The 102271-nt window shown below is 42.4% G+C and carries 86 protein-coding genes and 2 tRNA genes; 55 read left to right on the top strand and 33 right to left on the bottom strand.

Annotated features, from left to right (window positions below; all coding sequences use genetic code 11):
* The coding region (locus ACS8FC_RS09790; protein WP_459112913.1) for an EF-Tu C-terminal domain-related protein at positions 1-210 on the top strand (210 nt) is incomplete at its 5' end.
* Between the two features lie 120 nt (positions 211-330).
* Positions 331-822, top strand: a complete 492-nt coding sequence (gene rimI, locus ACS8FC_RS09785) for a ribosomal protein S18-alanine N-acetyltransferase (protein ID WP_439263189.1) — start codon at positions 331-333, stop codon at positions 820-822.
* Between the two features lie 42 nt (positions 823-864).
* On the opposite strand, the gene ACS8FC_RS09780 is transcribed toward rimI, so the two are convergent.
* The 3 genes from ACS8FC_RS09780 to trxB are packed head-to-tail and all read right to left on the bottom strand — an operon-like array spanning position 865 to position 3188.
* On the bottom strand, positions 865-1305 hold the full coding sequence (locus ACS8FC_RS09780; protein WP_299221656.1) for a MerR family transcriptional regulator: 441 nt from the start codon (positions 1303-1305) through the stop codon (positions 865-867).
* A 56-nt stretch (positions 1306-1361) separates the two neighbouring features.
* On the bottom strand, positions 1362-2153 hold the full coding sequence (gene aat / locus ACS8FC_RS09775; protein ID WP_439296599.1) for a leucyl/phenylalanyl-tRNA--protein transferase: 792 nt from the start codon (positions 2151-2153) through the stop codon (positions 1362-1364).
* A complete protein-coding gene (gene trxB / locus ACS8FC_RS09770; protein ID WP_439296598.1) occupies positions 2154-3188 on the bottom strand; it encodes a thioredoxin-disulfide reductase in 1035 nt (344 codons plus the stop codon).
* Between the two features lie 694 nt (positions 3189-3882).
* Between trxB and ACS8FC_RS09765 the strand changes: the two genes are divergently transcribed.
* On the top strand, positions 3883-7239 hold the full coding sequence (locus ACS8FC_RS09765; protein WP_439263196.1) for a DNA translocase FtsK: 3357 nt from the start codon (positions 3883-3885) through the stop codon (positions 7237-7239).
* A gap of 184 nt (positions 7240-7423) precedes the next feature.
* Positions 7424-8917, top strand: a complete 1494-nt coding sequence (locus ACS8FC_RS09760; protein WP_439263198.1) for an amidase — start codon at positions 7424-7426, stop codon at positions 8915-8917.
* Between the two features lie 31 nt (positions 8918-8948).
* Here ACS8FC_RS09760 and ACS8FC_RS09755 read toward each other — a convergent pair whose 3' ends face one another.
* From ACS8FC_RS09755 to dapC, 8 genes are all read right to left on the bottom strand, one after another.
* Positions 8949-9830, bottom strand: coding sequence for a DODA-type extradiol aromatic ring-opening family dioxygenase (locus tag ACS8FC_RS09755; RefSeq protein WP_439296597.1), 882 nt, complete (start codon positions 9828-9830; stop codon positions 8949-8951).
* 87 nt (positions 9831-9917) lie between these two features.
* Positions 9918-10406, bottom strand: a complete 489-nt coding sequence (gene rlmH / locus ACS8FC_RS09750; protein WP_439263202.1) for a 23S rRNA (pseudouridine(1915)-N(3))-methyltransferase RlmH — start codon at positions 10404-10406, stop codon at positions 9918-9920.
* Between the two features lie 69 nt (positions 10407-10475).
* Positions 10476-11006, bottom strand: coding sequence for a DUF421 domain-containing protein (locus ACS8FC_RS09745; RefSeq protein WP_439263204.1), 531 nt, complete (start codon positions 11004-11006; stop codon positions 10476-10478).
* A 134-nt stretch (positions 11007-11140) separates the two neighbouring features.
* Positions 11141-11656: an ABZJ_00895 family protein gene (locus ACS8FC_RS09740; protein WP_439296596.1), complete on the bottom strand. Its 516-nt coding sequence runs from the start codon at positions 11654-11656 to the stop codon at positions 11141-11143.
* A gap of 116 nt (positions 11657-11772) precedes the next feature.
* Positions 11773-13818 (bottom strand): D-alanyl-D-alanine carboxypeptidase/D-alanyl-D-alanine endopeptidase, encoded by a 2046-nt coding sequence (gene dacB, locus ACS8FC_RS09735; protein WP_439296595.1) that lies wholly within the window; start codon positions 13816-13818, stop codon positions 11773-11775.
* A 59-nt stretch (positions 13819-13877) separates the two neighbouring features.
* Positions 13878-14483 carry a 3'-5' exonuclease gene (locus tag ACS8FC_RS09730; protein WP_439296594.1) on the bottom strand — a complete coding sequence of 202 codons (606 nt, stop codon included), beginning with the start codon at positions 14481-14483 and terminating at the stop codon, positions 13878-13880.
* A gap of 17 nt (positions 14484-14500) precedes the next feature.
* Entirely contained in the window at positions 14501-16522 is a 2022-nt protein-coding gene (locus ACS8FC_RS09725; RefSeq protein WP_439296593.1) for a DUF294 nucleotidyltransferase-like domain-containing protein, read from the bottom strand.
* Between the two features lie 220 nt (positions 16523-16742).
* Positions 16743-17999, bottom strand: a complete 1257-nt coding sequence (gene dapC, locus ACS8FC_RS09720) for a succinyldiaminopimelate transaminase (protein ID WP_439296592.1) — start codon at positions 17997-17999, stop codon at positions 16743-16745.
* Between the two features lie 246 nt (positions 18000-18245).
* Here dapC and ACS8FC_RS09715 point away from each other — a divergent pair, with 246 nt between their 5' ends.
* Positions 18246-18962, top strand: a complete 717-nt coding sequence (locus ACS8FC_RS09715) for a hypothetical protein (RefSeq protein ID WP_439296591.1) — start codon at positions 18246-18248, stop codon at positions 18960-18962.
* A 59-nt stretch (positions 18963-19021) separates the two neighbouring features.
* Here ACS8FC_RS09715 and glnD read toward each other — a convergent pair whose 3' ends face one another.
* Together glnD and map are read right to left on the bottom strand one after the other, a co-directional pair.
* Positions 19022-21751, bottom strand: a complete 2730-nt coding sequence (gene glnD / locus ACS8FC_RS09710; protein ID WP_439296590.1) for a [protein-PII] uridylyltransferase — start codon at positions 21749-21751, stop codon at positions 19022-19024.
* Between the two features lie 269 nt (positions 21752-22020).
* Positions 22021-22812 carry a type I methionyl aminopeptidase gene (map, locus tag ACS8FC_RS09705; RefSeq protein WP_439296604.1) on the bottom strand — a complete coding sequence of 264 codons (792 nt, stop codon included), beginning with the start codon at positions 22810-22812 and terminating at the stop codon, positions 22021-22023.
* A 421-nt stretch (positions 22813-23233) separates the two neighbouring features.
* On the opposite strand from map, the gene ACS8FC_RS09700 reads away from it, so the two are divergent.
* From ACS8FC_RS09700 to ACS8FC_RS09680, 5 genes are all read left to right on the top strand, one after another.
* On the top strand, positions 23234-23722 hold the full coding sequence (locus tag ACS8FC_RS09700; RefSeq protein ID WP_299221607.1) for an META domain-containing protein: 489 nt from the start codon (positions 23234-23236) through the stop codon (positions 23720-23722).
* Positions 23723-24005: 283 nt separating this feature from the next.
* Positions 24006-25025 carry a Xaa-Pro aminopeptidase gene (locus tag ACS8FC_RS09695; RefSeq protein ID WP_439296589.1) on the top strand — a complete coding sequence of 340 codons (1020 nt, stop codon included), beginning with the start codon at positions 24006-24008 and terminating at the stop codon, positions 25023-25025.
* A 30-nt stretch (positions 25026-25055) separates the two neighbouring features.
* Positions 25056-25226 carry a DUF2256 domain-containing protein gene (locus ACS8FC_RS09690; protein WP_439296588.1) on the top strand — a complete coding sequence of 57 codons (171 nt, stop codon included), beginning with the start codon at positions 25056-25058 and terminating at the stop codon, positions 25224-25226.
* Positions 25227-25271: 45 nt separating this feature from the next.
* Positions 25272-25415 carry a DUF2256 domain-containing protein gene (locus tag ACS8FC_RS09685; protein ID WP_439296587.1) on the top strand — a complete coding sequence of 48 codons (144 nt, stop codon included), beginning with the start codon at positions 25272-25274 and terminating at the stop codon, positions 25413-25415.
* A gap of 40 nt (positions 25416-25455) precedes the next feature.
* Positions 25456-26118 (top strand): class I SAM-dependent methyltransferase, encoded by a 663-nt coding sequence (locus ACS8FC_RS09680; protein ID WP_439296586.1) that lies wholly within the window; start codon positions 25456-25458, stop codon positions 26116-26118.
* A 121-nt stretch (positions 26119-26239) separates the two neighbouring features.
* Here ACS8FC_RS09680 and ACS8FC_RS09675 read toward each other — a convergent pair whose 3' ends face one another.
* Positions 26240-27037 carry a hypothetical protein gene (locus tag ACS8FC_RS09675; protein WP_439296585.1) on the bottom strand — a complete coding sequence of 266 codons (798 nt, stop codon included), beginning with the start codon at positions 27035-27037 and terminating at the stop codon, positions 26240-26242.
* Positions 27038-27937: 900 nt separating this feature from the next.
* Here ACS8FC_RS09675 and ACS8FC_RS09670 point away from each other — a divergent pair.
* Together ACS8FC_RS09670 and ACS8FC_RS09665 are read left to right on the top strand one after the other, a co-directional pair.
* On the top strand, positions 27938-29509 hold the full coding sequence (locus ACS8FC_RS09670) for an AAA family ATPase (protein WP_439296584.1): 1572 nt from the start codon (positions 27938-27940) through the stop codon (positions 29507-29509).
* On the top strand, positions 29500-30960 hold the full coding sequence (locus ACS8FC_RS09665) for a VWA domain-containing protein (RefSeq protein WP_439296583.1): 1461 nt from the start codon (positions 29500-29502) through the stop codon (positions 30958-30960). Before ACS8FC_RS09670 ends, ACS8FC_RS09665 begins: the two co-directional genes overlap by 10 nt.
* A gap of 179 nt (positions 30961-31139) precedes the next feature.
* Here the strand turns inward: ACS8FC_RS09665 and metH are convergent, their stop codons facing one another.
* Positions 31140-34934, bottom strand: coding sequence for a methionine synthase (gene metH, locus ACS8FC_RS09660; protein WP_439296582.1), 3795 nt, complete (start codon positions 34932-34934; stop codon positions 31140-31142).
* Positions 34935-35615: 681 nt separating this feature from the next.
* Here metH and ACS8FC_RS09655 point away from each other — a divergent pair.
* Entirely contained in the window at positions 35616-36203 is a 588-nt protein-coding gene (locus ACS8FC_RS09655) for a fasciclin domain-containing protein (protein ID WP_439263226.1), read from the top strand.
* A 117-nt stretch (positions 36204-36320) separates the two neighbouring features.
* On the top strand, positions 36321-36956 hold the full coding sequence (locus tag ACS8FC_RS09650; RefSeq protein WP_439296581.1) for a fasciclin domain-containing protein: 636 nt from the start codon (positions 36321-36323) through the stop codon (positions 36954-36956).
* A 232-nt stretch (positions 36957-37188) separates the two neighbouring features.
* On the opposite strand, the gene ACS8FC_RS09645 is transcribed toward ACS8FC_RS09650, so the two are convergent.
* Complete coding sequence (locus ACS8FC_RS09645; protein WP_439296580.1) at positions 37189-38736, bottom strand: alanine/glycine:cation symporter family protein; 1548 nt, start codon at positions 38734-38736, stop codon at positions 37189-37191.
* Between the two features lie 951 nt (positions 38737-39687).
* Here ACS8FC_RS09645 and ACS8FC_RS09640 point away from each other — a divergent pair.
* From ACS8FC_RS09640 to ACS8FC_RS09625, 4 genes are all read left to right on the top strand, one after another.
* The gene (locus tag ACS8FC_RS09640; RefSeq protein ID WP_299221580.1) at positions 39688-40317 is read left to right on the top strand and encodes a LemA family protein; all 630 of its coding nucleotides are present in this window, start codon (positions 39688-39690) and stop codon (positions 40315-40317) included.
* A gap of 154 nt (positions 40318-40471) precedes the next feature.
* Positions 40472-41632 carry a TPM domain-containing protein gene (locus ACS8FC_RS09635; RefSeq protein ID WP_439296579.1) on the top strand — a complete coding sequence of 387 codons (1161 nt, stop codon included), beginning with the start codon at positions 40472-40474 and terminating at the stop codon, positions 41630-41632.
* Positions 41633-41748: 116 nt separating this feature from the next.
* A complete protein-coding gene (locus ACS8FC_RS09630; RefSeq protein ID WP_439263230.1) occupies positions 41749-42279 on the top strand; it encodes a TPM domain-containing protein in 531 nt (176 codons plus the stop codon).
* Positions 42280-42323: 44 nt separating this feature from the next.
* Positions 42324-43322, top strand: a complete 999-nt coding sequence (locus ACS8FC_RS09625) for an adenosine deaminase (protein ID WP_439263231.1) — start codon at positions 42324-42326, stop codon at positions 43320-43322.
* A gap of 142 nt (positions 43323-43464) precedes the next feature.
* On the opposite strand, the gene ACS8FC_RS09620 is transcribed toward ACS8FC_RS09625, so the two are convergent.
* Entirely contained in the window at positions 43465-44268 is an 804-nt protein-coding gene (locus ACS8FC_RS09620; protein WP_439263232.1) for an SIR2 family NAD-dependent protein deacylase, read from the bottom strand.
* A gap of 35 nt (positions 44269-44303) precedes the next feature.
* Here ACS8FC_RS09620 and ACS8FC_RS09615 point away from each other — a divergent pair, with 35 nt between their 5' ends.
* The gene (locus ACS8FC_RS09615; protein WP_439263233.1) at positions 44304-44672 is read left to right on the top strand and encodes a hypothetical protein; all 369 of its coding nucleotides are present in this window, start codon (positions 44304-44306) and stop codon (positions 44670-44672) included.
* A gap of 869 nt (positions 44673-45541) precedes the next feature.
* Here the strand turns inward: ACS8FC_RS09615 and ACS8FC_RS09610 are convergent.
* The gene (locus tag ACS8FC_RS09610; RefSeq protein WP_439296578.1) at positions 45542-45937 is read right to left on the bottom strand and encodes a lysozyme inhibitor LprI family protein; all 396 of its coding nucleotides are present in this window, start codon (positions 45935-45937) and stop codon (positions 45542-45544) included.
* Positions 45938-46305: 368 nt separating this feature from the next.
* On the opposite strand from ACS8FC_RS09610, the gene ACS8FC_RS09605 reads away from it, so the two are divergent.
* Together ACS8FC_RS09605 and ACS8FC_RS09600 are read left to right on the top strand one after the other, a co-directional pair.
* Positions 46306-48687, top strand: coding sequence for a type I restriction-modification system subunit M (locus tag ACS8FC_RS09605; protein ID WP_439296577.1), 2382 nt, complete (start codon positions 46306-46308; stop codon positions 48685-48687).
* On the top strand, positions 48687-50018 hold the full coding sequence (locus ACS8FC_RS09600) for a restriction endonuclease subunit S (RefSeq protein ID WP_439296576.1): 1332 nt from the start codon (positions 48687-48689) through the stop codon (positions 50016-50018). Before ACS8FC_RS09605 ends, ACS8FC_RS09600 begins: the two co-directional genes overlap by 1 nt.
* Before the next feature lie 165 nt (positions 50019-50183).
* Here ACS8FC_RS09600 and ACS8FC_RS09595 read toward each other — a convergent pair whose 3' ends face one another.
* Positions 50184-50834, bottom strand: coding sequence for a hypothetical protein (locus ACS8FC_RS09595; protein WP_439296575.1), 651 nt, complete (start codon positions 50832-50834; stop codon positions 50184-50186).
* 153 nt (positions 50835-50987) lie between these two features.
* Between ACS8FC_RS09595 and ACS8FC_RS09590 the strand changes: the two genes are divergently transcribed.
* Positions 50988-54281, top strand: coding sequence for a type I restriction endonuclease subunit R (locus ACS8FC_RS09590; protein ID WP_439296574.1), 3294 nt, complete (start codon positions 50988-50990; stop codon positions 54279-54281).
* Between the two features lie 28 nt (positions 54282-54309).
* A complete protein-coding gene (locus ACS8FC_RS09585; protein ID WP_439296573.1) occupies positions 54310-55518 on the top strand; it encodes a hypothetical protein in 1209 nt (402 codons plus the stop codon).
* Between the two features lie 1100 nt (positions 55519-56618).
* On the opposite strand, the gene ACS8FC_RS09580 is transcribed toward ACS8FC_RS09585, so the two are convergent.
* The 5 genes from ACS8FC_RS09580 to ACS8FC_RS09560 all read right to left on the bottom strand — a co-directional run bounded on the left by ACS8FC_RS09580 (position 56619) and on the right by ACS8FC_RS09560 (position 62528).
* A complete protein-coding gene (locus tag ACS8FC_RS09580; protein ID WP_439296572.1) occupies positions 56619-59138 on the bottom strand; it encodes a DUF927 domain-containing protein in 2520 nt (839 codons plus the stop codon).
* Between the two features lie 3 nt (positions 59139-59141).
* Positions 59142-59420 (bottom strand): helix-turn-helix transcriptional regulator, encoded by a 279-nt coding sequence (locus tag ACS8FC_RS09575; protein ID WP_439296571.1) that lies wholly within the window; start codon positions 59418-59420, stop codon positions 59142-59144.
* A gap of 132 nt (positions 59421-59552) precedes the next feature.
* Positions 59553-60611, bottom strand: a complete 1059-nt coding sequence (locus tag ACS8FC_RS09570) for a hypothetical protein (RefSeq protein ID WP_439296570.1) — start codon at positions 60609-60611, stop codon at positions 59553-59555.
* Between the two features lie 218 nt (positions 60612-60829).
* Entirely contained in the window at positions 60830-62287 is a 1458-nt protein-coding gene (locus ACS8FC_RS09565; RefSeq protein WP_439296569.1) for a tyrosine-type recombinase/integrase, read from the bottom strand.
* Positions 62288-62451: 164 nt separating this feature from the next.
* Positions 62452-62528, bottom strand: a tRNA-Arg gene (locus ACS8FC_RS09560).
* Positions 62529-62907: 379 nt separating this feature from the next.
* Between ACS8FC_RS09560 and ACS8FC_RS09555 the strand changes: the two genes are divergently transcribed.
* The 4 genes from ACS8FC_RS09555 (at position 62908) to queF (ending at position 66572) form a co-directional block, all read left to right on the top strand.
* Positions 62908-63588, top strand: coding sequence for a c-type cytochrome (locus tag ACS8FC_RS09555; protein WP_439296568.1), 681 nt, complete (start codon positions 62908-62910; stop codon positions 63586-63588).
* A 228-nt stretch (positions 63589-63816) separates the two neighbouring features.
* Complete coding sequence (locus ACS8FC_RS09550) at positions 63817-64779, top strand: ABC transporter ATP-binding protein (RefSeq protein WP_299221560.1); 963 nt, start codon at positions 63817-63819, stop codon at positions 64777-64779.
* Positions 64780-64808: 29 nt separating this feature from the next.
* Entirely contained in the window at positions 64809-65582 is a 774-nt protein-coding gene (locus tag ACS8FC_RS09545) for an ABC transporter permease (RefSeq protein ID WP_439263331.1), read from the top strand.
* 105 nt (positions 65583-65687) lie between these two features.
* On the top strand, positions 65688-66572 hold the full coding sequence (gene queF / locus ACS8FC_RS09540; RefSeq protein WP_439263235.1) for an NADPH-dependent 7-cyano-7-deazaguanine reductase QueF: 885 nt from the start codon (positions 65688-65690) through the stop codon (positions 66570-66572).
* Between the two features lie 119 nt (positions 66573-66691).
* On the opposite strand, the gene ACS8FC_RS09535 is transcribed toward queF, so the two are convergent.
* Positions 66692-68416 carry a proline--tRNA ligase gene (locus tag ACS8FC_RS09535; protein ID WP_439296567.1) on the bottom strand — a complete coding sequence of 575 codons (1725 nt, stop codon included), beginning with the start codon at positions 68414-68416 and terminating at the stop codon, positions 66692-66694.
* Between the two features lie 544 nt (positions 68417-68960).
* On the opposite strand from ACS8FC_RS09535, the gene ACS8FC_RS09530 reads away from it, so the two are divergent.
* Positions 68961-69722 carry a DUF4230 domain-containing protein gene (locus tag ACS8FC_RS09530; protein WP_439263237.1) on the top strand — a complete coding sequence of 254 codons (762 nt, stop codon included), beginning with the start codon at positions 68961-68963 and terminating at the stop codon, positions 69720-69722.
* Between the two features lie 8 nt (positions 69723-69730).
* Here ACS8FC_RS09530 and ACS8FC_RS09525 read toward each other — a convergent pair whose 3' ends face one another.
* Positions 69731-71350: a cryptochrome/photolyase family protein gene (locus tag ACS8FC_RS09525; protein ID WP_439296566.1), complete on the bottom strand. Its 1620-nt coding sequence runs from the start codon at positions 71348-71350 to the stop codon at positions 69731-69733.
* Between the two features lie 171 nt (positions 71351-71521).
* Here ACS8FC_RS09525 and ACS8FC_RS09520 point away from each other — a divergent pair, with 171 nt between their 5' ends.
* From ACS8FC_RS09520 to ACS8FC_RS09475, 10 genes are all read left to right on the top strand, one after another.
* A complete protein-coding gene (locus ACS8FC_RS09520) occupies positions 71522-72223 on the top strand; it encodes a phosphoribosylanthranilate isomerase (RefSeq protein ID WP_439296603.1) in 702 nt (233 codons plus the stop codon).
* Positions 72224-72373: 150 nt separating this feature from the next.
* Complete coding sequence (gene trpB, locus ACS8FC_RS09515; RefSeq protein ID WP_439296565.1) at positions 72374-73648, top strand: tryptophan synthase subunit beta; 1275 nt, start codon at positions 72374-72376, stop codon at positions 73646-73648.
* A gap of 407 nt (positions 73649-74055) precedes the next feature.
* Positions 74056-74826, top strand: coding sequence for a hypothetical protein (locus ACS8FC_RS09510; protein ID WP_439296564.1), 771 nt, complete (start codon positions 74056-74058; stop codon positions 74824-74826).
* A gap of 17 nt (positions 74827-74843) precedes the next feature.
* Positions 74844-75668 carry a tryptophan synthase subunit alpha gene (gene trpA / locus ACS8FC_RS09505; protein WP_439296563.1) on the top strand — a complete coding sequence of 275 codons (825 nt, stop codon included), beginning with the start codon at positions 74844-74846 and terminating at the stop codon, positions 75666-75668.
* Between the two features lie 254 nt (positions 75669-75922).
* Positions 75923-76873: an acetyl-CoA carboxylase, carboxyltransferase subunit beta gene (gene accD / locus ACS8FC_RS09500; RefSeq protein WP_439296602.1), complete on the top strand. Its 951-nt coding sequence runs from the start codon at positions 75923-75925 to the stop codon at positions 76871-76873.
* Positions 76874-77127: 254 nt separating this feature from the next.
* On the top strand, positions 77128-78501 hold the full coding sequence (gene folC, locus ACS8FC_RS09495; RefSeq protein WP_439296562.1) for a bifunctional tetrahydrofolate synthase/dihydrofolate synthase: 1374 nt from the start codon (positions 77128-77130) through the stop codon (positions 78499-78501).
* Between the two features lie 206 nt (positions 78502-78707).
* Positions 78708-79895, top strand: coding sequence for a LysM peptidoglycan-binding domain-containing protein (locus tag ACS8FC_RS09490; protein ID WP_439296561.1), 1188 nt, complete (start codon positions 78708-78710; stop codon positions 79893-79895).
* A 287-nt stretch (positions 79896-80182) separates the two neighbouring features.
* Entirely contained in the window at positions 80183-80728 is a 546-nt protein-coding gene (locus tag ACS8FC_RS09485) for a DUF2726 domain-containing protein (protein WP_439263244.1), read from the top strand.
* 288 nt (positions 80729-81016) lie between these two features.
* Entirely contained in the window at positions 81017-82540 is a 1524-nt protein-coding gene (locus ACS8FC_RS09480; RefSeq protein WP_439296560.1) for a hypothetical protein, read from the top strand.
* Between the two features lie 177 nt (positions 82541-82717).
* Positions 82718-83935 carry a hypothetical protein gene (locus ACS8FC_RS09475; protein ID WP_439296559.1) on the top strand — a complete coding sequence of 406 codons (1218 nt, stop codon included), beginning with the start codon at positions 82718-82720 and terminating at the stop codon, positions 83933-83935.
* 7 nt (positions 83936-83942) lie between these two features.
* Here ACS8FC_RS09475 and ACS8FC_RS09470 read toward each other — a convergent pair whose 3' ends face one another.
* The gene (locus ACS8FC_RS09470; protein ID WP_439296558.1) at positions 83943-84905 is read right to left on the bottom strand and encodes a DUF1853 family protein; all 963 of its coding nucleotides are present in this window, start codon (positions 84903-84905) and stop codon (positions 83943-83945) included.
* A 153-nt stretch (positions 84906-85058) separates the two neighbouring features.
* On the opposite strand from ACS8FC_RS09470, the gene ACS8FC_RS09465 reads away from it, so the two are divergent.
* Entirely contained in the window at positions 85059-85361 is a 303-nt protein-coding gene (locus tag ACS8FC_RS09465) for a monooxygenase (RefSeq protein ID WP_439296557.1), read from the top strand.
* Between the two features lie 365 nt (positions 85362-85726).
* On the opposite strand, the gene ACS8FC_RS09460 is transcribed toward ACS8FC_RS09465, so the two are convergent.
* The 6 genes from ACS8FC_RS09460 to gatC all read right to left on the bottom strand — a co-directional run bounded on the left by ACS8FC_RS09460 (position 85727) and on the right by gatC (position 91112).
* Positions 85727-86527, bottom strand: a complete 801-nt coding sequence (locus ACS8FC_RS09460; RefSeq protein WP_439296556.1) for a hypothetical protein — start codon at positions 86525-86527, stop codon at positions 85727-85729.
* A gap of 214 nt (positions 86528-86741) precedes the next feature.
* A tRNA-Pro gene (locus ACS8FC_RS09455) sits at positions 86742-86818 on the bottom strand.
* Positions 86819-86932: 114 nt separating this feature from the next.
* On the bottom strand, positions 86933-88435 hold the full coding sequence (gene gatB, locus ACS8FC_RS09450; protein ID WP_439296555.1) for an Asp-tRNA(Asn)/Glu-tRNA(Gln) amidotransferase subunit GatB: 1503 nt from the start codon (positions 88433-88435) through the stop codon (positions 86933-86935).
* A 376-nt stretch (positions 88436-88811) separates the two neighbouring features.
* The gene (locus ACS8FC_RS09445; protein WP_439263252.1) at positions 88812-89150 is read right to left on the bottom strand and encodes a hypothetical protein; all 339 of its coding nucleotides are present in this window, start codon (positions 89148-89150) and stop codon (positions 88812-88814) included.
* An 80-nt stretch (positions 89151-89230) separates the two neighbouring features.
* Entirely contained in the window at positions 89231-90727 is a 1497-nt protein-coding gene (gene gatA, locus ACS8FC_RS09440) for an Asp-tRNA(Asn)/Glu-tRNA(Gln) amidotransferase subunit GatA (protein WP_439296554.1), read from the bottom strand.
* Positions 90728-90797: 70 nt separating this feature from the next.
* Positions 90798-91112, bottom strand: coding sequence for an Asp-tRNA(Asn)/Glu-tRNA(Gln) amidotransferase subunit GatC (gatC, locus tag ACS8FC_RS09435; protein ID WP_299221490.1), 315 nt, complete (start codon positions 91110-91112; stop codon positions 90798-90800).
* Between the two features lie 512 nt (positions 91113-91624).
* Between gatC and ACS8FC_RS09430 the strand changes: the two genes are divergently transcribed.
* The 16 genes from ACS8FC_RS09430 to rpsQ all read left to right on the top strand — a co-directional run bounded on the left by ACS8FC_RS09430 (position 91625) and on the right by rpsQ (position 102165).
* The gene (locus ACS8FC_RS09430) at positions 91625-92653 is read left to right on the top strand and encodes a rod shape-determining protein (RefSeq protein WP_439296553.1); all 1029 of its coding nucleotides are present in this window, start codon (positions 91625-91627) and stop codon (positions 92651-92653) included.
* A gap of 196 nt (positions 92654-92849) precedes the next feature.
* Complete coding sequence (mreC, locus tag ACS8FC_RS09425) at positions 92850-93716, top strand: rod shape-determining protein MreC (protein ID WP_439296552.1); 867 nt, start codon at positions 92850-92852, stop codon at positions 93714-93716.
* 22 nt (positions 93717-93738) lie between these two features.
* Entirely contained in the window at positions 93739-94224 is a 486-nt protein-coding gene (gene mreD, locus ACS8FC_RS09420; RefSeq protein WP_439296551.1) for a rod shape-determining protein MreD, read from the top strand.
* A gap of 74 nt (positions 94225-94298) precedes the next feature.
* Positions 94299-94982 (top strand): Maf family protein, encoded by a 684-nt coding sequence (locus tag ACS8FC_RS09415; protein WP_439296550.1) that lies wholly within the window; start codon positions 94299-94301, stop codon positions 94980-94982.
* Positions 94983-95119: 137 nt separating this feature from the next.
* Entirely contained in the window at positions 95120-96730 is a 1611-nt protein-coding gene (locus tag ACS8FC_RS09410; protein ID WP_439296549.1) for an Rne/Rng family ribonuclease, read from the top strand.
* A 389-nt stretch (positions 96731-97119) separates the two neighbouring features.
* Positions 97120-97431 carry a 30S ribosomal protein S10 gene (rpsJ, locus tag ACS8FC_RS09405; RefSeq protein WP_010196670.1) on the top strand — a complete coding sequence of 104 codons (312 nt, stop codon included), beginning with the start codon at positions 97120-97122 and terminating at the stop codon, positions 97429-97431.
* 49 nt (positions 97432-97480) lie between these two features.
* Positions 97481-98119, top strand: a complete 639-nt coding sequence (rplC, locus tag ACS8FC_RS09400) for a 50S ribosomal protein L3 (RefSeq protein WP_058368261.1) — start codon at positions 97481-97483, stop codon at positions 98117-98119.
* A gap of 14 nt (positions 98120-98133) precedes the next feature.
* The gene (rplD, locus tag ACS8FC_RS09395; protein WP_299221473.1) at positions 98134-98736 is read left to right on the top strand and encodes a 50S ribosomal protein L4; all 603 of its coding nucleotides are present in this window, start codon (positions 98134-98136) and stop codon (positions 98734-98736) included.
* Positions 98733-99083 carry a 50S ribosomal protein L23 gene (gene rplW, locus ACS8FC_RS09390; RefSeq protein WP_299221470.1) on the top strand — a complete coding sequence of 117 codons (351 nt, stop codon included), beginning with the start codon at positions 98733-98735 and terminating at the stop codon, positions 99081-99083. The genes rplD and rplW overlap by 4 nt, the downstream gene beginning before the upstream one ends.
* An 11-nt stretch (positions 99084-99094) precedes the next feature.
* A complete protein-coding gene (gene rplB, locus ACS8FC_RS09385) occupies positions 99095-99925 on the top strand; it encodes a 50S ribosomal protein L2 (protein WP_299221467.1) in 831 nt (276 codons plus the stop codon).
* A 12-nt stretch (positions 99926-99937) separates the two neighbouring features.
* Positions 99938-100213, top strand: a complete 276-nt coding sequence (gene rpsS / locus ACS8FC_RS09380) for a 30S ribosomal protein S19 (protein ID WP_058368265.1) — start codon at positions 99938-99940, stop codon at positions 100211-100213.
* 10 nt (positions 100214-100223) lie between these two features.
* Entirely contained in the window at positions 100224-100553 is a 330-nt protein-coding gene (gene rplV, locus ACS8FC_RS09375) for a 50S ribosomal protein L22 (RefSeq protein WP_021813373.1), read from the top strand.
* A 3-nt stretch (positions 100554-100556) separates the two neighbouring features.
* Positions 100557-101279 carry a 30S ribosomal protein S3 gene (rpsC, locus tag ACS8FC_RS09370; RefSeq protein ID WP_075102273.1) on the top strand — a complete coding sequence of 241 codons (723 nt, stop codon included), beginning with the start codon at positions 100557-100559 and terminating at the stop codon, positions 101277-101279.
* 3 nt (positions 101280-101282) lie between these two features.
* Positions 101283-101696 carry a 50S ribosomal protein L16 gene (gene rplP / locus ACS8FC_RS09365; protein WP_025644399.1) on the top strand — a complete coding sequence of 138 codons (414 nt, stop codon included), beginning with the start codon at positions 101283-101285 and terminating at the stop codon, positions 101694-101696.
* Complete coding sequence (gene rpmC, locus ACS8FC_RS09360) at positions 101696-101893, top strand: 50S ribosomal protein L29 (protein WP_299221463.1); 198 nt, start codon at positions 101696-101698, stop codon at positions 101891-101893. Before rplP ends, rpmC begins: the two co-directional genes overlap by 1 nt.
* A complete protein-coding gene (gene rpsQ / locus ACS8FC_RS09355) occupies positions 101890-102165 on the top strand; it encodes a 30S ribosomal protein S17 (protein ID WP_021813375.1) in 276 nt (91 codons plus the stop codon). The genes rpmC and rpsQ overlap by 4 nt, the downstream gene beginning before the upstream one ends.
* Positions 102166-102271 lie beyond the last annotated feature (106 nt).

Genomic DNA, 102271 nt, shown 5'->3' with positions numbered 1-102271 from the left:
GGCTATCGTCCACAGTTCTACTTCCGTACCACTGACGTCACTGGCGCAATCCAGTTACAAGACGGTACTGAAATGGTTATGCCTGGTGACAACGTTGAGATGGGCGTCGAGCTTATCCACCCAATCGCTATGGACAAAGGTCTTCGCTTTGCAATTCGTGAAGGCGGCCGTACAGTAGGCGCTGGTGTTGTTGCTAACGTTAATGACTAAGAAGACATTGCAAGGTTTGCTGCATTCAGCTTAGTCTGATGAGTGTGAAGCCTTTAGTTAAAAAGCCATCCTTATATAAGGGTGGCTTTTTTTTGATGAAGAGTAAGACGAGGAAGCATAATGGCTACTATAAAAAGTCTGTCAAATCACGATTTAGATTTTGTCACAATAATACAAATGGTAGCGAATATTGAAGCTATGGTGCAGGCGCAAGAGGCGTGGTCGTGTCAAGCAATGGTTGATTTGCTAGAGCAAGATAACAATCATATCCTGATTGCTTATGATAAAGGCAAAGAAGAAAAAATTGCTAGCCATAAAATAGTGGGTTATTGTCTGTATCAGATAGTATTTGAGCAGGCAGAAATTCTACGAATTGGTACTCGTCCTAAGTGTCAACGCCAAGGTATCGCCTCGCAGATTTTTGATAAATTAAATACTGAATTGATAAATAAAGATGTGGAGACGCTACTGTTAGAAGTACGGGCGGACAATGCTCCTGCGATAGCTTTGTATGAACAGCAAGGGTTTTCAATGATTTATAAGCGTCAGGGCTATTATCGTATACCGAATCAGCCAGCAATTGATGCGCTCATCATGCAACGTTTGCTATAGCACTGTGATTTAGTATTGTGAGTTTCGCATTTTTTGAAGAGGTTATAGAGGAGGGGCAGCGTTAGGTATTTTACAGTCTGCGCCATCAATGTTATAAGTACTGTCTGCTTTCATACGTTCAAGTACTTCAATACGCTCAGTGAGTAACTCGACCATACGATTTATATTCGCCTGTTGCTTTTTCACTTGCGTAAGCTTTTGCTGCGTCAGCATCAGTTGATCATCAAGGTTGAGATGCCCATCATAATAGTCATTAAGGCTGTCTTTGATTTCAGTGAGCGTAAAGCCAATAGCTTGAGCGCTTTTGATCAGCTCGATACGTTCAATACACTCTGAATGAAACTCAGTATAGAGACGAGATCCAGCTTGACGCTTACGTGATTTTAGCAGCCCCAATTGATCATAATGGCGTATGGTGTCCTTGGTCGTATTGGCCTGTGTTGCCAATTTTCCAATCAGTAAAAACGATGTATCAGGTGCCATACTAACCTCGTTGACCAACAATTATAAAAGGTTTGTTATTACAATAGCATTTGTTCTCACTTAAGTTGCCATGGCTCTATTGTATCAATTAGCGATACGGATAAGGATTTGTGAGAATCTTTTCGCCATGTGGTTGAACCACTGCCAATCAGCGTATCTAGCTGCGCTAAAAAATTAGGGCGCGGTAAAGTCGTTGCGCCTAAGCTTATTAAATGATCATTTGGCAACTGACAGTCTACAAGTGCGACATTGCTTTGTTCGCACAAACGCATCAAGCCCCAGAATGCAATTTTTGAGGCATTAGAGGCACGGTGAAACATCGACTCACCAAAATAAATACGGCCTATTTTTAACCCATAAAGTCCACCAATGAGCGCGCCTTTCTCATCCCAAACTTCAATACTGTGGGCAAATCCATGAGCATGAAGTGCTGTGTAAGCCTCGATCATTTCCTCATGTATCCAAGTATGCTCACCTTCAGGCAAACCATCACTGCGCGGTAAACTACAGGCATGAATCACATCATCAAACGCCTGATTGAGCGTCAGCTGCCAACGAGTACGGTCTGCTTGCTTGCGTAGCGATTTGCTTGGCTTATAATCGGTCGGCACTATGACGCAACGCGGCTCAGGACACCACCAAGCGATAGGCTCATCTTCGTTAAACCAAGGGAATAATCCCTGCGCGTAGGCGGAAATCAGCGTTTGAGGTGCTAGATCGCCACCTATCGCCACGATACCGATACCATCTGGATCGATAGAAATAGGGTCAGGAAAGTCATAACGCCCAAGACTTTTTAAAGTCTCAGGCGTGATATGACTATCATTTTGTTGAGAGAAGTTGCCCATTTAGGCTTCTTTATCAGCAATTAATGTCGACGCATATGTATGATCGGTGGCGGTCGCTTCTCCGATAGCATCCAAATACTTTTCGGCATCGAGCGCTGCCATACAACCAGTACCAGCAGAAGTAATGGCTTGACGATAGACGTGATCAGCGACGTCACCTGCTGCAAACACCCCTTCGATACTGGTTTGTGTAGCATTACCATTCAAGCCGCTATTGACGATAAGATAGCCATCTTTCATGTCCAACTGATTTTTGAATAAATCAGTATTAGGCTTATGACCGATTGCTACAAACATACCATGACTATCTAACTGTTTGGTACTACCATCAATCATAGATTCAATGATAATGCCGTTGACACCCATATCATCACCAACCACTTCTTGGACTTTATGGTTCCATTCGATTTTCACATTACCATTTTTGGCTTTTTCAAACAGTTTGTCTTGTAGAATTTTTTCAGAACGTAAGCTATCACGGCGATGCACTAATGTGACTTCAGAGGCAATATTTGATAGATATAACGCTTCTTCAACAGCGGTGTTACCACCACCAATCACCGCAACTTTTTGATCTTTATAAAAGAACCCATCGCAGGTTGCACAAGCGGACACGCCCAAACCTTTAAATTTTTGTTCTGATTCTAAACCTAAATACTGCGCTGATGCACCTGTTGAGATAATAAGAGCATCGCAGCTATAGCTGCCGTTGTCGCCAGTCAACTTGAAAGGACGCGTACTTAGATCAACAGCATTGATATGATCGTAGACCAGTTCGGTACCGAAGCGCTCAGCGTGTGCCTTCATACGATCCATCAGTACAGGGCCTGTCAAATCATAAGCATCACCTGGCCAATTATCGACTTCAGTGGTGGTGGTTAATTGTCCGCCTACTTCCATACCAGTAACCATTACTGGCTTTAGGTTGGCACGTGCAGCATAGACGGCGGCAGAGTAACCTGCTGGACCTGAGCCTAAAATGATAAGTTTTTCGTGACGCGTTTCTTGAGTAGCAGTGTTGTTTTCAGTTGACATACTTTTTCCTTGCTAAATTTGATAAACGATGATTATAAAAAACTAGAAATGATTGAGTGATTTTAATGATATGTGATACTAACATAAGGGCCGTTACTAAGAAGTGCAAGTTTGCTAAAACTAATATGGATATTATTACAATTAAAGTATGCTCGCTGTGTTTGTGCAGCTCAATTTTGCACAAGATTTATCTGAGTAGAGCGTTATAATTTTTTACCTCTTTTGTTGAAGGTTAATTATAGTCAATCAATAGTGTTCATAGCTATATTTTTCAATGAGATTGCCTTCGCTATTTTGTTGAGGTCTCTACTTATTTATAAATTCGTTATCGGTGTGTTTTCTTGCACGTTTTATTCATAACATCGTCCCCAATCGAGCTATGTATTTGTTATTATAAGAAGTTATGCTAAACGCCTAGAGTGTGAGTAACATCGGCTAGCGATAGGCAAGCATATTACTAACATAGAGTGCTAAGTACCTATTTTAAATGTTAAACGACGACTTTTACGTCATGTATAGCAATAAGATACCTTATAATAGCTGTTTTATTATAGATGCTTTTTATAGACCCCGTTTATAAAGACTGTTTATAAGTATTTGGCTACGTCAATCTATGTCAGCACTTTATGTCAGCATGATTCAGCTTAATCATGGACTGACGACTATTTAGTATGGATAACAAGGCAGATTTTACGTGATATCAGCACCGCTTATTGAGTATTTAAAAAAAGGGATATTTACCTTTCTTGGGATAATTTTGGCCGTTTATTTGTTCGTTATTTTATCGACCTATACCGGCAATGATCCTAGCTGGTCGCATATTAGCAGTGATATGACGACGATTAATAATATGGGCGGCTCAACAGGCGCATGGTTGTCTGATCTGTTCTATAGCTTTTTTGGCTTTGGCGCTTGGTGGCTACTGGCTTTTTTAATCTATGAATCTATCTTGATTTGGTGGGACAATAAGCCGACGTTTTGGTTGCTACGCTTGGTGGCTTATGTCTTTTTAATACTAAGTAGTAGTGCCTTGTTTGCGCAAATTGTTGCTCTAGTACAGCAAGTTACAGACCCTATTGCATCAGGCCTTGAAGGCGTTGCAGGCGGCATCATCGGGCTTGAGTTGCAAGCACGCCTGACGCAGCTATTATCGCAGTGGGGAAGTGTATTGTTTTTGGCAGGGTTTGTCGGTATCACTGCGACGTTTGCGTTCAATATTCATTGGCATAAGTTATATGGTAAGCTTATCGATTTGTCATGGCTTGGCTCAGGTGTCAAAGATAATAGTGTTCAGCATATCTACAGTCAGCAAGGCTCTGATAATACAGCATCTAACGACGAGGAAAACAGCGCAGCTCATAAGTTAGCTGCCAGTACTAACAACCATACAAGCACTGAACGTAAAGCGAAACAAAGTGCCGATGGCTACGAGCAACTACCCCTCGAGCTACAAACCGCTGGCGTAAGCCATACGCCAGATAATAATAGTCGCTTTAGTCATGCGCTAACGGATTTTTTGGCCAAGTCAGGACTTGGCGCTAGCGTCAAGGCGACTGTTGCAGCCAATGCTGCTGAGTCTGCTACAAATCAGGCTACTATGTATGACAGCTCGCAAGCATCAGCTCCTATATCGAATAACCATACTGAAAACGCTAATAATAAGACACAAGTAGTAGCACCCACTATGCCTACTCGTAAAGTTGAACCTAGCTTTGCATGGAATGATGCTGGTACGGTCGATGATTTATTGGCCACTGAATCTGAGAAAGATCAATACGTATCAACGCCGATGCCCGCTACAGATCCTGTTATATCTGCACCTGTAGAAACTCATGTAGATTTTGAGCAAGCAGTAGAATATGACGATAGAGCGTTTGAAAATAACCAATCTGATGCAATCAAATCTGAACAAATAGATACGACTGCTGCTATTGAACAAACACCCAATTTAGATGCGTTGGCAAATACTTGGCTAGCTGAGAACGAGCCTGCAAAGGCAGATAAAGCATCTTCGTTTGAGCATACCACCTCTGCTGATAACGTCGTCACCGACCATCAAAATCCAATACGCGAAGCCACGAAGAGGGCTGAACATCAAGCTTCACCAGTGGTTGACGAGCAGCCTATAGTTACAGAGTCTGTCGCTAAAGAAGCTGTAGAGAAAAAACCTATATCCAAAGAGACTGTAGCTGAAGAGCTTATAATAAAAGAGAGAGCGGCGGAAACTGACAACGTTGAGGTTAAACGAAAGTTAAACGTACAAGAGCCGGTGATATCGAAAGATATGACCCCGACCAATACGCCACCTGCCAATCCAAAGACGGCGTCAAAAGCTGAGCCGGCGGTAGAAAGCGTTAATCCAAGCGTAAGTGTTGAGCCGATAGCAGCGTCCAAACCAACGATGAGCTTTGCCGTCCCCAAGGGTGATAGTAGTAATCATATTACCGATATGATGCCAGAAGACGATAGTCGTTTGGGCGATACAGATGCGCCAGTCATGCCTGATATCAGTGATGATGCAGCGTTTAGTCAAAAGTCACGCTCAATGCAAACCGCTCAATATCGTGCGCAGCTGACCCCCATTCCAGAGCTGTCTATCTTAGATAAACCAGATCCTGATCGTAAGCCAAGCTATACCATTCAAGAGCTTGAGCAGTTATCAGAGCTATTGGAGATTAAACTACAGGAGTTTAATGTCAAAGCCTCGGTCGTAAATGCGATTCCAGGACCAGTCGTCACGCGCTTTGAAGTAGATTTGGCCGCTGGGGTAAAAGCCAGTAAGGTTACGGGTATTTCACGTGATCTTGCGCGCTCCTTGTCTATGGCGTCATTACGTGTGGTCGAAGTCATTCCAGGTAAGCCTTATATCGGCATCGAAGTGCCGAATAAAAAACGCGAAATGGTGCGTCTGATTGAGCTTTTAAATACTGAAAAATACAAAGACCCTAAAGCGCAAATCAGCATGGCAATGGGTAAAGATATCGGTGGCAATCCTATTATTACTGATCTTGCTCGTGCACCGCATATGTTGGTTGCAGGTACAACAGGTTCTGGTAAGTCAGTATTGGTAAACTCAATGCTGCTCTCGATGCTACTTAAATATACGCCAAATGATTTGCGCCTGATTCTCATTGATCCAAAGCAGCTTGAGCTGGCCAACTATAATGACATTCCACATCTATTAACGCCTGTCGTCACCGATATGACAGAAGCGGCTAGTAGCTTATCTTGGTGTGTGGCTGAGATGGAGCGCCGTTATCAATTAATGAGCTTGCTAAAAGTGCGTAAACTTAATGAGTTTAACAAAAAGGTAATAGCTGCTGAAAAAGCTGGCAAACCGATGCTTGATCCATTATGGCGACCTAACGACAGTGTAAGCATTGACCAAGCACCGAAGCTTAAAACCTTGCCGATGATTGTCATTGTTGCGGATGAGTTTGCCGATATGATTATGCAGGTCGGTAAGCAAGCAGAAGAGCTTATCACGCGTTTGGCTCAAAAATCGCGGGCGGCAGGTATTCATCTTATGCTCGCCACTCAGCGTCCATCGGTCGATGTCATTACTGGTTTGATTAAAGCCAACATTCCAGTACGTGCGGCATTACGGGTTAATTCAAAAGTCGATTCACGGACAATTTTGGATAGCGGCGGGGCAGAAGACATGCTTGGCAACGGTGATATGTTGTTCTTGGGGCCAGGACAGATTGAGCCAGATCGCGTCCACGGGGCGTACGTTAGTGACGAAGAGGTCAACCGTGTGTGCGATGCATGGCGTGAACGCGGTGCACCAGACTATATCGACAACATGGCGGGCAATTTTGAATTGTCGAGCCCTGGCGGTGGTGGTGCTGGTAGTGCATCTGGTGAAGACGACGATCTTTATAATGATGCAGTCGCCTTTATTATGGAGACTCGTAAAGTATCTGCTTCTAGCATTCAACGCAAATTTAGTATCGGTTATAACCGCGCGGCGCGCATCGTCGACTCTATGGAGGAGGCTGGACTGGTCAGCTCCATGGGTAAAAGTGGTAAGCGTGAGTTGCTTATGTAAATACAGGTAAATCTGGCTAATAAAAGAAAAAGCGAGTCGCAATAGTGGCTCGCTTTTTCGTTTTAATAAATAGAGTAATGAACAGAGCAGTACTGATAGGTGTCTATTCGTCTGCTATCTAAACCGATATACTCAATAGGTTTGATGATCATAAGTAAAATTATTTCTAAGCAAGGATGCAAAAATGTTTAAAGAATATACTCAGTACGACGCGCTAGGATTAGCAGAATTGGTCAATTCAGGACAAGTCAGCGCTAAAGAGTTGTTAGATGCTGCCGTCAATCAAGCCAACAAACTCAATCCAAAGCTTAATGCCATTATTCACCGCTTTGATGAGCGTGCCTATGATGCCGCGCAAGCAGGATTACCGAAAGGTGCATTTACTGGTGTCCCTTATCTTCTCAAAGATTTGTCTTTCTATTTCTCTGATGAGCCATTAACGATGGGCAGTCGCAGTGTCAATATCATGACCGATTACGACAGCGAAATTGTCAAACGCATGAAAGCCAGTGGCGTTAATACCTTTGGCAAGACTAATACTCCCGAGTTTGGTCTAATCATTACTACTGAGCCCAAAGCACATGGAGCTACCCACAATCCATTCAAAAAGGGCTATAGCTCTGGTGGCTCATCGGGCGGTAGTGCAGCGGTAGTCGCCAGCGGTATTGTACCGATGGCAGGCGCAGGAGATGGCGGCGGCTCGATACGCTTTCCTGCAGCATGGTGCGGTGCATTTGGCCTTAAACCTAGTCGCGGCCGCAATCCAATTGGTCCTGCATTTGGTGAAGGCTGGGATGGCGCGATCGCCGATCATGCCATCACGCGCACGGTGCGTGATAGTGCAGCGATGCTTGATGCGACGAGTGGTACTGAGGTGGGTGCACCTTATGTGATTGCTCCGCCCAATGGCACATTTTTGCAAGCAGCAATGCGTGCACCTCGTCCGCTGACGATTGCTTTACATCAGCGGCCACTCATTGCCGATACTGTAGTGGATAAAGAGGTGTTGGCTACTCTGGAAAAAACCGCTAAGCAATTGGAGGCTATGGGGCACCGCGTTGTGCCAGCTGAACCAAACATTAATATCGAGAAATTTTGGCATGATTTTATCGTAGTGGTGTGTGCCCATACGGCTTTTACTATCGACGATATTGAGCGCTGCCATGGCAAACAGCATGTGCAAAACCTTGAGCCGCAAACTTACAATATGGCGATGCTTGGCCGCTCATTGTCTGCTGTCGATTTAGTACATGCAAAACACGGCTGGCATAATAGCCAATACCAGACGGGTAGGCTACTTGAGCAATACGATATGATCTTATGTCCCACAGTACCAACGACAGCGGTGAAGCATGGAGTGTTGCCACCAAGCCGAGTAGACGAGATATTAATGAGCACCTCAGGTCTATTAAATAAAGGTATTAATATGGGTAAATATACCTTTAGCTCAGGGATGATTGAGAAGCTTAGCCATCCTGTACTGAGCAAAATGGCGTTTACTTTGCTCGGTAATGTCACAGGCTTACCTGCCATGTCACTGCCACTTGGAATGAGTAAAAAGGGTCTGCCAATTGGCATGCAATTGATCGGTCGTATGAATGATGAGACCACACTACTAAGTTTGGCAGGAGAGATTGAGCGCGCAGGATTATTTACTAAGGCGGCTTTTGAGAAGTAACTATACCAAGTAATAGGGTTGTAGAATTGATCTAGTCAAAGCGATAGATATCCATCCCAAGGCTATGATGCGCCATACTTTCATGCACAACAGACACGCGCTGCGCTGCGCCTAGTGCAAAAAATATCGGTAACAGGTGCTCATCGCTTGGATGGATGTTTTTATAATCAGGATACTGTTGCCAATCTAGCGCCGATGGAATGTCTGTTTTGAGCTGTTGTAACAACCATAGCTTAAAATCTTTGGCGGCAGGATCAATGCTATCAGCCTGCCAGCGTAGCGCTTGCAAATTATGAGTGATATTACCTGAGCCGATAATAAGTATTTGTTGTTCGCGCAGACAAGCAAGCTGCGCACCCAGCTGATAAAGAGACATACTATCATAGTGCTGCGGCAAAGATATCTGTACGATAGGGACATCTGCTTCTGGATACAGATGTTTGAGCGGGGCCCAAACACCATGATCACAGACTCGCATTGGATTGGCACTACAAATGATACCGCGTGCTGTTAGCTGCTGCGCTAAAGACTCAGCTAGCTCAGCATGACCTTGAGCAGGATACTGTAATTCGTGCAATTTAGGATCAAACCCAGAAAAATCATGCCAGGTCTTAGGTTTGGGATTGCTGCTAATCTCAAGCTTGGCAGACAGCCAATGCGCAGACATAATAACGATAGCACGAGGTTTGGGTAAGTTCTGTCCTATTCGAGCAAGGGCGTTCGTGGTCGCAGACTGCTCGATAGCAAGCGTCGGTGCACCATGAGATATAAATAACGCTGGCAGTCTTGCTGCATTATTGAGTCCTGCAGGTGCATCTGCCCAAGCGATAGCCGCACTGATGGGCTCGATCGCTTTAGCATGATCATAAAGATGGTTAGACGGCATAGGTTTTGCAAGTTTCGGATAGCTCATGTACCGTTTATTAGGGCACGTATGGGTTTTTCAATCTTGCGCTGAATTTTCTGATAGATTAGTTTTACGACGCTTGTATAAGCGTCTTTAGTTACCACGGTGATAAGGATGATTGTGGTTGATGCTCATCGCTCGATATAACTGCTCCATCAATACTACTCTTACCAAAGGGTGCGGTAACGTCAGCGCTGACAATGACCATTTTACATCCGCCTGCGCCAACACGTCTTGCGAGACGCCATCTGCCCCGCCGATTACGAACGCAATATCATCGCCTTGCTGCATAGCATCCGCGAGTTTTTCTGCCAGACCTTCTGTCGATAGCATTTTACCTTTAACATCCAGTACCCAAAGCTGTTCACGGGTAGCAGTTGTGTGAGCTGCCAAGATTGTCTGTCCTTCTTGCTCGCGATACTGCGCCAAATTGGCATCAGAAGGGTTCTTGGCTCGTTTGGCTGCGGCCAGCTCAACGATTTCGGTGCTGAGCATAGGCTGGATACGTTTATAATATTCATTAAAGCCGCTTTGTACCCAATTGGGCATTTTATTACCAACGGTTAAGAGCCTTACTTTCATTGCCGCTTGCTCCTTAGTTTTTTGATTTATTTTATAACGACTAAATATAATTTATTCAATCGTCTCTTGTTAATCAGTCAACGGAGATAGTGTCTCAGAGATACTATCTGTATCTTGGTTACTACTGTCTTTAGTGATGACAGTCAGCTTGGCATCAGATTCAAAGACAATCGCTTCAACATCATCCAAGCTCCTTACACCTTCAGAGCGCATGGCACACTCAAGCTCTTGACGGGTTAAGCGTTCAGTACGCATAGCCTCTGGTAAGTATTGTCCTTGATAAAAAACAATACGGGGTTCGGACAAAATAACGTTACTAAATTGTGGTGAAATCGCCGCATATTTGGTCACCAAAAATTGTAGTACATAAAGTACCAAGATTGAGCTAAAGCCTTCGATAAGCGGAATCTCTTTGAGTAAGATAGTACTCGCACCCAGCGAGCCGATCATCACGGTGACGATCCAATCAAAGTTATTTAGCTGTGAGGTAGAGCGTTTGCCTGAGACTTTGGTTGTTATCACAACTAATATATAAACCATGGCTGTGGTTAAAACAATACGTCCAAGCTTATCTATACTGTCAAAAAAGAGCATGTCCATCGTATTTACTCCTATCTATAATACAAAATATTTCAAATTCTTAGATTAATAAAGGCAGTTTAATCCAGCGTAACGGAATTTAAGTATAAATAATGCAGAAAATTTGTAGTACGTTATAGATAGATTGTCAGTCTTTAAGATGATTTTCGTTTTGGATCCAGTAGACGATTTAAGAGTAGGATACTGATTCGCGCACTGATGAAGGTGAGCACCAATATCATGATTAACGCAGAGAGTAGAGGCAGGGGCTGCTGTATAGTCATCTCAAATAATACCTCACGGCTCACCTCATCAAACAGCAAGAACCATATGCCCAAAAAATAAACGGCAGTCAGCAGCCAAACGACAGCCACTCCGCCAAACACTAAACGATTGATCTCATCTCTACCTAGCGCCCGCTTATGATGCTTGATAAATTTATATACCGCAATATAAGCACCGATGATGATAGAGAGCACAGTGACCAAGTGCGAGTTGAGAGTAACTTGAGTTTGGATCATCATAAATACCGTACTGGTAAGAATATAACCAATCGCGAAAAAACCGATATATTGAGCCAGCTTAGGTGAGTCTGATTGAGAGTTTGGCAGTTGATCATTGCGACCTGTCTGGGCAGTAGACTTGCTAAGATTGGTTGTCTTGCGTGACATAAGCTGACCTTTATAAAAATAAAAACGTATAATGGATATAAATGTAGTAAGTAGTCGATAAAAGCAAAACCAGCGCTCTCAAATAGATGCTGTAGAGCTACTTTTTTGATAGAAAATCAGTGCTGCGCAGTCCAGTCGAGCATGGTGTCCAACACCGTTCTAGCATTATAAGCGTTTAGTGCCTGCTCGGTATTGATAAGACCGACGACGACATAATCTTGTCCGGACGCTCCTTTGACATAACCTGCCATCGAGGTGACATTATTTAAAGTGCCCGTTTTTATCCATGCACGACCAATAGCTGCCGACTCAGGTAAACGCTCGCTATGAGCGGCAATAGTACCGCTGACACCCGCGATACCTAGAGAGTTGACATAGGCGTCAAAGCTTGGATGACTATAAGCGTATGTTAACAGCTCGCTTAAGTTGGCCGCTGTGATTGTACAGTCGCGGCAGAGTCCTGAGCCATTGGTCAAGTATGGCGGCGGCGTACTTAGATGAGTTTGCCACCACTGGCTCATGGTTTGTAAGGCAACAGAATAGTCTGTAGCAGTAGGCTTACCAAACTGGTATAAGCTGCTTGTTTGACTGTTTATTATTTTATTATTAGCTGTCTCATCATAAGCTCCTATTGATAGTGCTACTTGCTCAGTCATAACATTATTAGAGAAGTGATTGATGTCATAAATTTGCTGAGTTAAATTTAACGATGGATAACTAACAAGAGGGAGCGGTGATATGGGCAGCGCTGCTAGACCACGTGTTGGTTTTGTATTTTTTGCCGCATCAAAAGGGGTTTCTTGAGTAATGACGTTCCCGCTTAGCGTATTGCCTAGCTCTTGCCATTTGGCAGCAATGACGCGTGCCGAAAAATCTTTGGCATCAGGATACGCGACATAAAAAACATGCTCTTTACAGCTAGTTGGTAGAGTGGTATTTAAGATTAGCTGTTGGGATTGCCACTGCGGCGCTAGGCTATAACGGGCTTGACCACAGTAAGCTGAGCGCGTATTTATCGTATTAGGCAGTTGGTAATTTGCCAGTTGCGGTTTATAAGTCAGCTGCGCTTGTCCCTCATTTAAGGGATAGCTTTTGATGCCGATAGTGCTAAAGTTTACCAAAAAACCATCAGGACTGGCATTATAAGGTCGCAATGGTGCGTTATCAAAGGCCGCAGGATCTTTGCCAACATTTTTAAAAACCCCGCTATCGATAATAATATCACCGCTGATATGACGAATACCTGCTGCTTGCACTTTATAGAGTAGCTGCTGCAAACGCTCATGGGTCATTTTGGGATCGCCACTTCCTTGAATAACCAAGTCACCGAGTAGACGATCGCCGATAATAATACCGGTATGATAGACGCGTGTCTGCCAGACAAAGTTAGCGCCTAGCGTATCTAAAGCAATAAAGCTGGGCACCAGTTTCATCGTACTGGCTGGCGTGCGCGCGATATCTGGTTGATGACTTAATAAAGGTGAAAATGAAATTTTGATCGCGGGCGTAGCAGCGTTAGCACTACTGTCTTTATCAGTACTTACATCAGTACTTACATTGGCATCTTCATCGCTATTAGCATTATTAATAGACGTTGAGTTTACATCGTCTGGGAGTACTGTTGGAATGCTTTCTAGGCTTTGATAAGTATAGGGGTCATCCGTATAAGCGTGTATTTTTTGCTCATGCTTTTTAATCGTGCGCTTCTCAATAGTAGTCAATGTAATCTGCTGACTAGGATCGTTTTTAACATAGTTTGTAGCATGGCTATCAGCATTATTTTTGCCATTATGGTTATTGGTTTGCGCCGTTTTCTGACTGGTGCTATTAGCCTCAGAAGTGTTGCTTGCAAGCTGAGTCTGAGTATCAATATTGCTGTCAACAACCTGTATCGGAGGAGGTAGTCGGCTGGCGTTTTTGTCACCCACTGGGGTGATAATAATACTGATGTCAGCAGCTGTTAACTCTGCTCGCGATAGTGCTGCTTGGATAGCGTCTGGTAGTGCTGCTTGTGCGTGAAGTGGCGTTATGATAGCTGTGGCAAATAGTGCAAGCGTTGATAAGCGTTTGCTAGACTGATTAAGCGGTCGCAAATAAGTGCAAAAAATTTTCAGTTTGGCAATCGTTGTAGGAGGCGTGCAAAGTTTGGAGGTGAGTTGCATGAATGGTCTACCATCAGGTGGCAAAAACCGCCTATAGTAACATGAATCGGTGGCAATCTTTAGCGTACATGTAAAAATGCCATGGCCGTCATGATGGCATCGTTATAAGCATCGTGAGTACCAAGCTCAGGAATATCATAATGCGCTAAGATACTGGTCAGATGCTGCGATTGACCAGAGAGACCTTGGGTTTGGCCGCTCATACGCCGACTATATAAATGCCGCACATCAATGACGTCATTGGGTAAAGTAGTACCCATATAGCGCTTTACCAAAGGGTTTAAGAAGCCAGTATCTATCTTTGGGCAGAATCCAACTATCGGCCGATTATCAATAAACGGTAATAGTAACTCGAGCATCTCATCGTAGCTCATCCCGTTTTCAACGTCAGCAGTACGCAGACCATGAATGACAATGGTATCACGATCAGGCATCACAGGTGGCCTGCAAACCAGATGCATACCATTGCCTGTATCGATAATATTACCGTTGATATGAATCGCTGCTACCGATAATAGGTGATGCCTTTTTGGATTGAGCCCCGTCATCTCACAGTCTATCGCGACCCATTGCTCAGCTATAGGTTTGTCAAACATCGATGCCAGCTCAGGACGCTGCAATTGCGACTTTTGCCACGTAGAAGATAACTGCTTTAACCAACTCATATCAGTCTAACATGCATTTATGATGCCTCTAATTGATAGTGTTGCCGCAGCTGCGTTTTGAAGCTTTTGACCACGGCTAGACACTCTTTTAATAAGTCACGCTCAAGCGCTGATAAGGTAGTCGGGTCGACGTGCCGGGCATACTTATCATTTGTAGAGAGTGCGACGGACAGACGCTGCGCCATAAAAAACTCTAAGGCTTCCGATAAGGTGTCAGCACGCTCTTGGTTTAAAGTGCCAGCTTGTACTAAACCTTTAAGGCGACCTTTAGTGCTAGGCACTTCTAAAATATCATTTTCTAATGCTAAGGTACGGATACCGTGAACCAGTGGAAAGATACCGGCTTTTTTAAGATCAATATCATGTGAGCTGGGTTTACCGCTTAATAACGGTACAAACTTTTGCCACCATTGATTGACATCACCGAACTGGAGCGCTGCCCGTACAAACTGCCGTACGAACATCCGATCTGATTGACGATGCGCCGTTTTTAAATGGTCACGTATATCGTTTAGCAGGGACTCATCGCCGCAGACGTACTCACCATCAAGTATGGCGGATAAGTAAATACTGTGCATCGGATCGGTATTTTTAAACCATAAACTGATCTGGGCTTTAAACGGTTTTAGTGGTTGCCGCCACATTGAGTTATTCATCATGATATTGCCATCACACAGCGGATAACCAAGATCTGCTAAATGATTGTTAAAGATATCAGCAAACTGCGCCAACTTAGGATGAGTAAAGCCATCACGAATGATTAATGCATTGTCTTGGTCGGTACGCATGATTTGCTCACCGCGACCTTCTGAGCCCATTACGATAACGCAGGTATTTTCTACGACCTCATTAGGAACGATGAGCTTCCAAAGCTTAGTAAAGACTTGCGCGTTTAGCGTTTGCACCATGCGGCTAACGACGCCGATTTTGACACCGTTTTGGTGCTGCGAGCGAATATAGCGACCAATGAGCTCGACCGCTGTATCTAGGCTGTTTAAGTCTTTTGCTTGCTCAATTTGAACACTAATAAGCTGTGAGTGGTGACCGAGATAAGCCAAGACATCGCTTTGCCCCAGTACACCGATGACCTGATCTTTATTATCAATAACGGGTAAGCGGTGGATACGGTAGCGAGTCATGGTCATTAGCGCATCGCCAATCTCATTGTCAGCATCGATAGTGCGTAGGTTGAAGCTGGTAAAATGCTGGCAGGGAGTGGTAGCAGGGTCTTGCTGTTCGCTGACCGCACGGCAGATATCAGTATCAGTCAAGATACCTAGCTCATGATCTGAACGGCGGGTAATGCTATGTTCAGTTTCAGTTTCAGTTTCGGGCTTAGAAATATTTTCAGCATTGTTAAGCGTGTTTATGGATTGCTCTAATAAATGATTGATTGGACGTACCAGCACATGCTTCAATCCAGCTTCGGTCATGATACGTGCCGCCTCATGTAGGCTATTATTGGCATCAACAATATGTACGGGCAATAGGGTTACATCAGTGACTGGTTGTAGCATGATTTGCTGCACTTCTTGCTGCGCCGTATAGCTTTCTGCATGCAATCCTAATGCTTGACCTTGCGTACTACGCCTTTGTTGTAGTGCCTTTAGCCGCTCAGGCAATTTGTCTGATAGTAGTTGGCGAACTAGATGATTTTGCGCGCTAATTTTATCGATAGCAGCACCATCAATTTGCAGCAATAAAGTATCTTCGTGAGCCGTATATTGATAAGGCTCAGTACTGCCATCGTTTTGTGCTTTGACAATACGGCCTTGCGATTCGGGCGTGCGGCGACTATCGAACCAGTCGTTGCTATTTAGTTGGTCGGAGTGATTACTACCAAAATAAGAAGCGACAAATTCGCCAGCTAGCGTTTGATCAACTTGTCCTTTTAATACCACAAAAAAATTGTGTAAGTCGTCACTAGTTAAAGATTCATTTGCGCCAAGATAGCGGACTTGGGTGTTTTTTTTGAGGCTTTGACGTTCAGTTGAACGCAATACATCAAATGGAGGCTGGGTAAAATCAAGATGGGGCATGGCATCATCCTTGATAGCGTCGCCAACAAAAGCAGTTTATCATCGTGAGTTTAATGATTAAGTCAAAACTATAAAAATGCTACTCTGCGTAGGCGACTATAGTAAAACGATATTGTCTTACTATAGCACTATCCTGCCATTCATAACATTGTTGTTAATAAGGATATATTTAACTTAAAATTTCTAGTCTTTTATCTTTTCATACTTAGCACATCAACCGTTAACTCACCAGTTTGGCTTGCGCCGTTAACAACTTGCGAATACGCTCAATGGCCTCGCGGCTCTCGTCAACACTAGCAACGAGAGCGATACGGACATAACCTTGACCGGGATTTTTACCATCAACTTCACGTGACAAGTATCGCCCAGCCAGTGCATGAATATTGGCTTGTTCGTACAGTGCTTTGACAAAGACTTCATCATCACCATCAAACAGCTCAGGAACTTTTACCCAAAAATAAAATCCAGCCTCAGGCATACGTAAATCTAGTAGCTCGCCTAACTCTGTCATCCACAGCGCAAACTTTTCTTGATATAGCGCCCGATTGTGCGCCACATGCTTCTCATCTTGCCAAGCGGCAATCGATGCCAACTGATGAGGTATAGGCATCGCACAGCCTTGATAGGTGCGATATTGTAAATAAGATTTTAGAATAGATTGGTCGCCTGCGATAAACCCTGAGCGCAGGCCGGGGAGGTTTGAGCGCTTAGATAGCGAATGAAATACGACGCAGTTTTTAAAATCATTGCGACCAAGTTCGGCACATGCTTGCAGCAGACCAATAGGCGCTTTATCAAAATATAATTCGCTATAGCATTCGTCGCTGGCAATAATAAAGTTATATTGATCTGATAGGCGAATGAGAAACTCCCAGTCCTCCATGGTCATCACTGATCCAGTCGGATTATTTGGACTACAGATAAATAACAGCTGCGTTTGTTGCCAGACAGCTTTAGGTACGGCGCGGTAATTGCCTTTAAAGTCATTGCCTAATACGCAAGGTACAAAGTATGGCGTTGCTTGAGCGAGTATCGCAGCGCCTTCATAAATTTGATAAAAAGGGTTGGGCATGACGACGATAGGATCATAGGGCTTGTTATCTGCATTGTCCATAGCTTGATGAGTAGTATTGTCATTATGATTCACTACCGCTTGTACAAAACTAAAAATCGCTTCACGTGTGCCCATGACCGGCAGTACTTCGGTATTGGCGTCAACATGATGCAAAAAAAACCGCTTCTCAAGCCAATGAGCGATGGTCTGACGCAGCTCAAAGCTGCCGTTAGTGGTCGGATAACGACATAGTTTGTCTAAGTTTTCTTGTAATACGTCCAGCACAAAAGTTGGCGGTTCGTGTTTTGGCTCACCAATTCCAAGCTTAATCTCAGAATAGTCGTTGGCTGGTATGCTGTTAGCTAACAGAGTCGCCATTTTGGCAAACGGATATGGGTGCAAATGCTTTAAGTTGTTATTCATAAGTTTGGTAACTATAATAGGCAGTTGATAATAAATATATAAAGAAAAATTACATTTAGGCAGTGTAGCACTTCTCCTATTTTTTGTCTTTTGCTTCTCGCTCATGTTTACTGCTATTTACTAACGAAATACTTAATAGCAGTTTAATGTTTTAGCTGTTTGTCTTATCACTCATAGCTTATAAATAATAATGATATAAGCAATGACTGCCATTAACTTTGGTAAGTTGTTGTTAGGATGATTGATATGCTTAAAGCTTCTAAGGCCGACCACCTTAATATCGAAGTTATCAATGCCAGTAATAACAATACTGATAATGCTAGCGATGTTGATAACACTAGTGATAATAATGTGCAGCATGCTGGTTTTTGTGAACAATTGAAACTGCGTGAACAGCAATGGTGGCTGGCACGTCAGCGCCTTATAATGCTCGAAGAGCGCTGGATGTTTTGGTTTGGAGATAATAGCCTAATTATGTGGCTATTATGGCAAGTAGTCAGCTATGTAGTCGTCGCTATCGTTCTGATGCTACTTAGCAGTCTATTAAACGTAGAGCTGTATTTTTGGATGTATATGGCTGTATTTGGTGTACAGACTGCATTGTTTGTAGTGATGTTATCGTCTAAAGGGCGTTTGGCAAATCGTTTGCAAAATCGAATTGATATTGCAGACCTTGTACGAGAACAGGCGTTAAATGAGATGTATATATTGGCATCAGATATTATTTTACCTGCTATTCATGCTAGCGCGCCTATCTCTTTACAAACGATTTGTGAGCGTTATAAGTCCCATCTAAAACTGGCTAGCTTGCAACGTCTGCTACAAAAAGAAGTCGAAGCTGGACGTTTGATATTAGGGCAATATCAGATAGAAGCAGAAGTATTGCCACCAGAGATTGCTGACGAAGAGTTGTCACCTTATGCCGACAAAATGATTTATAAAAGCCTGATTCATATGTCTTAGAACCATGCTATTTCATTAGAACCATAGCATTTAAATCGGTTAATAGCAGTCACGCTAGGCTAAGCGTGACTGCTATCTGGTAAGACGCTAATACTAGCAATCAAAGCCGCTTTTAACGTATCAAGTTTGTCTATAGATAATGGCGCATCGTTTTGATCACTGAGATAAAACATGTCTTCTGCGCGCTCACCTAAGGTCGTAATACGAGCCGCATGCACTTCAATTCCTTGCTGCAAAAATACCTGTCCCACTCGTGCCAGTAACCCTGGCTGATCAAGTGTCTGTAAGCTCATGACATGTTGACCTGAAGCCTCATTAAACTCAAAATCAATAATAGTCGGTACATCGAAATGTCTAAGCTGGCGCGGGATACGTTTTTGCGCAAGTTTGGGTGTTGTAGGGTTTTTAAAAGCATCTACTAAACGCTGCTTTAGCTCTTGTTGACTGTCCTCATCTTTTAATAATGTACCGCTACGATCAAGTAGCACATAAGAGTCTAAAGCAAAGTCACGGGTCGCGGTGATGATTCGTGCGTCCAGTACATCAAGACTCATCTGATCAAATACTGCCATGGTGACCGCAAATAAGTTGGCCTGATCTTGGGTATATACAAAGACTTGTACAGCATCTAGCGCCAACTCCCGATGCTCACGTAATACAACTAGTGGCATACTATCAGCATTAGACGCATAGCCGATAGGGGGATGGTTTAAGATGGCTTCAGTATGCCATAAGATGTCTTCTGCAATCTCACGTAAAAAGTATTCATCACCCAACTCATCCCATAACCTAAGCACCTCATCACGATTCATATGCTGATTGTTGGCATTATCAAGCATCGTTAGCGCTTGCTTACGCGTTGCACGAATCATATCTTGACGGTTGGTCGGTGCGTCGATATCAGCACGTAAGATGCGGCGCGTCTGTGAGTATAGTTGTTTCATCAAAGTTGCCCGCCAGCTGTTCCAAAGCTGAGGATTGGTAGCGTTCATATCTGCCACCGTCAATACATACAAATGATTAAGATGAGTGACATTACCGACCAAATCAGCAAAGATAGTCACCACTTCAGGGTCTGAGATGTCCTTTTTTTGTGCAGTCATAGACATTAATAAATGATAGCGTGTGAGCCAGCCTACCAGATGAGCATCGGCTTTACTCATACCATGTGCCAAACAAAACTCAATCGACTCAGTCTCTCCAAGTTGACTATGATTGCCGCCGCGACCTTTGGCAATATCATGGAACATCGCTGCCAAGACCAAAATCTCTTTACGCTCAATGCGCTGAAAGATAGCACTAACCAACGGAAAGTCTTCATAAAAACGCGCGTCGGTAAAGCGGTGTAAAATTCGAATCAAAAATAGCGTGTGCGCATCGACCGTATAACGATGAAATAAGTCGTACTGCATAAGACCGGTCACTTGCGCAAAGGCAGGAATATAGTTACCCAGTACCCCATAGCGATTCATCGCACGCAACCGATGGAACAAATAGTTTTGCTCTTTGATATTTTCTAAAAACAACGCTTGATGTTCAGGATTGTCACGGTAAATCTGATCGATACCGCGCGCGGCAATTTTTAGTGCGCGCAGAGTTCGGGTTCGGATGCTCTTTATCCCGTATTGTCCCATAAGTAAAAACATCTCCAAAATCGCTTCAGGATGCTGAGAAAACACACGATGATGGGAAACGGCAATCTGCTCGCCAACCTGATTAAAAAGCGCGTTTAATGGACGCTTAGTCGGCTGCTCATCATCCGGCAGATGCGGCTCTATGATGGTCTCATAGTAATGATTGATAAGCATCTCAGACAACGTTGATATTTGCATTGCACAGCGATAGTAGTCGCGCATAAAGCGTTCAACCGCGGCGTTAGGCTGATCATCTGGCTGCGACTCATAACCCATCCGCTGCGCGATATCGCGCTGATAGTCAAACAGCAGCTTGTTTTCGTTACGGCCTGTCAGCTCATGTAAATAATGGCGTATCTGCCATAAGTAACTTTCAGCAAAGCTTAGCTCATCGAACTCTTTTTCGGTCACAAAGCCTTGTTGTACCAAATCATAGAGTTTGCTGACTCGAAAGTAGCGCTTGGTCACCCAGCCGACGATATGAATATCACGTAGTCCGCCAGGTGCGGTTTTGATATTAGGCTCAAGATTATACTCGGTGGCGTTATGCCGAATATAACGCACCTTAGCCTCATTGATTTTTACTTCATAAAAATCTTTTTGTGACCATAATTTGTTAACGACATCGACAGGAATGCTCTGTAGCGCTTCATTACCGATTAACAATCGAGCCTCTAGTAACGTACTGGCAACCGTATGATCCGTGGCCGCTTCCAAGCAGTCATCGACACTACGTACCGATAGCGCAGGCTCAAGACCAATATCCCATAACATCGCCACCAGTCTATCAATTTTACTGCTAACATCGGTCTGTAACTTATCAGGTGCTAGCAATAAAATATCGATATCTGAATACAGAGAAAGCTCACCGCGTCCATAGCCGCCAGTTGCAAATAATGCCAAATCTGTCTTGTCTAAATCAAACCACGTAAACAACGCCATCAGCAAACCATCAATAGCATCGCTACGAGCGCCAACCAATTGACGAATATTCGCTCCACGCTCAAGGGCGCGGTTAATATCAGTATTAATTTGGGTCAACCATTTGGGTATACCAAGTAAAGACTTCTCCGTATCAGATGATGAGACCGTATCTGACGCAGGAAAAGAGGGTAGCGGAGTTAGGTTAATAGAAGCAGCATCGAAAGAGAACATGAGCGTTATCCAATCAAGAATTCAGAAATAGAGATTATTAGAAATGAAAAGCAAATAAAAGTATAAAGGTAAAAAAGCAGCAAGCATGATGTTCAACGTGTATCCATCGACTAACAATGATAATAGCCTAAAGACGATGATAGCCTAAAGACGATGATAGCCTAAAGACGATGATAGCCTAAAGACGATGATAGCCTAAAGCCGATGATAGCCTAAAGCCGATAATAATAGTCCAAAAAAAAAGACCGCCTAAGCGATCTTTATTTATATCATTGGGTCAAAAAGCTCAAATCTTCTTCAGGACGCGTGGTAAAGACTTCACAGCCATTATCAGTCACGACCATGGTATGCTCCCATTGGGCAGACAGCTTACGATCTTTAGTAATCGCCGTCCACTCATCCGGTAGGATCTTGGTCTGCCACGTGCCTTGGTTAATCATTGGTTCGATAGTAAAGGTCATGCCAGTCCTAAGCTCAAAGCCTGTGCCTTTTTTGCCATAATGCATGACTTGTGGCTCATGGTGAAACTCATTACTGATACCGTGACCACAGAACTCACGCACGATACTAAAGCGTTCAGGCTCGACCACTTCTTGGATAGCAGCACCAACATCACCCAAGCGCGCGCCATCTTTGACGACACTCATGCCTGCATAAAGCGCGTCTTGTGCCACTTTACAGATACGCTGCGCCATGATGGAGCCATTACCAACGATCCACATTTTTGAGGTATCGCCATAGTAGCCATCTTTAATGACAGTCACATCGATATTAATAATGTCGCCGTCTTTAAGCAATTTGTTTTCGGTTGGGATACCGTGGCACACCACATGATTCACTGAGGTGCAGATTGATTTCGGGAAGCCATTATAATTAAGCGGCGCTGGAATAGCTTGTTGCTCATTAACGATATAATCGTGAGCAATTTGATTGAGCGCCTCGGTACTGATACCGACTCTCACGTGCTCATCAAGCATCACGAGTACATCGCTGGCAAGCTTACCGGCAACGCGCATTTTTTCTATGGCTTCAGGGAACTGGATAAGGGATTTTTTAGTCATCATTGTCGTACTTATAGTTATAGAATGAAAGTAGGGGCATTATAGCATAAATACATGGTTAACGGCCCTACCATAGACGCGAGCGGTCACGGTCTTGCACTGATAAACGCTTGACAGCTTTATATAAAATGCCAAGCGAGTACTGATTTAGAATAATTAAGACTAAATCAGCAGTTAGCAGGTAGGGTATGTCTTGACAAGGTGTATTAGCAAAATAGCTATACAGTGAAACAAATCTAAAAGCAAGGGTGTACGCAATCTTTCATGACAATAATCTGCTCGTCGTGCATAATAGTGTTGATGTTCAGCACATCTATCTAGCAAATTAAATAAGAGCTATTACAAAAGTGCTAGCCTCAAATAACCAATAAAAATATATTGATTATACAAAGGTTTAAATTTATCTATTATAGGAGCTTCTATGAACAGTATGACAAAAGTAATGATGGCGGCAACGCTTACAGTAGGTACACTTGCTGCTGGTTGCCAGACAACCCCTAGTGTCACTGCACCAGTCACGCAACCAATTACTACTAATGCGCTACAAGCACATGATTGGCAACTCGTTGATGCCAAACGTAGCAATGGTGAGAAAGTCACTCAGCTATTCTTTGATCCGTCTAAACCTTTGACCTTAAAGTTTTTTGAAAACGAGGGCAATGACCGTGTCACTTTTGTCAACACTTGTAACAACATGGGTTCTGACTATAGTGTGGTAGATGGTAACGTTGTCCTAGGTAATGTCTTATCTACTATGATGGCATGCCCTGAGCCACAAGCAAGCTTTGATACAGCGACACTTGCAACAGTACAAGGCAAGTACAGCATCAACAATAACGCAAACAATGTACCTATCTTGACTATTCGCAATGCAAACCAGGTGGCTCACTTTAAAGCCATCGCTAAATAGGTAATAACTAAGTACCTAAAATGGTTTGACATGGTTTGTATAAATTATTGTTATTACTATAAAAAAAAGACGAATAATTGTTAATCATAGCGCGCCTCACTATATAATGTAGTGAGGCGTTTTTCTGTGACCTAATTATGTGTCCTAATTATTTTACCTATTGTCTTATTATTTCATCAACGGGTATTTTTCATAGCAGATACATGACACGCTTAGCTACTCAAACGCGTTTTTCGTCTTTTAATTTATTGCTTCTAGCCAGAACCTAACTGAGTACCTCTTTATGCCTACCTCTAGTATTCCTCAACTTCTACACACAAAATACCTTTCTATAACTCAGACGAATATCACTTGCAATATTACGGCGGGTATTGTACTCAGCGTTTTTTTAACGGCTTGTAGCACGTTGCCGATAGACAAAGGCGCGCACACGCTTACTAGCAGTACGATGACAAGTCCACTAACAGCGAAAATGCCAGCGGTAGATCGTGCAGGTCGCATTGCCTACGTGGAAGAACAAGGCGCAGGGTCTACAAAAGTCTCTAGTCTGTACAGCATTTATCCTGACGGTAGCGATAGACAACTCATAGATGAGCTAAGCGGCTATATATATGCACCAGCATGGTCAGCTGATGGGCAGTTATTGGCTTATAGTAAGCAAACCCCGCGACAAAACCCAAAAATCTATATATATGATGTGAGTCGCCAAACGCACAATCTGGTGGTGGGTACTGAGGGTAGCAACCTATCACCGTCATTCTCACCAGATGGCAAAAAGCTGCTCTATAGCTCAACCGTTGGCGGTGACGCAGACATTTATGAGATGCATTTAGATAGTGGTAAAACCAAACAGCTGACCACACTGCCTAGCACCGAGGTGCAGCCAAGCTATGCCAGTGATGGCCAAAGCTTCGTTTACACCAGTGATAAGAAAAACGCTGGACGACCGAGAATATATCGCTATGACTTTGCAACTCGTAACGCCACTCAAATAACGATGAAAGATTATGCTGCCAGTCCGCAGCTCAGCTTTGATGGCCAGCGCCTAGCCTATCTAAACGACCGTCAAGCGGCGATTTTGACGCTAGCAACTGGAGAGATTGTTAAACTTGCAGAGACGGGTCTAGATGAGCCAGCACGTTTTTCACCCTCTGGACAGTATAGTGTTTATCCTACGCGCACCTCACGAGTGGACGGACAAAGCGGTGGTAGCATAGTTATACATTCGCTAGCGGGTCAGACAAGCTATGCCATTAGTAGTAAGGCTGGCGGGGTTGTACGTTCACCTATCTGGGGTCAGTAATCATTCATTATTAACTTTAGGGTAGAGGCTATGGCGCACAAAAAGAAAAACGTACGTAAAAAAGAATGTCCTGTTTGCGAGCGCGAGTTTAGCTGGACTAAAAAACTGGATAAAAACTGGGATAGTATGGTCTATTGCTCAGACCAGTGTCGCCGAGTGAAGAAATATGAAGGGCTAGAGCATCAAAAAGAAGATAAGTAGGCGTTAATAGAAAATGAGAAGTATAGAAGAACGAAGGAGCAGACGATGGCACATAAAAAAGTAAACTTACCACAGAAAATATGCCCCGTCTGCCTGCGGCCATTTACGTGGCGTAAGAAGTGGGAGAAAGATTGGGAGCAGGTGATTTACTGTTCTGAGAAGTGTCGGCGGACTAAAAAGAGCGACTAAAATACAAAGATGTTCATATTTTAATTATAAAGGAATCATCATGAAATCAAAGCCGACCTCTAAGCTCAGCAGTCTCAAAAACGTCTATAATAATAAAGTCTTGCCTGTCCTAATCGACAAAGCCTGTGCATTAGATGTTGTGAGCGAGCAAAGAGCGCTTGTCGTCCCAAAAGCCCACGGCATCGTGCTAGAAGTCGGTGTTGGCAGTGGGCTCAATGCTGAGTTTTACAACCCTCAAACCGTCAAAGAAGTGATAGGCGTCGATCCGCACCTGCATCCATTGGCAGCCAAGCGCTTTTCTAGCGCAGGCATCGACTTTATCTCGCAGCCGCTGTCCGCCGAGATCTTACCCCTTGAGGACAATAGCGTTGACAGTGTCGTCATGACCTTTACCCTATGTTCCATCCCTAATCCTATCCAAGCGCTACACGAGATGAGGCGCGTGCTAAAACCGACTGGCACGCTATATTATGCCGAGCACGGCTTAGCGCCGCAGCCTAAATGGGTGAGCAAAATGCAACAGCTCATCACTCCAGCATGGAAGCCAATAGCGGGCGGCTGTCATCTGGATAGGGATATCGAACAGCTGATCGCGCAAGCGGGGTTTGAGGTCTCGGGTCAGCAAGGATTTACGCAGGGCGTCAATATCGTGGGTTATCACTATTGGGGCGAGGCGACGGTTGCTACTCTCAAGTCGTCATAGACTTAGTTAGCTATACAAGATAATCATCAAAAAAAACTCCTTTTAAGGAGTTTTCTTTTACGAAGTCAAAACTGTAGTACAACTTTTTTGCAGTTAACAAGTTAGGCTTTGCTAAACTTTCTCAAGATGGTCTCGAAAAAGCAAAAGACTCACCGCTATCTATTGAGCCGTTCTGATCGTTATCAGCTTCAATAGTGAGGGCAGTGTCACCAGTCACTCGCGCGTAACGCGTACGCGGTTGTGATAATCCAGTGCCACCGTTATCATCATAGAGCATAGAGGTTGCTAACCGTCCAGTCGTGGGATCAACAGTGTAGTTACCCCATTCCATACCATTTTCGGAGTTATTTACTGAGCCAGCTTTATCCACTTGGACATGGACATAAGTCCCATTATCGAAGAATGCTAATCCGATTAGCTCATCGTCATCAGTATCATCGAAACTCCAAGACCCTAAGATCCCTTCAGGTTGGGTTTTTGAAAACTCATGGCTTTCATCACTGTCGATAATGCCATCATTGTTTTCGTCTACTTCGAGGATCAGCTTGCCGTTAGATACCTGAGCATGGCGATTGACAGAATCTGACAATCCAGAGCTACCATTTTTATCAAAAATAGGCGTAGCAGTTAGTTTGCCTGTACTATTATTGATATTGTAATTACCCCATTCCATACCATTTTCAGGGTCACTTGTAGACTGACTACTATTGACTTGGACCTGTACATAAGTCTCGTCATTCATAAAGACAATCGTTGATAATCCACTACTACTATCGTCATTACTCCACGTTCCAACGATTTCAGTGTCGATATTTGGCTGATTGGGTAGTGGTGAGGTCGACTCATCAGAGTCATCATCACATCCTTGTAAAAAGAATATAGCTGTCATGGCTAGTAGCGTTAATTTGAACGATTTCATTTTTATCTCTCCTTGATTTAAAAATGTAAAATCTCAATTTTTACAACTATTATGCCGATATACCTCCTTGTTTTTAACAGTTTGTAAGGCTCATACTATATAGTAATATTACTAAACAATTTAAATATATTCTTAATTATAAATATACCAAATATCTTTAAGTTAATCTAATCAAACAGCTGTTTTTGTTACATATTTATTAAAATTTAAGTCCTAAAGGTTAGGCTTTAAGTTTAGTACTGATTGAATATGGGCAAGAACTTAACAGCAGCTGCTACTATTTAACTGTCAATGAGTCTTGCAATAGAGTGGATTAAAAACACATGTAACTTTTGAAGTCTATGTTTTTTTAGAGCTCAATAATGTTATTCGGCATATTCAGCTTAAAGCTTCAAAATTAGGTGGTAAAACTTCAAGACAGAACATTCATACCCGTCTAGCAACCAAGCCTTCAGGATGTGTTATTTGGATAATATTTGATGAAGATACTTTAGAGCTATACTCGTTTTACTTTTTCGGATCTGAAGCAGGAAAGCCATTAAGTGGCATAAAAAATGCTAGAACTGCTAAATACGCTAAAGGCAATGCAGAAGGTGTGAAGTATGAGCGACCTAATATCTGTATGCTTAATAAAGGACATTTTGCTCGCCACGATAGTATTGAAGTTTTGTACAATGTTTTATTTTTCGCATAAAAGAAAACTGATCGCTGAAAATCTATCTGTCAGCACTCCTTCACATGGCTTAAGAAAAAATTGGTAGTTAACCAAGCATACAAATGGTAATCAGGGCCCACTCACTCGTGTGGTCAAGTCTGAACTTATCAATTATGTTTGTATATTTGATCGCAACTATAACTTTAAATAACCTTTTAACTCAATTAATGAGACATTGAATAAATATGGCGAATAAGACTCAAAAACCAAAAGATGTAAATTTGAATATCCAGGCACGTATATCACAGTTATTGGAAGAATTAACTGCTGATATGTATGAGCGTAATCAAACCATGGCAATTGCACTGCTAGGTGCTATTACAGGACACAACACCTTCTTATTAGGTCCGCCTGGTACAGCAAAAAGTCTAATATCAAGAAGATTGATAGCTGCTTTTGAATCTCCTAAATATTTTGAATACTTAATGAATCGTTTCAGCACACCAGAAGAGATATTTGGTCCTGTGTCTATCAAAGAGTTAAAGGAAGATCGTTATATTCGTCAAGTTGATGACTATTTACCAACCGCAGACTTCGCATTCCTAGATGAAATTTGGAAGTCTAGCCCAGCAATTTTGAATAATTTATTGACTATTATTAATGAGCATACTTTTAGAAATGGTAAAGAGATAATCCAAGTACCCTTAAAGTCTTTGATTGCCGCCTCTAACGAAGTACCGCCACCAAACCAAGGGTTAGAAGCACTTTATGACCGTTTTGTGATTCGGTTATTTGTACCACCTATCGAACAAGAAGAGAACTTTAATCATCTAATTAATAGCAAACCTAGTTCGGAAAATTCATGTATTAGTCCGGAGTTAATTATTAACTATGATGAAATGCAGGAATGGCGTGACAAGCTACACTTAGTAACTTTAAGCGATGATACCTTGTTAGTGATCAAATACATACGGCAACAACTAATCTCGCAGTCAAAAAAGCTAGACGTTTATGTATCTGATCGACGTTGGCAACGAGCAGCAATACTGCTTAAAGCTTCTGCTTTTTGTAATGGGCGTACTGAAACGAACCATAGCGACGCGCTACTGCTTAAATATTGTCTGTGGACGACTACTGAAAATCGAGAAGCGGTACAAGAGATTGTGACGAGTGCAATTGAAAATTGTGGTTTTGATACTGATATTAATCTAGCCAAACTAGATAAAGAAAAGGATAAACTTGACCTTGAAATAAATGAAGAGCTTTATCATTCAGAAGATATTTATGATGTCATACAGCTAAATGATGGTAGAGATTATTTTAAGTTTAACGCAGTATTTAAACGAAGAGGATATGAAAATTATTCTGACTATGATAAAGAATTTGAACTTTATATACCTTTTGAGAATTTTAAAACAAAAGACATTTTTCATTTAGTTGACAAAGCCGGAAATATACAGAGTAGTATTCAAGGTTCATTTAAAGGCCAAGGTAGTTGTGAGGTAACTCTAAGTTCAAATGTTCATAACAATGTAACCTTTAGACCGAATGTTTTATTTAATAAAGGTGATAAAAAGAAAGACATAAACGAAAGGCTAGTTAGCTCACTAGCAGATTCTATAAAAGATATTCGCCAACAACTAATCGAAGTTTCAAAACAAGTTGAAGGAAAATCTACTGAATATAAGCAACACCTTGCCAGTCCATTTGTTACCAAGGAAGAAATTAGCGTTGCTATAACAGGTGTTACCAAACAGAAAGACCAAATTCAGTTGCGAATTGCGGACTGTGAACGTCTGGAGGCGCTATGTCGCTAAACTTCTCGACCTACGGTAAAAATGTCATTGAAGAAGCTGTCAAAAAGCAATATGAACATTTATACAGTCAGGATAATATATCCCGACAGGTCACTACCCAAATAGAGGATTGGCAATATAAAGCTAAATTAGAAATTTTACAACGAGACATATTTTCTGAACATCAGAGCAAATTAACCCAGTGGATTGACTATTATGCCAAAGATTCAGATGAGTTGAACCCGAAAGCTGTCGAAGAGTATCTAAGTTTCTGCTCAGAAGTAGGTGTTCCCGCAAACTTATCTTATTGGAAGAAAGCTTTAAAAGAGAACAAAGAGACTTCAAAGCAAATAAGTGACAAAAAGCCCCATTTTCAACTCCTTTTAAATGAATGGCAAAAGCACCTCGATGTTGCCCAAGCACGTTGGCAATTAGAAGAACTGCAAGCACGCCGCGACCAGTTTTTAGAGCAGTTAATTGAATGGATGGAGTTAATAAAACAGCTGGACCAAAACCTATGTGAATTCGGATTTGAATTAGGTATTTGGTTTGATGATAGTTTAGGTAGCTTAAGTAAACAGAATATTGATGTTCTCAAGCGTTGGTTAAGTTACTTACAAAATGATGGTGGCGTTAAGAAAATAGCGGACTTATTGGGTAAAATGCGCCAAATAGAACACACAAGTGAAATAGAGCGTGTACAGCAAACTATCGAGTTACAAACACCAGTCGTCGATACCAATTCGAAAGAAGAGATTATTGGTTTACGTCTAGCCAAAGATTTAGAGCATGCACTACCGTCTGAACTTGCTTTAATGTCAGACCCAGATACAGCAATTCTTTTTGATTTAAAGTATCTAGAAGCGAAATTGCTTTGCTTTGAGTTACAAGGGCTGACATATCAGAATACAGAAGTAGAAATAACTGTTGAAGTAGAAAAAGAGACAGAAGAAAAGCTAGGTCCGATGATACTATGTGTTGATACAAGTGGTTCCATGCAAGGTACACCAGAAAGCATTGCAAAAGCAGTTACTCTTTTCTTGGGGATTAAAGCTAAAAACCAAAATAGACCATGTTTTGTTATTAATTTTTCTACTAATATAGAAACGTTTGAAGTAACTGGTGCAACAGGTATAGCTGAATTGACAGGTTTCCTTAGTCAATCATTTCACGGGGGTACGGATGTTGCTCCAGCACTTCGTTATGCGATAAAACTATTAGAAACTGAAAAGTATGAAAAATCAGATGTATTAGTAATATCTGATTTCGTGATGAGCGACTTGCCAGAAAGCTTATTGAAAGATTTAGAGCAACAAAAATTGAATGGCAATCAGTTTAATTCATTAGTGATAGGTAATCTTTTTATGTATAACCGCGTAGAAAATTATTTTGATAATGAGTTTATATATAACCCCAACTCGCATCAAATACAGGAATTACTTCAATTTACTGCGCTGCAGAAGAGTAGGTAACTTCTAATATTGCTGAATTCTTTCGCTAAAAAAATCAGCTAGGTAGATTTTTAGCAGCAAGAAAGAGATGTGACGGTTAAACACAATTGTCTCGAATGTATAAGCAGATAGAAGCAAAAGCGGAATCAATTATAAAAATCAATCCCGCATAAAATTTTCTCTAAAAAATCTAACCAACTCTACAAATTCGGATTTAACCACTTCTCAGCAGTCTTGATATCCCAATTCTTACGGATAGCATAATCCTCCAACTGGTCGCGGTCGATTTTACCGACGTTAAAGTACTCACTGTCAGGATGCGAGTAATAAAAGCCACTGACCGAGGAAGCAGGCCACATTGCAAAGCTTTCAGTTAGCGTTGTGCCGATAGCGTCCACTGTACCCAGCCAATCAAACAGTTTGCCTTTTTCGGTATGTTCAGGGCAGGCAGGATAGCCGGGAGCAGGACGGATACCAACGTATTTTTCTTTAATCAGCTCCTCATTACTGAGCGTCTCATCAGCCTGATAGCCCCAATAGTCTTTACGGATCCGCTCGTGCAAGTGCTCAGCAAAGGCTTCGGCCAAGCGATCAGATAGTGCCTGCACCATGATAGCGTTATAGTCATCGCCTGCGGCTTTGTACTTTTCAGCGAGTGCTTCAGTACCGACGATGGAAACGGTAAAGCCGCCGATATGATCGGTGTGCGTGTCTGATGGTGAGATAAAGTCCGCCAAGCTAAAGTTTGGCTTACCGCTGGCTTTGTCCGACTGTTGGCGCAAGTGCTCAAAGGTATGCGTTGGCTGTCCGCCGTCTTCCAGCGCTTTATCATAAACGGTGACAGTATCTGCACCAGTACGCTTGGCTGGCATGATTTTAAACACGCCTTTAGCGACGATTAACTTCTCATCGATCATTTTTTGCATTAAGTCATTGGCATTGTCAAACAAATCGCGCGCCGCTTCGCCAACGACCTCATCTTGCAAGATTTTAGGGTATTTGCCTGTCAGTCCCCAAGAGATAAAGAACGGCGTCCAGTCGATATAAGGCAGCAAGGTTGCGATCGGATAATCATCAAGTATCACTTGGCCAAGTTTACTGGGCGCAGGCGGCACATAGTTGTCCCAGTCATAGTCAAAGCCAAGCTTGATAGCATCCGCATAAGATATCTTGGCCGCTTTGGGCTGACGCTTGGCCAGACGCTCGCGTACCTTGATATACTCTTCGCGGGTCTCATCGATAAGACCTTGACGATTTTCCTTAGAGAGCAGTTTGGTGACCACGCCGACCGAGCGTGAGGCGTCCGAGACATAGATGACCGCATTGTTTTGATACTGCGGTTCGACTTTTACCGCCGTATGCGCCTTGGAGGTGGTGGCACCGCCGATCATCAGTGGCAGCGTTATGCCGCGCTCTTGCATCTGTTTGGCGACATAGACCATCTCATCAAGGCTAGGGGTAATCAGTCCTGATAAGCCGATAATATCGACTTTCTCGCTAATAGCGGTATCGAGGATTTTTTCGCACGGCACCATCACGCCAAGGTCAAGGATGTCATAGCCATTACAGCCAAGTACCACGCCGACGATGTTTTTGCCGATGTCATGTACATCCCCCTTAACGGTTGCCATCAGGATCTTACCTTTGACTTCGCCCTCGACCTTTTCTGCTTCGATATACGGATTGAGCCAAGCGACCGATTGTTTCATGACGCGTGCCGACTTGACCACTTGCGGTAAAAACATTTTACCCGAGCCAAATAAGTCACCGACGATGTTCATGCCATCCATCAGTGGCCCTTCGATGACCTCTAGTGGTTTGGGATATTTCTCCCATGCTTCTTTGGTATCGGCTTCGATAAAGGTGGTGATGCCTTTGACCAGTGCATGGGCGATGCGCTCTTCAACCGTGCCCTCACGCCAGCTCATATCGACGGTGCTGTCTTTTTTCTTGCCGCCATCTTGATAACTCTCAGCGATAGTCATCAGGCGTTCGGTAGCATCCTGACCTGTCTCGCCTTGATTGCGATTAAGCATGACATCCTCGATCGCCTCGCGCGCCTCGACAGGGATGTCATCATAGACTTCAAGCATCGACGGGTTGACGATACCCATGGTTAAGCCGTTTTTGATCGCATGATAAAGAAATACTGAGTTAATCGCTTCACGAATCGGGTTACCACGGAAGCTAAATGAGACGTTGGAGACGCCGCCTGACACCATGGCATTGGGCAGATTTTCGGTTATCCATTTCGTCGCGTTAATAAAGTCAGCGCCGTAATTGTTGTGCTCGGTGATACCAGTTGCGACTGCAAAGATATTGGGGTCAAAGATAATGTCCTCAGATGGGAAGCCGACCTCATCAACGAGTACGTCATAGCTGCGCTGACAGATCTGAATTTTGCGCTCATAGGTGTCAGCTTGCCCATCTTCATCAAACGCCATAACGATGACTGCTGCCCCGTAGCGCATACAGAGCTTGGCATGACGCACGAACTCATCGTAGCCTTCTTTTAGGGAGATAGAGTTGACGACCGATTTGCCCTGAATACGTTTAAGCCCTTCTTCGATGATGTCCCATTTTGAGGAGTCCATCATGAGCGGTACACGGCTGATATCTGGCTCACCTGAGACCAAATTGACAAAATGAATCATCGCCTGTTTGGAGTCGAGCATGCCTTCGTCCATATTAATATCGACGATTTGCGCGCCGCCCTCGACCTGATCGCGCGCGACATCGAGGGCTTCGGTATAAGCTTCGGTTTTGATTAGGCGCAAAAATTTCTTGGAGCCAGTGACGTTGGTACGCTCACCGACGTTGACAAACAGACTGTCAGCGGTGATGGTAAACGGCTCAAGTCCAGACAGACGGCAGGCAGGCACAATCTCTGGTATCTTGCGCGGCGAGTAGTTTGCCACCATATTAGCGATTTGGCGAATATGCTCAGGTGTGGTACCGCAGCAGCCGCCGACGATGTTTAAGATGCCCGCTTTCGCAAAACCTTCTAGCAGAGCGGCGGTTTCTTTAGCAGTTTCATCATATTCACCAAACTCATTGGGCAAGCCTGCATTTGGATGCGCTGAGACATAAGTGTCAGCGATGTTTGAGAGCGTCTGAATATGCGGGCGCAGCGCATCAGCACCGAGCGCGCAGTTAAAGCCAACAGATAACGGCTTGGCGTGACGGATAGAGTTATAAAACGCCTCAGCCGTCTGACCAGATAGGGTACGGCCTGAGGCATCTGTGATCGTCCCCGATATCATAATTGGTAATTCAAAACCAATATCGTCAAACACGCCTGTGATGGCAAATATCGCTGCTTTAGCGTTTAACGTATCAAAGATGGTTTCAATTAAGATGATATCGACGCCGCCTTCTATTAATGTCAGCGTCGCTTCACGGTAGTTGAGTACCAGCTCATCAAAGGTAATGTTACGAAAGGCGGGGTCGTTGACATCAGGCGATAGCGAACAGGTGCGAGAGGTGGGCCCGATGACCCCTGCGACAAAGCGCGGCTTATCAGGGGTTTTAGCGGTAAATTCATCAGCAGCTTCACGAGCAATCTTGGCAGCGGTCTTGTTTAGCTCTGGCACCAGATATTCCATATCATAGTCAGACATCGACAAACGCGTGCCGTTAAAGCTATTGGTCTCGATAATATCAGCGCCCGCTGCAAGATGATCGTGATGAATGTCACGTATCATCTGCGGCTGCGTGAGTACCAGCAGGTCATTGTTGCCGCGTACGTCTTGCTCGATATCAGCGAAGCGCTCACCGCGATAGTCCGCCTCCTCAAGCTTATAGGTCTGAATCTGTGTCCCCATCGCGCCATCTAACATCAAAATACGCGACTTCATTTGCTCAGTAATACGTACGCGAGCGGTTAGCTGCTGTTCTTTAAAAGGAAAGCTGGCAGGCGGTGTTAGGACAAAGCCGTCCGCTGCTTGTAGGTGATTGGTTGGCAAAGAAGTTTGTGAGGCTGTCTGTTGAGTCATAGGTACACTGCTTGTATCGTAATTATCATAAAAAAAAGAGAAAAAGAAAAATTCATAAACTATAGAAAATAAGAAAGCACAAATCTGCAATATTCTAGCATGAAAAATATGGCGCCTATCAGTATGTTTTTATTGATATTCAACAATAAAAATGAGGGTTTTGTCAGCTAAATCTAAGAGTGTTTATCACACCAAAGTCATGCTTAAAGGTCATCTTATATCCTTTTGTATGAATACAAGGCAGCTTTACTATCTATTGATTCTGTAAAGTATTCCATCACTAAATTAAAAAATAAGCCATGCAAGAAAACTGACAAAACTTACAAGGGGATGACAAAAAATAGCGCAAATGCAGATAGTTAAAGTTGTATGCCATGCTAACTTTAGCTTCGTAAGGTTTGGTTGCCCGTAAGTATAGCCTATAAGCTCTCGGATGATAATGGTGAACTATTATACTAAGCGGTGTACATATTATTTCTAACATTCAGACGCATGTATACGTGTATTAATACATGACTGTATAGCGTGATTCTTTAAAGAGTTAGTTAAATAGATGGTTAAACTGTGTAGATAGTAAGTCATCATGTATAAGTTGATTTATCAAAACCTTACCTTTAAAAAGCACCATTCATAATTTTTAAATTCGCAATCAGGATAGACTTCAATATCAAGGATATGAATATGAAACTTACTAAACTTGCTACTATCGGCACATTAGCTGTATCAATTGCTGGCTTAAGCGCTTGTAACAACATGATGCCAGCTAAAGAAGCAACGATGCCAGCAAAACAGGCACAGGCACAACAAGCTCAGCAAGCAACTACTCAAAGTGAAGCGGTAGCTGCAATGAATGTGGTACAAGTGGCTCAAAGCAGTCCTGAATTTTCGACCTTGGTTGAAGCGGTACAAGCTGCTGGTATAGCTGGTCCGTTATCTAATCCCGATGCAAACCTTACCATCCTTGCACCAACTAATGCAGCGTTTGCTGAAGCCTTGCAAGAAACTGGCATGACTAAAGAGCAGCTTTTTGCGAACAAGCCAGCTTTAACTAAGATTTTGGGCTACCACGTAATCAATGGTCCAGCACCTGTATATGCCAAAGATGTGCAGCCAGGTAACGTTATGATGCTCAGCAAAGACACATTGATGATTACACCTGAAGGCAAACTGATGGATGAGAGTGGTCGTACTGCTAATATCTTGCAAACAGACATCGCAGCTAGCAATGGTGTCGTACATGTTATCGATAAAGTACTGTTACCGCAGTAAATAAGACACGTATTCGTTTTTTTATTCCCTGCTTTAAAACTTTATTCCATGCATTAAATACAATGCATATAGCAATGAATAAGAAACCATCTGCTTAATTTTTATAAGGATAGACCCATGTTAAAAAAGACTTTATTATCTCTAGCAATCGCCGCATCGGCCGTATCTTTGGTAGCTTGTAATGATGCAGAGACAGTTGCAGAACCTACTGAGGCCGAAATGACAACTGAACCGATGGTTGAACCTGAACCAATGGTTGAAACTGAGACAATGGAAGAGCCTGAAGTCATCGCGGATCCTGAGGTAACGACTGAAGAAAGTACTGCCACGCAAAATATCGTTGAACTTGCTTCTGACAACAATGATTTAACCATTTTAACAGCAGCACTTGAAGCTTCTGGTCTGGATCAAACTCTAATGGATTCAGGCAGTGAGTTCACTGTATTCGCGCCTACAGACGCTGCATTCGCTGATGCATTGACGAAGCTTGATGTCACCAAAGAAGAGCTATTGGCTGATAAAGACATGTTGACCAATGTACTGTCATATCATGTTATTCCAAGTATGATAGTAAAATCTGCCGATATTCCTTACGGTACAGATATCGAGACAGTAAATGGCCAAGCGTTTTCTATTAGCGAAGCCAATGTTATCACAGATGCTAGCGGCAACACGTCCAATATTACTCAACCAGACGTAATGGCAACCAATGGGGTTGTTCATGTGGTTGATACAGTATTAATGCCTAAATAACAGGTTGTTATTAAAAATAGTATGATTTGAACCCCCTTTAATGTTTAAGACTAAAACCCAGCCAAGCGTGCTGGGTTTTTATTGGATTAAAGACTGTCTGTGCATATTATCAACGCTAGTAATTGCCAGTAATTGATAGGGCATAATGAAGCGCATAAAAAAGCCTGAGACCATTGCCTCAGGCTTTTTATATTATATTAGTACACTATAACTATAACTGCTCTAAAGAGTCTTATTTAGGCTCTTTATGTAGAGGACTTTCAGCCATTCTTTGTTGCTCTTTTAAATGGCGTGCTTCCCAATATGGCGCATTCTTAATACCGTATTTTGCAGGATCAAAGCTATAGCGCTTAACACCCGCTTTACGCTGTGCTTCATAGTCTTTGAGCATGGTAAGTGTTGGACGTGCAACGATAAAGATAACAAGAATACCAACGATATTAAGCCATGCCATCAGACCAACACCGATATCACCGATAGCCCAAATATAACCAGCTGAGTTTAGACCACCATAAGCAACCATTGCCATGATGAGGATTTTAACTAAGAATAAACCCGTTCTGTTTGCGTTACGACCCAAAAAGCGAGTCAAATAAGCCACGTTTACTTCAGCAATATAGTAGTAAGCCAAAATAGTGGTAAAGGCAAAGAAGAATACTGCGACAGCAATGAAAGTATCACCGAATGAGCCGTATACTGATTCCATCGCCATTTGCGTAAAGGCAGGCGCGTTAATTTCAGTAGTCGCTGCTACGTTTTGAACGATGAACTGACCATCAGGTAGCGTACCTTGGATATTATAAGTACCCATCGTGAGAATCATAAAGGCCGTAGCAGAACATACTAAGATAGTATCGACATAGACTGAGAATGCCTGTACCAAACCTTGCTGTGATGGATGCTGAACTTCAGCTGCCGCTGCTGCATGAGGACCGGTACCTTGACCTGCTTCGTTTGAGTAAATACCACGCTTAACCCCCCAACCGATTGCGGCACCAAAACCTGCTTGAGCGGTAAAGGCGTCACCGACGATCATACCAAAGACTTGAGGAATCATATCAAAGTTTGTAAACATGATAATCAAGGCTAAGACAATATAACCTAGTGCCATGAAAGGAACTGCAAACTCAGTAAAGGTTGCAATACGCTTAATACCACCAAAAATGATAATACCTAGTACGATTAGGATGATTACTAACGCTACCAAACGCATAGAGCCAACTTCTAGGCTCCCGATGTTCATGATAGTGCCTTCACCCATTACCTGTGCAAATGCACTGATAACACCGTTTGCTTGTACACCCGGTAAAAACATACCGCAAGCTAAGATAGAAGAGATTGCAAAAAGGATTCCGTACCATTTTTGACCAAGTGCACGCTCAAAGTAATACGCCGGGCCACCGCGATATTCGCCAGTCACCACATCTTTTTCTTTATAGATCTGCGCGAGTGTCGATTCAACATAAGCAGTAGATGCTCCTAAGAACGCCACAATCCACATCCAAAATACGGCACCAGGACCACCGAAGCCAATGGCAGCAGCAACACCTGCGATGTTACCCATACCCACGCGGCCTGCGAGTGAGACAGCTAACGCCTGAAAAGATGAGATACCCTGTTCACTAGATTTACCCGTAAACAGTAGTTTTATCATTTCACTGAACAAACGCACTTGTACAAAGCGCGTCATAATAGAATAAAACAGACCTGCGCCCAAACACAAGTAGATCAGAGCCGGGCTCCAAATAATTCCGTTTACTAAATTGACTAAACTTTCCATATTATGTCTTCCTCAAACGTCCTTAAAATAGCGATAAAGGATATTAAACATTGTACTAAACTAAGGCTTAATATCTTTTTAACCGCTTAGGATGGATTGTAAATGTCTGTATTTATCCGCTTGGCTTATCAAGTAACACAAACAGTGTTAATAGATCCTAGCTGCGGTCGCAAGTCCTTTTGCCTTTCTGGTTGTCACAATATTATGACATATAACGCAGTAAGAATAGGTAGGTAAAGAATAGACCAGCGGATAAAACAAATAATTATTATAATCAAATACGTATCAATTAATAATCTGATGGTATTCAACCATTTACGTTATTCTTGTTTGCTAACAGCTTACAAACTTATAGTACACGAACATGAACCTTAGATTATCGTTAGACATTTTAGTAAATGCTAAATGATAACAGTAAGAGAGCCGTTCAATAGCTATAATATTTGTCACCAAAATAAAAACGATTTTTTGTTTTATACTGCGCTAATATCAAATAAATAACAACTCCACTACCGAATGTATGCAAACCATACGGTTAAGTAACTGCAATTTGCCACAATTTCTTTATAATTACTAGATTTTTTTTTGAATTGTCCGTGTATGTAATTTTCAATAATTGTTTGCTAAATCGATATAAGTCTATTAAATGTATTGTTAGATAGTGTCATACTAGGATTTGAGGACCTTTTATCAACTGCTTACATACTGTTATCGATATTGTAGAAATTGATTAGGTCGTAATAAAAATAAAGGTAGAATAGTAAATTGACGCATAATAAAAAAGTCAGCAGTCCTATTTTGCGGTTGTGTTTTAGTAACGATGAATTGTAAAAAAGCGGCTATGTCGCCATTATTAGCAGCACAATTAAAGACAATCCTTTGTCTGTGACATTACAAGTTATTATTTAGCATAAATGGCTAAGCAGTTAATTATTATTAGGAGAATTAGAGATGACGCGTAAATCTATTATAAAACCTATGTTGTTATCAGCAGTATTGGCAACCTCAACCGTAGGTTTGTCAGGCTGTGGTTATAACAATTTGCAATCACAAGATGAGCAAGTCACAGCAGCTTGGTCAGAAGTAGTCAACCAATATCAGCGCCGTTCGGATCTGGTGCCAAACTTGGTGAAAGTTGTGCAACAATATGCAGACCAAGAGCAAGAGGTGTTCACTCAGGTGGCAGAAGCGCGTTCGCGTGCAGGTAGCATTAATATAACGCCAGAAGTACTCAATGACCCACAAGCGATGGAACGTTATGCTGAAGCCCAAGCTCAGATGGGGGGAGCATTGTCACGTCTGATGGCAGTGTCCGAACGTTACCCTGAGCTCAAATCCGACGCTTTGTTTCAAGACTTGCAGGCACAGTTAGAAGGGACTGAAAACCGTATTACAGTAGCTCGTAATCGTTATATTCAAGAAGTGCAAGGCTACAATACAACGGTACGACAATTCCCAACTAATATCACAGCCAAAGTGTTCGGTATGGATACTAAGCCGAACTTTACTGTTGCTAATGAAGAAGAGATCTCGACCGCACCTACGGTTGATTTTGGAGATGATGAAGCTACTGCACAATAAAGCCAGCGTTTTGGGTCAAAAAGCGGCGTTTAGTAGTAGCTTTACTCGCTATCTATGATTAGTCGCTACTAACAAAGGCGTGAAAAAAGACTCCTATTTATAATAAGTCATAATTTCGTTCAGCAAGCGTGTCACTAAAGGTGGTATAGATTAGATGAAGAATTCAAAAGCAATCGTCTCGGCATTATTATTAACACTCAGCGCGGGCAATACAACGCTGCTGCATGCTGCGCCGGATGATGCTAATGTTGCGACAGCTGAGAGTGCGACCGATGCGCAAATGCAGAACCGTAGCGTTGAGGACTTAGTAGCGATCGCTAAAGCTGGCGAGGCGAATGAAGCCATCAATGATGCGGTACTTGGTAACGACGCTATTGGAGGCACCATACTTGGTAATGAGGCTATCAATCCAAATGCTGCCAATGATGAAGCCATAGCAGAGTCTCAGGCCACTGCACAGCCACCTGTGCAATCTGATGCGGCTAATGTTGATGCTGATAAGCTCATATTAAATCAACCAGTCGTTGATCAAGCAAATATACTAAATCCGCAAGAGAAACAGCGTTTAGAGACCCAGCTTAGGAATATCTACCAGCAAGGTCTAGCTCAAGCAGCAATCGTCATCGTGCCTAGCACGAATGGCTTGCCGATATTTGATTATGCTTTACAGGTTGCTAATAAGTGGGAGCTTGGGGAGGAGGACATTGATGACGGCTTACTGATTGTGGTAGCAGTCAATGATCGTGACATGTATATCTTAACGGGTTATGGGTTAGAAGGCGTGTTGCCCGATGCGGCGGTCAATCGTATTATCCGTGAGGATGTTACGCCACTATTCAAGCAAAACAACTATGGATCTGGGTTATTGGCAGGTGTTGGTGCACTTGAAGCTCGACTCACTGCTGATCCTGAAGTGCTGGCTCGTGCCGATGCCCAAGCCGCAGAACGTACCGCTCAACAAGGTTCAGATGAACCATCAACACCTGTCTTTTTGTTCATCATGGCGATGATTTTTGGTAAGTTTATTACTAGTATTTTTGGACGAGTATTTGGCTCTATCTTAACGGCTGGTGGTTTCTTTGCTGGTTCTTTAGCATTGGGTGGCGGATTCTTTATGACTGTCATTATGGCCATCTTTATCTGGATGTTCTTAATTGCTAGAGGTTCAGGCGGCGGTGGTCGTGGTGGACGCGGCGGCGGCGGTTTAATTTTCTTACCTGGACTTGGTGGCGGCGGCGGCGGTGGCTTTGGTGGTGGCGGCTTCGGCGGCGGCGGTGGCGGCTTTGGTGGTGGCGGTGCTGGTGGATCGTGGTAAGCCAACCATCATCATAACAATCGATTCGTAGAATTAAATATTAAGAACATTGCTTTTATAATTTGTTTGATAATGTATTAGACGACAATGAGCAATCGCCTACTTGAGGAAACATTATGGCACAAAACAACTTACCTTCATCAGAGGCAAGTTTTGCTCGCTGGTGGCGTCAAGTCTTGTTTGTTCCGATGCTAAACAGCAAATGGCTAACAGCAGAGGTTAAGGCCCGTTTAACAGCGAAAGTGACAGAAGCAGAGCAAGGTCATCGTGGCGAAGTTTTTTTGGTTATAGAAAACCATCTACCCATTCAAGAAGCTTACAGCATCAACTGCCGTGAGCGTGCTATCGATTTGTTTAGCGAATACCGTGTATGGGATACTGAAGAAAACACGGGGGTCTTGGTTTATGTCAACATCTGTGAGCATAAGCTGGAAATTGTCGCAGATCGTGGTATTAGCGCTCATGTCAGTCCTACAGTATGGCGTGCGATGTGTGACAAAGCAGTGACGGGCATTGCCAACAAAAAGTCAGAAGAAAGCTTAAGTGATCTACTAGACGAGATAGGACAACTATTGCGTCAGTATTACCACTTAGAGCATGACCCAGCAGGTAATGAGCTGTCTGATACGGTAGTCTTTTTAAAGTAGCTTCCACAAAGTTATAGATAAGCAATTAAAGATAAGGAAATACTATGATTGATCTCATAAAAAAACTACCAAAGGCTGAATTGCATCTACATATTGAAGGTTCATTAGAGCCTGAGCTTATGTTTAGGCTGGCTAAAAAAAACAACATAGATATTCCTTATAAAGACATAGAGGACGTACGTAACGCTTATAATTTCACCAATCTACAGACTTTTTTAGATATTTATTACGCTGGTGCCAATGTACTTATCACAAGAGACGATTTTTATGATTTGACTTGGGAGTATATTTTAAAATGTGTTGAAGACAATGTTATTCATACTGAGATATTCTTTGACCCTCAGACGCATACGGCAAGGGGCATCGCTTTTGAAACTGTAATCACTGGCATAAAAGAAGCGCTGGCTGATGCCAAAGAAAGATACGGCATTACTTCTGGTATTATCATGTGTTTTTTACGTCATTTATCACAGCAAGATGCTTTTGATACGTTAGAGGAGGCGATGGCATTTAAGGAGGATATCATTGGCGTTGGTCTTGATTCTTCAGAGCTTGGTAACCCGCCATCGAAATTTACAGAAGTATTTGAAAAGGCAAAAGAAGCGGGGTTTAGGTTAGTCGCCCATGCAGGCGAAGAAGGTGACTTTTCTTATATTTATGAGGCTTTAGATTTACTAGGTATCGATAGAATAGACCACGGCGTGCAGTCGATTCATAGTGATACGCTTATGCAGCGGCTAAAAGAAGAGCAAATACCGCTTACGGTTTGCCCAAACTCAAATATTGAATTAAAAGTGTTTGAGGACTACAAAGCGCACAATATCAAAGAGCTTTTAGATTATGGTCTAAATGTGAGCGTCAATTCAGATGACCCAGCCTATTTTAAAGGTTATATTAACCAAAATTTTATCAACTTGTGTGACAACTTACCATTAACAGAAAACGATATTGTCACTTTGGTAAAAAACTCTTTTAGATCATCTTTCATAGATGATGACCTAAAACAAGCATACTTGGCTAAAGTGGATCGTGCATTGCAGTAATTTTTTAATTGTAGTAATTGTTCAGGGGCAGCTCAAAACTTAATTACCTATATAAAGCATTTGGCTATTATTGATACCGCACGTATTTTGTCAGTAAATGAACGCTTTGCTTTAGATAAATGCTTTGCCTTTTGTACAGCGATTACGTGAGAGCAGTCACTTTTTGCATTAATAAAGGCATTATCATGCCGGCGTTTGCAGCCAATGTGATATCCACGATGGTATTAGGCGTTGGATTTGGGTTTATCTCAATGACTGTTGCACCATTTTGCTGAGCTAATTGTGCCAGACCTGCAGCAGGGTATACCAAGCTTGACGTACCAATACTGATGAATACATCGCAATTGGCGGCAGCATCTTCAGCCGTTTGCCATGCTCCTATAGGTAGCGCCTCACCAAACCAGACGATATCAGGTCTGATATAACCATCACACTGTTGGCATGTTATTAATCTATCATCGAAACTGATGGCTTTTTTACTACTATCTAAAGCTGCTGATTCATTTTGATAAGGTGTACCACAGTCGTGACAGCGATTACGCCACAGATGACCATGTAGATGAATGGCCTCACTACCAGCTTGCTCATGTAAATCATCGACGTTTTGTGTGACCAACGTAAAGTGCTGTTTGTGGTTTTTGGCGTCTTGTTGCCATTGGGCAAGCGCATAGTGAGCAGGATTGGGTTTTTTGTCATGCACCAGTTGTCTGCGCCATTGATACCACGACCATACCAAATGTGGGTCTCGAGCAAAGGCAGTGGGGCTTGCCAAATCCTCTGCTCGATAATGTTCCCAGAGACCAGTTTGCTTATCACGGAAAGTTGGAATGCCACTTTCTGCTGATACGCCTGCACCAGTTAGAATACAGATCTGTGGTCGAACCGCTAGCAATTTAGCAGCCCGATGTACTTCTGCTATTAGTTTTGGCGATAATTCTGCTACCATGACTTAACCCTTGCTAATAATGGATATACTTTTCTATGATAGACGGAATTTGGTGGCTTGTCATATTGCTAGCAGTCATTACAGTACTATGGCTGATAGCACATTTACGTAGTAATAAAGTTGATCCCAAAAATGGAGCACACGTATCAGCGGGTAAGAAGCCATTAACAAATGATAGCTTACAAAAGACAGCTGTTTTAATTAAAAAACACTTTCCTAATTATAGTACCAGCAGAAGAGCTAAGCATTTGCTAATTACCAAAGAGAATAAAAAGATTGCAATAATTACCATAGATAATAGTATCGCAGCTGGTGAGCGCCGCTTAGGAGAGGTGCCTATTATCAATTATCATCGAGTACCGAGTCGAGCCCAGCTTAGTACTGACTTGCAAAAAGTATGTTGAGTTCAACAAACCAGCTACTTATCGCGTTGCCATCAGCCAAACAACAACCATTCCCCAGAATACAGACCCTACTGATAATGCTGCCATATAAAATACACTCATTACGTCTCCTAGACTTAACTCATACTATATTAAAAGTTATAAACCGCTGGCTCGTTTGAACCTATCTTAAACATGCAATTAACGAGCCAAAAACATTCTGTACTTGAATCTATATTTGGTTACTAGAATATTGCTATATATTCACTTAATTACATATAGTTACATAAATACCTAATAAGCAATAATACTTATGTTGCTTTTAAAATGTAAGTATTATTTTTGATAAAAGTAGTTTTTTTGTAAAGATTAAGCGAAGAAAGCAAAAAGGCGTATTTTTGCCATAAAGTAGCTTGCTCAAAAGAAAGGTTTAGGAGTGATAAAAGAGAAGGGTAGGTTTAGAGTAAACAGTTATTTGATAAGAAAGTTTTGGAAATGCCAGACACAGCATTATAGCTAAACCAAAATAGATAAGTTGGCTCAGTGGGATATACTTTAAAGTAATAGATTGATTACAATGATTGGTGCGCTCGGCGGGAGTCAATCAAATAGACCTAATCCTTTAATATCAAGGTTTATAACAATGTTGTAAATTAATTTAACAACAGATTTAACAACATTTCGTTATCGCTAAGATTGTTTTTCGCTGTTTATGCAAAGCAAGTTTGGTTACAAAGATTATGCTCAACGTGCCAGCCAATCACTAATAATTTTTTCTATCTGATACTTTTTTGCATAGAGTTGAATTGCTATTGACTGCACGTGTTCAAATAATGCTGTACTAAGTTAAGCGTTTTTTACGAATTTTTTTGTGGCTGGCGGGGGTGATTCTATCTTTGGATATTGTAAATCTCTTTTTGCAGCTCAATACGCCTCTGATAAGTGTAATTCGTTAAGCACGAGGTGTGTTCAATAGCGTGCATACTACCGCCTACCAACTCACGGGAGGTAAAATTGCAGGATTTATCCCTAAAATCAATCCATGCTAACTGAGCTTGCTTGAGATTGTTTTTTTCGGTTCTATCGAGCATACCTCTTAGCGTTTTATATGTACTGTTAAGTTTACTGTCCTCATAATCTAAGTTCTTACTGGTACAGTTATTCAAATCAATGGTTGTATATTCACCATCGCAAAATTCGATAGGTGCAGCGCTAACATTACCGATAGCGCCTACCAGCAAACTAACTCCAATACCTATATTAACCAAACCTGCATATAACCGCATGTGCAAACCTCTAACTCGATAAAATTTGATTAATTGTATCATTGTCGGTAATCAAAATAGTCAATTAATTTTATCTTTAAATGGTAACTTTAAAATTACCCTATTCCTAAGTTTTCATTTCCTGCTATCTACTGATACTAAAATCAACTTGCAATTTTCTTCCATGGGGTTGAATTGCGGAGCGCGTCGTACAGTAAGCTTTTATACGATGAAATTCATTAGCCTTCCAACAAATCTCACATTCAGACTTGCCGAGTAATGTCGAATACCCTTATGATGGTTGTACTTTGTCTAAGATGAGTCATCACCTCATCGTTGATAGACGATCTACACCTTATATCCCTGCTCAATAACCAAAAGATACTCCCATGACCAAAAACTTCTCTCAAACAGCGGCTTTCATCTGGTCTGTCGCTGATCTATTACGCGGCGACTTTAAGCAATCTCAATATGGCCGCATCATTCTGCCATTTACGCTACTGCGCCGCTTAGAGTGTGTGTTAGAAGAGACCAAAGCCGCTGTCGTTGCGGAAAACCAGCGTATCGCTGATATGGGTCTGTTTGAGGAGGCGCAAGAGAAGTTCTTGATACGTGCCAGCAAACGACCTTTTTACAATACCTCGCCGATGGATCTCAGCAAGATGGGTCAAAGCGATATCAAAGATAACTTAAACACTTATGTGCAATCCTTCTCTAAAGACGCGCGTGAGATATTTGAGCATTTCAAATTTGAAGAGTTTGTCGGTCAGTTGGCTGATGCCAACCTGCTATATAAAGTAGTGCAGAGATTTTCCAATACGGATCTTAGCCCCGAGGCGATATCCAATCATGAAATGGGCTTTGTCTTTGAAGAGTTGATTCGCCGCTTTGCTGAAAGCTCGAACGAGACTGCAGGGGAGCATTTTACCCCGCGCGATATCGTACGTCTGACAACCTCACTCGTATTTATGGAAGATGATGATGCCCTAACCAAAGACGGCATTATTCGCACCATTTATGACCCGACAGCGGGGACGGGCGGCTTCCTATCCTCTGGTATGGAATACGTGTTAGAGCTCAACCCTGACGCCGTGATGCGTACCTATGGACAAGAGCTCAACCCTGAGTCTTATGCCATCTGTAAAGCCGATATGCTGATCAAAGGGCAAGAGGTGAACAACATTAAGCTGGGCAATACCTTATCCAGTGATCAGCTGGCAGGTGAGCAGTTCGACTATATGCTATCGAATCCGCCGTTTGGAGTGGACTGGAAAAAGATATCAGGTGAGATCAAAGACGAGCACGAGCAAAAAGGCTTTGATGGTCGCTTTGGCGCGGGCTTGCCACGGGTGTCTGACGGCTCGCTGTTATTCTTGATGCACTTATTAAGCAAGATGCGTCCTATCGTTAATAATGAGCAGAATTATGAGCAAGCGACAGCCAATAGCAATCAGGGTAGCCGTATCGGCATCATCCTAAATGGTTCACCGTTGTTCACGGGCGGCGCAGGTAGTGGTGAGAGTGAGATCCGCCGTTATATCCTTGAGGCCGATTTACTAGAGGCCATTATCGCCCTGCCTACTGATATGTTCTATAACACGGGTATTGCGACCTATGTCTGGGTACTCAGCAATAAAAAAGCGGATGAGCGCCGTGGCAAGGTGCAATTAATCGATGGTAGTAACCTATATAGCAAGATGCGTAAATCGCTTGGCTCAAAACGTAATGAGATGAGCGATGACGATATCAAGACCATTATTCGCAGCTTTGGTGACTTCGAAGTGGTTGACGCGCGCGTGCTCGATAAGCCTGAAGAGGCAAAGTCTAACCGTGGCCGTCAGTCGGCTAATCCTAAAGCCGAACCTGCTAAAACCTTTGCCAGTAAGATATTTGCCACCCATGAGTTTGGCTATCGCCGTATCACGATTGAGCGTCCGCTTCGTCTATCGGCTCAGCTATCTGACGATTCTATCGAAACCCTACGTTATGCACCTAAGCCTTTTGATATGGTCATGCCAGCGCTGTATGAGAAGTTTGGTAGTAACTGGACGACTGATAGCGACAGTAATGACAGCAGTAAAAGCTATGGCGACTTATCAGCGGTCACCTTAGAAGCGCGCGCTATGATCAAGGCCGACTTTAGCGAGCTAAAAGAAAAGCAAATCAAAGACGTGCTTGATGCCAAACTTTGGCAGGATCAGCTTGAGATTATGAATAAAGCCAAAGCCTTGCAGGCGGCTATCGGAGAAAACCAATTCGATGATTTTAATGAGTTTGAAAAAGTGCTCAAACAAGCGTTAAAAGACGCTGATGTCAGCTTAGATACTAAAGAGAAAAAGCAGCTGATGGATGCCATCACATGGAAAAATCCTGAAGCAGAACCCGTCATCAAAAAAGCGATCAAGGTTGCCAATCCGCTCTATGGTGCGTTTAGTTATACTGACCCTGCCAGCAAGACCAAAATAGTAGAGTTTCAAACCGATAGTGATTTACGTGATTATGAAAACGTACCGCTGAATCCTAAAGCAACGACGACTGAGCTGATTGAAAGTTACTTCGCCCGCGAAGTGCAGCCGCATGTGCCTGATGCGTGGATTAATAGCGACAAGAAAGATGCTATAGATGAAGAGATTGGCATCGTGGGCTTTGAGATACCGTTTAACCGTCATTTCTATGTGTATGAGCCACCGCGTCCGCTTGCTGATATCGATGCAGACTTGGATGCTGTTAGCACTGAGATTATGAAGTTATTGGGTGAGGTGCATTCGTAATGGCTGAATTGATAATGAAGTATCAGCAATATGCAGAATATAAGGATTCAGGGGTTGAGTGGTTGGGGAAAGTTCCTAAAGATTGGTCTACTATAAGTTTAAAAAGAAAAGCTTCATTCATTACTGGAATGACACCATCTACAGCTATTAGCGCATATTACTCTGATGATGTGACGATATATGAATGGGTGCGACCAGAAGATATAAAAGAAAACACCGAAAAAGTTTGCGGAACAAAATATTTAACTGAACTTGGTTGGCAAACACAAAGAAAAGTTGCTAAAAACTCTGTCTTATTGTGCTGTATCGGGACGATTGGTAAGGCTGGATATGCATCTAAAACTGTTACGACTAATCAGCAAATTACCGCTGTCAGCTTTAAAGATAATTCAAAATATAATTATTATTTATTACTTGCAGCTAGAAACGAACTAGAGCAGATGGCTACTGGTAATGTAGTTAAAATTCTAAACTCGGAAAGATTAGGGCAATTATCTATTCCAAAAGTTGATTTATATCAAGCAAACCAAATCGCCAAATTTCTCGACCACGAAACCGCCCAAATCGATACCTTAATCGAAAAGCAGCAAACCCTTATCCAGCTGCTAAAAGAAAAGCGCCAAGCGGTGATTAGTCATGCGGTCACTAAAGGCTTAAACCCTAATGCACCGATGAAAGATTCGGGCGTTGAATGGTTGGGGGAAGTGCCAGAGCATTGGGAGGTTTCAAAGCTTAAATTTGAAAGTGAGATTATTGACTGCCGTAATAAGACTCCTGAGTATTTTGAAAATGGTGAGTACTTTGTAGTTAGAACAACTAATGTGAGGCATCAAAAGTTAAATTTTAATGGCGCTTTGTACACAGATAAAAAGAATTTTGATATATGGACACAAAGAGGAGTACCGCCAGCTGGCTCTATTTTTTTCACTCGTGAAGCACCTACGGGTGAAGTTTGTCTAGTACCAGAAAATTTGAAGTTTTGTATGGGTCAGAGAATGATGAACTTCATTGCTCATGATAAAAGCTATACAAACTACCTTTTCGATTATTTAATTTCAGATTGTCTTGATAGGTATATTAATAGCGTCTCACATGGAAGTACTGTAAGCCATTTGAGAGTTGAACAAGTTCAAAACATTCCTGTGCTAGTTCCTCCCTTAGATGAGATTGCACAAATTCATAATCATATAGAGAAGTTGAAATTAAGCTTTGACGATATTGAGCTAAATGCTAAAAAAGCCATTCAACTCATGCAAGAACGTCGCACCGCTTTAATCTCTGCTGCTGTCACGGGTAAGATTAATGTTCGGGGCTGGGTTGCGCCTGAGTAGGCTCTGTTCCATCACACTAATTCACTATTTAGGTTTGAAAGATATAAGCTACAGCATAAGCATACATAAACTCTTAAAATGGTATTGTTTAGCTTTGATAATGGGGCTAAATCGCAACTGCAAGGTGATAAGTTTGAGTATTGTTAAGTTAGCAAGTTTTTAAAGTTATTCTGATTTATAAGCACAATGCTCATTGAACCACTCAAACTGTTCTTTTTCAATTATCACATAAATATCTTTAGCACCAATAAATTCCAAGAATCTAGTTCTATGACGCCCGTTTTCAAAATCAATATTAAATTCAGATGAGTCGAAAACTTTCAATTCATTATCATTGATAAGAGTTGTTATCTCGAATCCTTTAGAACTGTCAGATTTATTAAAGCCAATCACAGGCATCATCATAGGAGTTGGGTCTTTACTAGAGTTATGATCGTGATACAACCAAATATGTCTGTCAGTGTATTGAGTTGAGTTTTTGAACTCTTCGCCTGCTTTATACTTTTTATGAAAATCTTTTTTGATCTCAGTTATTTCGTACTTTTTTAGGCGTGTTCTACGAAATATAGAACGTATAAATTCCCAAAGGCTGAATTGATTGAATTCTTTTTTTTCTTTCGGGTTCATGCCAGTATGCATTTCATTCTTATCGATAAATGAAGGTATGCACCCTGTTTGAAACCTCCAGAAAGTAATGATTTTATTCAAGTCAGCATGAAATATCATACGTTTATCTGAAAGTTTATGTGGATTAGGGAACATTCTAGGCTTTATGCCTTTATATTCAGGTAGTGATTGAACTATGTACTGGCTCATAAAACTCTCTTTACATAAGTATAATTTCAAAGTATAGATTAATAATGACCAATAAGATTTCGGTTTGCAAGATACAGCAGGAACTATTATAGCTTTAGGGTGCATAAAATACCCCCTAAGCAAATAAATCAAATCACTAATAAGAATAACACTATGACTCAGACCAGCACTGCTACTAACGCACACAACGTCACCTACGAATCTGTCTTCCAAGCCGATATTGTCAATCAGATGCAGGCGCACGGCTGGCAATTAGGCAGTCCTAGCGACTATACGGCTGAGACTGCGCTATATGAGCAAGACGTACTAGACTTTGTGCAGACCACCCAGCCGCAGGAATGGGAGAAGTTCTGCCGTACCTTTCCTATCGACTCAGAGCGTCACTTTATCGAAGCCCTAGTTAAGCAGCTTAATAAGGCAGACGCGCACGCCACCGATAGAGCCTCGCGCACTTATGGCACCTTAGGTGTATTGCGTCATGGGCTTAAGATTCGTAACGCACGTTTTAGCTTATGTCAGTTCAAACCTGAGCATAGCCTCAACCCTGAGACCATGGCACGCTATAAGGCCAATATCTGCCGTGTGGTGCCTGAAGTGGTGTATAGCCCTCATACCAGCCTTAAAGACGGCGCTGACACTAACGGCAAAGTCGCTAAGCGTAACCGTATCGATATCGTGCTATTCGTTAATGGCTTGCCCGTCACCACGATGGAGCTAAAGTCCGAGTTTAAGCAAGCGGTACAAAATGCCATTACTCAGTACAAGAAGACACGCCTGCCAAAAGACCCTGATACTAAAAAACCTGAGCCACTGCTGACGTTTAAACGCGGCGCATTGGTGCATTTTGCCGTCAGTCAGTATGAGGTCTATATGACCACGAAGCTGGCAGGTGACAGTACTTACTTCTTACCCTTTAACAAAGGCACCAGCGAGGGCGGTGCGGGTAATGACGTGCCAGCCGATCCCAATCGCTATGCCACAGATTACCTATGGAATGAAGTGCTGACGCCAGATAATCTATTGGCCATTCTCGGCCACTTTATGCACTTGCAGATCGAAGAGGAAGAGGACGCAATCGGGCGCAAGTCCAAACGTGAGACCATGATGTTCCCGCGCTATCATCAGTGGGATGTGGTGACCAAGCTGGTCGATGCGGCCATTACTGAGGGCGCAGGTCAAAAGTATTTGATTCAGCATAGTGCTGGCTCGGGTAAGTCTAACTCTATCGCATGGACAGCGCACCAGCTATCCACCTTATACAACAGTGACGGCGATAAGCAGTTTGACTCGGTCATTGTGATTACCGATCGCACTGTACTGGACGACCAACTACAAGATACTATTTATCAGTTTGAACATGCTGATGGCGTAGTTGGCAAAATTAACCGTAAAGAAGGTGACGGCTCAAAGTCTGAGCAGCTTGCCGAAGCACTGGTCAACTCCCAGCCGATTATTATCGTCACTATTCAGACCTTTCCGTTTGTGCTTAAAGCCATTGAAGACTCTAGCGTCTTAAAATCACGCCGCTACGCCATTATCGCCGATGAAGCGCACTCATCACAGACAGGCTCTACCGCACGTCAGCTCAAAGAAGTGCTGGTCTCAGGCGATATAGAGAGTAATACAGATGAGGATAAGCCGCTCTCTAGTGAGGATGTTTTGGACGCCACGCTTGCCGCGCGCCGTAGCAGTCCGAATCTAAGCTATTACGCCTTTACCGCCACGCCTAAGCCAAAAACCATCGAGCTGTTTGGCCGTCTGCCCAATCCTGACTTGCCCGCCGCTAGCGATAACCTGCCAGCCGCTTATCATGTCTATTCTATGCGCCAAGCCATTGAAGAAGGCTTTATCTTAGATGTACTGAAGAACTACACCAACTACAAAGTGATGTATCAGCTCACCCAAAAGCTGGCTAGCGATGACGATGAAGTCGATGCCCGCCGCGCGAAGATTAAGCTGAATAACTGGGTGCGACTGCACGAGCACAATATCGCGCAGAAAGTTAAGATCATCATTGAGCACTTTAACGACAACATAAAAGGCTTACTCGGCGGCCAAGCCAAAGCCATGGTCGTGACAGGTTCACGTAAAGAAGCGGTACGCTACAAGCTGGCCTTTGATAAATATATCAGTGATTACAGTTACCGCGGTATCAATGCCATGGTCGCCTTCTCAGGTGAAGTGACCTTTAACGATAATGATCCTGATAGCGGCGCATTACTTGGCGAAAAATTTACTGAGCATAATATGAATATCGGTCTCAAAGGCCGTGATATGCGTAAAGCCTTTGACACTGATGATTATCAAGTGATGCTGGTGGCCAATAAGTTCCAGACAGGCTTTGACCAGCCCAAACTATGCGCCATGTACGTCGATAAGAAGCTGACAGGCGTGGACTGCGTACAGACCCTCTCACGGCTGAATCGTACCTATAAGGGCAAAGCAGAGAGCGGTACCTTTGTGCTCGACTTCTTTAATGATCCTGAAGATATTCTTGATGCCTTCCAGCCATACTATGAGACCGCAACCTTAGTGGATGTGTCTGATCCTGATCAGGTGTATGATCTGTATGAGAAGCTACGCGCCAGTGGTATCTTCTTATGGCATGAGGTCGAGCAGTTCGTTGATGCTTTCTACAGCAAGAATAAGTCTAACGCTGCCATTAGTAACATCTGCAAACCAGCGGTTGAGCGTTGGCAGAAGCGCTATAAGCTAGCACGCGAGCAAGCCCAGCACGCCAAGATGATACTTGAGCAAACTAAAGATACTGGCAATGTGGTACTGATGACCAATGCCGAGAATGACTATAAAGGTTTTAAGGCTGATCAAGATGCGTTAGAGATCTTTAAAAAGGACTTAGGTACATTTACCCGTCAATATGAGTTTATGTCGCAAATCGTGGACTATGACGATAAAGAGTTGGAAAAGCTGAGCTTATACGCCCGTAACCTGCGGCCATTATTACGCGAAAGTGTGGACAATGAAGATGATATTGATCTAACCAACATCGCTATGAGTCATTACCGCGTCTCAAAGCTGCACCAGCAGGATCTAAAGCTACAGGAGGGTAGTGGTGAGTTAGAAGCTGGCGGTGGTAGCGGTACAGCAAAGCCAAAGGATCAGAAAGAAGAGCTGTTATCAAAGGTCATTAATCGATTAAATGAAGTGTTTGCAGGCGAGGACTTTACCGATAAAGACATGATCAACTTCCAAAATACGATTTGGGATAAAGTGACTGAAAATGAGATCGTGGTAAAGCAGTTTAGTAATAACAGTACCGATCAGATTATGCTGGGTGGTTATCCTGATGCGGCGATGGATGCGTTATTTGAGAGCCAAGAGGCGTATGAGGGCATGACTATGCACTTATTGTCTAATCCTGATCAGTTTAAGAAGTTTATTCGACTGATGCTTGATACGAAGTTGGGTAATGAGGTTTCAGGCTAGGTTATACAGATAATATAGGTTACATGGCATGACGGATAAGAATATCAATCTTTATGATACTGAAGAGGAACAGCTACGTTATAACGTGAGTATGCTGCCAACCCATTTGTTGATGAAAGGTTTACCTGAAGGCAAAATTTTATTGAGAAAGCTGACAAAAGGGCTTTCTAAGATACCTAAAAAGCAGAAGGTACAGATTGCGAATATATTTGATAATTTAGCTACGACGCAGGAAAAAGGAAGTGTTAAACCAGAAGATATAAGCTTAGAGGATGGAGAGCTATCTGAACATCCATATGAGTCATTGGTACGTATGCTTGGTGCTGAAACATCTACCTACTTACTTGAGCATGCTAAGGTCGTAGACTCGTGTCTAAACCTAAAGCTTAATGATCAACTTATTATAAATTTCAAAACCTATTTGTCTGATACATTCAATTACGAGGATGACGCTCTCAACGTCGATATGCCAGTAGAGGAGTTCTATTTATATTTGGTTTTGAGTTTTATTGCTCATCTGGATGCATGTATTCACCATGCGGCCTATTCAAAGGTTATTAAACCTATTAGTTTAGGCTGGTTATTTATGCAGAAGCTAAATCCAGATAAGTGGCATTATGACTCAACGAGTAAAAAATATAACTTAATCAATAAAAATGGTAGCCCGTTTACTTGCACTTCGCGCTCTTTTATTCATTTATTACTTACGGTCTTGTATTTTCAAAAGCATGGCACAATGCCTACAAGTCTATATGGTATTCGAGGCAAGATTGACTGGAGGGTAGAAGATGAGGAGGGTAAGCTAGATGAGTTTATCTATAAAAAAAGTGAGCGCGATAGTAAACGTAATTGGCTCAGTCTTGAAGACGTCTTTTGGTTAGTTGGTATGAAGGATTCTGCAAAGGATGAACCGAATGAAGTGTTGATTAACTGGCAACAATCATTTGTTAAGCACATAAAGACTGAAGATATTGATGACCTGAAAGGACTACCGCCTAGTGCTGAAGCCATCATCTGGTTTGTCTATGCCTTTTTCCAGAACACATTTGAGAAAACAGATAAGCAAAATAAAAAGCATAATAAACGAAGATGCATTATCCATTATGATTATTACGACTTGTGGGAGTCTATGACTGCATATTATGAGTCTAAGGTAAGTGAAGGCTTAAAAGTAGAACGTACTGAGTGGCCAGATTATTTAAAAAAACAAGCCACATGTATTGAACGCATGACTTGATTTTCGTGCCATCAATTAAGACTATTATTTACTCGGCGGATTATTATCTCGTCCACCACCTGATGGATTACCTGTCTGGCTTGGCCAGCCTGCACCTTGACCGCCATTATTCATATAAACTTTCATAGTTATTACTCCGTTAAAGATTTAGTTTGTATAGCCAGTTACTTACTGCCTATAACCATTATATTAACGAGTAATAAAAGTTGAATCTCCCCCCAAAACGTGAATTTTAGAAAAAATTTCTAGTTAACTGAAAAAAATCTCAAGAATTAAAGAGATAACCCGATTACCAATTTCTGCTTCCTCTTGATTCCTTTTTTCTCCTCTGATTACGCTGTATCCATTACAAGACAAGCGATTGCCGTGATTCCAATATTTTAAAGAATACGTTTTTTGATTCCAAATCTTCTTAATTCCATGGTTTTGATTCCAGTTCTATTGTAGATTGAATCGTCCAGACTTTATCAGAGATAGATTTACTTGAGTCGGTTATTTTATTAGTGTACAGAATAGATAAACATCAGAACCTTCTATAACTATGATGGATCATATCTTATGGTCATACATTTCTCAGAATGTTAAGTCTTCGGCAATCCTAGGGTAGCTCCCATTGTAAGTAATATATATTTAGGTAATTAAATCCTTTTTTCCTGCTTCCTCTTGCTTCCATTTTTCTTCTTTGATTCCGCTGTATCTACTGCATACTAAGCGATTGCCGTGAACCCAATATTTCAAAAAATTCACTTCTTGCTTCCACGGTCTTGCTTCCTGATTTATAGGGTCGAAGATAGTAAGTAAAGGCTGTTAAGAGGGGTAATCCAAGTTTGGATTAGGGTCTGCTTCTCAATAAATTTATCTCTTAATACAATATTGCATGTTCACAAGTACATTCTCATTAAGATAAAAGGCAGACGATAAACGCCTACCTTTAATTATTTTTGCTGTACTTGAGTTTTTTGCATGGGACAAGCGGGACAGACGGGACATCCCCCGTACTTATTAGTTTTCAGCCGTCCCGTTATCGTTTTTCACAAAGGGACAAGTGGGACAGAAAAGCTAAAATGTAAAACCCTGTCCCGTTCGTCCCGTTACGTTTTTTAGCAATGGGACGGCGTAATTCCTTGCTGCATATAGTCTGTCCCGTTCGTCCCGTCTGTCCCGCTCTTTTCCATAGGGTCATAAGAAAGTATGTTAGCAGTAACCGCATAAACAGATGGACGTTGCTTGCCACTAAATAAAGTATCAGGCGCTTTGTAGGTTTTACGGTCACTTTGATTGAGTAGCAACAAGTTCGCTTCCTTTAACACTTCTAAGACTTTCTTTTTGCTAAAAGGCGCACATACGCTGTTAAAAGTTTCTTTGGAAAAGTAATAGTCCCCTGTGTCCATATTGCGATAGCCTACGCGGTTGGGGGTTTTCTCCTCAAAGTCTAAGCGAGTATTTCTATAGCAAGGCTGAAAGCGACTTGATCCATGCTGTTCAATAAATGACTTAATATGCTCTATGATTTGGCGTTGCTCATGCTCACCATCACGCCCGTAGTTATCAAGCCAATTACCTAAGCATGTCATTACGGCTGTGGTTGCTTGTTCTGCTTGCCAACCTGTTATACCTGCACGGGTTGCCATTTCACCAGCTGTTGCCACGATAGCGAACCGTTTAGCCACTCTATGCGCTTGCGGTGCAAGGTCGCTATACTTACTCATAAAGTCATCTACAAGCTGTTTAGCGGTGGCTGTGGTCGCTGCCTTGTCAGTGGTGATATGTTCTAGCCACGCTATGCCAGCTGATCCATAGTAAGTTTGTGATAGCTCATTGATTTTATCCGCTTGCGCTGCGCCCGTGTCTGCCAGTACCAAACTATCAAACATTCTTAAATCATTGCCAGCACCAGCATCAGCGTCTATATGCGCGACTCGAACTTCCACCCCTGCATTAGTCTTTTTCCCTACTTGCGCCATTTCTTGCTGTATCGTCTTTTCACCAGTTGATAAAAAGATAATGCGCCATGTTTTGGCTATGCGGTTATGTCCAGTGGTGGTACTTCTGCCTTTACCTGTACCATTACCCAACATATAAATAATATTGCCTAATATTGTTGGGTTGCCCTCACTGACTTCATCGAGTGGTAAAAAGCTGTCGTTGTACTCGCTTGCTGTGCCCTCTAGTGCGTTATCAGTGCTGCGCCATGTCTTAGTATAGCTTTCAGGCTTGCCCCATACACTAGACGCTACTTTAAGCGATAACGACTTACCCATAGTGCTTGAGCCTATAATATGAAAACCGCCCCCATCACTGCCTAATAGCTCTAGTAATTGACCTGCAAACGCGCAAGCAATAGAGAACACAAAACGGCTTTGTTCTGCCAGTGGTTTGCATAACTCATCACGCCACTGTGCTAGCTCTCCTTGCTGATCTAATGTGCTGTTAATGCTGTTTGCAGACTGATAGACGATAAGCTGCTTACCATCGCTGCCTATGGTTCTGTCATGTAATATATATTGCTCACCATGCCAGCCTAGTTTATCCACGCATAACGCCCGTTTGTGAATAGGGTAGTCTTGAATGTAAGTGTCTAAGTAGCTGCGCTGTTTGGGGTTGGTGGTAATGTTCAAGCCTTGACTAGCCAGCTCACGGCGGTATTCCCTTGCATCGCCTTGCAGTAGTGATAACGGCATGGACCATGTATGCAATACGCTGTCATCATCGCGCCACTGTAATAACCGCCCCCATGTGGTGCTGCCTGTGTCCCGTGTCTTGGCGATAATCTCAATCGGTGAACAAACAAATGCCTTAGACTTGAAAGTAATGTTTGCTGGATCATCATCGTTATACTTCACGAAAAACAGTCCATCGTGATAAAGCTCAAAACGTCCATCTCTATAGATCATCGGTTCATTCAGCTGGGGATCATCTCGCCATTCAGGATAGTAGGCAGTATCTTGTAAATTGATTAGCTGGGTGTCACTGTCTGCCAATATCACCTCATAGCTGTCATCTTGTAGCATGGTGACGATATGAGCCACCGTAACCAATGCTTGCGCCTTTACACCTGCCAATAGGTTTATTAATCCCTTGTCATCAAGTGTCATCGGTACAGTTATTTGTGATCCGCTACTCCAGTGCTGCACCATCTGCTTAAAACACTGCCTAGTTTTTTGAGGGCTAACAATGATTGTTTTATCACTGCCCATCAGGTAGCTGTAAACCTCGATACCATCATCTAGATCATTAAAAGCTATCATCTCATTGGCTTTGTTTGGCTCACCAATGACGATAGCGCCATAACCTGTAGGATCAATGACAATGGGCTTTGCTTTGCTGTTTGGTGTGTAGAACACTGCGCCTACTATAACGCCTTGTTTGTCGGTCAATGCTAAGCCTATGGTATTGGCTGTCGGTTCGGTTTTGCCAATTTGCTCACCATAATATATAGTAGTGTCACCTGTAACGAATAACAGCCGTTCAGGTTCTAGCATGTCATTGAGTTTGATTAACAAAGGATCGCCTGCCAGCTGCTCCCTTGTGCTTGGTTTATAGCCTTGCAAGATAGTATCAACGCCCGTGTTTACAGCACGGGCTTTTTCTTGGCCATTATTTTGTTTTGAAGTAGTCATAATTTATACCTCACTATTTTTAGTAGTAATATGACTTTCTAACCACTGATTGATATCAGACAAGCGCCATAAACTAGCCCGTCCGATTTTTACGGGTGCTGGGAATTTGCCTTCATTAATTAGATGGTAGATGTGCTTAGCGCTAAAACCAGTAATACCGCGTTTAGCGGATTTGGCTGTGACAGTGCGCTGTTGTCCTGAACGGGTAGTATAAGTCTTGGCTTTACGCTCAGGTTGATTGGCAAGGTCTGTCATTCTTAAATATTGATCGACTAAGGTCATAATAATTCACTCCATAGCGGTTAAAGGAATGGGCGGTAATGCCCTGCTATGAAGTGAATGTTAAGGGGTGGGGGTTTATAAGAAAATTCCCGCAACCTAGGCTTATATAGATTAACCTAAGTTAGTATATATTTATGATGACGGTCTACCTGATTCGCTAGCGTGTTTAGGTATAAAGCTCAACCAGCTTTTTAAAGACTCTTTCTTGTCAGGAAGCATGTCTCGATAATCTGTATCGACTAAATAATTCCATATTAATTCACACATTTCACCAATTCGAATTTTTTTATCATGGTCTTTTGACCATAAATATTGCGCATGGGCATCAGCAACTAGTTTTGCTTTTAATAGTTTTGGGCTAACGCCTCTCCTTTTAAATTCCGATTCAGATTTTTCTATAGGCTTTTGGTGTTTAATAATATAGTTTTCTAGTTTTTCTAAATCTCTGTGTAAGATTAGAATTTCATCACGTTTCACTTCTAGGTTTAATACAATCGTATCTTTGTTATTATAAAAATGATTAGAACCTTCATAACCTTCAATTTGGTAATCGTCGAAATGATAATGTTCTAATACGTTCAAGTTTATTCTTTTTAATGCTTTTTCAATTCCGAATTCATCAATATGTTCTTTCGGTAGAATTGGTGAGTAACAGCTTCGAATTACTTTAATTTGACTAAAGTCATAGTCTTCATCATTATAATTTCTAGGTATATTCCGAGGTCTGAGAAATTTTTCTACATTACTAGGGTCAGCGTTAAGTTTATCGTGTGATAACAATCCTTCGATATCTTCCCATTTATCATTAATTTCAGCCCGGTTTAAAAATAGAAGTTGACCTTTTACTCTCTTACTTATCCTAATAAATAAACCAAGTGTTTCACAATGAACTGAAGGCAAGAAGTCACAGTAAATTAGATAAGAGTCTATATGATTAGCATAAACCTCAAAGTCTTCATTTCCTTCATTTAAACTATCGAGTATATCTGAGCCGTCTAAATAATGAGTTCCTAATAAAAAGAAACCTTTCCCATATATATAGGCATCTAAATCAAACTCGTAAATTCTTTTGAGTAACTTTTTGGGTGTAACGCTATCAGTTTTATACTTTCTATTTAAGTATTCACTAGCCTCTTGCAAGCTATAATATTCTGCTGTGTCAAAACTTAAAGCTATATCATCGTTACTCATATTCGCACCCTTACACCCCTAAAACAAAATAGGAGCAAGGCGCTGACAGCTAAGGGTGCGGTTGCTATCGTTCGGGTAATTAGTCCTAGCCTTGCAATTGGTTATGACAACGATTGACGCTATCATGTTCGGTTTTGTCAGTTCTGGCAGTGCCGTTTTGACATATATTTATATTTTTACAGCTAGAAGCTGGCGCCTCATGTTGTTAAAAGGTGTTGTTAAAGCTGCTCGGCAAGTTTGGCTAGTACCTCTTTTGATGCGCTTTGTGCCTGTAAGCTCTTTATCAATATGTCTTTGTCATGCAGCGCTATATCGGTGGCTTGCTCGTTGCGACTATTCATTTCTTTAGCGACTTGTTCAGGGGTCAGTAAGTCGAAGCTCACTGCCTTGCCAGCGCGTAGATCATCTAAATGGTTTGCCCAGCGGTTCATCATCATTTGGCGCTCAGCTAAATGCTCTGATAAGTCGTAGCGTCTTCTCACGCTCGATTGTTCTAAGTGGGCGAGTTGTATCTCAATCAAACTTTCAGAAAATTGCAGCTCATACAGACCCGTGCTAGCAAGCTGCCTAAAGCCGTGACCTGTCATTTTAGGGTAGGGATCGCCTGTATAGCCCATGCGCTGTAATGCTTGATTGAACCACGCTTCACTATAGGTCTTGTTCGACTCAAAGTTATAGAACACATAGCCTGTCTGCTCTGTTAAGGGGCGCATACGTTCGATGATTGCCATAGCTTGCGGGGATAGCGGGATAATATGGTCTTGGCGCATTTTCATCTTAGCGGCTGGTATGCGCCATACGCTTTTATGATAATCAATCTCTGACCACTCAAAGTATCTAAGCTCTTTAGTACGTACAAAACACAGCGTCATCAGCTGTAACCCTGCTACGGTCTGTACGTGGGCGTTTGGGTGGTTGTTAATGTACTGATCAATATTGCGGAGTAGGTCGGGGAATTGGTGCTGCTCTACCGCCCTCATGCGTTCGGCTTTGTGCGGTCTGAGTGCCTTATTGCGTCCAGTGGCGATATTAGTTATATCATAGCCTAGCGTATTGATAGCATACTCAAAGATGGAGCTAATCAGTCCCATACACTTATGCGCGGTTTCTGAGGTATGTTTGCCTTGCTGCTCAAAGCTGGCTTGAATGGCAAGTCCTGTCTTAATGATATCTTGCGCGGTGATAGCCCCAATAGGGTACGTGCCTAAGTGCTTTAAGATATGGTTATTTAAAAATCCTTGCAGCTTTTGCACATTCTTGGCTGTGGTCTTAGATTTTTCATCAAGATAGCTTTTAGCAATGACTTTAAATAAGTCCTTTTGTTCAAAGTTGTTCTTCTCAATGCTTTTGTGTTCGGTGGGGTCGATACCGTCAGCCAATAATACTTTTGCTTTATTACGTTCGATACGCGCTTGCTTTAGCGATACTTGCGGCTTGAATGATGAATCGATCACTTGCTTTGATGATTTATAGATACCAATTTGGTAGGTTTTTTGTTTAGGCTTAATATCTTTATCCGATTGATAGCGGTACGACATTTGCCAAAATAGTGAGCCGTTGGGGTGTTGTATCAGATATAAGCTATTACCATCACTGTGACGGGTGACTTTGTCAGGTGCTGACTGGTTAGCTATGGACTTCACGCGATTGTCAGTTAATAGATGATCTTTTCTCATATTCATAGCAGCCGTAAAAGACGTTAAATGTTTTAACAACAAATTTAACAACATTTTATAGGTGCTACTAGGTAATGACAAGTAATATTAAAAGACTTAATATATTGCTATTAAAGGGTTGTAGAGGTTTTAGGTAATGCTAGGGAAGGCTATAATACGATGATTGGTGCGCTCGGCGGGAATCGAACCCACGACCCTCGGCTTCGGAAACCGATACTCTATCCAACTGAGCTACGAGCGCATATGATGAATTGACTGCTATGTAAAACGAGTCAAGTCACTGCATGTATAAAACTGCATGCATGAAGTAAACTTGCAGTATAAGTCGTCGAAAAATAAAGACCGCTTAGTCTAACAAATAAAAGTAGTAAAGCCAATAAATGAAACGAGCTCTGAAGATTATTTAATAAATAGTAAGATAGTCAGCAAACAGGCATGGCAATTGGTATACCTTTTCCCTTATAATGTTAGGGAAAATTTATATTCATAATCACCGATTACAAGTACGCTTGCCTTTGGAATGGTTGTTTGCCATTGATAACTAGATACTGTCAAAGGAAGATAGACAGAATGTCCAAGTCGTGCCAGCACTTGTATACGTAAATAAGAGAACGTGACGAATGAGAAAAGTAGTTATGTTATCGGCAGCTGCCATTCTAGGAATCGCTAGTATCGCAGTGAGCCAAGCTGAAGACGTTGCAGATACATCTGTAACGGTATCTGACGTAGCAGAAGCGCAAGAAGTGGTTGAAGATGCGCCTCAACAGCTAGGTGACGAGCCACAAGCTGCCGCTAATACTACAAGCGATACTGCTCCTGTTGATGGTGCTCTACCTGCAGATGCTACGACTGAAGAGGGCGCAGCAACAGAAGAAACAGCGCAAGCAGCTCCTGCGGCTAATGAAGAGCCGATTCCTGAGGATACACCGCAAGTGCAAAAGCTCATTGCTTTATATCCCAATCTGATAGCCCGTATTCAACCAGTTGCTAAAGTCTGTTTTGAAGACGATGAGGTTTGTGATGTGACAGCCCGTTCTTCTGGTCCAGCAGCTGGCGATGGCCCTCGTGATGGTAAAGCGGTATATAACGCAGTATGTCAGACTTGCCATGCATCAGGACTGCTTGGTTCACCTATACTAGGTGATGCAGGTGCTTGGGGGCCACGTATAGCAAAAGGTACAGATACTTTATATACACATGCTATTAATGGCTTTAATGCTATGCCTGCTAAAGGTGGGGCCGATATTCCTGATGAAGAAGTCCAAAATGCTGTGGATTATATGGTAGGGGAAGCCAGCTAGTCTGCGTAGGTATACGCGACAAAGAGTGGTTTTGTAATTACCGCCTTGATATGTCTTATATAAGATTGTAAAACGTCTATTTCGCTGATTGAGATAGACGTTTTTTTATGATTGACGAAAGATGAGATCAATAATGTCGTTATATATTGCTATAGTTGAAATCTACTTATAGCAACCTCACATTAAGGCATTACAACGTTTATTTTATAAATTTATAAAGAGGTATTCATGTCTGAGGTACCAGCGCTTTCTATCCAAAATCTATCCAAAACCTATGATAATGGGTTTTCGGCCCTAAAAGATGTCAGCCTAACGGTGCCACAAGGTGGGTTTTTTGCTTTGCTTGGACCAAACGGTGCGGGCAAGTCAACGATGATTGGCATTATTAGCTCCTTATTTAAACCAACAACTGGTAGCGTCAATATCTTTGGTACTGACCTTTTAACCGACCCCTCCGTTGCAAAGCAATATCTTGGTGTGGTACCGCAAGAATTCAATTTTAACCAGTTTGAAAAAGTACAAGATATTTTAATTACTCAGGCCGGTTACTTTGGTATCCCAGCTAAGGAAGCACGACCACGGGCGAAACGACTGTTGACGGCGCTTGGCTTATGGGACAAGCGTGACAATAAGTCGCGCGAGCTATCAGGCGGTATGAAACGCCGTTTGATGATCGCACGAGCACTCATTCATAAACCAAAACTGTTGATTCTTGATGAGCCGACTGCTGGGGTAGATATTGAGCTGCGCCGCTCTATGTGGGAATTTATGCAGCAGATTAATATTGAAGAAAATACGACCATCATTTTGACTACGCATTATCTTGAAGAAGCTGAGCAGTTGTGTAAGCGCATTGCAATTTTAGATCATGGTGAAATCCGCATTAACACAGAAATGAAAAACCTATTGGCGCAGTTGTCAGTTGAAACCTTTGTACTCGATTTGGATACGCCGCTTACTCGTGAATTAAAATTAATAGATGTAACGGGTATAACACAACCAGATGATCAGACAATTGAAGTTACGCTCACTGAAGGTGAGTCATTAAACAATGTCTTTAGTCAATTGTCCGATCAAGGCATCACTGTCGCTAGTATGCGTACTAAAGCCAACCGCTTAGAAGAGTTGTTTATGCGCTTAGTTGACAAAAATATTCAAAGTGCAGACAGCATGAAGGAGGCAGGGTTATGAGTCAAGAAGCCTTAGATCATAATAAAGCAATGTCATGGAGCAAAAAGTGGATTTCTTTTCGTACCATATGGTTAAAAGAGGTACGCCGAATTTTACGCATTTGGCCTCAGACATTGTTGCCGCCAGTTATCACAATGAGCCTGTATTTTGTCATTTTTGGTAAGATGATTGGCTCGCGCGTGGGGGAGATGGGCGGTGTGCCGTATATGCAGTTTATCGTTCCCGGTCTGATTATGATGTCGATTATTACCAATAGCTACTCTAACGTCGTCTCAAGCTTTTTTAGTGCCAAATTTACGGCTAGTATTGAGGAGCTACTCGTTTCACCCGTCTCTAAGCACTCTATTTTGATGGGTTATATTAGCGGTGGTATCTTTCGCGGACTGGCAATCGGTATTATTGTCTCGATAGTGGCGTTGTTTTTTACAGACCTTGGTATTGAGCATTTATTCGTGACGATATTTACGGTATTGGGTACATCCATTTTGTTTTCGCTTGGTGGTTTTATCAACGCCGTATTCGCGCGCTCGTTTGATGATATCTCTATCATTCCAAGCTTTGTATTGACTCCGCTTACTTATCTTGGCGGTGTGTTTTATTCGATGGAGAATTTGTCTCCATTTTGGCAAAACGTTTCGTTATTAAATCCCATCGTTTATATGGTGAACTCGTTCCGCTACGGTATTTTGGGATATTCAGATGTCAATGTTTGGTATTCGATGGTCGCGATTTTTGTATTCTGCGCGATATTTTATACCATTGCCTATCGCTTACTCAGTAATGGATCGCGCGTGCGCTTGTAAACCTTATTATCTAAAAAGTGGCACTTTAAAAGATAGCGTGATTGTTATTTTGGTACATTGTCATCTTGGACATAAATTATTAACGGTTTAATATCAGGAAGTTAAATGAGTATTCACGGTATTTTAGGTGAACAAACCACCGACTACCCAACTGAGTATAGTCCAGAGACACTATATCCCATTGCTCGTCGTATGGGACGTGATGCAATTGGCTGGCATGATGATAAGTTGGCAGTTGGTGTAGATTGGTGGCATGCTTTTGAGATGTCTTGGTTAAACCTGCAAGGTATCTCTCAAGTTGCCATCGCCCGCTTTGGTATTCCTGCCAGCTCACCATTCATTGTCGAATCAAAATCACTTAAATTGTACCTAAACAGCATTAACTTTACCGAATTTGCCAGCTGGAACGACGTACAAGCGTTGATTGCTAAAGATTTATCAGCATGCGTGCAAGCTGAAGTACAGGTTGAGTTGTTTGGCTTAGAGGGTGGTTTGGATGATAAAACGACAGGTTTGTTGATTTCTCGGCCTGATGGTGTTTGCATTGATGAAGCACTAGCAGGCAACATGGACAAAGTTGCATTAACTGAACATCCTGATGCGTCATTGCTGAGTGAAAACGAAGTAGAAGCGAGCAGTGAAAGCGTGGCAAGTGATGGTACTCAGCCGTATACCTTTTATTCTAATCTACTGCGTAGTAATTGTCCGGTGACCAATCAACCAGATTGGGGAACTCTGTCTGTATCGATTACTACTGACAAATTTTTTAATAATGCGAATATGCTGCGTTATATATTGAGCTTCCGTCAGCACAATGGCTTCCATGAGCAATGTGTCGAACAGATATTCGCTGATTTGAGTGAATGTTATAAACCAAGAGAGCTGATGGTTCGTGCTTGGTATACGCGCCGCGGTGGTATCGATATCAATCCTTGCCGCGTCAGTGACATAGGTTTATTACCTAAACCAAGTCGTTTGATTCGTCAGTAATTGATAGGGTTGGTTTTGTATAATTTAGATTATATAGCCGACCTACTATAAAATAAAAAAAGCGCCTATTTCATCAAGTGAAATAGGCACTTTTTTTAGTACATTTTTTATCAGAAAAACTACTTGCTACTTACTTTTGCCATAACTTCTTCGCGGCTTAGCATTTGCTTTTCTGTCTCGCGGCGATTGACATATTCGTACTTACCTTCAGCCAAGTTACGGTCCGAGACCACGATACGATGCGGGATACCAATTAGCTCAAGATCGGCAAATTTGACCCCAGGGCGCTCGTTGCGGTCATCAAGTAACACATTAATGCCTTGAGCCTTTAATTCGTCATACAGAGCTGTTGCCGTTTGCATGACGGTTTCTTCTTTCGACTTCATCGGAATGATGGCCACTTCAAAAGGTGCAATTGAGTCATCAACTGATGGCGTTTTTGGCCACATGATACCGTTCTCATCGTTGTTCTGCTCGATGGCAGCAGCGATGATACGACTAACGCCAATACCATAGCAACCCATCATAAGGGTAACTGGCTTACCATCTTCACCAGATACGGTAGCATTCATCGCTTGGGAGTACTTGTCACCCAATTGAAAAATATGACCAACTTCGATACCGCGTTTGATTTTTAGTGTGCCTTTGCCATCAGGAGAGGGGTCTCCTTCTTGCACATTACGCACATCTACAATGCGTGTGATACGTGCATCACGTGCCCAGTTCATGCCGACGGTATGTTTATCTACTTTATTAGCACCTGTCACAAAGTCTGACAAGGTCGCCGCCGAGCGATCGACAAAGACTGGCATATCCAAATCAACACCGATAAAGCCTTTGTGTAGACCCGCTGCTTTGAGCTCTTCATCAGAGGCCAAAGTTAGTGGCACGTTGGCTTCTTCGATTTTCTCAGCTTTGATAGTGTTCAACTGATGATCACCACGTAGTACGACAGCGATGAGCTGCGGTGTATCATCTTCTTTATGACCATGAACGATTAAGGTTTTAACCGTATCGGCAAGCGGGATATCCAAGTGTTCAGCGACCATCTTACAAGTGGTCATGCCTTCGGTGAGCACGTCTTCGCGCTCTTGCTTTGGCGGTTGGCGTTCAGCCATATTGAATGATATAGATTCGGCAAGCTCAACGTTGGCAGCATAGTCTGAGGAATCAGAAAAAGCGATATCATCTTCGCCACTATCGGCTAGCACATGGAACTCATGCGAGGCAAAGCCACCGATAGAGCCTGTATCTGCCTGTACCGCACGGAAGTCTAAGCCTAAGCGGGTAAAGATACGCGTATAAGCCTCATACATATCATGATAAGTCTTAGCGAGCGAAACTTGATCGACATGGAACGAGTAAGCATCTTTCATAGTAAATTCGCGCGCACGCATCACGCCAAAGCGGGGACGAATCTCATCACGGAACTTGCCTTGAATCTGAAAAAAGGTGATTGGCAGCTGTTTGTAACTACGCAGTTCACCTTGTGCAAGGTTAGTGATGACCTCTTCGTGCGTTGGGCCAAGCACGAAATCACGATCGTGACGATCTTTGAAGCGCAATAGCTCTGGTCCATAGTCGTCGAAGCGACCAGTAGTTTCCCATAACTCAGCTGGCTGGGTCATGGGCATAAGAACCTCTTGAGCCCCAATATTTTGCATCTCTTCACGGACGATACGCTCAACTTTTTGTAAAATGCGTAGCCCCATAGGCAGCCAGATATATAATCCAGAAGCAATTTTACGAATAAGGCCGGCACGCACCATCAATTGGCTTGAAGCGATATCGGCGTCACTTGGGGTCTCTTTTAGAGTGGCGAACAAGAATTGACTGGCTTTCATAAATAAAGCGGAACCTTATCAACGATAAAATAAATAATAAATAAGGCGCTGAGCGTTAGATAGCTGCTACAAGCTTGCCTTTAATATATAACCTGATATAACTAATGATTTGATCGACGTGACAGTGTATAAATTAGCAATTTATAGTCAAGCTTTTTGTTCAAAACCTATCTAAAAACAGGCTAATGTCAGGTAGTCTATATACGTTGACATTTCATCGATGCAATCAGACTATGTTAGGTAAAGTTTGCCTCATACGCAATGACTTTTTGTCTTTTACAATAGAACGCTATACAAACTTCAATATAGGACAAAAAATGAAGCAAATATCTGATAGTTTTAGTATTCGTCGTCGGTGAGAATTGTAGTAAGTCTAAAAGCGGTTGAGTTTGTAAAATTGTGGACTAAGCAATTGTGTAGAAGATTAGTAGCTAATACTTGAAGTCATTTTGAAAAGCGTCATTTATGCTATAGAGCCGTGCTTAATTTAGCATTTGTAAATAACGTCTTTTGAGTGCCGTTAACAATATAAAAGGTAGCGCATATGACAACTTCTGATAATCGTACACCTAGTAATGCTCGCGACAATATTAGTAAGCGCCCTAAACCAAAACAGCCTACTGGAATAGCGACATGGATATTGTTAATTATTAGTTTTACGGCCTTAGCTTTTGCTGTTTATACTATTAATGAGCGGACGGTAGAAGAACCGATTGAAACCGTCACTCGTGAAGGTGTGGTGACGCAGATTCAACAGTTAAATCGGTTGCAGACCGTAGCTTTTAGCGTGGATACAGTGATTACCAGTGAGCGACAGGGCAGCTGGATGAAACTTTGGCAAGATGAGCAAAAAGGCTTGTTTATTGCTCGTGGTCGGGTAGATGCGGGTATAGATTTGAGCGCGTTGACGCCTGAGATGGTACAAGTCGTACAGCTTGAAGAGTCTAACGTAGGTGAAGATGAAGCACAGACGGCGAGCGACAATAATACCGCGATGATGCCGCAAATCAACATTACCTTACCGCCATCAGAGATATTTTCAGTGTATCTAGACGACTTGGAAATCTATGACTGGCAAACAGGTGCTTTTGGTTTGATGCAGGTTGATCCTAAGATACTCGCGCAAGCACAGACAATGGCAAAAAAAGAAGTGCTGGAGCGTGCGTGCCGAGGTGATGTGATGAATATGGCGCTAAAAAATGCCCAAATGCAGCTGCAACAATTGTTTGCGATGACTGGCGCAGTGGTGACTGTGACCACACAAGGAGCAGGGGCTTGCCGACTGCCAGTCACTACCAATAGCTAAGCTAATATTTATTCTTTTTTGAATTCGGCAATAGCCAGCTTGCGTGCCGATTTATGCTCGACCATCGGCGCAGGGTAGTCAATATCGGCAAACTTGCCACCTTTTGCCAATTCTTTGCGCATCTTGTCTTCGCTATGCAAGATGCTAGTAGGAATATCTTCTAACTCTGGTAGCCAAGTTTTAATAAACAATGCTTTAGAGTCATGCGTATTGGCTTGGCTAAAGGGATTCATAATACGAAAGTAGGGCGCTGAGTCGGTGCCTGTTGACGCGCTCCACTGCCAACCGCCGTTATTGGACGCAAAATCCCCGTCAATGAGCTGCTGCATAAAGTAGCGCTCTCCTAAGCGCCAATCAATCAGCAAGTCTTTGGTCAAAAACATGGCGGTGACCATGCGCAGTCGATTGTGCATAAACCCCGTCGCATTTAAGCAGCGCATCGCTGCATCGACTAATGGTACGCCTGTTTTACCAGTGCACCATGTCTCAAAATCATCGCTATCGTATGACCAATTGATCTTGTTATCTGTTTCTTCTTTATAAGCCTTGTGACAGACAAGTGCTGGTTTGTCCACTAGTACATGACGATAAAAATCTCGCCATGCAAGCTCGCTTATCCAGCGATTGATGTCTTCATTATCGCCATCATTACCGTGTAGCTTTTCTTGTGCTTTACTTGCTTGTAGATAGCAAAATCTAGGACTGATAGACCCTATAGTAAGATAAGCCGATAGCTGACTGGTTGCATGTAAATGGGGGACATCACGGCTGACATCATAGTTATTTATATCATTAGCGACAAATTCTTTTAAACGCTGACAAGCAGCATCTTCACCAGCAGGATAAGCGTCTCTTGCCTGGTCAATCTGGGCTGTCATATTGATATGTTGTAATGACTTGTTCTTTTCTAGTGTTTGCTTGTAGTCACTGAGCATTTTTTTACTTAGTGCTTCGATATCATCGACTGTATTGGCAAACGTTTGCGATGATTTTAGTTTGATTTTATAGTCGCTATCCACTGCGGGTGCTTCATGCATTTGAATGGTACTAACGTCTAACGTATGTCGCCATTTCTTATAAAATGGCGTAAAGACTTTATACATGCTGTCGCCATCATTGGTCGTAATGCTTTGCGGTGGCAAAATGCATTGGTCATGCCAGCGGACGAACTCGATATTATCTTTTGCAAGTTGCTTACTCAATTGCTCATCACGATCAATCTCATTGCCTTCGTACTCATGATTGGCCATGATGCAACTGATTTCATTATCTTTGCATAAGGTTGTGAGCGTTTCTATACAGTCAGTAAAGCTTGGACAGATTTGCACGGTTAAAGTGATGTTCAGTTGCGACTGCAGGTCCTTTGCTAGGATAGGTAGCGTGCGGGCAATATGGTCGACTTGCACAAGGGACGTATCATGTTCTTGCCACTGCTCAGGCGTCAAAAAGAATACGGCAGACACCGAGGCGTTTTCTTCCTTTGCACGTTCGCACAGCGCTGCTAGAGCGGTATTGTCATGGATACGAAGGTCACGACGAAACCACATCAAGTAATGCGGTGGATTTTTGCTAGTAGCATTGTCGTCAGTATTAGTATTATTCGCCGCTGTCTGTGCAGTCTTAGACATCAAGGTATCCCTATATCAATCAATCGCAATCGTAAACGAAACTAAGGATAAAAGTATGCTAGGATAAGTTTTTGGATGCAATGGCTTTGCCGTTTGGTTAACAAAACCTCATCACATCTAACGATTTAACTTTAGCCTGAACCTGTCTGATACCGCTATAATCGGTGTCATATTCAGCACCATGAAACGCAAGGTCACAAAATGCACGTTAAGTTTTGCGGGTTTACTCAGCTTAATGATATACAGACTGCGGCACAATTAGGTGCAGACGCAGTGGGTTTGGTGTTTTATCCACCAAGCCCCCGCGCGGTCACAATAGAGCAAGCGCAAATTCTGAGCGCTGCTGTACCTGCTTTTGTCAGCGTGGTGGCATTGGTAGTCAATATGTCCAAAGATGAGCTGATCAATTTAGCAAATGACGTCTCTTTTGATATTATCCAGTTCCATGGCGATGAAACGCCTGAGCAGTGTGAGCAGCTGGCAAGTACGGTCAATAAGCGCTGGATCAGAGCATTGCGCGTTAATGCTGATACGGATAGTGCTGCTAGTGTCAGTGCTCAGATTGACGAATTTGCAGCAGCAGGGGCGAGTAGCATCTTATTAGATGCCTACCATCAGCATAAGTATGGCGGTACAGGCGCACGTTTTGACTGGAACCTCATTCCACATGACAGCGCACTGCCGATTGTGTTGGCTGGTGGACTTGATGCCGATAATGTGGCCGCTACATTAGATTTGCCTATTTATGGTGTCGATGTGAGTGGTGGTATCGAGATCGATAAAGGTAAAAAAGATGCTGCCAAAATGCGTGCCTTTATGAAAGCGGTCAAGCGCGATCGATGGCAAAACGCTACGGTCACTGGCGCCATTTAAGTGGGTTTGTATCAAGTTGTTTGCTATACATACTCTGCTTAGTTAATCGTTATTCCGATTTTTCTGCTTAAATCTTATTAGATTGTTATCCCTTTTATTATCTTCTTTATAGTTATCTAAAAAATACCACTTATTACAGTAGGAATTATCATGAGTCATGTCGCGAACAAAGATTTATCTGCTACCGCACAATCTGTAAATACTTTTACCAATCCTGAAAATGTACAGGATTTTAACCAGTATCCTGATGCACGCGGACATTTCGGTGTACATGGGGGGCGTTTTGTCTCTGAGACGCTAATGGCTGCCCTAGAAGAGCTAGAAACGCTTTATACCAAAGTCAAAGCAGATCCAGCGTTCTGGGAGGAGTATCACAACGATTTGGTGAATTATGTCGGTCGCCCAACGCCGCTGTATCATGCTAAGCGTTTGAGTGACGAGATTGGCGGTGCGCAAATTTACTTCAAACGTGAAGACCTAAACCATACAGGCGCGCATAAAGTCAATAACACCATTGGTCAGGCGCTGCTTGCCAAAATGTGTGGCAAAAAACGTATTATCGCTGAGACTGGTGCAGGACAGCACGGCGTGGCAACGGCGACGATTGCCGCACGCTTGGGGCTAGAGTGTATCGTCTATATGGGGGCTGACGATGTCGAGCGTCAAAAGATGAATGTCTATCGTATGCGCTTGCTTGGTGCAACGGTTGTGCCAGTCACTTCTGGCTCACGCACGCTCAAAGACGCGATGAATGAAGCCATGCGCGACTGGGTGACCAATGTCGATAGCACTTATTATATTATCGGTACGGTTGCAGGCCCACATCCATATCCGTTACTGGTACGTGATTTTCAAGCGATTATTGGTAAAGAAGCGCGTATTCAGCATTTAGAAAAAACAGGCAAATTACCGGATGCGTTGGTTGCATGTGTCGGTGGTGGCTCGAACGCTATTGGTTTATTCTTTGATTTCCTAAACGATACTGAAGTCAAAATGTATGGCGTGGAAGCGACAGGTGATGGTATCGAATCAGGTCGTCATTCAGCACCATTAGCTGCTGGTCGTATCGGTGTACTACATGGCAACCGTACCTACCTGATGGCAGATGATGAAGGTCAAATTCAAGAGACGCATTCTATTTCAGCTGGACTTGATTATCCTGGTGTCGGTCCTGAGCACAGCTTCTTAAAAGATATGAAACGTGTTGAGTATGTTGGTTGTACTGATAAAGAGTCGTTAGAAGGCTTTCATGAAACCACGCGTAAAGAAGGTATTATCCCTGCGCTCGAATCTGCCCATGCTGTTGCCTATGCGCTTAAGCTGGCTAAAACCATGACCCCTGATCAAACGATTATTGTCAATATGTCAGGTCGCGGTGATAAAGATTTGCATTCGGTAATGAAGGCGGAAGGAATTGAGTTGTAGTACATCCTACAGTTTAATATATAGAACAAATCTAATTCTACAGATTAAACCTCTTGTATAAGTAGTGGCTAAGCATTGAAGCTTCGTTCATGAAGCTCAATCAGTTAGCAATTTTACAAGAGGTCTATTATATTTACTTCAATGACCTGTATACACTGCAATAATATGAGAGTTGCTAAGTTTTTTGAATGTTAATGTTGTTTACTTTAGGAAATAACAATGCAGGACTTTTTGTATTTTATAAGTTCGAATATATCTGATATTCCTTTATTTGCGTTAATAGGAGTAATAATTACTCTTGTTGTTTTTGTTCTTTCTATTCGTAGTAGAAGTAATGAATTTATTGATTTGTTTTTTCTAAAAGATAGTTCGTTGAAGGACAAAAAAATGACTCTGTAAATATTGAGTTGAATAAAAAATATAAGGAGTTAGTAGACGAGTACAAAGGTATAAATCTAAAGATTAACAAACTTGAAAATACATCTAGTAGTGCTGAATTAGATAAAAATTTAGAGGGTTTAATAAATAGTTATTATGATTCACCAGAAAAAGTTAATACAATACTTTCTAAAACTATAAATGATAATATAAGTGATAATTTTAAAAAGTATTATAAAGATTTTGACAGTAAGGGTTTTATAAATTCTGAGTTTATAAAATATGAGAATTATATTGCAGAAAATGATAATGAAAATCTACTGGAAATACAGAAACAAGAGTATAAATCCGCATTTAGCCTAAGAAATAAAATGATTAATCTTTTTTCGTTTTCTGTCTTTGCTATGATACTATCTTTTTTCCTGCTAATCTTTCTAAAAAGTGATGTGTTTTCAATACAAAAATATATAGTAGTTATAAGTCTATTTTTAAGCTTAGGTTTTTTTGTCATATACATTATTAAATCTTCAAACAGTAGGACTTCTACACTTATGTCTATTTATGAAAATCAAAGAAATTATCAGAATATAATTAACTTGATTTCTAAGTTGGATATTGAAAATGGAATAACTGATAATGATCTAGAGATCATAAAAATGATGTCAATAAATTACAGTGGAAGAGAGAAAAGAGTATCACACCCTTATGAAATTATACTTAAAGGTCTCAGTAATTCAAACATTCAATTTAACGGTGGCAAGATGTCACTTGATAAAAATTCAGAGACCAAAGAAAATTAATAGTTATAGGAAATAATATGACCCGAATTGAAAGCACATTTAAAACCTTAAAATCACAGAATAAAAAAGCTCTGATTCCTTATGTAATGGCAGGCGATCCAACACCTGATAGCTTTGTTGGCTTACTACATGACTTAGTCAAGCATGGTGCCGATATGATTGAAGTTGGATTACCATTTTCTGACCCAATGGCTGATGGTCCAACTGTTGCATTGGCTGGCGAGCGCGCATTGGCAGCTGGTACCAGTACTCGTGACGCATTAAAAATGGTTGCAGAGTTCCGTCAAACAGATACGCAGACACCAATCATTCTAATGGGTTATCTCAATCCTGTTGAAATCATCGGCTATGACAATTTTGTCGCATTGTGTGAGCAATCAGGCGTTGATGGCTTATTGATGGTAGATTTGCCACCAGCAGAGGCGGGCAGCTTCACTCAGCATTTGACTGAGCATGCGATGAATGAGATTTTCTTGCTATCGCCAACCACTTTGCCTGAGCGCCGTGAGCAAGTCTTGACTCATTGTGGCGGCTATATTTATTATGTATCACTAAAAGGCGTGACGGGCTCAGCCACACTAGATACTGACGATGTAGCGACTCAAGTTCAAGCGATTAAAGCAGAGACCGATTTGCCAGTATGCGTCGGTTTTGGTATCCGTGATGGTGCGTCTGCCAAAGCGATCGGTACTCATGCAGATGGCGTCATCGTCGGTAGTGCATTGGTACAGAACTTTGCCGATATCGATGCCAATGATGCCACCGCTGTGGCGACAGCTCAGCAAAAAATCATGGCAAAAATGGATGAGCTACGCGGTGCATTAGACAGTTTGAGTGCCTAAGTAATGATGACAATAACAGTAAATCACTTTGCTATATTTAGTTTACGTGTGTAAACTAACATGATGTATAATTTGTTACAATTACTCGATTTATTCAGCTTATTGTTTATCATGACATAGATAATAGTAATGCGAATAAGCTACCGTGTTAGTCATAACGGCTCATGTTATGGCTGTATTTGCTTCCTAGACTAGACAACAATTAAACTCTTAAGGACAAGTAGATGAGCAAGCTTGCCGATAAGCCTTCAACAATGGCGAATAATATGACTGATACTATAAAAAAACCTAAAACTCAAAGTGATGATGCTAGCCCTCCTACAGATAACTCTCAAGCTGGTCAATCATGGTTTGATCGCCCAGTACCGGGTATCAAGCAGCAATTAACCGCTACGCTGACTGCAGTGGAAACCGAGCCGTCTACAGAATGTACCAATTGTCATTCAATGATTACCAATACAGCACTGATTTTTAACTGTTATGTCTGCCCGCACTGTGATCATCATCTACCAATGACTGCGCGTGAACGTCTACAGTGGTTTTTGGATCAAGTAGATGGAGAGCTTGGACAAGAATTTAGCGCCAAAGACCCTCTTGGGTTTGTAGATAGCAAACCATACCCCCAGCGCATGACTGAGGCTAAGACTAAGACTGGCGAGACAGAAGCTCTAATTGTTTTGCATGGTAAGTTACGCAACCTTGATGTGGTTGCTTGCGCCTTTGATTTTCGCTTTATGGGTGGTTCTATGGGATCGGTCGTTGGCGATCGGTTTGTACAAGCTGCTGAAAAAGCACTCAAAGACAAAAAACCTTTAGTATGTTTTGCAGCCTCAGGTGGCGCGCGTATGCAAGAGGGTTTACTGTCCTTAATGCAGATGGCACGTACTGCCGCTGCTGTTGAACGCCTAAGAATTGCTGGCGTTCCTTATATTGTGGTACTGACCAATCCAGTTTATGGCGGGGTGACCGCTTCTCTTGCCATGCTTGGTGATGTTCATCTGGCGGAGCCAAAAGCGATGATTGGTTTTGCAGGTAAGCGCGTGATCGAGCAAACGGTGCGCGAGACGTTAGAAGAGCCGTTTCAGCGTGCTGAGTTTTTGTTAGAGCATGGCGTGGTTGATGAAGTGGTACATCGTCATCAGATGATTGATACCATTTATCGTCTGCTAGCTAAGCTTACGCATACGGATAATGTAGACGCCTAAATTGTGTGAGTACTTAAGTTTTTGTATGTCGCATGTTTGGCTTACCCTTTAAATAGCATTTATCGTCATTGATGATAAATGCTATTTTTAATTTTTGGGGTTTGAATATGGTCGATTTCAAATAAGGCGCATACATTAGATATCAGTCCTGCCGTATCATTTTTATACTGAACTCATTATATGGTTATAAGCATTGTATAATGACGCTTTTGGCAGCTGTATATCTTGGCTGCTTTTTACTTTAAGGTGTTTTTATGTCCTCATCGAATCACGCTACTACCGTGACCAGTCCAACGGCACAATCAAGCTTGACTGCATGGCTAGATTATATGCAGCAGATTCATGTTTCTGCTATTGATATGGGATTATCACGTGTATTGCCAGTGGCTAATTATTTGGGCGTGGTGCAATCAGCAAAAGACGATGCCTTTGTCTTCACTGTCGCAGGCACCAATGGTAAAGGCTCAACGACTGCCGTTATCAGCGATGTGTGCCGCGCAGCTGGTTACAAAACCGCGTTATATCAATCGCCGCATCTGGTTGATTTTAATGAGCGCGTGCGTATCGATGGTCAGATGGCAAGCGATCAGACCTTGATTGCTGCTTTCGAGAAGGTTGAGCAGGCACGGCTTGCTTGTGATTTAACGTTATCGTTTTTTGAGATAACGACTTTGGCAGCGCTTTTGATTTTTGCTGAAGCTGATTGTGATGTGTGGGTGCTAGAAGTGGGATTGGGCGGCCGCTTGGATGTGACCAACATCATTGATGCAGATTTAGCCGTGATTACCAATATTGGCATCGATCATGTAGATTGGCTTGGCGATAATGTTGATGCTATAGGCTTTGAAAAGGCGGGCATTTTACGTGATGGTATTCCATTAATTTTTGGTGCAACTGACATGCCCGCCAGCGTGCAACAAAAAATCGATGATCATAATGTTGTCTGTTACCAAGCGGGACGCGATTTTAGCTATCGCGTGCCAGATATAGAAACGGATATAGTCACTAGCGCTGCCACGTGGCAATATAGCAATGCTGCTATAACTTTGCAGCTGCCACAACCCAAGCTATCATTGGTAAATACTGCCAATGCGCTATCCGCGGTGCTGGCAAGTCCACTTGATATCGGTATTGACGCTATCAAAACCGCACTACAGACAGTCAAGCTTGCCGGACGCTTTGATTATCGTCAAATGGTTGATCGCCAGTGGCTGTTTGATGTGGCACACAATGAGCAGGGCGTGACGTTTTTATTAAATCAGCTCAAGCCATTATGGCAACAGCATCTAGCGGTCTTAAATGATGGACAAATGGCTTCTATTAAGCTGCTGTTTTCTATGCTTGCAGATAAAGATATTGAGATGGTGGTCGAGCATTTAACGCAAGCCAAATTACCCATTACGGATTGGTATATTGCAGAGATTGATCATCCTCGTGCAGCGAGTATGGAGGAGTTGCAAGCGGCATTGGCTGCATACGTAGAAGATACTGCTATACATGTTTATACTGATTTACAACAGGCCACGCAAGCGGTAATCGAAGACAGTGGAGCGCAAGAATTAATTGTAGTATGTGGCTCCTTTCATACCATCGGTGAAGCGCTTACTACCCTCGATGTAAACGAATAATTATAATCTCCTAAAGCTGATTGACGTCCAAAAATTGCATTAACAGATGCCTGATAGCAGACAGCGTGAAAAATATGTTTTATAATCAAAGCGTTTTATAAACATGACACAATTTTTGCAGTAATTTTTGCAGTAAAGTAAGATGACGATATAGACTGGTCATGCCTAGCCATCAACCTTATTAACCAACTAAGAGACGTAAACGGATGAATTTTTCGAGACAAGCCTTATTGGGCATCGGGATGATTATAGGCGGTAGCGTCATGCTATACGCCATGGTGCAACAAATCGGTACTAATGATAAGCCAGCAACGCCCGCTGCTATCGTCGAAAAATCATCAACTGAACAAACAACTGTAGAACCATTAACCACAGATATCGAAACTGAAAAACGTATCTTGGCACAAAAGCAAAAAGAACGTGCGGCTCGTGTTGCAGAACAAGAGAAGCGCGCTCAGCAGTTTTTGGCAGAGCAGGAGAGTGCAGAAGCAAAGGCACTGGCGAAATCTCGCGCAGAAAACCAGCAGTATGTTGCCAACGCTATGCCAGCAGAGGATGAGGATACGAAAGTAGAAAATAGCTCAACAGTTACAACACCAACTGTGCAAGCGCGTACTGATGCCACAACAAACACAACCAATGAAGAAAAACAAAAAGCTCAAGCGGCTGAGAAAGAAGAAGCCAAAAAAGCTGCTCAACAGGCCGAAGCAAAAAAATTAGCAGATAACGAAAAGCGAGCTGAAGCAAAAGAGCAAGCTGAAGCTCAGGCTAAAAAAGAAGCAGAAGCAGAAGCTAAGAAAAAAGCTGATGCTAAGAAAAAGGCAGAAGCACAAGCAGCAGCCAAACAGCAGAAGCAGGCTGAAGAGCAAGCCACCAAAACAGCTGCACCGACAGCCTCTACAGATTATACTGTCAAAAGAGGTGATGGTTTAATCAAACTAGCACGCCAGTATAATGTGCCAGTTGAAGCTCTGGCTCAAGCCAACGATATATCCTCATCTACTTCATTACAAGTCGGACAAGAGCTAACTATTCCATCACGTAAGCAGGTTGAGCGCCTAGAGCGTGAAGCAGCTGCCGCTAAAAAGTCCGCTGATGCCAAACGAGAAGCTCAACAAAAGCTACGCGAAGCGCGTAAAGAAGTTCGAGAAACTGATGCAAAAGGCAGCTTCGGGGTACAAGTCGCTTTGGCAAGCAATCAGTCTTCAGCTGATGAAGTAGCCAAAAAGTTTAAAGCTGCCGGCTATCAAGTCAAAACCAGTGTTACTAGTCGCGGTGTACGCGTCATCGTCGGCCCTGAGCGCGGAAAAGTAGCTGCATTGGCACTAAAGGATAAGATTAATACAGATTCTCAAGTTGACACCTCAGGAGCGTGGGTACTGTATTGGCGTTAAATTTTCGATAGATTTTATTGAATATAAAAGCTGGTTAATATACTAGATTTTGATAATACCTTTACTCACATAACATTCAAAACACGACACCTGCTGTCGTGTTTTTTTAATTTATAAATTGTAACTAATTATTAGCTCAGATAGTATTGCTTAGATAATATAAGCCCTATTTATGGCTCATTTACTTTTCTCTGTAGAACGTGTTAGCCAATAGTGGTTGCTACGTTACGATTGACTATTTAGAAACCTCTAAAGTTAATCGTTTTAAAACTTTATAAGGTGTGATTATGTCGTTTGGCATTGTGTTCTTGGTATTAGCCGTAGGTTTTTTGGGGTTCATTGTCTTACCAAAGCTATTATCAAGACATCAAGCTCATAAAAATACCGAACCTAATCCAGCTCCTGTACGCGGTGACGACCTGGCTATTTGGCCGTTTGCACCGATGCCTATCATGACAGATACTGAGGTCATATTTTTTCAAAAGCTCAAAAACGCACTGCCTGAATATCATATATTTGTACAAGTTCAACTTTCTCGTATCATCAATGCTGATAGTGAAGAAGCCTCTGAGCGTAGCTTTTGGTTCAACCGTATCTGCCGTCAAAGTGTCGATTATGTTATTACTGATATCGATGCGCAGACGACATTGGTTGCCATCGAGCTTGACGACTGGACGCATACTAGTAAATCAAGACAAAAGGCTGATGACAAAAAGGACAAAGCGCTAGCAAGCGCAGGGATCCCGATTGTCAGGTTTCATGCTGAGCGCATACCAAGTGTCGATATACTGAGATACGAGCTGATGCAGGTTATTGAAACTTATGAAGCGTAATACTATTGCTAATTCATTGACTGTCAGTTCATCAGAGTCAGGTACTGCTTGTATCTGGCTTCTTTTTATTATGAAACCCATAGACTTCTTTGCCAACGTTTGAATATCTTTTACAATACAACGGATTATTGTATGGACTTGGGCAGTAAATAATTATACTATTCCATTATTGATTAGTGAACATAAGTTTTGATTGAAGTTTTGTTAGTGTTAAGTCGGTCAATCATCTATTCAAATCACATTTACTGTCATTACCTCAACTAGGTCTTACCAATAAAGGATTGTTTTATGAAGTTTTTTAAACTGACTGCGCTAGCATTCGCCAGCACTTTAGCATTAGCAGGGTGCGGTAGCGATAGTGACAATACTAGCACTACGGCCTCTAACAATAATGGCTCAGCTGTACCTTCTAAGCCTCCTGTAAACAATAAATTGTCTGAGCTTGAGCAAGCTAAAAGCATCATCAATACTGCAAAGCAGTTTATTTTAGATAACAAAGCAATCGAAGATGCTTATGAAGACGCTAGTGAGATTTTGACCGAACAGCAGCAAGCCCGAGTAAACCTAACCTTTGATATCGCTGAAGGTTTACATGGGTATATGAAAGAGAATTCAATAGCAAAATTGGATGCAGCAGATGTTGCTTACTTAAGGGATAATGGCGATCTGCAAGAAGTAATAGATAACAACTTAGAAAGCGATTTTTATTGGGACAGATTTTATAATAATAAGCTACAGCCAAGCGATGATTTTCTTGCAACGCTTGATGCCAATGGCAAATTCAAACTATCTGGTACTACGCTTGTGAATAGTGAACGTTTGGAACATAACTATAATCCGCTAACCAATGATATAGACACAACAGTAACCAAAGATTCTTTCAAGATAACCTACGATAAATTTGAAAACTCATTGGCTTCTAATACCAGTACTGATGATTTTACAGGCCGTTATGGCTTCAATCGTCTTGGCATTGGTTCAAAAGCGGACGCTGTCGTTTTGAGCTCAACTTCACAAGGCGCAACGGTTAATGCGCAATTCAGTGATAAAGTCTTGGTTAATGATGAGTTTGATATAAATGATGTCAATAGAGCCGGCATTACTTTAGAAAAAGCGGTCATTAAACTGGATAATGTAAAACTTAAAGCTAACGATAGTATCATTGAAGCCCGTGACGTTGAGCTAGGGTTTTTAGATATGAGTCGCAAGCTTGCTGATGGCACCTTGGTGGTCAGAACTTTGCCAACCGCTATTAAGCTGACGGGCGAATTACTCAAAGAAAAGCCTGCAACAGATGTCGCCATTTCGCTAAACGCGGTTGCTAATGAAACCGATATCAAAAACGTCATCAAAGTGACCCAAGAAGGTAATATTGAAGAGGCTGCTGGTAAGTTCGTTGGAGTAGAAATTGTCATGTCTCTTAAGGGTAACGTGACAAAAGAGACTGCGACTTCGACTGCAATTATACCTTTAGATATTCAAGCGAACCTAAAACGTACAGCGCGTGATGTGGTAGAACTGCAAGGTTTGAAAGCAAGCGTAGACGGTAAAAGTCTGTACGTGACAGGTAAAACCATCTTGGACACTCAATATAATATCAGTTGCAAGTGTACACAGCTTGATATTACCCAAAATAATGCCGCCATTAAGCTAAAATTCGATGTCGATAATAAATTCATCATACAAGACCCCAAAACTGGTAAATTTGCTGATATCAAGGTCAATGGTAAAGTCTTTGGTGAGCTATTACAGAACAACGGTACAGTAAGCGCCAAATTTAAAGACAACAGATTTATTCCTCTAGGCCAGTGATGATATGTATTTGAGATATTGATCATGGACAAAAAGAGACAGCTAGCCCTGTCTCTTTTTTGTGCTTTTTAATTTATGGAAGAAGATTGTGCTTTTTTGCGCCCATTCATTCATATGCCATTTATACAAAGTTTTCTTTCACCTCAATCTATCAAGTCTTCTCAGGTACACGATCAAATGGTCACTATCACACGCAATATATTGATTATTATAAGTACAGGTATTTCAATCTCTGCTATCGCGCAAGAGCCGTCAGTAACTTATCAACTTACTGGTGATGACTTCATTTTAGAGAAAAACCTAATGCCATCTTTAGTGTCTACGCCATTGATAGCTTCTAAGAAGCCAGACACACAAATTGATTGGATAGTGATGGCGAGTGCTCATAGTCCAGCGCAGCCTATTGCAGCTTTTATCAAGGATTGGGATGCGCCGTTAGAGTCTGGTACCCATGCTTACGCGCAGGGGCGCGCGTCACTCAATGTACGCCCAGCTGACAGTCCGATCAGCTATGGTTTGGCATGGCGTTATGACTATTTGATGACCTTTAATCAAGAAACCGCAGACTTATATTGGCAGTATCAAAACAACCAGCTCCCCAATCAAAATCAAACTTATGCTTTAGAGTTAGAGGCACAGCATAATGAACGTGTTGGCGCAAACGTAGGTTTTGCTCAGCAATTAACGCCCAATTGGCAGCTGACCACTTATGCCAACATTTGGAAAGGTTTGCATTTGCTTGACGGTGAAGCTAGCGGCAGTATTACATCACAAGCATACCCTGCTGGCGAAACAGTTAGAAATATAGACCGTCTAAATAGAACGAATACTTATGTAGATTATTATTACGATGAGCCAGCACTTGGGGAGGAGGATCTAAACTGGCATCCCAACAAACCAACGGGTTATGGTTATTCGTTAGATATGAATTTGACAGGCGCATTAACCGATCGTACGCAGTTATCTATCCGTGGTTACGATATTCTGGGACGTATGCATTGGAAAGACACGCCTAGTACGCAATATGTACTAGATTATGATGCCAATAGACGACCCGTAGATATGACCGAAGGTCAACTCGACATTGATGATATTACGCAAACATTGCCATGGCGCGTGGAAGGTAGTCTCATACATCAGCTAAACCCTCAATGGCAGCTCGGTGTCCATGGTCAAGTGAATGATATCCAAGGCTTATATCAGTTGTCAGCAGGCTATCAAACCAATGAAGATTACTATCCACTCACTATTACTGGTTTAATAGAGCCGCAAACACAAGCGTTGGGACTTGCTGTAGATAGTCAGTATGGTGGTATCAAGTTACTCACCGATAGTCTTGACTCAGAAAAAGCCCAGCGCAGTGAGGTTAGCTTATATGGACGTTACTCATGGTAGGTTAACATTAAGTATCATCCAGTTTAGGGTCACGCTGCTTGGGATAAATGACTATCGGCTTATCACCTTCAAAGTATAGCCCTGTTCTAGGTAGCGTATCGTCTGGCCACACTATCTGGGGCTTCTGACCATCGTAGCTGTCATAAAAGCTGCGTTTCGTAAACCATTCGATATAATTTGCGCGTCGAAGGCTCGTCATATCAATTGTCGTTAGATTATCCTTATCCCATTTATCGCACCATTCATGCATAGGAAAGCTTGGTGAAAGCCAATCAGGATAAATAAAATCAGTCGTATTGATGGGTAAAAAGAACCGTCCTTTTATAACACCATAACGCTTATCAATTTTGACTTGTCCATGATCCCTAGTATCTACCCATATAGTACGAAATTGTTTGGTCTGCATATGGGTCATTTTGCGCTGTAGATTGTCGTTTGAGTTAATCCCAACCCAATTTTCGGGCGCAAAAGGGGCTGATCCCATAAAAAACTTAATGGCCAGTTCCCAATGTTCAGTGACTGTCTCCTTGTGGTTGTATAAAATCAAATCAAGCTCGCCAGAGGTTTGTTTGCCATTAAATAGCTGTACATTACTAGCGAGTGTCTCGTATGGATGCAACTGACGCGCAAAACCATCTGCTAACCAAAAAGATAATAATCCCTCAAAGTGAAAACCCAAACGATTGGGACTGGGTCGTGTCAGTAGATAGCGCGTTAGCTCCTGATAAGCATTGGTGGTATCAAGCTCTTCTAAACGCTGCTGATATGCGTCAAACTGCTGCTGCCAAAAGCTGGCACTGTGTACCGATACTGTATGAGTGTTCTGATAGGGTGCAAAATCCAGCCATCCTGTCAATACATTGGGGCACGCCAGCACATAAGCCAAATCACGCACATAAGGACGCTGGTACGCTTCCCAAGGCGCAGGATTTGTAAGTGTGGACAATGAATGAGCGATAGGCTCGGACATAGAATAAACCGAAGTAAGTTGTAGAGCATTTACCCTAACTGCTCGCTTGGCAAAAGTCTATAGTCAATCGTACTATGTTAAGATTGAACGTATCTAGCAGCGTAGCCTCTGTCGATCATAAAACAAGCTATCAAAGATAATGAGGATTAAACTATGAAATACCTTTTGCAAATCGACTTCCCTTATAGCGGCCCTTTTGGCGATAAGTTCTTTGAATCTATGCAAGAGCTTGCTAAAGATATCGCAAACGAGCAAGGTTTAGTCTATAAGCTATGGACAGAAAACGAAGAGACGCAAGAAGCGGGCGGTATTTATGTGTTTGATAATTTAGATGACGCCAATCGATACCTTGCTAAACATACTGAGCGTTTAGAGTCGTTTGGCTTCACTGATATTAAGTCTAAAGCTTTTAAAATTAATGAAGCGCTGAGTAAGATTACGAAAGCGTCTTTTTAGTAATGAATCGATAGTAGTTAGTATAAAAAAAGCTAGTTATTGGGTTCAATGGCTGGCTTTTTTGTTGTGTCTTCTATACTTAGAGCATGATATTAATCATATAAAAGTTAAGCTGAATATCTGGTGCATTTGATAATAAAGGTACTAAGATAATGATCAAAAATTTTAATATAACAAACGACCATTTGGGTAGTTTGTTGAATAGCTTTTGGACTGATAGTTTTGTGCTGATTGAAACTTTAGCTTTTTCTAAGCGTGTCATTTTTATAGCTCCATAATTTACCGTAACTTGATTGCTACGGCTTATGGTTGCTAGTTTATGAAGTAAGGTCATTCGATAGTTCTATATAGAAAATGGCAAAGTTCTATAGAACTTCATCAGCTTTCTTTAGCCATTTTGCAATGAAGTCTTTACCTAGAGTTAGACCTAGTCCCTCAGCTTTTGCTATGATTTCTTTATTAATAGTGCCATGAGGATTTTCCAGTTCTTGTTTATCATAACTTGCCAGTTTGAGAAGGGTCGCTATTAATGTTGCCATAGAATTAATAGTTTTATGATGTGTTGGCTCGTCATCAGGAGATTCGTTTGGCTCAATCGCCTCGACATCTGAATAATATCCATTTTTATCAATCATGTTTATCAGATCCAAAACACAAAATTTAATATCGCTTTCACTAAAATACGGTTCTATAATCTCATCTTTTGGATTTTCAGTAGATAATAAAATATGGTCAGCTACATATAGAGGTGTTCTCCTGAATATATCCCCTTTTGAGTTTGATCCTCGATTCGGTAGAGAGTAGTCAGGTATGATTTGATAATCTACTAAATTCTGAATAATGAACCGTCTGTGTGTTATTATGTTTTTAGAATTCATAATAGCTTCACCATGTAAAATATAAAAATATCCTTTAACATGATTTGATTGTGCTGAGTACTCTAGACCTCCTGACCATTCGTTTATGTTTTCAAAATCTTCAGGGTAGGGTGAATATAGTTTGTTTCTCCATGTTGAGCCATAACCATCAAAATAAATTATAGGCTGTAGCTCCTTTTTTATTACGAGATCAAATAAGTTACCCTTATCAAAAAAAGGTACTTTCGTTACCTCTTTGATAAATTTAACAGTGTCTTCAATATTTAAATAATCACTAAGACTTTTCATAATTCACACCTCTACACACCATTAAATCAAAGTAGATATAAGACAAGCCAACCTAAAACTATATGGATGACTGGCTTTCGATTGTTCATCATGTCTTACAGAATTTTCATTATTTTTTTCTCTATCAATTATCATATAATCACCATCCAAATTTAGCACAAAAAAAGCCAACCATTGAAAACAATGATTGGCTTTTCTCTATTACTACTATGTTTGGTCGGAACGGCAGGATTTGAACCTGCGACCACCACACCCCCAGTGTGGTGCGCTACCAGACTGCGCTACGCCCCGAATGACTGACTATTTTACGCAAAATTAGGCATATTGCAAGAGCTATTTGTTTTGCTTAAAATTTACAACACATTTCTACGTACCATAGTTAGTATGACAGATTGGCCATTCGTCTTAATCCAGCAGCTCTTTTAAAATCTGATTGACTTGCTGTGGGTTGGCACTACCGCGACTGGCTTTCATGACTTGACCGACCAGACCATTAAAGGCTTTTTGCTTACCGCCTTTATACTCATCTACCATCGTTTGATTGTTTGCAATGACGTCTTCAACCATGGCCTTAATGGCGCCCGTATCGGTTTCTTGCTTAAGTCCTTTTTCTTCGATGATTTTATCTGCTGCGTCATCATCGTTGCCACCTTCGCGTTCATATAAGGCACTAAAGACTTTCTTAGCCAATTTGCCAGATAGAGTGTCGTCTTTGATACGCTCCAGCATACCAGCCAATTGCTTAGCGCTGATAGGGGAGTCAACGATGTCTTTATCATCTTTATTCAATGCACCCAGCAGCTCGCCCATGACCCAGTTGCCGGCCATCTTCGCATCTTGCTGCCCGATCTCTGCGACTACATCTTCAAAATAATCGGCAAGCTGGCGGCTACCGGTCAATATACGAGCATCGTACTCTGACAGACCGAGCGCCTCTTCAAAACGCGCACGTCGAGCAACAGGTAGCTCAGGCATTGCCGCTTTAATCTCATCAATCGTATGCTGCTCAATACGTACTGGCAGCAAGTCAGGGTCAGGGAAGTAGCGATAGTCGTTGGCGTCCTCTTTGGTACGCATGGTACGCGTTTCATCGCGCTCTGGATCATAGAGCATCGTTGCTTGCACGACTTGACCGCCATCCTCGATGATATCGATTTGACGCTCGATTTCGCGATTGATGGCACGTTCGATAAAGCGGAACGAGTTTAGGTTTTTCAGCTCAGTTCGTGTGCCAAGCTCGTCGCCTGGTTTACGCACAGAGACGTTACAGTCACAGCGAAATGAGCCTTCTGCCATAACAGCATCTGAGATGCCAAGCCACGTAACCAGCTGATGAATGGCTTTTATATAAGCAAGTGCTTCGTGAGCAGAGCGCATGTCTGGCTCAGAGACAATTTCGACCAGCGGCGTACCCGCACGGTTTAGATCGACGCCCGTCATACCATCGACAGCATCATGTACGGATTTACCAGCGTCTTCTTCTAAATGCGCGCGTGTGATACCCATGCGTTTTGGGTACTCGTTTTTCTCGCCTTCATTCACCACCACATCGATATAACCTTTGCCAACGATAGGGTGGACCATCTGGGTAATCTGGTAGCCTTTAGGTAAATCAGGGTAAAAATAGTTTTTGCGATCAAAAGTGTTGAATAACCCCAGCTCAGCATTGACACCAATGCCAAATTTTAGGGCACGATCGACCACTCCAGCATTTAAAACTGGCAAAACACCAGGCAGACCCAAATCGACGATGCTGGCCTGGCTATTTGGCTCATGACCGAAGTCGGTCGGTGCGCTCGAGAATAACTTGCTTTCGGTATTTAGCTGACAATGAATCTCAATCCCGATCACCACCTCGTAACCATCGACGAGCAATTCTTTGCGAACTGCAAATTCTGTCATTTCCATTATAAAATCCTATCAAAAATTAAAATAAATAATCGTTAAGCTATAAAGTTATAGTCGTGACTTACTATCATTATTTGCAATAAATTTTTTGTAGCTTATCCTGCTTTTCGCTACTCTTTGCTACAAAATTTACGATAATACAAAACCCCTTAAGCTCGAACAAAACAGTGCTTCGCTTTTCCTCAATCGAGGCTAAACGATCTTGTTATGGCAGACTTCACTATTCTCTAGTACCAATAATTAGCGCTCGTAAATCAAGCCATTCATCTTTAGGAAGCGTAGGGAACACTTTACAGTTCTCACCCCCATTTCCGTCTTTTTATAATGGCTATAATAGTGTGCGAAAACCAGACTGTAACTGCTTAAATAGCAAGCTTTAGTGATGGTTCTGCATCTGCGTATAGGTATCTGCAAATATCTCACTACTCCCGCCACTTTGATAAAAAGCAGAAATAACATAGCTCATCAAAATTCTAAACTTACCTTGACTGTACAAGCTACTTACCAAAGGTTCAGCTTGCTTAGCATCCCCCTCAATAAAGCCGTAAGGGGCAATAATCTTTTCAAACTTATCGTAAAACGTCTGAAAAAAACTTGGCGTGTCCTCAAAGTTTTCATCAAAAAAGGTTTCTAAGTTTTTAAGATCTGTCTTTAAAGTCAGAGCTTGATTATCATCTAAGCGATAGTCTTGCTTCATCATGTTAAGAAAACTCATTGTATATCTCCAGTGAAGCTAAAAGTGGAGTCAAATTTTTGCGCATATTATACGGTAAGTTATTTGACTATAACGGAGTATTAAACCGCCTTCTCGGCGATAGCAGAAGATTGCAAATGGTGATCTGTATGCTGCTGAAATAAATGAGCGGTAGCCAACAGCTTACTTTCTTGCCAATATTGACCAATTAATTGCAAGCCAATAGGTAAGCCCTCTGAGGTCAAACCAACTGGCTGACTGAGTGCAGGTAGACCGGCCAAGTTAACCGCGATAGTGTAGACATCACCTAAGTACATTGTTGCAGGATCAAGGTCTTCACTAAGTTTGTAAGCTGCCGTTGGGGAGGTTGGGCTGGCAATCACATCACAATCGGCAAATGCTTCATCGAAATCTTGTACGATTAAGCGGCGTATTCTTTGTGCTTTTGTATAATAAGCATCAAAATAACCTGCAGACAATGCATAGGTACCTGTCAAGATACGACGTTGTACTTCAGGACCAAAACCTTCAGAGCGTGAGCGTGTATATAGATCGACTAGATCGGTTGGGTTTTCACAGCGATAGCCAAAGCGTACGCCATCGAAGCGTGAGAGGTTAGATGATGCTTCGGCAGGCGCTAGCATGTAGTAGGTGGCAAGGGTGATCTCAGGATCAGTAATGTTCACCTCTACAATGGTTGCGCCCAGATCTTCATACTGTTTGAGAGCCGCACGGACCGCTTGTTCGACCTCGCTATCAAGCCCTTCACTGAAATATTCTTTTGCGACACCGATACGTAGACCATCAAAGGGCTTGTCACCGGCGGCTGCCTCTGCATCATTAAGGTCTTGTACGTAATCGGGCATATCATACTTGATAGAGGTTGCATCACGCGGATCATGACCGATCATCGGCTGTAGTAGATACGCGCAGTCTTTAGCGCTCTTACCCATGCTACCGGCTTGGTCAAGACTTGAGGCATAGGCGATCATACCGAAGCGCGATACACGGCCATAAGTGGGCTTGATACCTGTCAAGCCGCAAAATGATGCAGGCTGACGAATAGAGCCTCCAGTATCACTACCTGTTGCGACTGGCACAAAACCTGCGGCGACAGCGGCAGCACTACCACCAGATGAGCCGCCAGGGACACGCTCTAGGTTCCAGGGGTTTTGTACCGTGCCATAGTAAGAGCTACTGTTGTCTGAGCCCATTGCAAACTCGTCCATATTGAGCTTACCTAAGCTAATCATGCCCGCTTTATCGATATTGGAGACGATAGTGGCGTTATAAGGTGAGACAAAGTTGTGTAGCATTTTTGAGCCACAAGTCGTCAGCACGCCTTGGGTACAAAAGATGTCTTTATGCGCCATTGGCACCCCAAGCAGACGTCTTTTATCGCCTTGTGCTCGCATCTCATCAGCTGCCTGTGCTTGGGCGCGTGCTGTCTCAGAGGTTCGTGTGATAAAACTATTAATCTTGCCATCTAGCGCGTCAATGCGCTTGATATAATGGTCAGTCAGCTCAAGGCTGCTAAATTGTTTGTCTTGTAAGCCTGTGACAAGCTGCTGGGTACTCAATAGATGAAGTTCAGACATAAGGTGTCGTCCGTCAAAATGTTAATAGCATAAAATGTAAGAAAATAAACGTAAATATCAGTACAGCGGACTATTCAATGACCTGTGGTACCAGATATAGTCCATCTTCTACAGCGGGCGCAACTGACTGATTACGTGCACGATTGATATCGTGTTTTGCCACGTCAGTGCGCAACTCTTGGCAAGCCTCATGAATATTTGATAGAGGTTTGACACCATCTGTATCGACGTTACCAAGGGTTTGCATAAGGGTTAGCACCTTACTGATATCGTCAGCGTAACTGCTCGCCGTACTTGCATCGACACCTAAACGGGCCAAATTGGCAACTTCTAAAATTTCTTCACGACTAACATTGCTGTCGGACGTTGCAGGTTGCTGTGACATAATTTCTCCAGTTAAAGACAGTTTTTGTTAGAGTAGGTATATGACTACTAAAATAATATCGTATATAGAGTAAGTTTATTATAAAGCATCTGGCCTAAGTTTACAGAGCGCTGTGTTAGATTGCTGCATAATCACAAACAACTGGTACTGTGACGATACAGTTATTGATTTATTTTCAATTGCCTAACAATTAACTTGCTAAATACGGTAAAGTAGCCGCACATTGTTTGGCGAAAGTACGATATAGCGATAAACGCTATTGAAAAATCACTTAATTGATTTATTAGGGTCTATTTTTTGATTAAATAATACTTACTTTACAGTGTAAATAACGATGTTTTTTTGAGACTAAATCGGTATAATTTATCTCACTTTTAGTTTCTAGTCAGTATTGCATGATTCAAACCTATCGCAAAGATACGTTTTTGTTTGTTTGAGTCTTTAACCGCTCTCTACTTGATACTAATAAGCATCGCCTCAGTCATCTCATTTGTAAGCCGCTGGATATATTAATGAACCCGTTTGGATTTTTATCGAATAATATCGCTATCGACCTTGGTACTGCGAACACCTTAATTTTTATTCCTAATAAAGGGGTAGTGCTCGATGAGCCTACGGTGGTCGCCTTACGTAGCAACCGTACGCAAAACCCGACCGTCGCTGCTGTTGGTCTTGATGCCAAGCAAATGCTTGGACGTACTCCTGCCAATATTACTGCCATTCGTCCATTAAAAGACGGGGTCATCGCTGACTTTGAAGTCACCCAAAAGATGCTAAAGCATTTTATTGCCAAAGTAAAAGCCAAACGTTTTATGGCACAGCCCAATGTCGTGGTTTGCGTACCCTGTAAGTCGACTTTGGTTGAGCGAAAGGCTATTCGTGAAGCAGTGTCATCAGCGGGCGCTAACAAAGTACTGCTATTAGAAGAGCCGATGGCCGCAGCTATCGGTGCAGGAATGCCGGTTCATGAGGCCAGTGGTTCGATGGTCGTCGATATCGGTGGCGGTACCACTGAGATTGCTGTTATCGCACTGTCTGGCTGTGTGTATGCCGAGTCGATCCGCATTGGCGGTGATATGTTTGATGACGCGATTATTACTCATGTACGCCGTACCCATGGTTGTGTGATTGGTGAGACAACCGCCGAACGTATCAAACAAGAAGTGGGCTCAGCGCTTAACGAAGAGAGCAACTTAGAAGTAGAAGTCCGTGGCCGTAGTATGGCAGAAGGCGTACCTAAGACATTTAGCGTCAATTCAGAAGAAATCCAAAAAGCATTAAGCGATCCGCTAAGTGGTATCGTCAGTGCAGTAAAAGCTGCACTTGAACAAACCCCACCTGAGTTGTCATCGGATATCGCCGAGCGCGGTATTGTCCTAACTGGGGGTGGTGCATTATTACGTGATTTGGATAAGCTTATTTCAAAAGAGACTGGTCTACCAGTTACTGTTGCAGAAGACCCACTTACTTGTGTCAGTCGTGGTGGCGGTATTGCGCTTGATTTTATTAATAACAAAAGCTTAAATATGATTTTTGTATAAAGCTTTTATAAGCGCTTTGGTTACTTGCAATAGTGATTCTGGTCACTTGTAGATAATAAACCTAGGCTAAAATGAATAACTGAACAAAGGCGGTCAATATGGCTGCCTTTGTTGTATCAACAACTAGCATACGCCGTTATGTTCGCGCATAATAGCTTTATACCCCGCGCTGGGTACCGATCAAATTAGATGCCCTATGATCCCAAGTATTTTTGCTCGTCAGCCACTCGCACTTCGTAGGACTGCTATTGTATTAATAGTGGCGTTAATTATCATGTGGTTTGATAGCAAAAATCCGGAGTTGTTTAAACCTGTCCGTAGTATTAGTCATGCTGCCATGCAGCCTATCTATGAATTTTCTTTATTACCAAGCTATGCTGAACACTGGGCACGCGGTAGCATACAATCAAAAGAAGCTTTACGCCGCCAAAACGTACAATTAAAATCACAACTGATTCATGCAAAAGCAAAGCTTCAGCAGCAAGATTATATCTTGGCGCAAAATGCCCGCTTACAAGGTATCTTATCAACGACCAAGCCTGATTTGTTTGATTTAAATTTAGCACAAGTGATTGGCACCGATACCAATTTACTCAAACAGATCGTAGTGCTTAATAAAGGCGCGCAAGATGGTGTTCAAGTGGGGCAAACGGTGATTGATGAAAATGGTATTTTAGGGCAAATTATCAATGTCTATCCCAATACCAGCCGCTTGTTACTCATCACAGACGAACAGCAATCAGTTGCCGTAACCATCAAGCGTACTGGTCAACGTGCCATTGTCACAGGTGCAGGTATTCCAACCTCACTGAGCCTTAATTACGTATTCAAAACCTCGGATGTACGTATTGGCGACGAGCTAGTATCTTCCGGTTTAGGCGGCCGTATTCCAGCGGGCTATCGTGTCGGCCGTATTACCCGCATCACAGACACTCAAGCCGACAATTTTAGAACGATTGAGGTATCACCTGCTGCCAACTTTGTTGATAATGCTTATGTGCTTATCTTACAAGATAAGGTGACGTATATTGACACCGAATTACCACTACCTGCCAGTCGTTAATCAATCGTTAAGGCAAGCATTCATGGCACTTTCAAACTCTGAGCATTCATCTAGTAAGATGCTTATCGCAATCATATTGAGTTTTGTGGTTGCCTCATCACCTAGTGTCTATCCACTAAGCCCAAGCATGGCAGCTTTACGTCCCATGATCTTAATGATGGTATTAATATTTTGGTTGTTGTTTCAGCCGCGATATGTTGGAGTCTTTACCGCTTTTATGGTTGGTATTATTGCTGACTTGTTGATGGATACTCATCTTGGACAGCAAGCATTTGCAGCAGTCGTCATGGTGTTGGCACTTAGGGTTTGCAGTCTTCAAGTTAAGCAGTTAAATACATTTAGCGCCTGGTTTTTAGCAGCTATTGGGATGATTGTTTTTCAGCTTACTCTGTGGACATTACAACTGATGACCCAAAGTTTATTCATCGCACAGTCAGGATTGTCTTTGTTGATGAGCATCTTAAGCTGGCCTCTCATACTGTTAATATTGCGTGGATTTACGCGTTAGATGATTCATACGTCAGTTTTTGCACAGCATTTAATTCAAGAATAGTAAGTCCTGACAATAATAAGAGGGTAGTAATGACTATTATATTGGCGTCTGGTTCGCCGCGTCGTCGTAAGCTTCTGACCGATGCCAAGCTCGAGCTTGAAGTCATGAGCGTTGATATTGATGAGACTCCCAACGACAATGAATCTCCAAAAGAGTATATTCAACGCATGATTGCGGCCAAGGCTGACGCAGCTATCGTGCAACTAAAGACAAATTATCATCATGACTCTTTCAAATCATGCAAACTTGCCACATCATTTATTGTTCTAACAGCTGATACTATCGGTGTATTACCTGATGGTCACACAGTTCTTGTCAAGCCCGCAGATCGCGCTCATGCCTACCGCATGTGGCAGCAAATGTCTGATAGCTCTCATCAAGTATGGACTGCCGTACAAGCAACCTTAGTATCATTCACTGACGAAGTAAAAGAGCTAAACGATAGACCATTAAAAGCTGTCTGGCAAAAACAAATCATTGAATCGACAGATGTCACCTTTGTTCCTTTAACACAAAATATGATGCGTGTTTATTGGGACAGTGGCGAGCCCGCTGACAAGGCAGGGGGGTATGCTATTCAAGGTTTAGCGGCTGCTTGGGTGATACGTATCAATGGTAGCTATACCAATGTCGTGGGCTTACCGTTGGCGCAAACGTTAGCATTAATCGATGAAGCAGCTAAGGTCCAAAAATCTAAGAATAAACAAACATAAAGACTGTTTATAAGGTAAACGTGAAAGTAAGCAGTCACATAATGACACGGCAGGGTAGTGGGCAGCATGATGGGACATTTGTTAGACTGTGATTTCAATATTAATAAGTACCATAAGTAATAAATAAGAGAAAAAATATGTCTGAAGAGCTGCTAATGAATATCAGCCCAATGGAATGCCGCGTGGCTGTTCTAGATAATGGCGTGCTCGGTGAGATTTATATAGAGCGCCATCATAAATTGGGTTTGGTTGGTAATATTTATCTGGGAACGGTTGTCCGCGTGTTGCCTGGTATGCAGGCGGCATTTGTTGATATCGGTCAATCACGAACCGCATTTTTACATGTTAATGATATGCAACGTGAGCCGCGCCCAGTCGTCGAAAATAAAAATACCATAGTTGACGATGATAACCATAAACAAACTGCCGCTACGGGGGCTAGTCCAGTTGCAGATACTATGGAAGGCTTGGCCGTCACGCCACCTGTGGTCAGAACGCGCAGTACAGAGGTGATTCCTTTTACTAAAACACTTATCCAGCATCGTCTGCACGAAGGTCAACGTATCCTTGTACAAGTAACCAAAGATCAGCTAGGGAGTAAAGGTGCACGCTTGACTACCAATATCTCATTACCATCACGGTATCTTGTGTATTTGCCATCAAGCGATCATGTTGGCATCTCTCAACGTATTGATAGTGAAGATGAGCGTACTCGCTTAAAGACTGAGCTGACAAGTTTGATGCAGACAGTCAGTTTAAAGGGTGGGTTGATCGCTCGTACCGCTGCTGAGCGCGTACCTGTGAACAAACTTGAAGAAGATATTTATTACCTTGTCCAGCTGTGGCGAACCATTTGTGCGCGTCGTCAAGAGATAAATCATCATCAAAGCTCTGAGCTTATTTATCAAGAGTTATCGTTACCACTGCGCTCGATACGTGACTTGGTTCATGCTGATACTGAAAAAGTCATTATCGATAATGCGCAAGTTTATGAGCAAGTACGATATTTTGCCAAAGAGTTTGTGCCTTTTGTATATGAGCGAATTGTACATTATACCGCCGAGCCAGCGTTGTTCGACGTGCACCGTGTCGAGGACGACCTACGCGATGCCTTAAAACGCCGTGTCGATCTAAAATCTGGTGGTTATCTTATCATTGATCAGACAGAGGCAATGACCACCATCGATGTCAACACCGGCTCTTTCGTTGGCGGGCGCTCACTAGAAGATACTGTCTACAAGACCAACCTTGAAGCCACGCATGCCATTGCTCGCCAACTGCGTCTGCGTAATTTAGGTGGTATTATTATACTAGACTTCATTGATATGTTAGAACAAGAACATAAAAATGATGTATTAACAAGTCTGCAAGAACAACTAGCACAAGACTATGCTAAAACCAATATCACTCAAGTGAGTGAGCTTGGGTTGGTTGAGATGACACGTAAGCGTACGCGTGAGTCTTTAGGCCAGCAACTGTGTGAGCCTTGTTCAACTTGTCAAGGTCGTGGGTTTGTCAAAACAGCTGAAACGGTTTGTTTTGAGATATTTCGTGAAATGATGCGCTGTGCTCGTACTTATAATTCACCAAAGAAGTTTACCGTCGTGGCTCATGCTGCAGTTATTGATTTATTGCTAACCTCAGAAGCAGATACCGTTGCAGATCTTGAGTATTTGTTAGGACGAGTGATTACATTTGAAGTAGAAAACCTATATACCCAAGAACAATATGATATTGTTTTAGATTGAATATGGTTTAAAGTAAGACTTCATTTTCCCATAATTTGAAAACGCTGCTTTCTTAAGAGGCCTTTTTACAAGAGACTTGCAATCAGATAAATACTCTGTATAATACACACCACTGAATTATATACGCGCAGCTAATAAAACAGCCAGCGCTATGACAGCTAGAGCATCGTTTCTAGCACTATTTCATTATGCCTTTGCTGACCTCTACATGAATAGGAGAGTTGGCGGGGCTTTAAACTATTTTGCTTTTAGCACGCTATAAGTTCCGCTAAAGAACTCATTCTGGTTAAGAACAGAAGGCCGCTTTAAGTGAATATTTAACCAAACGGCTTTTTCTCATTTACTTGCAAAGCAAGAATGACAAAAGCACATATTAGGAGCTTGCTGGCATGGCTAACCAGAGAATCCGTATCCGTCTTAAGTCTTTTGATCATCGTTTGATTGATCAATCTGCACAAGAGATCGTTGATACTGCAAAGCGCACCGGTGCGCAAGTTTGTGGTCCTGTACCGTTGCCGACTCGCATTGAGCGCTTCAACGTTCTAACTTCGCCACACGTCAATAAAGACGCACGTGATCAGTACGAAATCCGTACTCATAAGCGTATGGTTGACATTGTTCAGCCTACTGACAAAACTGTGGATGCGTTAATGAAGTTAGACTTAGCGGCGGGCGTTGACGTTCAAATTGCTTTGGGTTAATGCATATTAAACGCCCAACTCATTAATATAAGATATAAAGAGGTCTAAAATGGCGATCGGTTTAGTCGGTAAAAAATGCGGCATGACCCGTATCTTCACTGAAACAGGTGCCTCTATCCCTGTAACAGTGATTGAGGTTAGTGCAAACCGCATTACTCAATTAAAAAATACTGATGTAGATGGCTATCAAGCCATTCAAATCACCACAGGTACTCGTCGTGACAGCCGCGTAACAGCCGCACAGAAAGGTCACTTCGCAAAAGCTGGCGTCAAAGCTGGTCGTGGTGTTTGGGAATTTCGTGCCAATGATAGCGATCTTGAAGGTCGTGAGATTGGTGGTGAGATCCTAGCTGACTTGTTCGAACAAGGTCAGATGGTTGATGTCACAGGACAGAGTAAAGGTAAAGGCTTTCAAGGCGGCGTAAAGCGTCACAACTTTAGCATGCAAGATGCCACTCATGGTAACTCAGTATCTCATCGTGCCCTTGGTTCAACTGGTCAAAACCAGTCACCAGGTAAAGTATTCAAAGGCAAAAAGATGCCAGGTCAGATGGGTAACAAACGTGTCACCGTTCAAGGCCTAGAAGTGGTTTCGGTTGATGCCGAAAAAGGGTTACTTGTCATCAAGGGTGCTATCCCAGGTGCCACCGGTGGCGACGTTATCGTACGTCCGTCAATCAAAGCCTAAGCAAGGGGATTAACGTGGATTTAAAAACAGTTACAGGTGCGGCGGTTGAGCTTTCTGATACGGCTTTTGGTCGTGAATTCAACGAAGCATTAGTGCATCAAGTCGTCACTGCATATCTTGCAGGTGCTCGTCAAGGTACACGTGCGCAAAAGACCCGTGCCGAAGTTTCTGGCGGTGGTATTAAGCCATGGCGCCAAAAAGGTACTGGTCGCGCTCGTGCAGGTTCTATTCGTAGCCCAATCTGGCGTTCTGGTGGTCGTGCATTCGCGGCAAAACCACAAGACTGGTCACAGAAAGTTAACCGCAAAATGTATCGCGGTGCTATGCAGTGCATCCTAGCCGAATTGGTACGTCAAGAGCGTCTGATTTTGGTTGAAGAGTTGACTTTGTCTGCACCTAAGACCAAAGAGCTGATCGCAAAGTTAAGTGATTTGAATGCACCTCGTGCACTTATCGTTACTAAAGAAGTTGACGAAAACTTATACTTAGCTGCTCGCAATATCCCACATGTCAATGTACTTGGTACATCTGAAGTGGATCCAGTGAGTTTGATTGCTTTTGATAAAGTGATCATGTCAGTTGAAGCTGCGAAACAATTTGAGGAAGCACTAGCATGAATAACGCAAGACTTTATCAGGTCTTAAGAGGGCCTGTCTTCTCAGAAAAATCTCAAATGCTTGGTGACTCACTTGGTGTACAGGTATTTAAAGTTGACTCTAATGCTACTAAGCTTGAAGTCAAAAAAGCAGTTGAGTTGATGTTTGAAGGTGTTGAAGTTACTAAAGTGAACACTTTGAATGTTAAAGGTAAGACAAAGCGTTTTGGTAAAAGCATCGGCCGTCGTAATGACTTTAAAAAAGCCTATGTTACCTTAAAAGCTGGTCAAGATGTACAAATGGCTGATGCTGGTGAAGAAGTTGCAAGCGCGACTGACTCTACTAGTGAAACAGCGAACAACGAATAAGGATTACAATCATGCCTATCGTAAAAGCAAAGCCAACATCACCAGGCCGTCGTTTTGTTGAAAAAGTGGTGCATCCACACCTTTACAAAGGTCGTCCTTATGCAGCACTTGTCGAATCAAAAAGTAAGTCAGGTGGTCGTAATAACAATGGTCGCATAACGACTCGTCACGTTGGCGGTGGTCATAAGCATCATTATCGTATTATTGACTTTAAGCGTACTAAAGACAATATTCCAGCTACTGTAGAGCGTATCGAATACGATCCTAACCGTACTGCACATATTGCATTACTAAAATACGCTGATGGCGAACGTCGTTACATCATCGCTGCTAAAAAACAAGCAGTCGGTGACACTGTAATGTCAGGTGAAACTTCACCAATTCGTCCAGGTAACTGCCTACCGCTTAAAAACATCCCATTGGGTACTGTGATTCACAATATCGAGCTTAAAATCGGTAAAGGTGCACAGATGGCTCGTTCTGCGGGTGCTAGTGTTCAGTTGCTAGGTCGTGATGGTATTTATGCGATTCTTCGTCTACGTTCTGGTGAAACTCGCCGTGTACACGTTAATTGCCGTGCAGTTATCGGTGAAGTCTCTAACACTGAAAACAACCTGAAATCACTTGGTAAAGCTGGTGCTTCACGTTGGCGCGGTGTTCGTCCTACGGTTCGTGGTGTTGCAATGAACCCGGTTGATCACCCACATGGTGGTGGTGAAGGTCGTAATAAAGGTCGCCATCCAACCAGCCCTTGGGGTCAGAAGTCTAAAGGACTGAAAACGCGTCACAATAAGCGTACTGACAGTATGATCATTCGTCGCCGTCGCGCCAAGAAGAAATAAAGGAAGAATCTCATGCCTCGTTCATTGAAAAAAGGTCCATTCATAGACGCGCATCTGTTTGCTAAAGTTGAGAATGCTATTGACACCAACTCACGCAAACCCATTAAAACTTGGTCGCGCCGCTCGATGATTCTGCCACAAATGGTTGGCCTAACTTTGTCTGTTCACAATGGCCGTACTCATGTACCGGTTATCGTGAGTGAGCAGATGGTTGGTCATAAACTAGGTGAATTTGCCCCGACTCGTACGTATCGTGGTCACGGCATTGACAAAAAAGCTAAGAGATAAGGTGCTTACCATGGAAGTAACTGCAAAATTACGCGGTGCCGCCATATCGGCACAAAAAGTTAGACTCGTTGCTGATGAAGTTCGCGGCAAATCTATTGAGCGTGCTTTGGATATCCTAACGTATAGCAATAAAAAAGGCGCTGTGTTTGTTAAGAAATGCCTTAACTCAGCCATCGCCAATGCCGAACATAATCATGGCTTAGATATTGATGACTTAAAAGTCGCCACTATCTACGTTGATGAAGGCATTACGCTAAAGCGTATCCTACCACGTGCCAAAGGTCGTGCTGATCGTATCAGTAAGCGTACCTGTCACATCACTATAAAGGTAGGAGAATAAGTTATGGGTCAAAAAGTACATCCAATCGGAATTCGTCTTGGTGTTGTCAAAAAGCATAACGCAAACTGGTATGCTAACCCTAAACAATACTCAGAATACCTAATTAACGACATTCAAGTTCGTGAATATCTACGCAAAAAGCTAGACAACGCGATGATCAGCAACATTATGATCGAGCGTCCTACTGGTGCTGCTAAGATTACCATTGCTACAGCACGTCCTGGTATTGTTATCGGTAAAAAAGGCGAGGATATTGAAAGACTTCAAAAAGAGTTGACCAAAATTATGGGCGTACCTGCCCAGGTCAATATTGAAGAAATCACATCGCCTGATCTTGATGCACGTTTGGTAGCAGATGGTATTGGTAGCCAGCTTGAGCGCCGTGTTATGTTCCGTCGTGCGATGAAGCGCGCTGTACAAAACAGCATGCGTTCTGGTGCTAAAGGTATTAAAGTTGAGCTGTCTGGCCGTCTTGGCGGTGCTGAGATTGCTCGTACTGAATGGTACCGTGAAGGTCGTGTGCCATTGCATACACTCCGTGCTGATATTGACTATGCGTCAATTCGTGCAGAGACAACTTACGGCACCATTGGTGTTAAAGTTTGGATTTTCCGCGGAGAGATCCTTGACGGTATGAACAGCGTTTATAATCCCGTCAATGAAGAGAAACCTCGTGCGCCAAAACGCCGTGGTCGTGGAAACCGTCGAAACTCAGACAGAGGTTAAACTATGTTACAGCCAAAACGTACCAAGTTTCGTAAAATGCACAAAGGTCGTAACACAGGGCTCGCTCATCGTGGAAGCACCGTTGCATTCGGACAAATTGGTCTAAAATCATTGACGCGTGGTCGTATGACAGCCCGTCAAATCGAAGCAGCACGTCGTACTATTACACGTAAAATTAAGCGTGGTGGTAAAATTTGGATTCGTGTATTCCCAGACAAACCAATTACTAATAAGCCATTAGAAGTACGTATGGGTAAAGGTAAAGGTCCAGTCGAGTATTGGGTATGCGAAATCAAGCCTGGTAAAGTGCTATATGAAATCGAAGGGGTCTCAGAAGAGCTTGCTCGCGATGCCTTAACGCTTGCTGCAGCAAAGTTGCCCTTTAAAACTACCATTGTTAAGCGGACGATAATGTAATGAAGATCAGTGAATTACGTGATAAATCATTAGAAGAACTGACCCAGTTACTTGATGAAAAGCAACTTGATGCTTTCCGTATTCGTATGGCTAAAGCAACTGGACAGTTGGGTAATACCCATGAAGTCAAAGGCAATCGTCGTACGATTGCTCAGATTCAGACTTTGATTAACGAGAAACAACGAGGCGACTCATGAGCGATAACAATCAAACAGCTACTAATGCTAGCGTATTGACAGGACGAGTTGTCAGCGACAAGATGGACAAGTCCATCACGGTTTTGATTGAGCGTCTGGTTCGTCATCCTTTGTATGGCAAACAGCTTCGTCGTTCTACAAAGATCAAAGCCCATGATGAGAATAATGTTTGCCAACAAGGCGACCTTGTCCGCATCAAAGAAACGCGTCCAATCTCAAAAACTAAGTCTTGGACTTTAGTTGATGTGGTTGAAAAAGTAGAAAAAATCTAAGTAAATTGCATTAAAGGCCAGAAGCTGTTAAAATAGCCGCCTTTTTAAGGATGCTGATTGCGCCCGTCGTATATCACTCACATTAAGAGTTAGGTGCGGTTATTTA

The organism is Psychrobacter sp. 1Y4, assembly GCF_051847555.1.
This window is presented reverse-complemented; position numbering and strand designations above follow the sequence as displayed.

Bases quoted from the DNA above. Each gene is read 5' to 3' on its own strand.
- ACS8FC_RS09410 (WP_439296549.1), top strand. From the start codon at position 95,120: ATGTCTGAAGAGCTGCTAATGAATATCAGCCCAATGGAATGCCGCGTG.
- ACS8FC_RS09600 (WP_439296576.1), top strand. From the start codon at position 48,687: ATGGCTGAATTGATAATGAAGTATCAGCAATATGCAGAATATAAGGAT.
- rpmC (WP_299221463.1), top strand. From the start codon at position 101,696: ATGAAGATCAGTGAATTACGTGATAAATCATTAGAAGAACTGACCCAG.
- glnD (WP_439296590.1), bottom strand. From the start codon at position 21,751: ATGTTCTCTTTCGATGCTGCTTCTATTAACCTAACTCCGCTACCCTCT.
- gatC (WP_299221490.1), bottom strand. From the start codon at position 91,112: ATGTCACAGCAACCTGCAACGTCCGACAGCAATGTTAGTCGTGAAGAA.
- ACS8FC_RS09525 (WP_439296566.1), bottom strand. From the start codon at position 71,350: ATGTCTAAGACTGCACAGACAGCGGCGAATAATACTAATACTGACGAC.
- ACS8FC_RS09485 (WP_439263244.1), top strand. From the start codon at position 80,183: ATGTCGTTTGGCATTGTGTTCTTGGTATTAGCCGTAGGTTTTTTGGGG.
- gatB (WP_439296555.1), bottom strand. From the start codon at position 88,435: ATGGAAATGACAGAATTTGCAGTTCGCAAAGAATTGCTCGTCGATGGT.
- ACS8FC_RS09675 (WP_439296585.1), bottom strand. From the start codon at position 27,037: ATGAAATCGTTCAAATTAACGCTACTAGCCATGACAGCTATATTCTTT.
- gatA (WP_439296554.1), bottom strand. From the start codon at position 90,727: ATGTCTGAACTTCATCTATTGAGTACCCAGCAGCTTGTCACAGGCTTA.
- trpA (WP_439296563.1), top strand. From the start codon at position 74,844: ATGACCCGAATTGAAAGCACATTTAAAACCTTAAAATCACAGAATAAA.
- ACS8FC_RS09760 (WP_439263198.1), top strand. From the start codon at position 7,424: ATGTTTAAAGAATATACTCAGTACGACGCGCTAGGATTAGCAGAATTG.
- ACS8FC_RS09590 (WP_439296574.1), top strand. From the start codon at position 50,988: ATGACTCAGACCAGCACTGCTACTAACGCACACAACGTCACCTACGAA.
- ACS8FC_RS09415 (WP_439296550.1), top strand. From the start codon at position 94,299: ATGACTATTATATTGGCGTCTGGTTCGCCGCGTCGTCGTAAGCTTCTG.
- ACS8FC_RS09550 (WP_299221560.1), top strand. From the start codon at position 63,817: ATGTCTGAGGTACCAGCGCTTTCTATCCAAAATCTATCCAAAACCTAT.
- metH (WP_439296582.1), bottom strand. From the start codon at position 34,934: ATGACTCAACAGACAGCCTCACAAACTTCTTTGCCAACCAATCACCTA.
- ACS8FC_RS09635 (WP_439296579.1), top strand. From the start codon at position 40,472: ATGAAGAATTCAAAAGCAATCGTCTCGGCATTATTATTAACACTCAGC.
- mreD (WP_439296551.1), top strand. From the start codon at position 93,739: ATGGCACTTTCAAACTCTGAGCATTCATCTAGTAAGATGCTTATCGCA.
- ACS8FC_RS09665 (WP_439296583.1), top strand. From the start codon at position 29,500: ATGTCGCTAAACTTCTCGACCTACGGTAAAAATGTCATTGAAGAAGCT.
- ACS8FC_RS09555 (WP_439296568.1), top strand. From the start codon at position 62,908: ATGAGAAAAGTAGTTATGTTATCGGCAGCTGCCATTCTAGGAATCGCT.
- rplB (WP_299221467.1), top strand. From the start codon at position 99,095: ATGCCTATCGTAAAAGCAAAGCCAACATCACCAGGCCGTCGTTTTGTT.
- ACS8FC_RS09700 (WP_299221607.1), top strand. From the start codon at position 23,234: ATGAACAGTATGACAAAAGTAATGATGGCGGCAACGCTTACAGTAGGT.
- ACS8FC_RS09575 (WP_439296571.1), bottom strand. From the start codon at position 59,420: ATGACCTTAGTCGATCAATATTTAAGAATGACAGACCTTGCCAATCAA.
- rpsC (WP_075102273.1), top strand. From the start codon at position 100,557: ATGGGTCAAAAAGTACATCCAATCGGAATTCGTCTTGGTGTTGTCAAA.
- ACS8FC_RS09685 (WP_439296587.1), top strand. From the start codon at position 25,272: ATGGCACATAAAAAAGTAAACTTACCACAGAAAATATGCCCCGTCTGC.
- ACS8FC_RS09585 (WP_439296573.1), top strand. From the start codon at position 54,310: ATGACGGATAAGAATATCAATCTTTATGATACTGAAGAGGAACAGCTA.
- rplW (WP_299221470.1), top strand. From the start codon at position 98,733: ATGAATAACGCAAGACTTTATCAGGTCTTAAGAGGGCCTGTCTTCTCA.
- mreC (WP_439296552.1), top strand. From the start codon at position 92,850: ATGATCCCAAGTATTTTTGCTCGTCAGCCACTCGCACTTCGTAGGACT.
- rpsQ (WP_021813375.1), top strand. From the start codon at position 101,890: ATGAGCGATAACAATCAAACAGCTACTAATGCTAGCGTATTGACAGGA.
- ACS8FC_RS09595 (WP_439296575.1), bottom strand. From the start codon at position 50,834: ATGAGCCAGTACATAGTTCAATCACTACCTGAATATAAAGGCATAAAG.
- ACS8FC_RS09535 (WP_439296567.1), bottom strand. From the start codon at position 68,416: ATGAAAGCCAGTCAATTCTTGTTCGCCACTCTAAAAGAGACCCCAAGT.
- ACS8FC_RS09545 (WP_439263331.1), top strand. From the start codon at position 64,809: ATGTCATGGAGCAAAAAGTGGATTTCTTTTCGTACCATATGGTTAAAA.
- ACS8FC_RS09605 (WP_439296577.1), top strand. From the start codon at position 46,306: ATGACCAAAAACTTCTCTCAAACAGCGGCTTTCATCTGGTCTGTCGCT.
- ACS8FC_RS09430 (WP_439296553.1), top strand. From the start codon at position 91,625: ATGAACCCGTTTGGATTTTTATCGAATAATATCGCTATCGACCTTGGT.
- dacB (WP_439296595.1), bottom strand. From the start codon at position 13,818: ATGCAACTCACCTCCAAACTTTGCACGCCTCCTACAACGATTGCCAAA.
- rpsS (WP_058368265.1), top strand. From the start codon at position 99,938: ATGCCTCGTTCATTGAAAAAAGGTCCATTCATAGACGCGCATCTGTTT.
- trxB (WP_439296598.1), bottom strand. From the start codon at position 3,188: ATGTCAACTGAAAACAACACTGCTACTCAAGAAACGCGTCACGAAAAA.
- ACS8FC_RS09680 (WP_439296586.1), top strand. From the start codon at position 25,456: ATGAAATCAAAGCCGACCTCTAAGCTCAGCAGTCTCAAAAACGTCTAT.
- ACS8FC_RS09620 (WP_439263232.1), bottom strand. From the start codon at position 44,268: ATGGTAGCAGAATTATCGCCAAAACTAATAGCAGAAGTACATCGGGCT.
- ACS8FC_RS09565 (WP_439296569.1), bottom strand. From the start codon at position 62,287: ATGAGAAAAGATCATCTATTAACTGACAATCGCGTGAAGTCCATAGCT.
- ACS8FC_RS09645 (WP_439296580.1), bottom strand. From the start codon at position 38,736: ATGGAAAGTTTAGTCAATTTAGTAAACGGAATTATTTGGAGCCCGGCT.
- ACS8FC_RS09740 (WP_439296596.1), bottom strand. From the start codon at position 11,656: ATGTCACGCAAGACAACCAATCTTAGCAAGTCTACTGCCCAGACAGGT.
- ACS8FC_RS09670 (WP_439296584.1), top strand. From the start codon at position 27,938: ATGGCGAATAAGACTCAAAAACCAAAAGATGTAAATTTGAATATCCAG.
- ACS8FC_RS09475 (WP_439296559.1), top strand. From the start codon at position 82,718: ATGGTCACTATCACACGCAATATATTGATTATTATAAGTACAGGTATT.
- ACS8FC_RS09780 (WP_299221656.1), bottom strand. From the start codon at position 1,305: ATGGCACCTGATACATCGTTTTTACTGATTGGAAAATTGGCAACACAG.
- ACS8FC_RS09650 (WP_439296581.1), top strand. From the start codon at position 36,321: ATGTTAAAAAAGACTTTATTATCTCTAGCAATCGCCGCATCGGCCGTA.
- rplC (WP_058368261.1), top strand. From the start codon at position 97,481: ATGGCGATCGGTTTAGTCGGTAAAAAATGCGGCATGACCCGTATCTTC.
- ACS8FC_RS09755 (WP_439296597.1), bottom strand. From the start codon at position 9,830: ATGAGCTATCCGAAACTTGCAAAACCTATGCCGTCTAACCATCTTTAT.
- ACS8FC_RS09610 (WP_439296578.1), bottom strand. From the start codon at position 45,937: ATGCGGTTATATGCAGGTTTGGTTAATATAGGTATTGGAGTTAGTTTG.
- ACS8FC_RS09615 (WP_439263233.1), top strand. From the start codon at position 44,304: ATGATAGACGGAATTTGGTGGCTTGTCATATTGCTAGCAGTCATTACA.
- rplV (WP_021813373.1), top strand. From the start codon at position 100,224: ATGGAAGTAACTGCAAAATTACGCGGTGCCGCCATATCGGCACAAAAA.
- rplP (WP_025644399.1), top strand. From the start codon at position 101,283: ATGTTACAGCCAAAACGTACCAAGTTTCGTAAAATGCACAAAGGTCGT.
- map (WP_439296604.1), bottom strand. From the start codon at position 22,812: ATGACTAAAAAATCCCTTATCCAGTTCCCTGAAGCCATAGAAAAAATG.
- queF (WP_439263235.1), top strand. From the start codon at position 65,688: ATGAGTATTCACGGTATTTTAGGTGAACAAACCACCGACTACCCAACT.
- rpsJ (WP_010196670.1), top strand. From the start codon at position 97,120: ATGGCTAACCAGAGAATCCGTATCCGTCTTAAGTCTTTTGATCATCGT.
- ACS8FC_RS09445 (WP_439263252.1), bottom strand. From the start codon at position 89,150: ATGAGTTTTCTTAACATGATGAAGCAAGACTATCGCTTAGATGATAAT.
- ACS8FC_RS09490 (WP_439296561.1), top strand. From the start codon at position 78,708: ATGAATTTTTCGAGACAAGCCTTATTGGGCATCGGGATGATTATAGGC.
- ACS8FC_RS09715 (WP_439296591.1), top strand. From the start codon at position 18,246: ATGCTTAAAGCTTCTAAGGCCGACCACCTTAATATCGAAGTTATCAAT.
- trpB (WP_439296565.1), top strand. From the start codon at position 72,374: ATGAGTCATGTCGCGAACAAAGATTTATCTGCTACCGCACAATCTGTA.
- ACS8FC_RS09480 (WP_439296560.1), top strand. From the start codon at position 81,017: ATGAAGTTTTTTAAACTGACTGCGCTAGCATTCGCCAGCACTTTAGCA.
- ACS8FC_RS09470 (WP_439296558.1), bottom strand. From the start codon at position 84,905: ATGTCCGAGCCTATCGCTCATTCATTGTCCACACTTACAAATCCTGCG.
- ACS8FC_RS09625 (WP_439263231.1), top strand. From the start codon at position 42,324: ATGATTGATCTCATAAAAAAACTACCAAAGGCTGAATTGCATCTACAT.
- folC (WP_439296562.1), top strand. From the start codon at position 77,128: ATGTCCTCATCGAATCACGCTACTACCGTGACCAGTCCAACGGCACAA.
- ACS8FC_RS09460 (WP_439296556.1), bottom strand. From the start codon at position 86,527: ATGAAAAGTCTTAGTGATTATTTAAATATTGAAGACACTGTTAAATTT.
- ACS8FC_RS09530 (WP_439263237.1), top strand. From the start codon at position 68,961: ATGACAACTTCTGATAATCGTACACCTAGTAATGCTCGCGACAATATT.
- ACS8FC_RS09655 (WP_439263226.1), top strand. From the start codon at position 35,616: ATGAAACTTACTAAACTTGCTACTATCGGCACATTAGCTGTATCAATT.
- accD (WP_439296602.1), top strand. From the start codon at position 75,923: ATGGCGAATAATATGACTGATACTATAAAAAAACCTAAAACTCAAAGT.
- ACS8FC_RS09465 (WP_439296557.1), top strand. From the start codon at position 85,059: ATGAAATACCTTTTGCAAATCGACTTCCCTTATAGCGGCCCTTTTGGC.
- dapC (WP_439296592.1), bottom strand. From the start codon at position 17,999: ATGAATAACAACTTAAAGCATTTGCACCCATATCCGTTTGCCAAAATG.
- ACS8FC_RS09640 (WP_299221580.1), top strand. From the start codon at position 39,688: ATGACGCGTAAATCTATTATAAAACCTATGTTGTTATCAGCAGTATTG.
- ACS8FC_RS09690 (WP_439296588.1), top strand. From the start codon at position 25,056: ATGGCGCACAAAAAGAAAAACGTACGTAAAAAAGAATGTCCTGTTTGC.
- ACS8FC_RS09580 (WP_439296572.1), bottom strand. From the start codon at position 59,138: ATGACTACTTCAAAACAAAATAATGGCCAAGAAAAAGCCCGTGCTGTA.
- ACS8FC_RS09630 (WP_439263230.1), top strand. From the start codon at position 41,749: ATGGCACAAAACAACTTACCTTCATCAGAGGCAAGTTTTGCTCGCTGG.
- ACS8FC_RS09570 (WP_439296570.1), bottom strand. From the start codon at position 60,611: ATGAGTAACGATGATATAGCTTTAAGTTTTGACACAGCAGAATATTAT.
- aat (WP_439296599.1), bottom strand. From the start codon at position 2,153: ATGGGCAACTTCTCTCAACAAAATGATAGTCATATCACGCCTGAGACT.
- ACS8FC_RS09725 (WP_439296593.1), bottom strand. From the start codon at position 16,522: ATGCCCCATCTTGATTTTACCCAGCCTCCATTTGATGTATTGCGTTCA.
- ACS8FC_RS09745 (WP_439263204.1), bottom strand. From the start codon at position 11,006: ATGGACATGCTCTTTTTTGACAGTATAGATAAGCTTGGACGTATTGTT.
- ACS8FC_RS09730 (WP_439296594.1), bottom strand. From the start codon at position 14,483: ATGAGTTGGTTAAAGCAGTTATCTTCTACGTGGCAAAAGTCGCAATTG.
- ACS8FC_RS09695 (WP_439296589.1), top strand. From the start codon at position 24,006: ATGCCTACCTCTAGTATTCCTCAACTTCTACACACAAAATACCTTTCT.
- rlmH (WP_439263202.1), bottom strand. From the start codon at position 10,406: ATGAAAGTAAGGCTCTTAACCGTTGGTAATAAAATGCCCAATTGGGTA.
- rimI (WP_439263189.1), top strand. From the start codon at position 331: ATGGCTACTATAAAAAGTCTGTCAAATCACGATTTAGATTTTGTCACA.